The organism is Arthrobacter sp. PTI12, assembly GCF_056679915.1.
In genome coordinates this window covers 1700903-1816245 of record NZ_CM155256.1, presented here as the reverse complement: position 1 = coordinate 1816245, position 115343 = coordinate 1700903, and the positions used below count along the sequence as shown (strand labels likewise).

Here is a 115343-nt window from a genome sequence, read left to right as displayed (position 1 = left end):
CAATTTGATCGGTGGCGTCCGGACCGGGAAGCGCGGTCCTGTACGTTCCAGCAGCTGGAAATTCCGGCGGCATACGACCTCAGCGAGGTGCTCGCCTAGGCGTCGTTACCCCTGCGTGTGGATAACTGCTGGCGTGTCAACCGACTCTGGTTAGGATGGTTGGCAGCTTACTTCATCACAGGTTCGGGGAATTTATGAATCAGTCTCGCCTGGCGTGTGCCCTTGCCGGCGCCGCCCTTTCAGTTCTTGTTCTCGCCGGGTGCTCAGGTGGTGATCCCGGCGCAGCTCAGACGCCGTCGGAATCTCCGTCGGCGTCAGCAGTACCTTCGGCGTCTGAGGCACCCTCAGCTACGCCCACGCCGACGCCGTCTCCCGCTTCCGCAGCAGGGCCCGCCGTAAACATTCCGGTTCCGGAAAAGCCTGCTCTCGCCGACGAGAATTCGGTGGAGGGGCTGGAGGCGTTTACGGAGTGGTGGTTTGAACTCCTGAACTACGCTTACGCGACGAACGATCTCGAGCCGCTGAAGGCAGTGACGGATGAAGGTTGCACGACCTGCCAAAACATCGAAGATTCCATTGCGCAGGTCTATGCGGACGGCGGTTGGATGAGTGGCGGGGACGTTTCTGTTGATTCCTTCAACAGCGATTTCGTACCCATTCAGGGCGGATCGATCGATGCGTTCGTGAGCAACAGTCAAGGCGCCACCACTGTTTACGATTCGACGGGCGCAATCAAAAGCGAATTTCCGGAGCAAGAGTACGAAGCTGCTTCTCTTTTTCGAGCCGCCCATGTTGACGACGCCTGGCTTGTGGTTGACTACGGCTTGTCCACCTCAGGTAACTGAAGGATGGAATCTCAACGCGTAACGAGAAGAGTTACAGCAGCATCGGTCGTCGCCGTGCTGGCCTGTCTCCTTTCACCGGGCATGGCACTAGCAGAGGAAGGCGATCTGAACCCTACGTTGGGTCCCGACTTTGTCGCTGTCGATCAGAAGGTGCCGGGCGGTCAAAAGGACGCGAATAAAAGTGAGGACAGCGGAGCATCGGTTCCTGCCATTTCGGAAAAGGAACCGACCGCCTCGTCGCCGCAAGTTACGTACACTTACGAGCGCGTGTGTCTGCAGGGCGTGGAAAGTTTCCTTAGCCCCGAAGACTGCGTTCGCATAGACGCTGCTTGCGATTCTGGACCGGACGGTTCCATGGTCGAGTGGATTGCCATCGACAGCTCCACAACCCCGCCTACGGAGACCCGCACTGGCGACAGATCCTGCCTCTACCCGGGCTCCCCTGCGCCAGAGCCGCCGAACGGCGAAGAGGTAGCGGAGCCCGCAGTTGTGATCACCCTGGAGGACTTCCAGAGTCAGCCGATTATCGCCGCTGCCGTCATCTCGGAGCCGAACAACTTCGGACTGCTGGGCGGACACAACAACTTCTGGGCGGACGTTGAAGAACAAGAGTTTGCCTTCGAGACCCTCGGTGACGAGGTGCGCATCCGTGCCTGGCCGGTGGCCTACGACTGGAACTATGGCGACGGCACTACCCGGACCACTCAAACCGCGGGCAACGCCGTCCCCGAGTCGGACTGGCTCTTGGTGGAAACGCCCACCAGTCATGTCTACGGCGAGACCGGGGACTACAACCTGGTCCTCACTACCCGCTTCAATGGGGACTATTCGGTCAATGGCGGACCCTGGATTCCCATCGCGGGCCAAGCTGCGGTCCAATCAGAGCCGCACCTCATCAGTATCTGGCGCTCCGATAACCGGCTTGTGGACGGTACCTGCTCAGAGAACCCGTCAGCGTGGGGATGCTAGCGGGACCTACTTGTCTTTCTTCGCCCGGCTCGGCTGGACCCTGGGCGGCTCCCCCGGCATCTTGGGGTAATCGGGCGGAAACGGCAGCTCCCCGAGACCGGAATCCAAGTCGCGTTGCCACCATTCGAGCAGCGTGTCGATAGTCCCTGGATTCTCGTGGAAGTCGGCCCACGGATCACCGACCGTACGCAGCCGATCCGGCACCGTCAGGATCGTGAAGTCTTTGGGGTGAATCCTCTCAAGCTCTTCCCACGTGATGGGACAGGAAACCGGAGCGTGTGAGAGCGCCCGCGGGCTATATGCACCTGCGATAGTGCGGTCCCGGTTCGCTTGATTGAAGTCGACGAAGATCCGCTCGCCCCGCTCCTCCTTCCACCAGGAGGTGGTCACCTGCTCAGGCATACGCCGCTCAAGTTCACGGGCAGCAGCAATTACCGCATGCCGTACATCAAGGAACTCCCGCACGGGCTCAATCGGCGCGTACACGTGAATCCCCCTGTTACCCGACGTCTTCAAAAATGCGTTGAGCCCGGCCTCCTGCAGCACTTTCCGCAGCTCCATCGCAGCCGGCACGGCGTCGTCGAAATCGGTGCCGGGTTGAGGATCGAGGTCAATGCGTAACTGGTCAGGGTTGTCCGAGTTCTCGGCACGGGATGGCCACGGGTGAAATACGACGGTATTCATCTGGGCTGCCCACACCGCTGCCGCCGGCTCATCTATCACCAGCTGCGGGTGGGACCGCGCACTCGGATACTCGACCTTCACGGAGCGGATATAGTCCGGTGCACCCTTCGGCGGGTTCTTCGAGAAGAACTGGTCACCATCGATGTTGTCCCCAAAACGCTGCAGCGCGAGCGGACGGTCTCCATTGGCCGCAATGAAGGCGTGGCCTACATCGATGAGGTACGTCGCCAGATCAAGCTTCGTCAGTCCGAGTGCCGGCCACATGACACGGCTGGGACTCGAGATGCGTACTTCGCGGGTGCCGTGCGGCCCATCAACGGATAAGACTGTCGCCTCGGATGCCATGCGTCCAACATACTCTGCAGGACCACGAACGCACCCGACGCGGCACGCCGCAGATCGAGCATGCCGCAGATCGAGCATGTCGAAAGGGTCACGTAGGGAGGACCACACCAATCGGCTCGCGCTTCTCGGCCTGGAACTTGTCTTCGGTACGCCCAGCAGCCCAATATCCGGACAATGAGAGCTGGTCTTTGGACAATCCGCGATCCTTGAGGAAGACGTCCCGCAGCGCCTTCATGGATTCCCGCTCGCCGTGCGCGAAGACTTGTACGCGTCCAGTCGGCCACTGATATCCGGTGACCGCAGCGGCGAGTAGCGACTTCGTCCTGTCATCACGCGCGTCACGGTGAACCCAAACGATCTCTACACCGGACGGTTTCGAGAGCTCGAGGACGTCGTCGTTTCCGCCGCACTCAAGGAAAGCAACGCCCACAGCCTCCTCCGGCAGGTACTCAAGGGCCGCGGCAATGGCAGGCAGCGCTGACTCATCACCGGCAAATAAGTGCCAGTCGGCATTCGCGTCAGGAGCGTAGGCTCCACCCGGGCCCATCAATGCGATCCGGTCTCCTTGCTTTGCTTGGGCCGCCCAGGGACCGGCCAAGCCCTCATCACCGTGAACGACAAAATCGATGTCGATGGTCCGGTCAATCGAATTGACCTGCCGAACCGTGTAGGTACGGGTGACCGGAACGTCCTCGGGCGGCAGCTGTTCACGAAGCGCAGCGAGATCGTAGGGCGGCTCAAGTCCGAGTTCCGGCTTCGCGAACAAGAGCTTCACATAGCTGTCAGTGACGTCCTTGCGCTGAAACTGGTCGAATGCAGGTCCACCAAGTGTCACCCGCACCATGTGAGGGGTCAGCCAGGAAGCACTCACGACATCAAAAATAAGCTGCGGCCGCGCCGGCTTTGCCTTCTTCGGGACATTATTCACACATCCAACTTCTCACGCCCGGACACGTTCCACTGAATCTTCACGGGCTCGAAGCGTGCCGGGCCCAAGGGCATAGGGTCAGAGAGTGATCGCCCATCCCCAGGAAGGAACGCCGGGTGCCGTTTGTACTCTCCCGCTTGATTCGCCGACTTGGCCGCTCCCGCATCTGGGTGGCGCCGGGTCTCATTATCCTTACAGTGTTCCTGACCAGTTGGCCGCTCATGGCATGGGCAGAGCCATCCAGCAACACCATCACGTCACCAGAGAACTACTGGTGGTGGTTCATGGTTACGGCTTCCACTGTCGGTTACGGCGATTTCTTTCCCACTACAGTCGGCGGGCACCTTGTTGGCGTCTACGTCATCATCGGCGGCATCGTTACCCTGACCACGCTATTCACCCGCATCGCAACCGCGATCGAAAACGCGAAAGGACGGCGCATGAAGGGTCAGTCAGACCTCGATATGTCGGACCACCTGGTGATTGTCGGCTACACGCCCGGCCGCACCGAACGGCTGGTGCAGGAGATCCTGGCAGACAGCGCTGACCCAGTGGCGCTATGCACCTGGGAAGACGTCGCCGAAAACCCCATGTCGGACCACGCCAACCTCGGCTTTGTCCGCGGTGACCTCGCCGAAGAAGGCGTGCTGAAGCGTGCCGGGGTCCATCGCGCAACGCGGATCCTCATCGACGCTCGGGATGATAATGAAGCGCTGACCATCACTGTGGCTGCCACGCACGTAAACCCCGACGCGCACATCGTTGTCACGTTGCGGGATATGAGCCGCGCCCGCAACTTCTCCTACGTGGACGACGACGTCCGCTGCGTCCAGTGGCACTCACCGCGTCTCGCTATCGAAGAACTCCAAGACCCGGGTATTGCAATTGTCTACGCGGACCTGATGTCCCATGGGGGCAGGAATACCTACAGCACAATGCTGCCGAACACGCTGTCGACCATGAACTTCGGCCAGGTGCAGGAAGCATTGGGGCGAAAGTTCACTACGACGGTGCTTGCAGTTCAACACGAAGGAGCCGTCATCAATCCCGGATGGGACTCGCCGCTGCCTGCCGGCTCAGTTCTCTATTACGTAGGCGAACGCAGGCTCTCAGCGCAGGAAATCACCGGCGCCATGTCCAGGTAGCGGGGAGCGGAAACTCCGCCCCGAAGGACGCCCGGGGGAACGAAAAAGGTCCCGGAAACCGTAAGTTTCCGGGACCTCGCTGTCGGGATGACAGGATTTGAACCTGCGACCCCCTGACCCCCAGTCAGGTGCGCTACCAAGCTGCGCCACATCCCGATTGGCGCGGACATACGGTCCGAACCACCTCAAGAATCCTATCCTATCGCTGCCCTGACCAGCGAACCGGTGCAGGGCGACGATGCATCTACTTCTTGCGTCCGCGCTTCTCCCGAACGCGCATCGAAACCTCGATCGGCGTCCCCTCGAAACCGAACGTCTCACGCAGGCGGCGCGTGATGAACCGGCGGTATCCCGGGTCGAGGAATCCGGTGGTGAAGAGGACAAAACGCGGAGGACGCGATGAGGCCTGCGTCCCAAACAGGATGCGCGGCTGCTTTCCACCGCGCACCGGGTGCGGATGGGCTGCAACGAGCTCACCAAGGAACGCGTTCAGTTTGCCGGTGGGGATGCGCTTGTCCCAGGACTCGAGCGCCCGATCAAGTGCAGGTACAAGACGGTCCTTGTGCCAGCCGGTCATCGCGGAAAGATTGACGCGTGGCGCCCACTCCACGTGCGCCAGGTCCTGCTCGATCTCGCGCTCCAGGTAGCGGCGGCGTTCGTCGTCGAGCAGGTCCCACTTGTTGAACGCGAGCACCAGCGCACGGCCGGATTCAATGGTCAGATTGAGGATCCGCACATCCTGCTCACTGAGCACCTCATCAACCGCGAGGAGGACGACGGCGACCTCCGCCTTCTCCAGCGCGGACTGAGTGCGCAGCGACGCATAGAAATCGGCGCCCTGCGCCATATGCTGGCGTCGGCGGATGCCCGCAGTATCGACGAAGCGCCACACACGGCCACCGAGCTCGATCATCTCGTCCACGGGATCGCGCGTGGTGCCGGCCAACGGGTCAACGACAACCCGCTCGGTACCTGCCAACTTGTTCAGCAGTGAGGACTTGCCGACGTTCGGACGCCCGATCAGCGCAACCCGGCGCGGGCCGCCGGAACGCTCCAGTCCGCCGTGCTCGGAAAACTCCGGCATGAGCTCAACAGCCCTGTCCAGCATGTCCGCCGTACCGCGGCCGTGCAACGCGGACACCGGCATCGGCTCGCCGAAGCCAAGCGACCAGAGCGCTGCGGCATCGGCCTCATTCTGGATGTCGTCGACCTTATTGGCGACCAGGATGACCGGCCTCTTCTTGCGCCGCAGCATCCGCACGATCGCCTCGTCGGTGGCGGTAGCCCCGACCGTTGCATCCACAACAAGCAGCACGGCATCGGCGAGGTCGACGGCGGCCTCAGCCTGGTCGGCGACGCGAGCGTGAATACCGCGCGCATCATGTTCCCAACCGCCGGTGTCCACCAGCGTGAAGTCGTTGCCGTTCCAGGTGGCCGAGTACATCACGCGGTCACGCGTGACACCCGGAGTGTCCTCCACGACTGCCTCGCGGCGTCCGAGGATGCGGTTAACGAGCGTCGACTTGCCGACGTTGGGACGCCCGACGATCGCAAGGACCGGATCCAGCCGGACCGGGGCGTCGTCGTCGTAATCGCCCAACTCCTGCGCGAGGAGGGCTGCGTCCTCCTCGTCCAGCTCATAGTCCTCCAGACCGGCGCGCAGCGATTCAGCGCGGCGCTCAGCCTCTGCGTCATCCAGGGCATGGATGTGTTCGGCTACGGAGTCCTCGCCCGTGGGCTCGTACTCTTCCTCAAGTCCGGTCTGGTTCTCGCTCATATTTCGCGATCCTTCGTTTTATTGGTGGGCGACAGTGCGAACGACGTCGAGCACCGCCGCCACTGTCTGCTCAAAATCCAGGTCCGATGAGTCAACGGTAACTACACCGTTTGCGGCCTGCTGAAAATTCACCACTGAGGAGTCCTTTGCGTCACGCGCAAGGACCTGCTGCTTCAGTTGCTCGACTGTCTGGGTACCGCCGAGCTGATCCCCGCGTCGCCGAAGCCGCGCCTCCTCGCTGGCGGTCAGCAGGATGCGTACTTCCGCGTCAGGGGCGACGACGGTGGTGATGTCTCTGCCTTCTGCCACGATGCGGTGGTGGGAGTCGGCAATGATCTGGCGCTGCCGGCGGATCAGTTCGCTGCGCGCACCGAGGGTGGTCGCGACGGCGCTGACGGCCTGCGAAACCTGCGGTTCGCGGATGGCGTCCGTGACGTCGATTCCGCTGATCAATACTGACTCGGTATCCGGCCGGGTACTGATGGACAGATCGAGTTCACGGGAGGCTCGTTCCACCGCGCCGGCGTCGGAGAAATCGACGCCCTTCTCGAGGCAGTGAAGTGTCACCGCACGGTACATTGCGCCGGTGTCGAGGTACGCCGCGTGAAGCCGTCGGGCAGTTTCCCGGCTGACGCTGGACTTGCCCGAACCGGACGGCCCGTCGATGGCCACGACAAGTGATTTGCCCAATCGGAAGTGGGCGAGAGATGCAGTCACTGGACCACCTTCCAACCGCGGTTCGTCAGGAAATCGGTGAGCTCGTGCCGCTTGCCGGGCAGTACGGAGACCTCGGCCATGCCCACCTGCCGCTCAGGTGAATGTTCCAGGCGGAGGTCCTCAAGGTTGATTCCGGTTTCCCCGATGTCGGTGAGCAACCGCGCGATCTGCCCCGGAACGTCATCGACCAGCACGGTAAGCCGGGCGAAGGCTTCCGGCGGTGTGCCGTGCTTGCCTGGAATGCGTGCCTGGCCGATGTTTCCCTCGGCCATCAGCTGTGCCATGTCCAGGCGGGCGCCCTCCCCCACCGGATTTTCGAGCGTCCCGATCAGCCGGTTCAGATCCTCGCGCACCCCGTAGAGAATCTCCACGAGCCGGCCGGCATTCGCCGAGAGGATCTGGACCCACAGCCGGGGGTCGCTCGCGGCGATACGCGTCACGTCCCGGAGCCCGTTACCGGCGAGGGACAGCGCGTGTGCGGGCGTGTCCTGCAGCCGGCTCGCCAGGAGGGACGACAAGACCTGCGGCAGATGTGAAATGACCGCAACTGACTGGTCATGTTCCTCAGCGGTCAGCCGCGATACGACTGCGCCCAGGTCGATAGCCAGGGCCTCGGCCGTGCGTACCGCTTCCGGCGCACTGCGCTGGGATGCGCAGATCACCCACGGCATGGACGTGAAAAGCTCACCGCGGGCCGCTACCGGCCCGGATTTCTCGCGCCCCGCCATCGGGTGGGTGCCTACATAGCGTGAGAGGGCGTCGTCGTCGGCTGCTTCCAGAACCGACTTCAGCACCGCATCCTTGACACTTGCAATATCGACGACGACGGCAGCCGGATAGGCTGCCAGCGCATCAATCACGAGCGCACCGGTGACGTCCGGCGGCGCTGCAACAACCACGAGTTCCGGCGCGAATGCGGCATCAGCCGGCTCAAGCGGCCGGCCGGCTCCGATGTCCTGCGCCACGGCCTGGGTGGACGGGGAGATGTCCGACAGGACAACATCGATTCCCCGCGCGCGCAGACCGAGCCCGATACTGGTGCCGAGCAACCCGGTGCCGACGATAAGCACGGGCCCCGACAGGTGTGTGCCGCCGTTTGTTACGGTCATCGGCTACATCTCCACAGCGGCCAGGAGGTGCCCAACTTCCTGACGGCCGAGAACGCGGATGCTGCCCTGACGCTGGTCGCCGACGCGAATTGGACCGAACTGGGTGCGGACCAGACGCTCGACCGGGTGCCCGATGGCATCGAACAAGCGGCGCACCACGCGGTTGCGGCCCGAGTGGAGAACGACCTCCACGAGCACGTGTCCAGGAGTGGAATCGACAAGCCTGAAGGAATCGACCCGGGCGATGCCGTCCTCCAGCTCGATGCCTTCCTTCATCTGGGTGCCGATGCCGTGGGCCATGGGGCCACGGACCTGCACCAGGTAGGTCTTGGGCACCTCGAAGGACGGATGCGTCAGGCGGTTGGTAAGTTCGCCGTCGTTGGTCAGCAGCAGCAGGCCTTCGGTTGCGACGTCGAGGCGGCCGATGTGAAAGAGACGCTCGCCCTTGCGGTTCTTCAGGAAGTCGCTGATGCAGGGGCGGCCTTCGGGGTCTTCCATAGTGGAAACGACACCCTTGGGCTTGTTGAAGGCGTAGTACATCATGGTCTCGTTGAGCTGAAGACGGAGGCCATCGACGTGGATCGCTGCGGTCGATGCATCGACGCGCACGCCGAGGTCCGTCACTATGGTGCCGTCAACCTCGACGCGGCCGTCACGGATCATGTCCTCGCACACCCGGCGGGAGGCGACGCCGGCGGACGCCATGATCTTCTGCAGGCGGACGCCGTCGGGATTGTGCACATCGAGCCGGTCGACGGGCGGAGCCTTGGGGCGGCGGGGGCGGTGCACTGCGCCGAGATTGCGGCCGAACCGCTCCTTGCCAAAGGGCGCTGACCCGGCGGAAGCACCACGCTGACCGCTGCGCGCTGCTTTCGGAGCGCCCTTGCCTGCGCCGCCACTCTTGGGAGCACCGGCACCCTTGTAACCGCCTGCGCCCGCACTCTTCGGAGCACCGGCACCCTTGTAACCGCCTGCGCTCTTGCCAGCACCGGCTCCTTTGTAACCGCCTGCGCCCGCACTCTTGGGAGCACCGGTGCGTTTGGGGCCGTCGTACTCCCTGCCTGCGCGTGCGGGCTTCGCGTCACCGGCGTCCCTGGCGGGCCTGCCCGCGGAATCGGAGGCAGGATTACGGCCGTCGCGGTTCCTTCCGGATCCGGAGCGGGGCGCCTGTGTCATTGAAAGTCCTTAGCTGTTGTACGTCAGTACGTGGTGGGATCGAAGTCCTGCAGGTTTTCCAGTCCGGGCAGGTGCGGAGAAAGCTTGGGCAGATCGGCAACGGTGCCAATACCCAATCTTTCCAGAAAAAGCGGTGTTGTTCCGTAGAGCACCGCGCCGGTCTCCGGATCGGTAGCAACATCGGCGACAAGTCCACGTTGAACAAGGGTGCGGACCACGGAGTCCACATTCACCCCGCGGATTGCCGACACCCGCGAGCGTGAGACCGGTTGCCGGTAGGCGATGACGGCGAGGGTTTCCAGAGCTGCCTGCGAAAGCCGCGCACTCTGTCCGTCGAGAACAAACCGTCCGACGACGGCAGCGAACTCGCTGCGCGTATAGAACCGCCACCCGCCGGCGACATTTCGGAGCTCAATACCCCGACGCCGCGTTGGTCCGGGTTCCGGGCCCTGACCAGTATAGCCGTCATACTCGGCCATCAATTCCGCGAGCGCTTCCTGCACCTGCTGGACAGGAACTTCCAGCGCTGTGGCCAACTGCATCTCGGTCACCGGTTCCTCAACGACAAGGAGCACGGCCTCGACTGCGGCCGGCACTCCGCCGGATAAAGAGGCGACGTCAGTCACCGACCCCTCGCCCGGCTCACCGCGAGTGCCGTCAGGTGTTTCAGTTCGCTCGCTCACGGACTCCTCCTTCTGCGTTCTCATCCACAACCGGCGACACGTCCTGATCGTATTCCTCGCTGATGCGCTCCGCTGACCAGTCCCGCTCCCCCGCCGACCACCGGACAGTCAGCTCCCCCAGCGGCGCGGCCTGGTCCATGGTGATGACCATGTCCCGGAACATTTCCAGCAGGGCAAGAAAACGGGCGACGACGACTACAAGTGAGTCCGCGTCTGCCGTGAGCTGGCGGAAGGACAGGACTCCCTGCTCCCGCAGGCGGTGCCCGATGATGTCGGCTTGCTCGCGGACGCTTACTGCCGGAGCGTGGAGGTGACCAATGCCCACTTCGGTAGGCGCCGGTTCGCGGGGCTCCAGCGCTTTCGCGGCGATCGCGGCAAAGTCCGACGGCGACATTCGCCAGGTGAGCTCGGGCATCATTGCGGCGAGCTGCGGTTCAAGCGCTACCTCACGCGGGAAGCGTCCGGCCTCTTCGGCGAGGCGCGTGCCCAACTGCCGGGCGATTTCCTTGAATGCCTTGTATTGCAGCAGGCGCGCGAAGAGAAGGTCACGGGCCTCGAGCAGTGCGATGTCCTCCTCGTCCTCAACTTCCCCCGATGGCAGCAACCGCGCCGCTTTGAGATCCAGGAGGGTCGCGGCGATGACAAGGAATTCGCTTGCTTCGTCCAGTGAAAAACTGTCCCCGGCTGCACTGAAAGCGCGGATGTAGCCGATAAACTCGTCGGTGACCTTCGCGAGGGCAATCTCGGTGATGTTCAGCTCATGCTTGGAGATGAGGCTCAACAAAAGGTCAAACGGTCCGTTGAAGTTGTCGAGCCGGACTTCGAACCGCCCGGCCTTCTCAGGCTCCGGCAGCGCGAGGGGGGCGCCGCCGTCGTCGTGAGCGTCCTGCGCCATCAGGCGGGGTGCCTGCTAAGGCGCGCCGCCGCGGGAGATGAGCTCCCGGGCGAGGTTGCGGTAGGCATCCGCGCCGGAGTGGTTACCGGCGTAGGTGGTGATCGGCTCTGCGGCGACGGTGGCATCAGCGAACTTGATGGTGCGCTTGATGACCGTTTCGAAGACCTTGTCTCCGAAGGCTTCCACGAGACGGGCGATGACCTCTCGGCTGTGGAGGGTCCGCGCGTCGTACATGGTTGCGAGGACGCCATCGACCTGTAGTCGCGGATTGAGGCGGTCCTGAACCTTCTCGATGGTTTCAACCAGCAGCGCAACGGCGCGCAGCGCGAAGAACTCGCAGATGAGCGGAATGATGACACCATGCGCCGCGGTCAACGCGTTGACTGTCAGGAGACCGAGTGATGGCTGGCAGTCGATGAGGATGACATCGTAGTTGTCCTCGACCTTGCGCAATGCGCGGTCCAGGACCTGCTCGCGGGCGACCTCATTGACCAGCTGCACCTCGGCGGCGGAGAGGTCGATATTCGCGGGGAGGAGGTCGATGTTCTCGACGCCGGTGCGCTGGATGGCGTCCTCGATGTTGACCTTGCGGTCCATGAGGACGTTGTAGACGGTGACGTCGAGCTCATGCGGGTTGGTGCCGAGGCCCGCGGAGAGCGCACCCTGCGGATCGAAGTCTACGAGGAGGACACGGCGGCCCGCTTCTGCGAGCGCGGCGCCCAGGTTGATGGTGGACGTGGTCTTGCCGACACCACCCTTCTGGTTCACCATGGCGATGACGCGGGCTGGGCCATGGGAGGCCAGCACCGGCGGTTCGGGAAATTCGGTGACCGGACGTCCGGTGGGGCCAATCTCTGAGTCGGTTGCGTCCTTCAGAGTTGTGGAACCCTGTTCGCTACTCACGTATCTATCCACGCTTCCGTCTAGTGCTTGTCCAGTAACAAGTTACTGTTCGCTTGCTTCCCCACGTTACAACCGCTCCCCTCCGGAGCCGTGGAAATGTAGTGTTCGCGGTGCGCGAGCCTTGAGTCTCAACTTGAAGTTCAAGCTTGAGATCCTGGCTGGCGGTGGAGGTCAATGAAACAGCAGGACACGCCCCCTATGAGCCTGCAAAAGGGGCGTGTCCTGACAATTGAACGGGGGGATCAGCGCGTGGCGCCGACCCTTTCCGCTTCGCGGCCGGTGATGTGGGCTTCGGCGATGTCGGTCTTGGTTTCTGCGCCGTCCTCGGCGGTGTCCGCTTTGGCATCTTCGAAGTGACCGGCAGTCATGGTCGCTTCGTCGAAGGGCAGGCGGCCGGCCAGCACTTCGTCCACCTGACCGCGCTCGATCTCCTTGGTCCAGGTACCGATCAGCACGGTGGCAACGGCGTTGCCGGTGAAGTTGGTCAGTGCGCGTGCCTCGGACATGAAGCGGTCAATGCCCACAATGAGGCCGACGCCGTCCACAAGGTCGGGGCGGTGCGACTGCAGGCCGCCTGCCAGGGTGGCCAGGCCTGCGCCAGTGACACCTGCTGCACCCTTCGACGCGATGATCATGAAGATCAGCAGCGAGATCTGCTCGCCGAGCGCCAGCGGGGTACCGAGGGCGGAGGCAACGAACAGCGATGCCATGGTCAGGTAGATGGCGGTGCCGTCAAGGTTGAAGGAGTAACCGGTAGGAACCGTGACACCGACTACCGGCTTGGAGACACCCAGGTGCTCCATCTTCGCGATCAGGCGGGGCAGCGCTGCTTCCGAGGACGAGGTCGAGAAGATGAGCAGGTACTCGCGGCCCAGGTACTTCATCAGCTTGAAGATGTTGATGCCGGTGACGATCTTGAGGAGACCGCCGAGGATGACGACGATGAAGATGATGCAGGTGACGTAGAACGCGGCCATCAGGGTGAACATGCTCACAATGGCCTGGACTCCGGTTTCACCGACGACGGCGGCAATGGCCCCGAAGGCGCCGATCGGTGCGAGCCACATGACCATGATGAGGATGCGGAAGACCAGCGCCTGGATGTGGCCGATGCCGCGCAGGATCGGCTTACCGGCCGTTCCCATCTTCTGCAGCGCAAAACCGACCAGCAGGGCGACAAAGAGTGTCTGGAGGATGCTGGTGCCGGTCAGCGAGGACAGCAGGGTGTCCGGAATGATGCCGAGCAGGAAGTCAACCGTTCCCTCAGCTTCCTTGCTCTCTGTCTCATAGGTGGCGCCGGAAATGTCCAGGCCCGCACCGGGCTTGACGATATTTCCGACCACGAGGCCGATTCCCAAGGCGAACGTGGACATCAGCATGAAATATCCGAGGGCCAGACCGCCGACTTTGCCGACAGTTGCCGCTTTCGCAATGGACCCGATGCCCAGCACGATGGTGCAGAAGATGATCGGGGCGATCATCATCTTGATCAGACCGATGAAAGCCGTGCCGATGGGCTTGAGTGATTTGGCAACCTCAGGCGCAGCGAGGCCAAGAATTGCGCCGGCGATGACGGCGACGATGACGGCAATGTAGAGAAAGTGGGTCTTATCCACCTTCTTGCGGGGTTTGTCGACCGAAGCGGCAGACTGTGCAGGCATCTTCGCCATGCTATTTACTCCTTATGCTGGTAGGCGGCCCGATGGCCGGTTCCTAACCATCGTGAGCGCTAGAGTGATGCCGGTCACGATTGCGTTCATACTGTTCGCCGGACCGTGAACAATGCTGGGCAACTGCCAGAAGAACGGGCGCCGTCGCAGGCGGAAGGAGCGTGATCCGAGTGAGGAACTGGAGCCTGGCACGTCAGTTCTTCATTGGCCAACTCGTCTTCGTCCTCGCGCTGACCACGACCATCTCCTGGGTCCTCTACCTCGATGCGGAGGACAACACCTTCGATTCCGCATCGGCGCGCATGCTCGCAGTCGCCACGACGTTCGCCAACGATCCCTTCGTCCTTGAAGCGGTGCAGTCACCGAATCCCTCGGACCTCCTGCAGCCCTACGCGGCGGAAGTGATGGATGAGCTCGGCGTCGATTTCGTGACCATTATGGACACCGACCGCACCCGCTACACCCACCGAAACCCCAGTGAGATCGGCGGCCAGTACATCGGATCCGTTGAGCAGGCGCTTGGCGGAGTCCCTCACGTCGAGTTGTTCACGGGGACACTGGGACCGTCAGTCCGTGCGATTGTCCCGGTCACTACACCGAATAACACCGTCACCGCCCTGGTCTCGGCCGGTGTCACCGTGGACACCGTGTCCATTGCGCGCAATGCGCAGTTGCCGCTCGTCTGGCTCATTGCAGCCGGTGCACTCACCGCCGGAACGATCGTTTCCCTGGTGCTGAGCCGCCACCTTCGCCGGGCAACGCTCGGCCTTGGCACCGAACAGCTCTCGCGCATGTTCGTGTTCTACGATTCAGTGCTGCACTCCGTGCGTGACGGCCTGGCGCTGACCAACCTTCGGGGGGATCTGGTGCTCTACAACGACCAGGCCGCAGCGCTGCTGAACTTGCCGCCGTCGGTTCCGGGCGAGCCAAAGCCCGCGTCCGACGTCGGACTCTCGCCCTCTATTCGCGAGCTGCTGGCGAGCGGCCGCCGCGCGGTGGACGAAATCCATGTCACCGATGACCGTGTGCTGGTGGTCAACCAGGAACCGGCCGTCCCGGCGTCGGGAACAAAGCCCCTGGGCACAGTGACCACCATCCGCGACCACACCGAGCTGGAGGCCCTCTCGGACGAAGTTCAGACCATGCGTACCCTGACCGAAGCGCTTCGGGCGCAAACCCATGAGCACGCCAATCGTCTGCACACCATCGTGTCCCTCATCGAACTTGATCGCGGGACGGAGGCCCTCGAGTTTGCGACGAGGGACCTTCAGCAGTCGCAGCAGCTCACCGATGAGGTGGTGGCCGCCATCGACGAACCGTTCATCACCGCGCTCCTGGTGGGCAAGGCGGCGCAGGCGAACGAACGGGGGCTGTACCTGGACATCGATGTTGCAGGCACCCTCGAAACCCGCGGCATGGATCCGAGGGACCTCGTCACGATCATCGGCAACCTGCTGGACAACGCGTTCGATGCCGCCGCCTCCTCGGAGGAACGGTCCGTCTCGCTTTCGATCCACACAGCGGGCGACGACGCCGGCTTTGTTGACATCGAGGTCGGCGACAGTGGGCCCGGCTTGAGCGAGGCCCAGCTCGGCACGATCTTCACGCTGGGCTCCAGCTCCAAAGGCACGGCAGGAACTCGCGGTCTCGGGCTGGCACTGGTTCGGCAGGCCGTGCACCGGCTCGGCGGCACCATTGCCGTCACCAACGACGGCGGCGCACTCTTCACGGTCCGCCTCCCGGCCGGACCGCGCGCACCGGAAGGCGCAGACCCGGCCGGACCGCGAGCGCACGGGGAGGCTACCCGTGGCTGACCGGCCCGCCGCTCACCCCATCCGGGTACTCGTGGTGGAGGACGATCCCATCGCGGCGGAGGCCCACGCTCTATACGTGAAGCGTCTCGACGGGTTTGACCTCGCCGGTATTGCCGGCACCGGATCCGAGGCGCTTGCGATGCTGCGCCGGCAGACCGAGGCGGGAGGCGCCGTCGTCGATCTGGTGCTGCTCGATATGAATCTGCCCGACCTTCACGGACTGGACATCATCCGCAGGATCCGAGGTTCGGGCAGCAGCGTGGACGTTATCGCCATCACAGCGGTACGGGAGCTCGGTGTGGTGCGCTCCGCGATCTCATCCGGAATTGTGCAGTACCTGATCAAGCCGTTCACCTATTCGGCATTCAGCGAGAAGCTGGGCAACTATCGGCTGTTCCGCGAGAACCTGCACGCGCAAGCCTCCTCCACCACGCAATCGGAAGTCGACAACGCGTTCGCAGCGCTGCGTCCGCCGTCGCAGGGAACCCTGCCGAAGGGGCTGTCCGAGGAGACACTGCGCGCCGTCGTTTCCTTCCTGTCTGCTGCGCCGGCGCCGGTGTCAGCGGTGGAAGTTGCGTCCTCGCTGGAACTGTCCCGGGTGACCGCACGCCGCTACCTGGAACACCTTGCCGACGGCGGGTCTGCCCGTCGGATGCCCCGCTACGGAACGCGTGGTCGGCCTGAACTCGAGTACACCTGGAACCGGTAGCCGAAAGCGTCGAGAATGTCCGGGTAGAGCAGTTCATGTATACAAAAAGCGCACTAACGCGGCGATGTATTGTTTCGGGCGCCTGTTCTGTATACATTGGAGCGGTGAGACGGGCGATGGAGCGGGCAGATGCGAGCCAGTGACCGCGCCTATCAGGCTCTGCGCGCTGACATCATCGAATGGCGGCTGGGGCCGGGCACCGTACTGGGGGAAGTCGAGCAGTCAGCCCGGCTCGGTGTCTCCCGAACACCGCTGCGGGAGGCCCTCTCACGATTGACGGCCGAAGGATTGACGGCTCCGCAGCCGGGACGCGGGGTCATCGTCAGCGAGGTGTCCCTTGAGAAGATCACCGGGCTGTTTGATGTCCGTATCTCCCTGGACTGCACAGCTGCTGCCCTCGCTGCGACGCGCGGGGACCGGCACACATTCCAGGAACTGACCCGCCGGTTTGAATCGGCATCCTCGCTGATTCAGGAGGCCGACGGCGAACAGCACGAGTACTACGAGCTGGTCGCCGAGCTCGACGCCGCAATTGATGCAGCCGCCGCTAACCCCTATCTCCTTCAGGCCCAGCGGCACTTGCGCACTCACCTGAGCCGCGTGCGCCGGCTGGCCCGGGACGATGTTGCACGCCTGACGGCCTCGGCGTCCGAACATGCGCAGATAGCCCGGTCCATTGCCCAGGCCAACACCGACCTGGCCGTTGCATCGACCAAGGTCCATCTCCACAACAGCCTGCAGTACCTGCTGGCCGCCCGAACAGACAGCACCACCCGAACAGACAACACCGCGCGAACCGTCCGAGAGGAAACACCACATGGTTGAGCTACACCCCGTCCGAGTCCACCGCAGCGAGGAAAACCTGCCCCGAAGCGGCCAGCTGGCCTGGAAAATCGCCGAGGTGGCTGCCGATCCCGTGGGAGTCGACAGCGACGTGACCGACATGGTGATCAACCGCATCATCGACAACGCGTCCGTCGCCGTTGCGTCCCTCTCCCGCGCACCGATCGTGGCTGCCCGCGCCCAGGCTCTGAGCCACCCCGTCTCCGCCAACGGACGCGGCGCAACGGTTTTCGGGATTGACGGGAAATCTTCGCCCGAGTGGGCCGCCTGGGCCAACGGGGTCGCCGTACGCGAACTCGACTATCACGACACCTTCCTCGCCGCGGACTACTCCCACCCGGGAGACAACATCCCGCCGATCCTCGCCGTCGCCCAGCACACGGGGGCAAGCGGTGCCGACCTCCTGCGCGGCATCGCCACCGGCTACGAGATCCAGGTGAACCTGGTGAAGGCGATCTGCCTGCACAAGCACAAGATCGACCACGTTGCGCATCTCGGTCCGTCCGCGGCTGCGGGGATCGGAACCCTGCTCGGCCTCGACGTCGAGACGATCTTCCAGTCGGTCGGGCAGGCGCTGCATACGACGACGGCAACGCGCCAGTCACGCAAGGGCGAAATTTCGACGTGGAAGGCCCACGCGCCGGCCTTCGCCGGCAAGATGGCAGTGGAAGCCGTCGACCGGGCCATGCGCGGGCAGACCTCCCCCACACCGATTTACGAGGGCGAGGACGGCGTGATCGCGTGGATGCTCGACGGCCCCGACGCCCGCTATGAGGTTCCGCTGCCCACCCAGGGCGAATCGAAGCGAGCAATCCTGGACACGTACACGAAGGAGCACTCCGCCGAGTACCAGGCGCAGGCGTGGATTGACCTGGCCCGCAGGCTCCATAGCGCACATCCAGACGTCACCGACCCGCAGAAGGTTGAGGCCGTCCGGATCCACACCTCGCACCACACCCACTACGTGATCGGCTCGGGCGCGAATGACCCGCAAAAGTACGACCCAACGGCGTCCCGTGAGACGCTCGACCACTCGATCCCCTACATCTTCACCGTTGCACTGCAGGACGGACGCTGGCACCACGTCGACTCCTACACTCCCGAACGCGCTTCCCGCGCCGACACGGTCGAACTCTGGCGAAAAGTCACCACGGTGGAGGACGCTGAATGGACCCGGCGCTACCACTCACTGGACATCAGCGAGAAGGCGTTCGGCGGAAGGGTGGAAATCACTCTCACCGACGGAACCGTCATCACCGATGAGATTGCCGTCGCTGATGCCCACCCGCTGGGTGCCCGCCCCTTCGCCCGCGAGCAGTACATCGGCAAACTCCGCACCCTCGCAAACGGAATCGTGGACGACGCGGAGGTCGACCGCTTCCTCGACGCTGTCCAGCGGCTCCCGCTGCTCGCGTCCGGCGAGCTGGACCAGCTAAACCTGACTGCCGCCGTCGGCGTCCTTTCCGCACAAGCACCGAAGGGGCTGTTCTAAATGCTGTACTCCTCCATAACGCCCGAGAAAAAGCGCGAAGCGCTGCGCGCAAGCCTGACCTCAGGCCGCATCCAGCAGTTCCCCGGAGCCTTCAACCCCCTGTCCGCCCGCCTGATCGAGGACAAGGGGTTCGACGGCGTCTATATATCCGGAGCTGTTCTCGCCAATGACCTTGGCTTGCCCGACATCGGGCTCACGACCCTGACCGAAGTTACCACGCGCGCCGGCCAGATAGCGCGCATGACGGACCTCCCTTCGCTGGTGGACGCGGACACCGGTTTCGGCGAACCGATGAACGTCGCCAGGACGGTGCAGGAGCTGGAGAACGCGGGCCTGGCCGGCTGCCACATCGAGGATCAGTTCAATCCGAAGCGGTGCGGCCATCTGGATGGCAAGAACGTTGTGGACACCGACACTGCCGCGAAGCGAATCCGCGCCGCTGCCGATGGTCGCCGCGATCCCAACTTCCTTGTGATGGCCAGGACTGATATTCGCGGCACCGATACGTTGCAGGCAGCCCAGGAGCGGGCGAAGGCTCTTGTTGACGCCGGTGCGGACGCCATTTTTCCGGAGGCGATGCGGGATCTGACCGAGTTTGAGGCGATCCGCAATGCGGTCGATGTACCGATCCTCGCGAATATGACCGAGTTCGGAAAGAGCGAACTCTTCTCGATCGCGGACCTCGAATCCGTGGGTGTCAACATGGTCATCTATCCAGTGACGCTGCTGCGTAGTGCCATGGGCGCGGCGGAGCGTACGCTGGAAACGATCAAGGCCGACGGCACCCAGCAGGGCGCTGTTACTTCCATGCAGACCCGCGCCAGACTCTACGAGCTCGTCGACTACGAAGCGTACAACCAGTTCGATACCTCAGTGTTCAACTTCCAGGTCCCCGGCGGACGCTAAGCCGGGCCCAGCGCACCCACCACTTACAGACGAAGGAGTCAAGGCATGACCGAACCGCAGATCTACAAGGGCCTCGCCGGCGTCACCGCGGACACCACGGCAATTTCGAAGGTGAACCCCGAGTCCAATTCCCTGCTCTACCGGGGGTACCCGGTTCAGGAGCTTGCGGCCGCGGTGAACTTCGAGGACGTCGCCTGGCTGCTCTGGCACGGCGAGCTCCCGACCGAAGCGGAAGCCCGTGAATTCCACTCCGCGGAACGCTCAGCCCGTACGCTCGCGGACAACGTGAGGGCCGCCATTGACCTGCTGCCGCTCAGCTGCCACCCGATGGACGTCAGCCGTACCGCTGTATCGGTGATCGGGGCGAACCATCCGAAGGCAGAGGATTCATCTCCGGAGGCCGAACTGGAGAAAGCGGTGGAGCTGTTTGCTGCCTTCCCCGCAGTCGTTGCCTACGACCAGCGGCGCCGCCGCGGGCTGGAGCCGGTGGAACCCCGTGACGATCTGGATTACTCCGCGAACTTCCTGTGGATGACTTTCGGCGAGGAGGCGGCACCGGAGGTGGTCGAGGCCTTCAATATCTCGATGATCCTGTATGCAGAGCACTCCTTCAACGCCTCAACGTTCACCGCCCGCGTCATCACCTCCACATTGGCCGATCTTCACTCTGCGGTGACCGGGGCTATCGGAGCGCTCAAGGGTCCGCTGCACGGCGGTGCCAACGAGGCCGTCATGCATACCTTCGAGGAAATCGGCATCCGCGAAGAGGAGTCCGCAGAGGAAGCGACCGCCAGGGCCAAGGCATGGATGGACGAGGCCCTGGCCCAGAAGAAGAAGATCATGGGCTTCGGCCACCGCGTCTACAAGAACGGTGATTCCCGGGTGCCCACCATGAAAGCGGCCCTCGACGGCATGATCAAGCACTACGGGCGGCCGGAAATCCTCGGTCTGTATGAGGGCCTCGAAACAGCCATGCAGGAGGCCAAGGGAATCAAGCCGAACCTCGACTACCCCGGCGGTCCCGTCTACCACCTCATGGGTTTCGATACCGAGATGTTCACCCCGCTCTTCATTGCCGCCCGGATCACCGGGTGGACTGCCCACGTGATGGAGCAGCGCGCGGCGAACTCGCTGATTCGGCCGCTGGCCGCGTACAACGGCCCGGAGGAGCGTCACCTTTCCTGACAGCGGACCGGACCTGTCCGCCGGGGACTAGGCGAAGTCCGCTGTCCGCACCGTCTCATTGTCGCTATTGAGGGTGACGGTGACGTCCAGGCGCTGGCTGCGCAATACGTGACCGAGCCAGTGCCTGGCGTCCTCCCACATGCCGTCCCAGGGCAGCTGCCCAACGGGGTACCAGCAGGGATCGATTTCATCTGTGAGGGCCGGCTCACCCCTGAAGCGGTCGGCCGAAAAGACCACTGCGTCCATGTCCAGTACGGGCTTGACCGGAAAGCGCCACCGCACCGGACCGAGCTCCAGGAGATCCGCCACGTCAACCACTATCCCGGATTCCTCCTGAACCTCCCGGGCCGCTGCTTCTCCCGCAGTTTCACCGGGTTCGATCCCGCCGCCAAGCGCAACGATCCGGCCCGTTCCGAATCCGGAGCGCTTCATTCCGAGCAGCACTTCGCGGCCGGCCTCCGTGTGCCGGAACAGAAAACAGAGCGCAACGCGTCGGGGGGTCATGCGAGCCAAGTTTAGTCGCGGCCGATCCCAGGGTTGATACCGCCGTCCGGTGTGGTCCGCCGCCGGTCATCCTCGCGAAGAAAGAATGCGCCCAGCGAACCCGCCAGCGTAGCGAAGACACCAATCGAATAAACGGCGAGCACAACCTGCATCACGCGGGCGAAGCCCGTCTCCGGTGTGATTCCACTGCCGGTGATCGTGGCCATCGCGCTTTCGAACAGCGCCTCACCGTAATTCGAGTGTGTTCCGGTCGCATAGAAAAGCTGGCTCGTCGCCAGGATGACGACGGCGGTCACGGCGACCATCCAGCCAATCCGGCTGGAAAGCAGCCTTCCAGCCGAGCGCGAACCCCGGATCCCTGCGGAAAGAATTCCTCCCACCCGTGCCACTCGTGTCAGCCGCAGCAGGCGCACCGCCTGCAGCGCACGGAAGAACCGGAGGAACGGCACAAGCAGGAAGACCACCTGCCACCAGTTCTTCTTCCAGAACGCCTTACTGAACCCGGCGATGTAGGCACGCAGAAAGAATTCGGCGACAAACACTGCCCAGAAGACCCAGCCCGCGATGCTCAGTGCCAACACCAGGGTCGGGTTGGTAGCAAGGAGCTGGCCCAGGACCACGAAGAGGAAGACCAACCCGAGCACACCCATCGGCCGATCCAGGCGGCGGGCGAGCATTTCGGCGGCGGTCAGGCTGTCTCCCGGAGTGGGCGGTTCGGAAGAGAATTGGTGCGAGTCGTTCACTCGCCCATCTTTCCACGACAGGATGCTGAACCAGTTAGACTGCTCCGACCGACGACCCCCGACCAGTCAGGAGAGCGTTGTGCCGTTGCTGCTGTCCGTCCTCGGTGCTTTGGTGATCCTGCTGGGGCTGATCGAGGTGTTTCACACGCTACTTCACCCCAGCGGCCGCGGGCGCCTCAGCAGATTGTGCGTGGCGGCCGTCTGGAGGATCATGCGGCGCCTGGGAGACAAGGGCGCCGGAATTGCGGGGCCGCTCGCGCTCGTCTGCGTGATCGTTTTCTGGACTGCCCTGCAGGCGCTCGGCTGGGCGCTGATGCTCTATCCTCACGTACCCCAGGGCTTCACGTACTCTCCTGGCCTCGATCCTTCCCGCTACGGTGACGCCGCTGAGGCCTTCTACATCTCCATGGTGACCCTGACGACCCTGGGATACGGAGACGTCATTGCTACCGACCCCGTGATTCGCCTCTTGGCTCCCCTGGAAGCGCTGACGGGCTTCGCTCTGCTGACGGCCGCGGTGTCCTGGTTCATGCAGGTCTACCCGGCGCTGGCCAGGCGACGCGCACTGGCGATCAGGCTCTCCCTGCTGCAGAATGCGGGTTACGCCGCCCGGCTGGAGCAGTTGAATGCTGCCGCAGTCACCAACACCGTGGAAACACTCGTTGCTGATCTGGTGCAGATCAGGGTGGACCTCACCCAGACCTCGGAGTCCTACTATTTCTGGGAGTCCAACATGGATCTGTCCCTGCCTGCCTCACTCTCCTACGCTGTCGACATCGCTGATCAAGCAGGCCATTCTGCCCAGCCGACCCTCCAGACGGCCGGCGCCCTCCTGAGCGATGCTCTCGATTCGCTTGCCGCTTTCCTCAAGGAGGAGTTCAAGCACGAAGGCGAATCCACGCAGGACATCTTCCAGTCCTATGCCAGCGACCACCGGTATCCGTACCGCGGGAGCTCATGAACGGATGAAACCTCGTGTGCTGTATCCGGCATACAGCATACGAGGCCTCAAGGGCTGCAGGGTAGACAGCCGCTAGCCGGTGATTTCCAGTGACTGTGCGATCGCGAGCATCTCCTCGAACTCAGCCGATTCCACGTACGCCTGTGCCTGTTCGAGGTTCGCGTGGTTATGAAGCGAACCAAGGCTGTCCGGCCCGATCATGAGGGCTGACGCCATCGAGAACAATCCCATTTCGGGGGTGCTGATGACGTTGTACAGCATGCAGTAGTTGCCACTTGCCGGCTCGGTCGCAAGGACCAGCGCTGCAGAGCCATACACTCCATCTGCTGTCTCGATGACCCGGTAGACGAACTTGGTGTCGAGTGCCGTCCCGCTGGGGAGCTGCAGGGTTACGGGTGTCGACGAGATCTCGGTGATCGGCACCGGATCCCCGCTGCACGCTCCTCCGATGCCGCTCTCAAAGGTCCGTGTAATCGTCATCACGGGATCGCCGTCCGCATTGGTGACGCCTACTTCCCTGACCGGGCTCACAGCCGCGCCCATGGTTGACCAGCCCTCAGGGAGCTCGAACTGCAATGCCATATCGGCCTGCACGATTTCCCGAAGGGCGCCTGCCTCGGATGCACCGGGCCCATCCCCCACCAGCTCCGGGCGAAGCTCCACCGGGATGCCCGTGTCGATAAACTGCTGGTCCATCACCTCTTGAGGGGTACTGCCTTCCACAACGGGCAGGAACTCCCACTTCGTAAGCGCGCTGTAGCCGGCGGTTTCGACCAGCCATTGGCCGTCCACCCGTCGAGCGACGTAGTACCAGGCGTTGCCGCCGTCCTGCGGGTTGGCCTCAAAGCCCGCGTCCGTCAGTTCCATCGCCATCCAATCATCGGTGCAACCAACTACTGCATAGTGGCTCGGATCAGCCGCAAAGGGAGTCAGGCTCATGAAGTCACTCCCCTGTTCCATGACACGGTCGACGTCCTGCACGCGGCAGCCCTCGTCCGCCGGAGGACCTGTCGGCACCCCGCTCGGCTCGACACTTGGTTCCGCAGTCGGTTCCGCGGTCGGTTCAGCTGACGGTGACGGATCGGCCGTTCGTTGCTGGGTCGGTTCAACCGATGGCGCGGGGTTCGTTGTTCCCGCCGGCAGGGGTGATTCAGCACCCAGGGAACCGCCGACGACGACGGCGCCCGCCACCACTGCTGCCGCGGCGGCACCCGCGAGAATCATTGCCGTCCTGCGGCGGCGCCGCAGGGGGACGACGACGGGACGGTCATCGCTGAAGGCGTCGTTCCCCTCATTCCCGGTTTCGCGGCCCACGATAGGCAAGCTGTCGATAGGTTCGGTGTTCATGGTAACTCCAGGTTCCTGCTGGCCGTTCCCGGCCGGAAGAGCGATTATTTCGGTGGGTGAATCGGAGGATTCCCGTTCGGCGCGCACGGGGTCGAGGCCCCGGATCAGGTTCTCTATGCGGTCCATTTCAGGCTCCTTCTTCTGCCATGAGAGCGGCAGGCATCATCTGTGCGAATGCGGCGCGGGCCCGGTGCAGGCGCACCTTGGCTGCGGAGGGACTACACCCCAGCACCTCACTGATCTCTGTGGTGGACAGGTCATCCCAATAGGCGAGGAGTAAAACTTCGCGTTCCTTCTCCCGGAGCCGCAGCAGTGAGTCGGCTACCGCCTGCTGCCCCGCCCCGTTTCCGGCCCGGGCGGCAAGAACAACCGAGTCCCGTACCCGTTGCATGAGATGCTCCGCCCGCTCACGGCGGCGGTATTCATTGCCGATGACGTTGCGGGCGACGGTGAGAAGCCACGCCGGCGTGACGTCTGAGGCTTGCGGGTTCCGCTGCCAGGCAATACGGAACACGTCGTTGGTGAGTTCCTCGGCTGCTTCCCTGCTGCTCACCCGCCGGTGTATGAAGGAAAACACTCGGTCGCGGTGTTCTCTGTGTAACGCCGCGAAAACGTCATCGTATCGCTGCAACACTGTCCCCCCTGGTGTATGTGTCCTGTCCATACACCTATAGTTTCCGACAGGCCTTCCGGGGTTACAGGCACTGTCAATTATCTGTCAACCACGTACCAATTAAAGAGCGCGCGGGTGGGCTGCAGCATAGATTTCCCGCAGCGTGTCAGCGGTGACCAACGTGTACACCTGGGTTGTCGTGACGGACGCATGTCCCAGGAGCTCCTGGACAACCCGGACGTCGGCGCCTCCCTGCAGCAGGTGGGTGGCGAAGGAGTGGCGAAGGGTATGGGGTGACACTTCCCCGGCTACTTTGGCGCGCTCCGCAGCGGCTTTTAGGATGGTCCATGCACTTTGCCTGCTCAGCCGGCCGCCGCGGAGATTGAGGAACAGTGCAGGAGCACTGTTCCTCTCGGATGCGTTGGCGGCCAGCGCCGGGCGAGCCCGCACCAAATAGGACTCTATGGCCCGCGCCGCGTAAGAGCCGAGCGGCACCAGCCGCTCTTTGGACCCCTTGCCGAACAGACGGACGACGGCGGGACCATCCAGGGCTGCATCGACCGACACATCATCCACGTCCAGTCCTACGGCCTCGCTGATGCGTGCCCCGGTCGAATACAGAAATTCCAGCAGTGCCCGGTCACGCAAGCCGCCGGGAGTGGAAGTGTCGACGGCTTCGAGGATCCGGGTGACGTCGTCCACGGAGATCGCCTTCGGAAGCCGCTGCCCGGCGGTGGGCGGGTGCACATCCTCGGCGGGATCCGCCGTCGTCGTTCCTTCGAGTGCGAGAAAGCGGTGCAGGCCGCGTACAGCGACAACGGTACGGGCTGCGGAGCGGGGACTCAGCGGCGCCTGCCCGTCCTCGCCGGTGGCCAGTCCCTGCGCGAACGCGGACACCTGCTGGCGCGTCACGGTGTCCATCGACTCGATGCCCGCTGCTGTGAGGAAGCGGTGGTATCTCAGCAGGTCGCGGCGATAGGCCGCAAGGGTGTTCACGGAGAGGCCGCGCTCCACCAGCATGTGCTGGAGGTACTCGCTGATAAGCCGGCCGGGTCCAGTGGTCTGGAGCTCGTCCTGTACGGTCGCTTGCCTGCCCTCGGCCATTGGGTCAGTCCTGCAGGACAGGGCCCTGGGGCCACGTTCCGTGCTGGCTATGGTGCTCGGGCCAGGGAGCATCTGCGGGGCGGAGGGAGCGGTAGCCCGATGTCTTGGCCGCCGCCGCTGCCAGCACGGCTGCCGCGGCGGAGGGGCTGTGGATCCGCCCCTCGAGCACTGCCTGGACTACATCCGGCAAAGGTACCCAGGCGAGCTCGATTTCGGCTTCCTCATGGGTGCGGGTGTGCCGCTTGTCCTGAGGAACTTCCTCAATGCCCTGTGCGAGGTAGATACGCAGGGCTTCACTCGAGGAGCCGGGAGACAGGAACAGGTCCGACAGGACGTGCCAGGTGCTCGCCGTGACGTCCGCTTCCTCAGCCAGTTCCCGAGCTGCGGCGACGGCGAAGTCCTCTCCGTCAACGTCAAGGAGACCGGCGGGAATCTCCCACAAATCCATCCGGACCGGGTGGCGGTACTGGCGAAGCAGCAGGACGCGCTCGGAATCATCCATGGCGAGAATCGCGACCGCGCCCGGGTGCTGGATGTACTCGCGCGTGATCGGCTCGCCGTCCTCATCCAGCCGGAAGGTCTCGCTGACCACGTCCCAAATCTTGCCGGAGAAAGCCGTGGTGGAGTTGAGCAACCGGCGTGGACTCTGCCGGTCAGCTATTGCGGCGGCCTGCGGCTCGACTCCCATGGCTAAGCCTTGACGCCCCGGCGTGAGAGGGCCGCCTTGACCAGCCCGGCAAACAGCGGATGCGGGCGGGTGGGACGGGAGCTCAGCTCGGGGTGGGCCTGGGTGGAGACATAGTACGGGTGTGCCGAAGCGGGCAGTTCCACGAACTCGACCAGTTTGCCGTCCGTGGTGGTACCGGAGACAACCAAACCGGCGGCCTCGAGCTTCTCGCGGTACTCGTTGTTCACTTCGTAGCGGTGGCGGTGGCGCTCGCTCACCTCGGTGCGGCCGTACGTCTTTGCGATCACTGACCCCTCCTTGAGCGATGCGTCCCACAGGCCGAGCCGCATGGTGCCGCCCATGTCACCCTCGCCGGCAACGATCTCGAGCTGCTCAGCCATGGTGGCGATGACCGGGAAATCAGTGTCAGGCTCAAACTCGGTAGATGAAGCGCCCTTCAGGCCCACAACGTTGCGGGCGTACTCGATCACCATGCACTGCAGACCGAGGCAGAGACCCAGCGTGGGCACCTTGTTCTCACGGGCGTAGCGCAGGGCACCGAGCTTGCCCTCAAGCCCGCGGATGCCGAAGCCACCTGGGACGCAGATGGCGTCAACGCCATCGAGCGCCTTTGCCGCACCGTCCGGGGTTGCGCAATCGTCCGAGGGCACCCAGCGGATCTGGACCTTGGCCTTGTTCGCGAAGCCGCCGGCACGCAGCGCCTCGGTCACGGAGAGATAGGCGTCCGGGAGGTCAATATACTTGCCGACCAGCGCAATCTCGACATGGTGCTTCGGGTGGTGAACGGCTTCGAGGAGCTTGTTCCACTTGGTCCAGTTGACGTCCTTGAACTTCAAGTCGAGCGCCTGGACGATGTAGGCGTCGAGTCCCTGCGCGTGGAGGGTCTTGGGGATGTCGTAGATGCTGGGGGCGTCAGCGGCGTTGATCACTGCATCGACATCCACATCACACATGCGGCCGATCTTCTCGCGCATGGCATCCGGCACCTCGCGGTCTGACCTGATGACGATGGCGTCCGGCTGGATACCGATTGATCGCAACATGGCCACCGAATGCTGCGTGGGCTTGGTCTTCAGCTCCTGTGAGGGTCCGATGTAGGGCACGAGCGACACATGGACGAAGAACACGTTGTTTCGGCCGATATCCTGGCGCACCTGACGCGCTGACTCAAGGAACGGCTGGGACTCGATGTCACCGACCGTGCCGCCGATCTCGGTGATGATGACATCCGGTCCTTTGCGGGACCCTGTGGGCTCCGCGGGCAGGCGCATGCGGCGCTTGATTTCATCGGTGATGTGCGGAATGACCTGCACAGTGTCACCCAGGTACTCGCCGCGCCGTTCCTTGGCGATGACCTCGGAGTACACCTGGCCGGTGGTGACGTTGGCTGAGCCGTCAAGGCTCTCATCGAGGAACCGCTCATAATGACCGATGTCGAGGTCCGTCTCCGCGCCGTCGTCGGTCACAAAGACCTCGCCGTGCTGGAACGGATTCATGGTGCCGGGATCAACGTTCAGATACGGATCCAGCTTCTGCATGGTGACGGACAGACCGCGCGCCCTCAACAGGTGCCCGAGGCTGGAAGCCGTCAGTCCCTTACCGAGAGAAGACGCCACACCACCGGTGACGAAGATGTGCTTTGTAGTCTTTGCGGACTTCTGGAACCGGGAGATTGTTTGCTGCACCACGGAGTTCGACCCTATCACCTGACGGCTGTCCGCGCTGCATCAAGCAGAAGCTCCTCCGCGTGTGCCTGGGCGCTGGCAGACTCCTCCTGACCCGCGAGCATACGCGCGAGTTCCCGCACCCGCTCCGACTCCGGGAGGACCTCGACGTCGCTGGCGGTGAAACCGCCGTCTGCCGCCCTGCTCTTCGTCACGCGGATATGGTGCGAGGCGAATGCCGCCACCTGCGGCAGGTGGGTGACGACGACAACCTGTACATGCTGGGCCAACATGGCAAGACGACGCCCGATTTCGACGGCGGCCTTGCCGCCGACTCCCGCGTCAACCTCGTCGAAAACGAAAGTCGGTACGGGATCCACGGCGGCGAGCACCACCTCGATCGCCAGCATGACCCGTGAGAGCTCACCGCCCGAGGCACCCTTGCCCAGTGGACGCGGGGCCGCCCCGGCATGCGGCTGCAGCGAGAAGGAAACCTCGTCGGCGCCCAGCGGTCCAGGGGTGCCGCCCGAAGTGACGTCGATGATGAGCAGCGCATCAGGCATGGCCAAGGCGGAAAGTTCGCTGCTGACCCGTCCGGACAGGTCTTCTGCGGCAGCCAGTCGCAGACGGCCAAGGACCTCCGCGTCAGCGACCAGCTTGCTTTCCAAAGCAGAGGCTTCCTGCTGCAAGCCCTCGATCCTGTCGGAGTCACCGCTGATCTCGTCGAGCCGGTCCCGGCTGGTGGCTGCCCAGTCGAGCACCTCGCTGATGGACGGAGCGTACTTGCGGATCAGAATGTTGAGCTCTGCCCGCCGCGCCTCGACCTCGGCCAGCCGCCCGGGCCCCTCCGAGTCAAGAGATGCCGCGTAGCCGGCCAGCTCGGTGGAGATGTCAGCCAGGATGTAACCGACTTCAGCGAGCCGCTCGGCCAGTGATCCCAGCTCAGCGTCATGCGCTCCGACCGCTTCCAGCTGGCGCTTCGCCGCATCTACCAGAGTTGTGGCATCGCCCGATTCGGGGAACTCACCCGACACCAGCGCCTGATGCGCGGCCACGGCCGCAATGCGAAGCTCCTCGACGTTGCCGAGCTTCATCGCTTCCGCTTTCAGCGCCTCGTCCTCATTCGGCTGCGGGTCAACGGCATCGATCTCCTCGAGTGCCGACTGAAGCGACTCGGCCTCCCGCAGCCTGTCCCGCTCCGCGCTACGCAGCGCCTCGAGGCTCGCGCTCACCTCCCGCCAGCGCCGGTACGTCCCCTGGTAGGCGGCAAGGGCGGCGGCGAGCTCTGGGCCCCCGAACTTGTCCAGCGCCTCGCGTTGTGCCGCAGCACTTCGCAGCCGGAGCTGGTCCGACTGGCCATGGACCACCACCAGCTTCTCCCCCACCTCGGCAAGGACGCCGGCGGGAGCTGATCTTCCACCGACGTAGGCGCGGCTACGGCCGTCGCTATTGACTGTGCGGGCAAGAATCAGGCCGGCACCGCCGTCGTCGTCTGTTTCCAGCTCCCCGCCCGCTTCCAGGGCTCGCTGCGCTGCAGCGCCCTGAAGGTCCACGCGAAGCACTGCCTCAGCGGACGCGTTCTTCGCGCCAAGGCGTACAGCGCCGGCGTCGGAACGCGCGCCCATCAGCAGGTTCAGCGCAGAGAGGACCATCGTCTTGCCCGCGCCGGTTTCACCGGTGACAACGCTGAAGCCGGCCCCCAGGGAGAGCGTCGCGTCTGCGATCACTCCGAGGTCGCGGATCCGGATCTCCTCGATCATCGGGCGGGCTCGCCGTCATGAGTGGCCGGGCCGCGCCAGCCCTGAGTGGGCAGCTCGAACTTGCGGACGAGCCGCTCCGAGAAGGGTGTCTGATGCGTGCGCGCCAGCCGGACCGGGATATCTGACCGCGTGGCCTCAACCCGGGCGCCGGGCGGCAGATCGACGGTGCGCCGCCCATCACACCAGAGCACGCCGGATGCGTCGGTGCGGGTGAGGAGTTCCACGGCGAGCAGCGACGTCGGGGCGACCACGAGCGGCTTCGCGAAGAGCGCGTGCGCACTGATCGGAGCCACCAGGAGGGCCTCCACCTCCGGCCAGACAACCGGACCGCCGGAAGAGAAAGCGTAAGCGGTGGAACCGGTGGGGGTAGCCAGGACGACGCCGTCGCAGCCGAAGGAGCTGACCGGGCGGCCATCAACTTCCAGGACCACCTCGATCATGCGCTCACGGTTGGCCTTCTCGATCGCGGCCTCGTTGAGCGCCCAGGTCTGTGCGGTCAGCTGGTCGCCACGCCAGACCTGCACGTCGATGGCCATGCGTTCCTCGACGGTGTAATCCTTGTCCACGACCCAGCGGACCGCCTCGGCGAGATCCGCCCGCTCACTCTCGGCGAGGAAACCGACATGGCCGAGGTTGACGCCCAGTAGCGGAACGTCTGTCCCGCGGACCAGTTCAGCTGCACGGAGGATGGTTCCATCTCCGCCGAGCACCATGCCAAGCTCGATATCCTCGAGTCCCACGTCCGCCCCGAGCGTCTCGGTAGGCGCTGCCAGCGTGCCGTACTCCGCCTGGATGTCGCGCAGTTCCTCGGCGCGCATGACCGGAGTCAGCCCGGAAGCGTGCAGCCGTGTGCAGGCCTCCTGGGCAGCGGCCATTGCGTCATGCCGGCCGGTGTGGGCGAGTACCAGTATGCGTCTAGTCATCACGCTCCGTTGTATCAGGTGGGGACGGCTTCACGCATCGCCGCTGGAGCCGAACGCGGAGCTGCCGTCCACGATTCGGTGCGCAAGTTGACCTGCGTCCCTACCGATCCTAGGCACCATCGAGCCCGAGGGCACCTTCATCCACAGAAAGAACTCCACATTTCCGTTCTGACCCGCCAGTGGGCTACGCGCGACCCCCTCGACGTCGAGACCCGCTTCCAGTGCGGAATGCACCACGCCGACGACGGCGCCGCGCCGCTGCTCCTCATCCGTCACCACTCCGGTGCGGCTGAGTGCGCTCCTGCCGACCTCAAACTGCGGTTTGACCATGAGCACCAGATCCCCGCCTTTCCGCGTCGCATTAGCAAGCGGTGCCATCACGAGGGTCAGCGAGATGAAGGAAAGGTCCGCAACCGTCAGGTCCACCCGCCCGCCGATCTGCTCCGAGTCGAGGAACCGGACATTGAGCCCTTCGTGCACGAAAACGCGCGGATCGTTACGCAACTGATCGACCAGCTGCCCGTGCCCAACATCCACCGCCACCACTCCGGCCGCCCCACGGCGAAGCAGGACGTCGGTGAAGCCGCCGGTGGACGCGCCCGCGTCGAGGCACCGCTTGCCCTGAACCCCGACGCCGGTGAAGACTTCCAGCGCACCTTCGAGCTTGTATGCGGCGCGGCTGGGGTAGTCGGGGGCGCCGCTGCCGGCCACGAGTATTTCGTCACCCTCCGAGACCGACGACGAGGCCTTGGTCAGGACAGAGCCGGAGCGGCGAACCCTGCCTTCTGCGATGAGTTGCGCCGCATGGGATCGTGAGCGGGCCAGCCCACGAGCCACCAGCTCCTGGTCAAGTCGGGCCACGCTCAGCTGTGCTCCGTGTTGAGCTCAGCGAGCAGCTCGTCGTGAAGCTGTTCGTAGGCCGTGTGCTGGTCCGCCTCGGCCAGCTCAGGCATCGCGGTGAGCGTGTGCAGAACGTCGTCCACAGCCGCGTCACCGGTGGACGACACTGCTGGATAATCCGCTAGCCCGCCGTCCGGCAGCGATCCTTGCTCAACAGGAGGCGGTTCAGTGGCTCCCACGATGGCTCCTCATCGTTGCGCATCCTCGTCCAGGAATTTCAGTCCGGGAAGATCGGCGGTGTCCTGCAGCGGGCACGCGGCCCACCAGGCAGCGCACGCTGCACGCCAGGCGTCGAGATCATCGCGGCCACCGGTCATAAGAACGACGCCGTTCTCAACCCTGGCTGACGACTCACCGCAGGAGAAGACGCCGTCCTGCTCGGTGACCTCCGGATAAGGACGGTGCAGCTGGTCAAGGTCCGCGAAAAGGTACGTTGGGCGCTGCCCGGTGACGGCTGCCAGCGCGTTCTCTGCCGTGTCCACTCCGGTGAGCACCAGCGCCGTGGCCATTCCGGCACGGTTTCCGCCGAGAATATCCGTGTCGAGGCGGTCGCCGACCACCAGCGCTTCCTCGACGCCGAGGTGAGCCGCCGCCGTTGTAAACAATTGGGCTTCAGGCTTGCCGGCGACGATCGGGCTTCTACCGGTGGCTGCGCTCACCGCCGCGACAAGCGTGCCATTGCCTGGAGCGATTCCACGTGCCTGCGGGATGGACATGTCTGTGTTCGTGGCGACCCACACCGCGCCGCCGGCAACCGCAAACGCAGCCTCGGCGAGATCCTTCCATCCAAGCGATGGCTCGAAGCCCTGAATGACGGCGTCGGGAACCGGATCCGCCGTGGTCACCGGAACGAGGCCCTGATCAGCTACATGCTGCGCAAGGACCGCGCTGCCGGTGACGAGAACTGTTGCCCCCTGCGCCACCTGCGTAGCCAGGAGTTCGGCGCCCGCCAACGCCGACCCGAAGACCTGCTCAGCGGTGGCTGGAGCGCCCAGCTCACGAAGATGTGCTGCCACCTCCGCTGAGGATCGGGATGCGTTATTGGTGATGTAAGCGAGGGCGACGCCAAGGTCCCGGAGCTTCTCCAGCGCCTCAGTGGCACCGGGAATCGCTGACGGGCCTGCATAGACGACGCCGTCAAGATCAGCGAGTACAGCACCGTAACGGCATGCCAGCGGCGTACCGGCCTCACTCACTGTCACGCTGCTCCTCACCGTCACCGGGCTCCTCACCGTTAGCGGGAGCCTCATCAGCCGTGGATTCGACATCCTGGTCCGGAGTTGAACCGACACTCTGGACAGCGCCCCTTGCAGCGGTGCGGTCCAGCTCCAAGTCTTCGTCCTCGCCAACGAGGTCGATGATATCGGGATCCGCAAAGGCACCGACTCCGAGAGCATTCTCCGCACGTTCGGCCTGGCGCTGCCAGGACGCAGCTTCCTCCTCGCGGCCCACTGCCGCAAGAGCGTCTGCGTAGGCACGGAACAGCCGGGGGCTGTAGCTGAAGGCGCGGTTCTTCGTCAGCTGCGGGATCTCGAGCGCGGCGACCGCGGCGTCGAGTTGGTCGAGGTCGGTGCGCGCCCCGGATACCACGATGGCCAACTCGACTTTCCCCGCTGCGTCGAGGGAGGACGCGTCCTCAGACCGGGCGAGGTCCAGGGCGCGATCAGGGCGGCCCAGTCCGCGCTCGCAATCCGCCATTAACGGAAGGTGGACGTTCGATCCGTTGATTCGCCGGTAGGTCCGGAACTCTCGCAGGGCCTCGCCATAGTGTCCCGCCGCGTATGCGGTGAGACCGACCGCTTCGCGGACAACCGCGAGACGGCCCCCGCGACGGCTCGCCGCGAGAGCATGCTGGAACGCAAGCTCCGGCTCGTCGTCGATCAGGCGTCCGGCCATGACGAGATGCTTCGCCACCCACAGGGCGCTTCGCTCCTCGAGGTTCCGGATTTCCGCGCGCGTGACCTTGTCCAGTTCGCTTCCCGTGACATCTTCATCGATCTCGGGGGAACGTTCCCGATCCGGTCGGTTGGCACTGCGAAGATCACGCGCGTTATGCGGGCGCTCGAACGGACCGTCGTTCGGTCCTGTTTCTCTGGGCGAACGCTCAGGACGCCGCCCGTACTCTGCTTCCCTGCGGTCGCCTCCCCGAGGTGCATCACCGTAAGAGCGCCCCGGACGACGGTCCTCGCCGAAGTTGCGGCTTTGTCCACGATCGCCGCCACGGGAGAATCCGTCGCGTCCGGAAGAGCCCCCGGGGCGCGACCTGGTCCCATCCGAAGCTCCGCCGCTTCCGCGCTCTCGGTACGAACGGCCTTCGGCGCCGGCTTCACGTGACCTGTTGTCCCCGCCGGTTGGCCGGTCCCAGCGCCGTGCAGGATCACCGGCATTCCGGGAGTCCTGATCACGGTTGGGGCGGCGCTCGCCGCGCTGCCCATCCCGGTCCTGCCGGTTCGGACGGTTGCCGGACTCGGCTGGCCTGCCCCGACCGCCGAAGTCCCTGCGGGGACCGCGGTCGTTGCCACTCTCACGAGAGCCACCCTCACGACGCTGGCCACCACCCTCACGGGTTGGCCGGCCGGAGCCGCTTTCGGAGCGATCCTGATAGCGCGGCCGGTCACCGGATTCAGGCTTGCGGCGGTCTGCGCCGCTACCGGCCCCCCGGGGTGCGGAAAAACCCCGCCGAGGCCGTTCACTCGAGTCACTCCCGCGGCGTTCCGCACCGCGGCGCTCTTCGCCGCGCTTATCATCCTCGCGGTGATTCGCTCCGCGGTCGCGGAAGGGTTCCCGATCAGCCATGGCACAATTCCTCTCGTCATGAGCTGACCTGACCCTGTGTCGGACGCTCTCGCTGTTGATCTATGTGTGAAGTGTCGGAGGATTCTGAGCCTGCGATCTTCCTATTGTAGGCAAGAGCCGGCAGGCGTGTCCGAGTCGTTAAATGACTGAGGCTCCGACAGTATGTCGGAGCCTCAGTGCTAAGTGTTGTCCGGCGGTGTCCTACTCTCCCACACTCTCTCGGGTGCAGTACCATCGGCGCTGTGGGTCTTAGCTTCCGGGTTCGGAATGGGACCGGGCGTTTCCCCCACGCTATGACCGCCGTAACCCTTGTACCCGACCCCGTACCGGTGTGAGCGGTGGTGGGGTGGGAAGTATGTGGTTACAACTGTTCAGTGTAGTTGTACGTAATTGTCAATATTGTGTTGTGTGTTCCCTGGTAACCGGTGTTATTGGTTGGGAACCGCATAGTGGACGCGTAGCATTCGTGTTTTGTGTGGTGTCAAGTTATCGGCGTATTAGTACCGGTCAGCTTCACGAGTCGTTAGTCCTCGCTTCCACATCCGGCCTATCAACCCAGTGGTCTGGCTGGGGGCCTCTCACACCAAATGGTGTATGGAAATCTCATCTTGAAGCAGGCTTCCCGCTTAGATGCTTTCAGCGGTTATCCCATCCGAACGTAGCTAATCAGCGGTGCACTTGGCAGTACAACTGACACACCAGAGGTTCGTCCGTCCCGGTCCTCTCGTACTAAGGACAGCCCTTCTCAAATTTCCTACGCGCGCAGCGGATAGGGACCGAACTGTCTCACGACGTTCTAAACCCAGCTCGCGTACCGCTTTAATGGGCGAACAGCCCAACCCTTGGGACCTACTCCAGCCCCAGGATGCGACGAGCCGACATCGAGGTGCCAAACCATGCCGTCGATATGGACTCTTGGGCAAGATCAGCCTGTTATCCCCGAGGTACCTTTTATCCGTTGAGCGACGGCCATTCCACAATGTACCGCCGGATCACTAGTCCCGACTTTCGTCCCTGCTTGAGATGTCTCTCTCACAGTCAAGCTCCCTTGTGCACTTACACTCGACACCTGATTGCCAACCAGGCTGAGGGAACCTTTGGGCGCCTCCGTTACTTTTTAGGAGGCAACCGCCCCAGTTAAACTACCCATCAGGCACTGTCCCTGACCCGGATTACGGGCCGAAGTTAGATATCCAGAGTGACCAGAGTGGTATTTCAACGATGACTCCACCTGAACTAGCGTCCAAGCTTCACAGTCTCCCACCTATCCTACACAAGCCACACCGAACACCAATACCAAACTATAGTGAAGGTCTCGGGGTCTTTCCGTCCTGCTGCGCGTAACGAGCATCTTTACTCGTAGTGCAATTTCGCCGAGTTTATGGTTGAGACAGCGGGGAAGTCGTTACTCCATTCGTGCAGGTCGGAACTTACCCGACAAGGAATTTCGCTACCTTAGGATGGTTATAGTTACCACCGCCGTTTACTGGGGCTTGAATTCCCAGCTTCGCCCACAAGTGAGCTAACCGGTCCTCTTAACCTTCCAGCACCGGGCAGGAGTCAGTCCGTATACATCGTCTTGCGACTTCGCACGGACCTGTGTTTTTAGTAAACAGTCGCTTCCCCCTGGTCTCTGCGGCCCCGATCCGCCTCCCCACAGCAAGTGTGGTTCACGGTTGGGGCCCCCCTTCTCCCGAAGTTACGGGGGCATTTTGCCGAGTTCCTTAACCATAATTCTCTCGATCGCCTTAGTATTCTCTACCTGATCACCTGTGTCGGTTTGGGGTACGGGCAGTTGGAACCTCACGCCGATGCTTTTCTAGGCAGCATAGGATCATCGGATCCCCACCAAAAAGCGGGGCCCATCGGGTCTCAGAGACGGTATCAAAACCAGGACCACGGATTTGCCTATGGTCCCTCCTACATCCTTAGACCGGGACAACCATCGCCCGGCCCGACTACCTTCCTGCGTCACACCTGTTAATACGCTTACCTCCCAAGATCAGGTCCCACGCTCCCCATCAACACGGACCCCGAAGGGCACTGGAAAATGGTTTGGGCGGTTAGTATCCCTTGTTCAGTATGGGCGGTTCTTCACCGGTACGGGAATATCAACCCGTTGTCCATCGACTACGCCTGTCGGCCTCGCCTTAGGTCCCGACTTACCCAGGGCAGATTAGCTTGACCCTGGAACCCTTGATCATTCGGCGGACGGGTTTCTCACCCGTCTTTCGCTACTCATGCCTGCATTCTCACTCGTGTAGGCTCCACCGCTGGTTTACACCGCGACTTCACTGCCCACACGACGCTCCCCTACCACTCCAAACGCCTGAACTCAGGAGAACAAGTCTCCGGCTTGGCTAACATTTGAAATCCACAACTTCGGCGGTGTACTTGAGCCCCGCTACATTGTCGGCGCGGAATCACTTGACCAGTGAGCTATTACGCACTCTTTCAAGGATGGCTGCTTCTAAGCCAACCTCCTGGTTGTCTGAGCAACTCCACATCCTTTCCCACTTAGCACACGCTTAGGGGCCTTAGTTGGTGGTCTGGGCTGTTTCCCTCTCGACTATGAAGCTTATCCCCCACAGTCTCACTGCTGCGCTCTCACTTACCGGCATTCGGAGTTTGGCTGACGTCAGTAACCTTGTAGGGCCCATCGGCCATCCAGTAGCTCTACCTCCGGCAAGAAACACGCAACGCTGCACCTAAATGCATTTCGGGGAGAACCAGCTATCACGAAGTTTGATTGGCCTTTCACCCCTACCCACAGCTCATCCCCTCCATTTTCAACTGAAGTGGGTTCGGTCCTCCACGACGTCTTACCGTCGCTTCAACCTGGCCATGGGTAGATCACTTCGCTTCGGGTCTAGATCACGCCACTCACTCGCCCTATTCAGACTCGCTTTCGCTACGGCTACCCCACACGGGTTAACCTCGCGACGTAACACTAACTCGCAGGCTCATTCTTCAAAAGGCACGCCATCACAGGACAAAATCCCGCTCTGACGGATTGTAGGCACACGGTTTCAGGTACTATTTCACTCCCCTCCCGGGGTACTTTTCACCTTTCCCTCACGGTACTGGTCCGCTATCGGTCATCAGGGAGTATTTAGGCTTACCAGGTGGTCCTGGCAGATTCGCACGGGATTTCTCGGGCCCCGTACTACTTGGGATACTCTCCAAGCGGCAGCACGCATTACAGCTACGGGACTCTCACCCACTCCGGTCGGGCCTTCAAACCCGTTCACCTATACGCCTGCACTCACTTCACCAGTCCGGCAGAACTGATACGGAAAGTCCCGCAACCCCAGAGATGCAACGCCCGCCGGCTATCACACACCACTGGTTTAGCCTCATCCGCGTTCGCTCGCCACTACTAACGGAATCACTATTGTTTTCTCTTCCTGTGGGTACTGAGATGTTTCACTTCCCCACGTTCCCCCCACGCACCCTATGTGTTCAGGTACGGGTCACCCAGTCACTCGCGCGCTGAGCGGGGTTTCCCCATTCGGACATCCTGGGATCAAAGTTCGGTTATCAACTCCCCCAGGCTTATCGCAGATTCCCACGTCCTTCTTCGGCTCCTGATGCCAAGGCATCCACCGTGTGCCCTTAAAAACTTGACGATCACACACAACCAACACAACCAACCCCAAAGAGCCGGCCATGCCAAACGATTGCGTGCATACACAAAATTTAAGATGCTCGCGTCCACTATGCAGTTCTCAAACAACAACCCCAGTCAACACACCACCCACACCCCACAACCCCAAACAAACAGGATCAAGACATGAGCGGTAATGCCCAGGAAAACCAGAAACACCAGCCAACCAAACCCCCACCCGAAACAAACCACACAACCGTGCGACTCATCCCCAGCAGAAACCCAGCCCCTGTTGCCTCAGGACCCAACAGTGTGCCACACACTACCGAACCAGCAACCAACCAGCCCTTTCCCAAACCACACACCCCACCCCGCCAGGACAAACCCGACAGAACAGAAAACATGCGACCCGTACTCAAACCAACCAGCACCAACCCGGCACCTATTCATTGATATTCCACCCATGAGCACCCACCGCAGAACAAACGCCTGCGCAATGGGCATACTCCTGACAACCCCCACACCCCACACAACGCAGGATGCAAACAGTTGTAGGCGCTCCTTAGAAAGGAGGTGATCCAGCCGCACCTTCCGGTACGGCTACCTTGTTACGACTTAGTCCCAATCGCCGGTCCCACCTTCGACGGCTCCCCCCCAAAAGGGTTAGGCCACCGGCTTCGGGTGTTACCAACTTTCGTGACTTGACGGGCGGTGTGTACAAGGCCCGGGAACGTATTCACCGCAGCGTTGCTGATCTGCGATTACTAGCGACTCCGACTTCATGAGGTCGAGTTGCAGACCTCAATCCGAACTGAGACCGGCTTTTTGGGATTAGCTCCACCTCACAGCATCGCAACCCTTTGTACCGGCCATTGTAGCATGCGTGAAGCCCAAGACATAAGGGGCATGATGATTTGACGTCGTCCCCACCTTCCTCCGAGTTGACCCCGGCAGTCTCCCATGAGTCCCCGGCATAACCCGCTGGCAACATGGAACGAGGGTTGCGCTCGTTGCGGGACTTAACCCAACATCTCACGACACGAGCTGACGACAACCATGCACCACCTGTAAACCGGCCACAAGTGGCCGACACATCTCTGCGCCGTTCCGGTTCATGTCAAGCCTTGGTAAGGTTCTTCGCGTTGCATCGAATTAATCCGCATGCTCCGCCGCTTGTGCGGGCCCCCGTCAATTCCTTTGAGTTTTAGCCTTGCGGCCGTACTCCCCAGGCGGGGCACTTAATGCGTTAGCTACGGCGCGGAAAACGTGGAATGTCCCCCACACCTAGTGCCCAACGTTTACGGCATGGACTACCAGGGTATCTAATCCTGTTCGCTCCCCATGCTTTCGCTCCTCAGCGTCAGTTAATGCCCAGAGACCTGCCTTCGCCATCGGTGTTCCTCCTGATATCTGCGCATTTCACCGCTACACCAGGAATTCCAGTCTCCCCTACATCACTCAAGTCTGCCCGTACCCACCGCAGATCCGGAGTTAAGCCCCGGACTTTCACGGCAGACGCGACAAACCGCCTACGAGCTCTTTACGCCCAATAATTCCGGATAACGCTTGCGCCCTACGTATTACCGCGGCTGCTGGCACGTAGTTAGCCGGCGCTTCTTCTGCAGGTACCGTCACTTTCGCTTCTTCCCTACTGAAAGAGGTTTACAACCCGAAGGCCTTCATCCCTCACGCGGCGTCGCTGCATCAGGCTTGCGCCCATTGTGCAATATTCCCCACTGCTGCCTCCCGTAGGAGTCTGGGCCGTGTCTCAGTCCCAGTGTGGCCGTCCACCCTCTCAGGCCGGCTACCCGTCGTCGCCTTGGTAGGCCATTACCCCACCAACAAGCTGATAGGCCGCGAGTCCATCCAAAACCACAAAAGCTTTCCACCAACCACCATGCGATAGTCGGTCATATCCAGTATTAGACCCAGTTTCCCAGGCTTATCCCAGAGTCAAGGGCAGGTTACTCACGTGTTACTCACCCGTTCGCCACTAATCCCCCCAGCAAGCTAGGGATCATCGTTCGACTTGCATGTGTTAAGCACGCCGCCAGCGTTCATCCTGAGCCAGGATCAAACTCTCCGTAAAAAACTACGAACACAACACAAACCCCCCGGAAAAAGAGAAGCCCATGCTGCACAAAATTCGAAACCAGCCAAAAAACCAGCCACCCCACCAGGGCGAGATGACCAGCAAATCAACCAATCAAAAAACAATCGGTATCAACAAACATGGCACACTATTGAGTTCTCAAACAACAGAAGCAATTCACATACTTTGTAAAGTTTTCATTTACATTTCCGTGCTGCGGTGTTACTAAATCTATTTCATCCGAATTGTTTCTGTCAAATCGGCTTATTTGCCGGAATTCGACCGAACAATTCGAATCCGCCCACCACAAACTGTCTGGCTTTGGGCTTTCGCGCTCAGCGCATGCCCGAACCATTCGGTTTTAGGAGGGGGTTTGTCACCACTCAGCGGCGGCGACTCAGAAAACATTACACGGCCTTCGGGTCCCTTGCAAATCGCCTTCTGACGAGCCGGAAACCTGCGGGAACTAGCTGACTTCGACGGTTGCGAGTGTCCGCTTTCCGCGACGGAGCAGCAGGAACCGACCGTGCAACAGCTGCTGCGGACCGACGGTGGCGTCAGGATCGGACACCTTTTCGTTGTTCACGTAGGCACCGCCTTCAGCGACGGTTCGGCGGGCTGCGGAATTGCTGGGAGACAGCCCGCTGCTCACGAGGAGATCGATGATGCCAAGCCCGCCGCCGTCGACCTTTGCGGTTGGCAGCTCAGCGGTTGCAGCGCGAAGAGTGACCTCGTCCAGCTCGGTCAGGTCGCCCTGCCCGAACAGTGCCGCAGAGGCAGCAATCACCTTGTTCGTTGCCTCGACGCTGTGAACCAGTGAAGTGACGTCGAAGGCGAGGGCGCGCTGCGCCTCACGCAGGTGCGGCCGGTCGGCCACGGATTCCGCCAGCTGATCGATGTCCGCACGGCTGCGGAAGGTGAAGACCTTCAACCGGTCGACGACATCTGCATCCGACGTGTTCAGCCAGAACTGGTACATCGCATACGGTGTGGTCATTTCCGAATCCAGCCAAACGGCATTGCCCTCGCTCTTGCCGAACTTGGTGCCATCCGAGTTGGTGATCAGGGGGGTTCCGATTGCGTGGACAGTCTTGCCCTCCACCTTGCGGATGAGTTCCGTACCACTGGTCAGGTTGCCCCACTGATCAGACCCGCCGGTCTGCAGGACGCACTGGTGGTCGCGGAAAAGATGCAGGTAATCCATGCCCTGCAGCACCTGGTAGCTGAACTCCGCGTAACTGATACCTTCCTCGGAGTGCAGACGCTTGGCAACTGTTTCCTTCTTGACCATGGTGCCGACGCGGAAGTGCTTGCCGACCTCGCGCAGGAAATCAATTGCGCTCATGGGCGCAGTCCAGTCAAGGTTATTGACCATCCGGGCAGCGTTGTCGCCCTCGAAGCTCAGGAACCGCTGGACCTGCCCCTGTAGGTACCCGACCCACTCGGCAACGGTTTCCTTTGTGTTCATGGTGCGCTCAGCGGACGGCCGGGGGTCTCCCACCAGCCCCGTGGATCCACCGACCAGGCCAATCGGCCTGTGACCAGCAAGCTGAAGCCGGCGCATTGTCAGCAACTGGACGAGGTTTCCCAGATGCAGGCTCGGAGCCGTGGGGTCAAAACCGCAGTAGTACGTGATGGGTGCGCCGGCGAGAAGTTTCTCCAACTCCGCCTCATCAGTGGAAACGTGGATCAGCCCGCGCCACTTCAGCTCCTGCCAGAGGTTCTCGAAGGAGCTGTCGTTTTGCTGCTGGTTCACGGCCGCGTGCGCGGCTTCGGTAGGTTGTTGCACTGCTTCAAAATATCAGCCCTCAATGCCCTCCGGAATTTCGCCCGTCGAAATGAGGCGGAGACGCTGGGTCGGCCTGGTCATTGCGACGTACAAGTCCCCTACCCGGACGGCTTCCTGCTTCAGCATCTCGGCCGGTTCCAGGACCACTACGCCGTCGAACTCCAGGCCCTTTGCCTCGCGTGGTGTGGTGACCACGATGTCCTGGCCCAGCCCGCCTGCGCCCCTGCCGACTCGGTTGCCGTACGTCGCCGTGACGGCGGCCCGGACCTGCTCGACGATGCGCGCAGGCGCGATGACGGCAAGAAGACCATCGGAAATCGCATCCAGTTCCTCCGGCAAGGCAGACAGTAACGCCGGTTCGAGCTCCGAAACCTGGTCGATCACCGGATCCCACCGCCCTTCGCGGACCGCCTTCGGGGCAGACACGACGAGGCCTGCGGCATTAGCCATGCGTACTGCCGCCTCGGCAATCTGCGCCGGCGTCCGGTAGTTGACCGTCAGCTCCTCAAGCTGCCACCGCTCCCCCACGAACGGCTCGAGTGCCTGCTGCCACGAGTAGGAACCGGCGATGGAGCTGGTTTGGGCAATGTCACCGACAATCGTGAAGGACTTGAGAGGGCATTTGCGCATGAGCAGCCTCCACTGCATCGGCGAAAGCTCCTGCGCTTCATCCACCACGATGTGCCCATACGCCCATGTGCGGTCACCGGATGCACGCTCGGCAGCCGTCAACCGCGATTCCGCAACCGTATTGTGCTCCGCGAGTTGTTCGGCACTGAGCATGCCGTCAATGCCGGCGTCCTCAAGTGTGCCGCTGACGTTCTCCAGGGCGCGCTCGGCGTTGGCTAGGTCCCGGCGTCGTTCCTGTTCCTGTTCCGCGGCGTTGCGTCCTGCGGACGCATCAAGCTCACCCAGCAGTTCCGCAGCCTCATCGAGGAGAGGGACGTCCGCTTCCGTCCATGGCGCGTCTTCCGTTCGGTAGAGCAGCTCCAGCTCGGCATCGCTCAAGTGGGGTGCGGCGGCCTCGAGCTGGGCAGGCTTGGCGTAAAGGTCCCGCAGGAGTTTCTCCGGCGTCATGGGCATCCAGGCGAGATTGAGCGCGATCCGCACATCGCGCGAGGTCCGTACGTCCTCGGTGAGATAGGAGCGGTCCGCGGTGTTTCCGGCACCCGAGGATTCTTCGAGCTGCTCAGTCAGCTGCTCGGTGAGCTCGCGCAGCATGATCTTCACGAACGTAGTACGCGCCTCATTGTGCGGTTTCCCGGTGGCGCGGGCGCGGTCCCGCGCCCGGCGGACCTGCCGGGGAGTGAGGATCAGGGTGGTCCCCTCGACGTTGAGCTTTCGGTTCTCAGCCGGTATGCGCTGCCGGTTGGCCACAGCCTGCTTGATGACGCCGGCCATGTCCAGCCTGCCCTTGAGCTCTGCCGTCTCTTCTGACTGCTCCTGAACAGCCTGAATCCCCGGCATCAGGCTGCCGATGCTCGCCATCACCACCCCGGTTTCACCCAGCGAGGGCAGCACGCGCTCGATGTACTTCATGAAGGCATTGGTAGGACCGACCAGCAGCACTCCGGCAGATTTGAGCCGCTCCCGGTGTGTGTACAGCAGGTAGGCAGCCCGGTGCAGGGCGACGGCCGTCTTGCCTGTACCCGGACCGCCCTGTACGACGACGACGCCCGGCAGCGGCGCGCGGATGATGCGGTCCTGCTCGGACTGGATAGTTCCGACGATGTCCGACATCTGCCCGGTGCGCCGCGAATTCAGCGCGGCCAGCAGCGCTCCCTCCCCCTGCAGCGAGTCGGCGTCAGTAAGCATGGAAGCGTCGAGGACATCATCTTCCACAGCGACGACGTCCCGTTGGGAAAGGATCAGGTGACGACGGCGGCGGACGCCCATCCGCTCGAAAGCCGTGGCCTGGTAGAAGGTACCCGCTTCCGGTGCACGCCAGTCCACCATGAGCTGCTGCAGATCCTCGGAGGACAGACCGATGCGGCCGATGTAGCGCTCATCACCGCTGTCCAGATCGAGACGCCCGAACACCAACCGGTCATCGACCGCATTCAACTGGGCGAGGCGGTCCTCGTACATGGTGGCGAACGCATCGCGCTCGGACCGGTTCTGATGCGATCCTGCCGATGTTGTCCGGCGCACCTGATCGAGCTGGCGCTGCTTTTCGGCCCGCAGTTCATCAAGCCGTTGATACAGGCCGGCCACATAACCCCGCTCGTGGTCCAGCTCGTTCCGGGCTACTGACATTTCATGCATTGCGCGTTTCCCTCTCGCCAAGGCGGACCGTCAATTCTATCCCCCTTCGGTGCGAATTTCCTTTATGCCGCTGTGCACGCTGCCGGATGTTTCGCCCGATGCGGTTCTCCGTGCGGGATCAGCCGCCCTCCGGGCGCCTCGGGGCTTGGCGGCCGGCCGGTACACGGAGACGCTCGGGTCCCCGGCCAACCAGTAGCGCCAGGGGTAGGCCGGTGATCCGCCGGGTCCACTCACGCCGACGCGCGGGCCCGTCTGAAGACGCAGGGGGTCTGCAAGATGGTCCGGCAAAGTGAGCTGGAGCCGGTCAGAGAAAACATCCGTTCCGTCCAGCTCCCGGTCGATCCCGAGGGCCTGCGCCAGGCGCGCCGGACCGCGCGCAAGGTCCCGGTCCAGGCGAGGGTTGCCCCGACGGCGCCGGGCCGCGTCCACTCCGCCGACGATCTCCCCTGCGCGCAGGAGCAGTCCGGTGGCATTGCCTGGCCACCCACAGACCACGTTGGCGCAATAGTGCATGCCATAGGTGAAGTACACGTACAGGTGCCCCGCTTCACCGAACATGGTCGCGTTACGGGCCGTCTGTCCGCGGAATGCATGGGAGCCCGGGTCTTCTGACCCCATATAGGCTTCCACCTCGGTGATGCGCACCGTGACCGGCTCCGCGCCGTCGTCATGGGTCAGGTGCGCGCCCAGCAGGAGCGGTGCAACCTCGATGGCCGGGTGCGCAAGCCGGGTGCGCTGGAGAGCTGGATCCACGAAAAGACCGTATCAAGACGCAGGGACTCAGCCTGCACGGTCATGTCCGATTTCCGCTAGCAGCGCACTCGTCCGCCTGCGAGGATGGACTCATGGATTTCTGGCAGCAGTACCGGGCGATCGAATCGCGGGACACCCGGTTCGACGGGCAATTTGTCACCGCGGTGGCGACGACGAAGATCTACTGCCGCCCGTCCTGCCCTGCGCGCACTCCGAAGCCGGCCAACGTCAGCTTTTATCCGACCTCTGCGGCGGCGCACGAGGCCGGATACCGTGCCTGCAAGCGATGCCTGCCCGAAGCGGTACCCGGTACGCCAGCGTGGAACCTGCGCTCGGATGTCGCTGCGCGGGCAATGAGGCTGATTTCCGACGGCGAGATTGACCGCGTCGGCGTTCCGGGGCTGGCGCTGCGGCTCGGCTACTCAACCCGCCAGCTTGGCCGGATCCTCCACCACGAGCTGGGTGCCGGCCCGCTCGCGCTCGCGCGCGCCACCCGAGCACAAACGGCGCGGACACTGCTCACCGCCACCGATCTGGCGCTTTCCGACGTAGCCTTCGCCTCCGGGTTCAACAGCATCCGCCAGTTCAATGAGACGGTCCAGGAGATCTACGACCTCTCCCCCTCGCAGCTGCGGCACCGCAGCCGTACTCTTTCCCATGCATCGACGGCGGCCGGCTCCCCGACGTCCCTCAGCCTGACACTGCCCGCGCGCATGCCCTACGACGACGGCATCTTCTCCTTCCTGCGCGCCCGCGCCGTCAACGGTGTTGAGCAGGGTGATCCGGCAAGCTATGCCCGCCTGCTGCGCCTGCCCGGCGGCGAGGGCTGGTTCAAGGCCGAACCAGGACCGCGCGGACTCGATGTCTCCGTGACGGTGGAGCAGTTGAAGGACCTGCCCGTCCTGCTGTCCCGCATCCGACGCCTGTTCGATCTGGACGCTGATCCCGCGGCCATCGACGATGTCCTCTCGGCAGACCCGGTCCTGGAAACCCGCGTGCAGCAATATCCGGGGATCCGCCTGCCGGGTGCGGTGGATCCGCAGGAGATCCTGATCCGCGCCATGGTTGGCCAGCAGATCACCGTAGCGGCCGCCACCGGTATCCTGGACACTCTCAGCGTGCTGGGCGAGCCCTCCAGGCTCGGCCGTCCCGGTCATTCCCGTCTGTTCCCCACCGCTGCTGCCCTGGCCGATGGGGCGGGCCCGCTGCTGAAGGGACCGGCGCGCCGCCGCTCGAGTCTGCTGGCCGTCTCAGCGGCCCTGGCCGACGGCAGCCTGAGGATCGGCGTGGCTGACACACCCGGTGAACTGGCGCAGAAGCTCCTGCCGCTGCCGGGAATCGGGCCGTGGACTGTCCGCTACGTCGCCATGCGGGTACTTGGTGCTACAGATATCCATCTGGACAACGACGCCGCGGTCCGCACAGGTTTCGCCCGGTTATCCGGACGCACCGCCGATCCGCGGGAAACAACCGCCTGGTGTGAACAGTTCAGTCCCTGGCGTTCCTACGCGACCATGCACCTCTGGCGCCTCGCCTCCGAGAAACCGCTCGCCGCTGATCAGCAATCACAAACTCAGGCAGCAACCGATACCCCTAGAAAGGCGCTGGCATCATGACCACCCAGACCACCACCGTTCCCACTCCCGACGGGCCGTTTACGGTCGTGGAACGGGACGGTACAGTCCTGGCCTCCGGCTGGACCGCTGAGCTCTCCGAGTTGACGGGTCAGATTCACCCAACCCTCAGGGCGGAACCTGTTCAGTCTGTACGAAGTCTCGCGTCCATCACGGACGCCGTGTCAGCCTATTACGACGGCGACCTCGCCGCCATCGAGAGGGTACGGGTGCATCAGTTGTCAGGACCTTTCCGTAACCACGCCTGGGACGTGCTGCGCACTGTTGCCCCCGGAAGGCCGGTGACCTATTCGGAGTATGCCCGGCTGGCCGGCCGGCCCGCCGCCATCCGTGCCGCCGCCGGAGCCTGCGCCTTCAACGCTGCTGCGCTGTTTGTTCCGTGCCATCGAGTGATCCGGACGGACGGCAGTCTCGGCGGCTTCCGCTGGGGCGTTGCCGTCAAGACCAGCCTGCTGGCCCGCGAGAAAACAGCCTCTCAGTCCGCTGACCCGGTAAGCGTTGCACGGTAGAAATCTTCGAGCGCGTGCAACTTGCGCATGCTGGTATGCGGCTGGTCGCCGTCCACCGACACCGCGACAGCATCCAGATGGGCGTGCCACTGAGCCAGCAGGGCGGGAGCTTCGTCCTGGCCCTCCACAACGTGCCGGACGGCCACCCGGGTACTGCCGCCGTCCGCAGTGAAATCGACCTCAGCCTGCTCAACCCTCGGCTGTTGTTCGGGATCCGCAGTGAGCGCATCCTTTACGAGCGGCAGGGTGGAAGGGAGGCGACGGTCGAAATGGACCATGGTGACGCCGTCGTCCGTTTCCACCCATCCCATGGTGTTGGACACGTTGAACTCTTCGGCATAGGCGTCCCGCAGGGCCGCCCAACCTCCATCGGGCGCCGGTTCCCTGCCGGCGGCGACGTCCTCCAGCGCGGCGAGGATCTGTTGCCAGCCGGCGGCTCCCTCGGTCAGGAAGTCCGGTGTCTCGGAGCGTGCGCGCAGCTGCAGCAGGGCGCCGCCGCTGCACTCAAGCACGCGCCATTCAAGAATCGATTCGAGACCCAGTGCATCATCCCAGGTGATCTGGAGACTGGTGGGCGGATTGAGCTGCAATACCGTACCCGTGGTGACTCCGCCACCCATATCCAGCGAGTATTCCTTCCCCAGTTCCCAGTGGCCGGCCAGTTCTCCCAGCCATAGGCGCACCTTGCCCGGGTCCGTCAGCAGGTTCCAGATGTATGAGCGCGGGTAATCGAACTGGCGGTCGAAGGCGAGCACGTAGCCGCCGCTCAAACGCTCGATGCGGCCACGCGGCACCACGGGATGAGCCGCTGATCGATCAACATCCGACGTCATGGCGTCTGCCTTTACCTCGTCCTGAACCTGCGGTAATTCTGCTCGCGTGCTTCCCAACTTAGCGCAGTGCCGTGCGCCTGATAAGAGTTGCGCGGCGCAGATCCGAATCTTTCAGACGCCGCGACATGCAGCGTAGTCCTCAGCCACGCGGCGCCATGGCTGACGGCCAGGGAAGGAGCTCGGGAAGGTCAACGCCGTCCGCCGCGGCGGTCGCGTTCAGCCCGCCCAGCGGTTTCCGACCTGCCAGCCAGGCGGCGATGTCCTGCAGGAGGCCGGTGACGACGACAGTGCGTGCGGGGGTTCCCGAACCGTTGAGGAGGGTGCGTGGTTGCTCCCCCAGCGGCTGAAGCTTGAGTGCCGTGCCTGCGGGGACCCGTGCTGTGAGGAATTCGAAAAGGTAGTGGCAGAAGGCGCTGTCCCAGTCGAGGGAGGTGCGTCGGAGGCCGAGATCGGAGGCGTGAATGACCAATTCCCGCCAGAGCGCGAGCGCGCCGTCGCGTACGGTGCCGTCCCGGTAGGAAATACGACTGTCCCACTCGCTGCCGGTCACGCCGGCAAACACCGCCACGGCGGTGCTGACGGCGTCGGTCAGGGTGTTAAGTTGCTCTTCTGCAGCGCGCTGTGCCCGCCGCTCGATGTCCCGGTTGCGGCCGTCGGGCCCGTCGTCGTAAAAATCGACGGTTTCACCGCGGGCGGCGAATTCGAGCTGACGCGTCATCGCCCGGCACACGCCCTCGACGTGGGCGATGACGAAGGCGCGATTCCAGCCCGGGAGGTCCGACGGTTCCGCGAGGGCGACGTCGCTGATCCCGGCCGCTGTTGCCAGCAGTTCCCGGCCCGCGTCGGCAAGGAGTCCCGGAAGTCTCCGGGGATCGTGCTGGGGTGCTTCCGGCTGCGACGTGTTCACGGACATCCTCGGGCTCGGGATCGGGTGGTTTGTCCCGAGGATACCCGCAACTTCCAGCGCTGTGCCTGTATCTGGAGCTAGGACAACGCCGGCGCCGATCGCGCCTGCGCCACCTGCTCGGTCAGTTCATCCAGCTGGCGGCGTACTGCGGCCGGGGCGGTTCCGCCCTGTGAGTCGCGGCTGTTCAGCGACCCTTCGACGGTCAGTACCTCCCGGACACCCGGCGTCAGCTGCGCGGAAATGCCGGCGTAGTCCGCGTCGGTCAGGTCCCACAGTTCGACGCCGCGGCTTTCAGCCAGCTTGACCGCTTCGCCGGAGAGCTCATGCGCCTCCCGGAACGGCACACCCTGGCGAACCAGCCACTCAGCCACGTCCGTGGCGAGAGCGAATCCGAGCGGCGCAAGCGAGGCCATCCGTTCGGTGTGGAACGTCAGCGTCGCGATCATGCCCGAGACGGCAGGCAACAGCACCTCGAGGGTGTCGACGGCGTCGAACACCGGCTCCTTGTCCTCCTGCAGATCCCTGTTGTACGCCAGCGGCAGCCCCTTGAGCGTGGCCAGCAACCCGGTCAGGTTACCGATGAGCCGGCCTGCCTTGCCGCGGGCAAGCTCGGCCACATCGGGGTTCTTCTTCTGCGGCATGATCGATGAGCCGGTGGAGAAGGAGTCGTGCAGCGTGACGAAGGAGAATTCCTTGGTTGCCCAGATGATGACCTCTTCGCTGATGCGCGAGAGGTCAACTCCGATCATTGAGGCCACCCAGGCAAACTCCGCATACACGTCCCGCGCCGCAGTGCCGTCGATCGAATTATGCGTCGCCGACTCGAACCCCAGCTCGGCAGCGACCGCCTCCGGGTCAAGGCCGAGCGACGATCCCGCCAGCGCGCCTGAGCCGTACGGCGAGACCGCCGCCCGGCGGTCCCAATCCTGGAGCCGCTGCACATCGCGCAGCAGAGCCCAGGCGTGGGCGAGCAGGTGGTGGCTCAGGAGCACCGGCTGCGCGTGCTGAAGGTGGGTACGGCCCGGCATCGGCACCTCCAGGTGCTCCTGAGCCTGTTCGACCAGTGCGTCAATCGTGGCGAGGACGCCGCCGGCAATGATGCGGGCGTGTTCCCGCAGGTACATCCGGCCGAGCGTAGCCACCTGGTCGTTGCGGGAGCGGCCGGCACGGAGCTTGCCGCCGAGGGCCGGCCCCGCCCGCTCGATCAGGCCCCGCTCAAGCGAACCGTGCACGTCCTCGTCGGAGTCCGCCGGCACGTACGCGCCCGTGCGGACGTCGTCGTCGAGCGTGTCCAGGGCGGCCAGCATGCCGGCCAGCTCGCCGTCGTCGAGCAGGCCGGCACGGTGAAGGACGCGTGCGTGCGCACGTGAGCCGGCGATGTCATGACGGGCGAGTCGCCAGTCGAAATGCGTCGACTTGCTCAGCGCCGCGAGGGCGTCCGCGGGGCCGCCCGAGAACCGGCCGCCCCATAGCGACCCTTCGTTCGTCCCGTGTGCGGCAGTACCGTGTGCCTCTGTCACCGTTCAGCTTCCTGCGCGCTGATCGCGGCCTGAGGCCACCTTGGAGGACAGCCCGAAGATTTCGATGAAGCCGCGGGCCATCGACTGGTCAAAAGTGTCACCGGTGTCATAGGTGGCCAGGTTGAAGTCGTACAGCCCGACGTCGGAGCGGCGGCCGGTGACGGTTGCCCGCCCGCCGTGCAGCTCCATCCGCACGTCGCCGGACACGTAGCGCTGGGTATCGTCGATGAAGGTTTCCAGCGAGCGCTTCAGCGGGGAGAACCACTGGCCGTCATACACCAGCTCGGTCCAGCGCTGGTCAACGGTCTTCTTGAACCGGGCCTGCTCGCGTTCAACCGTGACGTTCTCCAGTTCGCGGTGGGCGGTGATCAGGGCCATGGCTCCGGGCGCCTCGTAAATCTCGCGGCTCTTGATACCCACCAGGCGGTCTTCGACAATGTCGATCCGGCCTACGCCCTGTGCGCCCGCGCGGCGGTTCAGTTCCTCGATGGCCTGCAGCGGCGTGACGGCGTGGCCGTCAATCGCCACCGGAAGGCCCTCGCGGAAGGAGACGACCACCTCATCGGCCGCCGGTGAGAACTCGGGCGAATCGGTGTAGTCATAGACATCCTTCGTGGGGCCGTTCCAGATGTCCTCAAGGAAGCCTGTTTCGACGGCGCGTCCCCAGACGTTCTGGTCGATCGAGAATGGGTTCTTCTTGGTGGTCTCGATCGGCAGGCCTTTTTCCTCAGCGAAGGCGATGGCCTTGTCGCGGGTGAGTGCGAGGTCACGGACGGGTGCGATGCACTTCAGATCCGGGCCGAGGGTCTGGATGCCGACCTCGAACCGGACCTGGTCGTTACCCTTGCCGGTGCAGCCGTGCGCAACGGTGGAGGCGCCGAACTCACGCGCCGCGGCGACGAGGTGCTTGACGATCACCGGCCGGGAGATGGCGGAGACCAGCGGATAGGCGTCCATGTACAGGGCGTTCGCACGCAGCGTGGGCATGCAGTACTCGTTGGCGAACTCGTCACGTGCGTCCGCGACGTAGGCTTCCACGGCGCCGCAGCCCAGTGCGCGCTGGCGAATGGTCTCGAGCGATTCCCCGCCCTGTCCGACGTCGACGGCGACAGCCACCACTTCTGCTCCGGTTGCCTCGGCGATCCAGCCGATGGCCACCGACGTATCCAGTCCGCCTGAGTAGGCGAGGACAATGCGTTCAGTCACTTGGGTAGCTCCTCTTGTGTGTTGGGGTATTTCGGTGATGTGGAGAAAATCTGGTGTTCAGGACGCTTCGTGCGCGAACTGCAGGAATCGGGCAGCCACCTCGGCGCCGCCGGAAGGATCGCGGCTGACCAGCATAATCGTGTCGTCTCCGGCGATCGTACCGAGCACCGACGGCATGACCGAATGGTCGATGGCCAGCGCCAGGAAGTTCGCGGCTCCCGGCGGCGTACGCAGGACCACAAGGTTCCCGGATGCCTCGGCCGTCACGAGGAGCTCCCCGCACAGCCGGGACAACCTGCTGTCCAGGATTTCCTGCGTGACGCCGCTCTGCGGTGCCCGCCCGCCGCCTTCACCGGGCACGGCGTACACCAGTGCGCCGTCCTTACCACGGACGCGCACGGCTCCCAGCTCGACGAGGTCCCGGGACAGCGTGGCCTGCGCCACCTGTAGACCGGCATCCGCCAGCAGTTCGGCCAGTTCAGACTGGGACCGCACCGACTGTGCGGTGAGCAGGGCAGTGATCCGGGCCTGGCGGGCGATCTTCGTCGTTGGCTGACCTGTCGGCTGACCAGGAGGCTGGCCGGCCGATTGACCTGGTGACGCCGCAGTAGTCACGAGCGCTCCATGAGCCACACCATGAGCGCCTTCTGCGCATGCAGCCGGTTCTCCGCCTCGTCCCACACAACAGACTGCGGCCCGTCGATGACCGCGGCGGAAATCTCGTAGCCGCGATAAGCCGGCAGGCAGTGGAGGACGACGGCGTCGGCCGCCGCCTGCGCCAGCAGCGCCTCATCAAGGGCGTACGGACGGAACAGCTCGAATCTCGCAGTCTTCGCGGCGTCGTCCTCGATCTCCTGCCCCATGGACACCCAGGTGTCGGTGGCAAGGACATCGGCCCCGGTTGCCGCCTCGCCTGCATCCGTGGTGATCAGCACCGAGCCGCCGGTTTCCGCGGCGCGCTTGTTGGCGGCGTCGACAATGTGTTGTTCCGGCAGGTAGCCCTCGGGACCCGCGATGCGTACGTGCATACCGGCGGTGACCCCGGCAAGCAGGTAGGAGTTCGCCATGTTGTTCGCGGCATCACCGAAGTAAGCGAGCGTGAGGCCTGCCAGCGCGCCCTTGTGTTCCCGGACGGTCAGCAGGTCGGCGAGCAGCTGGCACGGGTGATAGTCATCGGAGAGCGCGTTGATGACGGGCACGGAGGACGCCTCGGCCATCTCCTCGAGCCCGGCCTGCGCATAGGTGCGCCAGACGATGGTGGAGACCATCCGTTCAAGGACCCTGGCCGTGTCAGCGATGGATTCCTTGTGACCGAGCTGCGACTCGCCCGCACCGATGATGAGCGGCACCCCGCCGAGGTCCGCGATCCCCGTGGCAAAGGACACGCGGGTCCGGGTGGAGGTCTTGTCGAAGATCACGGCGACGGTCTTGCGTCCCGAGCCATCACCGGCATAGGCGGGGTTCGAGTACGGTGCCTTCTTCAGTTCAAGCGCGAGGTCGAGGACCTCGTTTTGTTCAGCCTGGGTGAGGTCGGTGTCGAGTAGGAAGTGGCGGGTCATTCGGATGCCTCCGTGGTCTGGGCTGCGTTGTTTCCGGCTGCGTTGTTTCCGGCTGCACCGCAGTTTCGTGCCGTCTCGAGGATCGCCGGCAGTGCATTGAGGAAGCTCTGTGCCTGGGTGCGCGTCAGGATCAGCGGCGGCGCGAGCCGGAGTGTGTGCGGCGTGGGCGCGTTGATGATGAACCCCTGGGTGAGGGCCTCCGTGACGGCGTCCGAGGCGTAGTCGCCGTCGAGGTCGAAACCGATCAGCAGGCCCTCTCCGCGGACCTCGCTCACGCCGCTCACGCCGGCCAGCTTGCTGCGAAGGTAGCTGCCGACGTCGTTCGCGTTCTGCAGCACCGAACCCGCCTCAAGCGCGTGCAGGGTGGCCAGCGCAGCGGCCGTCGCGACTGGATTCCCGCCGAAGGTCGTTCCGTGCTGGCCCGGCGTGAGCAGCGAGGACACCTCACTACCGAATGTCACCAGCGCACCGATGGGGAAACCGCCGCCCAGTCCTTTGGCCAGGGTCATGGCATCAGGGGTGATACCGCTTGCCTGGTGCGCGAACCAGCGCCCGGTGCGGCCCACGCCGGTCTGTACCTCGTCCAGGATGAGCAACGCGCCGACTTCACTGGTCAGTTCACGTGCCTTGCGCAGGTAGTCGATGCTGAGCGGGCGCACGCCCGCCTCGCCCTGGATAGGTTCGAGGACGACGGCGGCAACAGACTCATCGAGCGCTGCCTCCAGCGCCGCGGTGTCATTGAACGGCAGATGCTCGACGCCGCCGGGCAGCGGTTCGAACGGCTCGCGGTACGCCCGCTTCGCGGTGAGGGCGAGAGCGCCCATGGTGCGGCCGTGGAAGCCGCCAGCAAGCGCGAGAATGCGCTTGCGTCCGCCGGCGCTGTTGCGGCGGGCGAGCTTGAAGGCTGCCTCGACGGCCTCGGTGCCGGAGTTCGCGAAAAACACCTTCGATCCTTCGCCGGCACCGGACAGGGACAGGAGCTTCTCGGCGAGCGCCACCTGCGTGGGGCTGGTGAAGAAGTTCGAGACATGCCCGAGGGTGGCCAGCTGGGAGGAAATCACCGACGTGACGAAGGGGTGGGCGTGGCCCAGCGCGTTGACGGCGATTCCGCCGAGGAGGTCGAGGTACTGCTTGCCGTCGGCATCCCAGACGTGGCAGCCAGCTCCGCGCACCAGAACGCGCTGCGGCGTGCCGAAAACACCCAGCACGGCGTTCGAATAGCGCTGCAGCCATTCTTTCCCCTGTGCAGGGTCAATGAGCGCCGCTGCCGATGCGGATTCGAGGGCGGTTTCCTTGGTCACAGTGCTTCGTCCTCGTCCGGCACTACCTGTGTGCCTATTCCAGCGGCCGTGAAAATCTCAAGCAGCATTGAGTGCGGCAGTCGTCCGTCGACGATGTGCGCCCGCTCCACTCCCCCGTCAACGGCCTTGAGGCAGGCGGTCATCTTGGGAATCATCCCCGATTCCAGTTCGGGCAGGAGGCCTCGCAGATCGGCAGCCGTCAGTGAAGAAATCAGGCTCGTGCGGTCCGGCCAGTTGGAGTAGAGACCTTCGACGTCGGTAAGGATGACGAGCTTCGACGCACCGAGCGCTTCGGCGAGCGCCGCAGCGGCGGTGTCGGCATTGACGTTGAGGACCTGTCCCGTTCCATTGCCTGTGGAGTCAGTCTCGGGTGCCACGGTGGAGATGACCGGGATGCGTCCTGCTTCGAGGATGTCGAGGATTGCGGCCGGGTTGACTCCGACCACTTCGCCGACCAGCCCGAGGTCAACTTCCTCGCCGTCCACTACGGTGCCGGTCCGGACGGCCCGGAGCAGGCCGCCGTCCTCACCGGAGAGACCAACGGCATAGGGCCCATGGGAGTTGATGAGGCCGACCAGTTCACGGCTCACCTGGCCGGTCAGCACCATGCGGACAACATCCATGGCTTCCGGGGTAGTGACGCGCAGGCCGCCCTTGAATTCCGAGGTGATGCCAAGCCGGTCCAGCATCCCGTTGATCTGCGGGCCGCCGCCATGCACCACGACGGGGCGCACCCCGGCGTGGTGGAGGAACACGATGTCCTCGGCGAAGGCACGGCGCAGCTCATCGTTGACCATGGCGTTGCCGCCGTACTTGATGACCATGGTGGTGCCGGCGAACCGCTGGATCCAGGGAAGCGCCTCGATCAGGGTTGCCGCCTTGTCCTGGGCGGCGTTGAGAGTGTTCATTTTGTCCTTCGACTCGGCGTCTGCAGCGGCAGCATCTTCACCTGAAAAGTTCAGCTCGAGTAGGCCGAGTTTCCATGCACGTAGTCGTGCGTGAGGTCATTGGTCCAGATTGTGGCCGATTCGGAGCCGGCGTTGAGGTTGATCTCGACGGTGACCAGGCGGGCGGTCAGGTCGACCAGTTCCCGTGGTTCACCGATTCCGCCGTCGCGGCAGATCTGCACCGCGTTGATCGCTACATCGAGGCGATCGGGCTCGAAAACGGCGTCGGTGGTGCCGACGGCCGCCAGGACCCTGCCCCAGTTCGGGTCGTTGCCGAAAATGGCAGCCTTGAAGAGGTTGGACCGGGCGACGGCACGACCAGCGGTTTCGGCGTCTTCCTCGGTGGCTGCGTTGATGGTCCGGATCGCGATGGTGTGGCTCGCTCCTTCCGCATCCTCAATGAGCTGATGAGCCAGTGAAGAGCAGACGCCGGTGAGAGCTTCGGTGAACTGGGCCGGATCCGGACGGACTCCGCTCGCGCCCGAGGCAAGCAGCACCACCGTGTCGTTGGTCGACATGCAACCGTCCGAGTCAGCGCGGTCAAAGGTGACTCGGGTTGCGGCACGCAGCGCGGTATCGAGGACTGCAGCGTCCAGGACGGCGTCAGTGGTGAGGACAACCAGCATGGTGGCGAGGCCCGGCGCAAGCATTCCAGCACCCTTTGCCATTCCGCCGATGGAGTAGCCCTCGCTCGGCTCATCCTGCGTGGCGGGGTAGGTTGCGGTCTTGGGCACCGAGTCAGTGGTCATGATTGCCTCGGCAGCAGCCCGGCCGCCGCCGTCGGACAGGTGTGCGGCTGCCTCGTTGACGCCCGGCAGCAGCTTGTCCATGGGCAGCTGTTCTCCGATGAGCCCGGTGGAACAGACGAAGACATCGCTGGCTGAGACGCCAAGCGCCTCCGCCGCGAACTCCGCGGTGCGGTGCGTGTTCTGAAAGCCCTGCGGCCCGGTGCAGGCGTTTGCACCACCGGAATTGAGCACGACGGCATCCACCCGCCCGTCCGAGACCACCTGACGCGACCAGTGAACGGGCGCAGCGGCGACCCGATTGGAGGTGAAAACCGCCGCTGCCTGATGGTGCGGACCATCATTGATGACGACGGCGACATCCCGTGCCCCGGTCGACTTCAGTCCTGCCGCCACGCCTGCTGCGCGGAATCCCTGCGGTTCGGTAACGCTCATGGTGCAACTCCTGATCCGGTGAGGCCCGTGATCTCCGGCAGACCGAGGGCAATGTTCATAGACTGCACCGCACCACCGGCAGTCCCCTTGGTGAGGTTGTCGATGGCACAGCTGACGACGACCCGGCCGGCGTGCTCGTCGAAAGCCAACTGGAGCTGCGCAAAGTTGGACCCAAGGACGGATTTGGTGGCGGGCCACTGACCAAGCGGCAACAGCGTGACGAAGGGTTCGTCGTCGTACGCGGTTTCCCACGCCTCACGCAGCTGCTCAGCGGTGGTACCGGGTGTGACCCGCGCCGTCGCCGTCGTCAGGATGCCGCGTGACATCGGAGCGAGGGTCGGTGTGAAGGAGACCGTGACCGGCGCACCGGCAGCCCAGCCCAGCCCCTGCTCCACCTCCGGGGTGTGCCGGTGGCTGCCGCCGACTCCGTATGGGCTCATCCCGCCCATCATCTCTGAGCCGAGCAGATGCGATTTCAGCGCCTTGCCGGCGCCGGAGGCACCGGAGGCAGACACAATGACGACGTCGTCCGGCTGGAGCAGCCCCGCAGCGAATCCCGGGGTGAGGGCCAAGAGTGCGCTGGTCGGGTAGCAACCGGGGACGGCGATGCGGCGGGCGTTCCGCAACGCGTCGCGGGCACCGGGCAGCTCCGGAAGTCCATAGGGCCAGGTGCCGGCATGCTCGGAGCCGTAGAAGCGGTGCCAGGCGTCGGCGTCTTCGAGCCGGTGGTCAGCTCCGGCGTCGATGACCAGGACTTCCGGCGGCAGCTGTGCGGCCACCTCGGCGCTGGCTCCGTGGGGCAGGGCGAGAAAGACGACATCATGCCCGGCGAGGTTGGCGGGATTGGTTTCCTCAATAATGCGGCCAGCGAGGGAGTGCAGGTGCGGCTGCACCTCGCCCAGCCTGCTGCCGGCACTGCTGTGGGCGGTGATCGCGCCTATCCTCACCTCGGGATGGGTCGAAAGCAGGCGCAGGACCTCGCCTCCGGCATAGCCGCTTGCTCCGGATACCGCGACGGAAATATTCATGCGATTCATCGTACAGCAAACCTATTCACTGGTGCACATATTTATCCAATGGGTACTGGAGGTCGGAATGAGTTCACCACGGGACCGGTTGCACGCAGTAAGAGCACACCGATGAGAGGAAGCACTGACATGCCCATTGCCATTGTCGCTGAGCGCGCCGGAGGACCCGAGGTCCTCAAACCCGTGTCCATCGAACGGCCTGCACCGTCCGGTTCGCAACTGTTGGTCGGGGTCGCCGCGGTCGGGGTGAACTTCATTGAGACGTACCAGCGTGCCGGGATCTATGCGGTTGAGTATCCGTTCATTCCGGGCGGTGAGGCAGCCGGTGAAGTCATCGGGATAGGGCCGGAGGCCCACGGCTTCTCGGTTGGCGACCGGATAGCGTTCGCCGAGGGTTCCCGGTCCTACGCGGACTACACACTCGTTGATGCGGAAAGGGCACTGCCGGTGCCCGACGGCGTGGACCTTGAGACCGCCGCCGCGCTTCCGCTGCAGGGAATGACGGCGCACTACCTGGTGAATTCCACGTACCCGGTACAGCACGGTGAAACTGTGCTGACCCACGCGGGGGCCGGCGGAACGGGGCTCCTGTTGACGCAGATGCTCAAAGCCAAGGGAGCCCGGGTCATCACAACCGTCTCGACCGACGAGAAGGAAGCACTGGCGCGGGAGGCGGGAGCCGACGTCGTACTTCGCTACGAGGGCTTCTCGGAGCGGGTGCGGGAGCTGACCGACGGCGCGGGTGTGGATGTGGTCTATGACGGAGTGGGCAAGGCGACCTTCGACGGGTCGCTGGAGTCACTGCGCGTGCGCGGGATGCTGGTCCTGTTCGGCGCTGCATCCGGGCCGGTTCCCGACTTCAATCTGCAGCGGCTGAACAGCTCCGGTTCGCTCTATGTGACGCGGCCGAGCCTCGCCTTCTATCTGCGGTCCGCCGAGGAGCGGCGCTGGCGGGCAGGAGAGGTCTTCGGCGCGGTTGCTGACGGATCGCTCACCGTGAGGATCGGTGCACGTTACCCGTTGGCTGACGCCGCGCAGGCGCACGAGGACCTCCAGTCGCGCAGGACGACGGGCAAACTTCTCCTCGTCCCCTGATCCCGCGCGCTAAGTCCCCCAACCCGCGTTCATTTGTCAGGACACACCCCTTTTGGCTGTCCATAGGGGGTGTGTCCTGCACATTCAACGCGCGGATGCAACACGGGTCAGCGGCGCTGCACGGCTCCGTGGCGCTCGGCTGCGAGGTGCACGGCCTGGTCGCGGGCGGCGCTCGCCTCATCTGCGGTCAGGGTGCGGTCGGTGGCGCGGAAGCGAAGACCGAAGGCGAGTGACTTCTTGCCGTCGCCAATCCCCTGTCCTGAGTACACGTCGAACAGGTGCACCTCCTCCAGCAGTTCACCGGCGCCTTCGCGCAGCGTGGCGAGAACCTCATCGGCCGGCAGACCCGCGTCAACCACAAGGGCTACGTCCTGCGTGGTCGCGGGGAAGGTCGAGAGATGCCGGGCCACGATGACGTCCGGCGCGGCGTCGAACAGCAGGTCTGCGTTGATTTCCAGTGCAACCGTGCGCGGCGGCAGGTCCTGCGCGGCGACCAGCTTCGGATGCAGTTCTCCCGCGTAGCCGAGCTCCTCACCGCTGCGCAGACTGATGCGTGCGGTGCGTCCGGGATGGAAGGCCCGGTGCTCACCCTGTTCGATCACGAGGTCGACGCCGACGACGTCAGCCATCAACCGGACGATGTCGAGGGCGTCCGCCCAGTCCCAGGCACGCGGAGAGTGGCCGGCTGCAGCCGGTGAGTCCTTGCCGAAGAACACGGCGGCGATAGTCAGCGGCTGCAGCGGGAGGCCGTTGTACAGCGTCTCGAGCGTCGCGTCGTCGGGCAGGGCTCCGAGCGGCGGGATGGTTGCGGTGCCGAGGGTCTCCTGCGGCAGGAACACCGAACCGGCCTCGAAGAGCGCCAGATCGCGGAATCCGCGCGAGGAGTTCCGCTTGGCCACCTCGATCAGGCCGGGAAGGATGGAGCGCCGCAGATAGCCGAATTCGGCACTCAACGGGTTGGCCAGCTTGACGGCGGGCCCCGTTCCCTCCGCTGCGCCGAACGTGTCGTTGGCCTCCATTGAAACAAAGGGATAGGACAGCACTTCGGTCAGCCCTGCGCCGGCGAGCGCAGTCAGAACGCGGCGCCGCTGCTGCTGGGTGCGCGTGAGGCCGCGCCCGGGAGGAGCGACCGGCAGCCGGGACGGGATCTGGTCGTAGCCCACCAGCCGGGCAATTTCCTCGGCGAGGTCGTCTTTGATGGTCAGGTCCTGACGCCAGCTGGGGGCGGTAACCTGCCAGCCGCCGTCGTACTCCGCCACATCAGCACCGAGGTCGGTGAGTGCACCGACCACCTGTTCCGGCGCGAAATCCATACCGATCCGTTCCGAGGCATAGCCTGCCGGCAGGTCGATCAGGATGGGTTGGGGCGCGGTTCCGACGTCGGTGATCGATGCATCGGCGGTACCGCCGGCAAGCCTCACGAGCAGGTCCACGACGCGCTGGGCCGCGACATCGGCAACGTGCCAATCCACCCCACGCTCGAAGCGCTTGGACGCCTCCGACGGCAGCTTGTGGCGGCGGCGTGCGCGGGCGATTGACACCTCGTCGAAGTGTGCGGACTCCACGAGAACGTCCGTGGTGGAGCTCGAGACCTCCGTGGCCGCTCCGCCCATGACGCCGGCGATGCCGATGGCGCCCGAAGCGTCAGTAATGAGGAGATCCTCAGGGTGCAGCTCACGCTTGCGGTCATCGAGGGTCACGATGGTTTCGCCGGCGTTGGCCCGGCGCACCACAACCTCACCGGTGAGCCTGGCGACGTCGTAGCAGTGCGTCGGCTGGCCGAGCTCGAGCATGACGTAGTTCGAAATGTCGACCGGCAGCGAGATGGATCGGATGCCCGCCAGGCGCAGCCGCGAGACCATCCACTGCGGCGTCGGCCGGGTGGCATCCACCCCGCGCACCACGCGGGCCACGAAACGGTCGCAGCCGGCATTCCCGTAAATGGGAGCCTGGTCTTCCAGCCGCACCGGGTACCCCGCGCCGTCCGCCGGATCGACGACGACGGCGGCAGCCGGGTCGGTGAACGCCGACCCCGTGGCGTGGGCGTACTCACGCGCGATCCCCCGGATTGAGAAGCAGTAGCTGCGGTCGGGGGTCACATTGATTTCGGCCGCCTGGTCATAGAGTCCCAATAACTCCATGGCGTCCGATCCGACCTCCGGGTCCAGCCCGAGAGTGGACAACACGAGGATGCCGTCGTGGTCCTCACCGATTCCCAGTTCACGAACGGAAGCAATCATCCCGGCAGACACATGGCCGTAGGTCTTGCGTGCGGCAATGCGGAAATCGCCGGGAAGCACGGCGCCGGGAAGGGTGACCACCACCTTGTCACCTTCGACGAAGTTGTGTGCGCCGCACACGATTCCCTGCACGCCGGACGGGTCGATGCCGTCCGCGGTCAGGGTCTGCTCAGCGCCCTCGGGCACCACACGGACCTGGCACCAGTTGATGGTCTTACCGTTGGTCTGCGGCTCTTTCTCGACCGAGAGCACCTGTCCCACCACGATCGGCCCGGAAAGGGTATCGGTGGGACGATGGACGGCCTCTTCCTCCAGGCCGACCTTCACCAGTTCGGCCATGACGTCTTCGGCGGATGCCTCGCCAGGAACCTGTGCGTACTCACGCAGCCAGGACAGTGGTACTCGCACGGTTAGATCTCCATCCCGAAGTGCTCGCTGAAACGTACGTCGCCCTCAATCATGTCCCGCATGTCGCCTACCTCGTTGCGGAACATGAGGGTGCGCTCGATGCCCATGCCGAACGCGAATCCCGAGTACACGTCAGGATCGATGCCGGCGGCTCGGAGCACGTTCGGGTGTACCATGCCGCAACCGCCCCACTCAATCCACTGGGGGCCGCCCTTGGCACCCGGGTGCCAGATATCCAGCTCGGCGGAGGGCTCGGTGAAGGGGAAGTAGTTGGGGCGCAGGCGGATGCCGGCATCATCGCCGAACATGAGCCGGGCGAAGTGTTCGAGCGTTCCGCGCAGGTCCGCCATGCTCAGGCCCTTGTCGATGGCCAGGCCCTCGAACTGGTGGAACACGGGAGTGTGGGTGGCGTCCAGCTCGTCCGTGCGGAACACCTTGCCGGGGCACAGGACATAGATGGGAACCTCGCGCTCGAGCATCGCTCTCACCTGTACCGGTGAAGTGTGGGTGCGCATCACCAGGTGCGCCTCGGGCGGCTCAACGAAGAAGGTGTCCTGCATTTCGCGCGCAGGGTGATCGGGTTTGAAATTCAACGCGTCGAAGTTGAACCATTCGGATTCAACCTCGGGCCCTTCGGCGATTTCCCAGCCCATGCCGACGAAGATGTCGCTGACCCGCTCCTGGAGGATGGACAGCGGATGCCGGGCCCCAGCACGACGACGGCGCGGAGCAGCGGTCACGTCGACTGCCTCCTCCACGAGGATGCGCGCGTCGCGCTCAGCTTCCAGCTCGGTTGCCCGGGCGGCGAGTGCCTGGTTGATGCGTCCGCGGGCGGGGCCGATGTTCTTTCCGGCGGCGGCCTTCTGGTCTTTCGCGAGCGAGCCGATCTGCCGGTTCGCGAGGCTCATCGGCGACTTCTCGCCCGTGTGGGCAAGCCGTACCGATTTGAGCTCGTCGAGGTTCCCTGCGGCGGCGATCTCGCTGAGCGCGCGGTCAACCGCGGCCGCGATGGCGTCGGCGTCCAGGGGATCCGGGGCGGCGGCGGTGTCCGGAGCGTCCGCGGGTGTGGTGGGTTCAGACATGAGTGTGCTTTTACCTTGGTGTCGTGAGCGCGATGGGTGCCGGCGGCACTGATGATCCAGTACTCCGGCGGCCTTGCCAGTCTAAAGGACCGTTGGCGGGTGCCCCGAATGGCCCCAACCACGGCCGGGCATGTCCTGCACCATATCTTTAGACTTGGGCCTATGCATCGCCGCGACCGCCTGCGCTCGGCACTCAACTGGATGAACGGATCTACGCTGCTCGGCCTGGCCGCCGCGAAGCTGGTGGGCTGCGAGCTCCGCCCCGCTTCCCGCGGCCTCATCTTCGCGCATCACTACTCCCCCCGGCTGCCGAAGGCGTCTGCGTTCACCGTGGGAAACGTTGTGCTGTTCCGTGCAGGACCGGAAGTGGTGGCCCGGAGACCGCGGCTCGTCGAACATGAAGCACGCCACTGTACGCAGTATGCGTTGTGCTTCGGCCTGCCGTTCCTGCCGGCCTACTTTCTTGCCGCGGGGGCGTCCTGGCTCCTCACTGGTGATCCGGCGTCGCGCAATGTCTTCGAACGCGGGGCCGGTCTCCAGGAGGGCGGCTACGTGGAGCGCCCGCTGCGCGCCGCGCTGACCCGGCGTGTCAGTGCTCCGCGCCGGCTGCGATCCTCAGATCCGCTCCAGCGTCGGCACTCGTCCGGGCAATAACAACCAGCGCGCGGGCCATCTCCCCGATCGGCATCCCGGACGCGCCGTGAGCCTGTGCCTGTTCGGTCGAGAACGGCACATGGATAAAGCCGCCGCGCGGCGCACCGTCACCGTGGGCCAGTAGATCCATGAGCCCGTAGAAGACGTGGTTGCAGACATACGTGCCGGCCGTCTGGGACACCGCCGCGGGCAGCCTGGCCTCCACCAGCGCCTGCAGGCTCCGCTTGAGCGGAAGAGTGCTGAAGTAAGCCGCTGGCCCGCCGGCGCGCACGGCATCGTCCACCGGCTGGTTGCCCGCATTATCCGGAATCCGGGCATCATCGACATTGATCGCGATCCGCTCGAGAGAGACTTCCGACCGGCCTCCCGCCTGCCCCACGCACAGCACCAGCTGCGGCTGGTGAGCACGAACGGCATCAGCAAGCACATCGATGCTTGCGCCGAAGACGCAGGGCAACCGAACCGCTACCACCGCCTCGCCCTCATCCGCCAGGATGGCTGCGGCCTGCTGAGCCGCCTCCCAGGAGGGATTGACGGTTTCGCCGCCGAAAGGCTCAAAGCCGGTGAGCAGGATCATTTCACCAGCCTATCCCTCCGGCCTTTCCGCAATTCAATAGGAACTTATGTTCTAATAAAAGAATGCGATGGGATGCGCAAAAAACGACGACGACGGTGGCCGCTGCCGGAGAACCGGAGCCGCTGGTGCCGCTCGCCGGGCTTGTGCGGTCCGTTAGAACCCCGGAGTTCGCGGGCATCACCTTCCACGAGGTGCTGGCCAAATCGGCCCTGAACCGAGTCCCGGAAAGTTCGGGAATGCCGTTCTCGTGGACCGTCAACCCCTACCGTGGGTGTTCGCATGCGTGCGTGTACTGCTTCGCCCGCAAGACCCACAGCTACCTCAACCTGGACACCGGTCTCGACTTCGACTCGCAAGTAGTGGTCAAGACCAACATCGGCGAGGTCCTCCGGCGCGAGGTAGCCAAACCCTCCTGGAACTGCGAACACGTGGCGATGGGCACCAACACCGATCCCTACCAGCGGGCCGAAGGACGGTACCGGTTGATGCCGGGCATCATCCGTGCGCTCGCAGACAGCGGTACACCGTTTTCCATTCTCACCAAGGGGACGCTGCTCAGCCGGGATCTTCCGCTACTCAAGGAAGCCGGCACCCAGGTCAGCCTCGGCATGGGAATTTCGCTTGCGGTGCTCGATCCCGAGCTTGCCCACACGGTGGAACCGGGAACTCCCACCCCGCGCGCACGCCTGGACCTCATCACCAGGTTGCGGGATGCGGGTCTGCCCTGCGGCGTCATGGCCATGCCCATCCTGCCGTGGCTCACCGACAGCGATGAAGCCCTGGACGCCTTGTTCGCAGCCCTCGCTGCGGCGGGCGCCACGGGTGTGTCCGCCGGAGCACTGCACCTGCGTCCGGGAGCCCGTGAGTGGTACATGGAATGGCTGGCCAAAAAACATCCCTCGCTGGTCGGACGCTACCGCCGGCTCTATGGCGGAGGCACTTACGCCTCCGGTGAATACCGCACCTGGCTCTCGAAACGCGTGCAGGTGCACCGGCGTCGTCATGGATTGGCTGCCGGGGCACGCTTCTTTCGGGAGGAAGCGGGAGCAGGTGGGCACGCGCCGTCGTCGTCGGCATCGCCCGGGCATGGGGTGTCAGCAGCCGAGCCCACGCTCTTCTGAGCCGAACTTCCCGCGTCTGCGCCCGGCTACCCTCTTCTGCTCCTAAGTCAGATCTTCGACCGGAACCACGGTCTCGAGCAGAGCATCAACGATGGGACGGTCCGCAGGGATCCACGGAAGATCCCGGAGCTCGCCGGTATCCCTGAGACTGACCCAGCGGAGCTCGTCGTGGTCCTGCAATGCGGCCGGTATGCCGGCGGTGATGACCGCCAGCCACACCCGCATTCCTGCTGAGGCATTCAGCGGCCAGCCGTCGGGATCAGGGCCGACGAGTTCAGCCCCGACCTGCACGTCCACGCCCAACTCTTCGCGCACTTCACGCTGGACCGCCTCCAAGTCATCTTCGTCCGGCTCAACCTTGCCGCCGGGGAACTCCCACTGCCCGGCGAACTGCTCCGGAGCGCTTCTGCGCGCTGCGAGCAGTTTGGACGGTGCAGTGAGCGAATCAACAATGGCGGCGCCGACAACTTGTGTGCGCTGGGTATCGGTCATCCAGCCAGTCTAGGGGCGCAGAACGACGGCTTAGAAGATGGCGTTGATTCCGTTCCAGCCTGAGCCGAGGGGACTGCGCGAAAGGAAGCCGGACCTGCCGTTGCCCGGGTACAGCCAGAGTGCACCGCTCGAATCACGTGCGGCGATGTCAGCAATTCGGTCACCGTTGAGGTCACCCGTTCCAATGATCGCGGTCATCGAGTTCCAGCCATGCCCGGCGCGGACCCGTGGCAACCATCCGCCCGCACCGTTACCCGGGTAGAGCCAGAGGATGCCCGCGGCATCGCGTGCGAGGACGTCGCTGGTCCGGTCGCCGCTGAAATCGCCCGGCGTGATGATCGCGGTTATCGAGTTCCATCCACTTCCCACGAGGACGCGCGGCAGCCAACCACCGGAACCATTCCCCCGATACAGCCACAACGCACCCGTGGCCCGTTCGCGTGCCAGCAGGTCCACCCGCTGATCACCGTCGAAATCCCCAGGTGCAGTGATGCTGCTCATTCCATTCCAGCCATGGCCCACCTGTACACGCGGCAACCAACCGCCGGTGCCGTTCCCCCTGTAGAGCCACAGCACCCCGGTAGCTGCTTCGCGACCGATCACATCTGCGGGGCCGTCGCCGTTGAAGTCGCCGAGTGTCTCCAGCGCGTTGAAGATCCCCCAGCCATTGCCGATCTGGATTCCGGAGTTCAAACGCCCGGCACCGGTTCCGGCATACAGTCTCAGCTCGCCGGTCGCGCCGACGCGGGCCAGAATGTCGTTACGCCAGTCCCCGTTGAACTCGGCGGTGGAGCCGGTCAGCGTAGAGGCCGGGATGGGCAGCGCAGTGAAGTTATACGGTTCGCACGTGCGGTCATAGTCACGGACATCGTCATACCACTGGGAAATGTAGACACGGCCGGCGGAGAAGCTGGGTGGAAAGCACCTGTCGAGTGCCTCGGTCGGGTAGTCCAGCCTGCCTGCCGTGGCCCAGACAGGTACGCCCGTCAACCGCCATTGGCCAACGATTTCCTGCCAACCGGCGGTGTAGGAGTAGAAACCGTAGGCGAATCCAGCGTCACGCAATCCGCGCATGAGCCCTTCGACGACGTATCTGTTGTCCAATCGTTGGGCGGCGGTTGCAGCCGGCCATGGTTGGGCAGGGCGCGGTTCAACATCGATCCACACCACCGGCGGGCGGAATCCGATCCGAGTGAGGCTCTGAACGGCGAAGCGGGCCTCCGAATAGCCAACGTTGGAAAGCCGCCCGGCGTGCGTTGTGGACGACCACGGCCCCTGCCCGCCGTAGGTGGTGAGCTGGGCCGCAGTCGGGTAGGTGGCCATGGCGTAGCCGTGGGCCGGCTTGGCGTTGGTGCGCGCCCAGGTTACCTGGTCTGCAAGGCACGGGTTTTCGGTGAAGGCAAGCCCGCGGGTCAGGCCGATGATGACAAACTGGGATGCCGGCGGCGGAAGAGGCAGCCCGAAGCCGCCCTGCGCCGTCGAACACTGTGGCCAGGAAACGTCATGACCGAAAAGGGGCGCCGCGTGAGCCGCGGGAACGGTAGCTCCCAGCATGCCCACAATGAGGCTGAACGTCAGAAGGCAGGTGGTCAACAGCCGGTGGACAGCCGAAGGCGGCGCAGGCGACCCGTAGTCAGATGATCTCCGGAACGAATACTGAGACGTTCCGGGAGAAATTGCTGGTTCAGGGGATGATCCATCCATGGCTCCGCGCTCCTCGTGCCGGTCCAATTTTAGAGCCGACTGCCGTACTTTGCACCGCCCGGTTCGGGATCTTTTTGGCATCGATCCAATCTCGGACCCGTAAAGTGGAAGGTGCAAGAAGTCCCTGCTCAACGATGCGCGGCCACATAACCGGCGCCGCTTAGGCACTTCCCGTCGTCGAAATGAGTCCCGTGCCTGCAATGCCCGCCGAACGACCAACGCACACCCTTGTCCTGGCGATTCTCGCCCTGGCGGTGGGTGGCTTCGGGATCGGCACTACCGAGTTCGCCATCATGGGGCTGCTGCCCAACATGGTGGATGACCTCGGCGTGGATATCCCCGCGGGCGGGCACGTCATCTCGGCGTACGCGCTGGGAGTCGTCGTTGGTGCTCCCCTGCTCTCAACGCTCGGTGCCCGGCTCCCGCACAAGCGGGTAGCGCTGGCACTGATGGCCCTCTTCACCGTAGGGAACCTCTCCTCCTACATTGCCCACGACTACGGGTGGCTCCTGGTCTCCCGATTCATCTCCGGCTTGCCCCACGGGGCCTTCTTCGGAGTAGCCGCGGTCATCGCCGCATCACTGTCCTCGCCGACGCGGCGTGCCCACGCTGTTGCGATGGTCATGATGGGACTGAGCATTGCCAACGTTGTGGGAGTGCCTTTTGCGACCTGGCTCGGGCAGCAGTTCGGGTGGCGGACCATGTTCATCCTCGTAGGGTTCATCGGCATCCTCACGCTGCTCCTGATCGCCCGCTTTGTACCCCATCAGGACGTACGCGACGGCGCGAGCATCACCCGGGAGCTGGGGGCACTGAAACGGGGACAGGTATGGATGACCCTGCTGATCGGCACGGTCGGTTTCGGCGGATTCTTCGCTGTGTACACCTACATTGCACCGACCATGACGGAAGTGGCCGGTGTCTCCGAAGCTGTGCTGCCGATCGTCGTCGCGCTCTATGGTCTTGGCATGGTCGCAGGCAACGTCGTAGGCGGGCGACTCGCCGATATCTCCGTATTGGGGACCATCTACTGGGTGATGGGAAGCATCTCGGTGTGCCTTCTGCTTTTCGCCGTGGCGGTGCAGTGGGCACCGACGGCCCTGCTGTTCGTCTTCCTCGTCGGGGCGATCGGATCGGCTCTGATCCCCTCGCTGCAGGTGCGCCTGATGGATGTCTCCCCCGACGCTCCGTCGCTGGCGTCTTCCATGAACCACGCGGCGCTCAATACGGCGAATGCGTTGGGCGCGTTTCTCGGCGGCGCGGTGATCGCGCTCGGCTGGGGCTACACGGCACCGGCCCTGGTGGGTGCTGTGCTTGCGGCCTTCGGTCTGGGAGTGGCGTTGATCAGCGGTCGGATGGACCGCGCCGCCACGGCTCCGGAGAAGCCGGTTCTCGCCGCCTCCCGCTGAGCTTTTGGCCGCCTCCCGCGGACCCGACGGAAGAAAGCCGTCTAACCGCGCTGAGCCCGGGCGGACGCGTAGAGGCACACAGTTGCTGCGGTACCGACATTCAGGCTCTCAGCGCTGCCGTAAATGGGTACTGACACCCGGTGGCCGGCTGCCTCCAATACTTCCGGCGCCAATCCCTGCGCCTCGTTGCCGAAAAACCAGGCTGTGGAGGCCTCCAGGAACGGCTTCCGTGCGTCCTGCTCATTTACACTAAGGGACGACGGCGCCAGCCGCCTGGCCGCACTCGCGTCCTGAAGCTCGTCCAGGTTCCAGTCGCCGTAGCCGTCGGCCGCCAGCACCGTGACGGAATGACCGGCAAGCGCTGTCAGCAGGTCCCGGGTATCGACGCCGACCACCACGGGCAGATGGAAAAGGGAACCCACAGTCGACCGGACGGTCTTCGGGTTGTAGACGTCCACGCTTCCGCTGGTCAACACCACAGCGTCAGCGCCGGCGGAGTCGGCGGCACGGAGGATAGTCCCGGCATTTCCGGGATCACGAACCTCCACCAGGACGGCAATCAGCCGCGGACTGCGCTCAAGCACCGACGCCAGCGACGAGTCGATGAAACGGCAGACTGCGAGGGCACCCTGCGGCGTGACGGTTGAGCTCATAGCTGCAAGCACCTCGGCCGTCACCATCCGCGGCGGAACCACAGCACCGAACTCCGGGTAGCGCGCCAGGGTCTCAACGGTCAGATACACGTCCTCCACGACGCCGGCTCCCCCGGCCAGACGGCGGGCCTCGTGGAGGCGCAACGCTTCGCGTACAGCCTGCGGACCTTCGGCGAGGAAGGATTCCTGCCGCTGACGGGCCGAACGCCCCGCAAGCTTCGCTACCTCCCGGACCCGATCTGATCGGGGATTGGTCAGTAGCTGTGCCTGGGGGCGTTCGGATGTATTCATGGATTATTTCAACCGGCTCACGGAACCGGCTGGGTGCGCTGCCTACGCGTGGACCGGCGCAGAGGTGTCGGACGGCAGTGCGTCCTTGGCGATCTGCACGAGTGCCGCGAACGCGTTGGCGTCAGTTACGGCGAGGTCTGCGAGCATCCGGCGGTCAACCTCAATGCCGGCAGCCTTCAAGCCCTGGATGAGGCGGTTGTACGTGAGGCCATTGGCACGGGACGCAGCGTTGATGCGCTGGATCCAGAGCCGACGGAAGTCGCCCTTGCGCTTGCGGCGATCGCCGTAGCTGTAGACGAACGAGTGGAGCAGCTGCTCCTTTGCCTTGCGGTACAGGCGCGAACGCTGCCCCCGGTAGCCTTTGGCGCGCTCAAGAATAACCCGACGCTTCTTGTGGGCATTGACTGCCCGCTTCACACGTGCCACGTGCGTACTCCTTAGATAGATCGTCCGAACAGAGGTTCCGTGGGCGGCAGTACAGCCGCCTGCGAGGGTGTCCGGAAGTGATAGGGGTGTGTTAGACGCCGAGCATCTTCTTGATGACCTTGGTGTCAGCCTTGGACACGATCTGGTCGCTGGCCAGACGGCGCGTCAACGTGGAGGGCTTGTGCTCCAGGTAGTGACGACGGTTGGCCTGCTGGCGCTTGAGCTTTCCGCTGCCGGTCAGCTTGAAGCGCTTTTTGGCGCCACTGTGGGTCTTCATCTTCGGCATGGAAACCGATCTCCTTTGGTCTCCGCCGGCACTTTGCCGGCGGCTCTTGCGATCTCCGCAGCGGACTGCGGTGCTTACGTGTTGCCTTGCTGCCTGGTGGGCAGCCGACTCCTAGTTGGAGCCGGACGGCTTCGATCGGCTTGGCGTTCCCTTGGCCGGGGCAGCCTTGCCGGTTGGTTTTGGTGCAGCCGACGCAGGCCTGGGCTTCGGCGTTGCTGCAGGTTTGGGCGCGGCAGCGGGCTTCGGCGCTGCGGCAGCAGCGGCAGGCTTCGGCGCTGCAGCCGGAGCGGCAACCTGCTTCGGTGCGGCTTCCTTCGGCGCGGCCTGCTTGGGCGCAGCTTCCTTCGGTGCAGCTTCCTTCGGCGCAGCTTCCTTCGGCGCAGCCTGCTTCGGCGCAGCTTTCTTCGGTGCTTCCTCTACCTGCGTGGCCTCAGCAGCCTTCGGCGCATCAGTAGCAGGCGTATCAACAGCAGACGCTGCGGTCTCAGGTCCTGCCGTCACAGGTGCCGAACTCTCAGCTACAGGAGCCTCAGCTACAGGAGTCTCAGACGCCGAAGCTGATCCTGCCGTACGCAGTTCCTCGGGCAGCAAGTCTCCGATGCTCTGCGTCATCGGTGCGGAGCCAGAGGTGTCAACCTTGTCCCTCGATGAATCATTGGCAGCCTTTGACTCGGCGCGCTGGGCAGCACGGCGTGCTTCAGCCTTGGCTTCGGCTTTGTTCTTCACCGGGCCGATAACCATGACCATGTTGCGACCGTCAATGCGGGGGGTGGACTCAACCACGCCGACCTCGGACACATCCTCAGCAAACTTCTGCAGGAGGCGGATGCCCATCTCGGGACGTTGCTGCTCGCGACCGCGGAACTGGATCATGGCCTTGACCTTGTCTCCGGCACCGAGGAAGCGGATAGCGTGGCCCCGCTTGGTCTCGTAATCGTGGGTATCGATCTTCAGGCGGAACCGGATTTCCTTCAGCACGGTGTTCGTCTGGTTCTTGCGCGCTTCACGCGCCTTCACCGCGGCTTCGTACTTGTACTTACCGAAGTCCATGAGCTTGGCAACGGGAGGCTTTGCCTGAGGTGCCACCTCAACAAGATCAAGGTCGGACTCAGCGGCGAGGCGGAGGGCGTCTTCGATGCGGACGATTCCAACCTGTTCGCCGGCAGGGCCTACCAACCGCACCTCTGGGACGCGGATACGATCATTGATTCTTGGCTCGCTAATGTGCTGCTCCTGATATCCGTTGAAAAACTGAACCGCCTGCAAAAGGAGAAGGCCTCCAACTGCATGCGCAATCGAAGGCCTCGGCATCAGTGCATCAACGGCGCTCCCTACCAAAGGGAGAGCCAGCGCACCGACCCGAACCCGGCTGCCTGTGGCTGCCTCTGGGGCAACGGCGGCAATCGCGGGTGGGAGAGGACTCCGCTTGCATACTGGTGATCTTTTTCATGCCGTTCCCGGCCACAAAAAATAACGACCCCCAGTTGGTCTGTGACAAGCTTACCAGCATGAGCACAGCAGACAATAATCCCGACGCCGCACGCCACACCTTCCAGACGCCGGAGGAAACGCGCGCCGCGTCCGGCAATGCGAACAATCCCGTTCGGGACATTGCGGAAGTCGCCGCCGTCGAGGTGATTACGACGTCGGCAGTGCACCTGATGAGCGCAGCTGCCGTCAAGTGCGGACTGGCTGAGGGCACTGACGCCGAAACCTACAAGGACCTCGACGAGGCCCGCAAGCTGATTACTGCACTCGCCGGCTTCATCACCGCCGCAGCTCCGGAGATCGGCAGCCAGCATGCCGGCCCGTTGCGCGATGGCCTGAGGTCCCTGCAGCTTGCGTTCAGGGAAGCATCACTCATCCCTGACGCTCCAGGCCAGGGACCGGGCGAGAAGTTCACCGGTCCGGTCAACTGACTGTCCTTCGCGAAACGGGATCTGAGAGATCAGGCGAAGCGCCGCCGTCGTAGTACCTGTTGTGCTCCCAGACACGCCAGGCTCAGGGCGGCGGCCGCTGCACCCACTGCGACGAACCCGCCCCACGGGCCCACGGAGTCGATCATCACGCCTGCCAGCGGCGCGCCCAGTGCCACTCCGGAGGTGAGGGCTGAGCCATACCAGCCCATGGCTTCCCCCCTGCGTTCCTCGGTGACCAGATGAGCAATCCGCTCCGAGGCCGCGGAGAGAACCGGAGCACATAGCAGCCCTGGCGCAATTGAGAGCAACGCAAGAACCACCGTGCTGTCCGCAAAGCCCATCGGGATGGTGAGAACCGCCATCAGCAGCAGGAGCACCAGCGGCGAGAGCGGTCGGTGCATGGCACCGTAGACGAGGCCGCCCACAACGGACGCCGAGCACCAGGCGAGGAAGACCCAGCCCAGCTCGAAGGCCCGCTGATCGGCTTCCAGTACCGCGATGATGCCGACATCCGTGCCGGCAAGGACAAGGCCGGCACCGGCGGCCACGATCATGACCACGGCCACCGGCAGCGTGAGCCAGGCGAAACTGTGCGCCATCCGCGCCCGCGCCCGTACAGCACGGGCCGGCCGCGCTCCGGGAACGAGTTCTGCTGACGCTTCACTGACGTGGGCCGGAGCTGATGCCACCAACACTTCCACGGCCGCTGCATCATCCTGCGCTCCGGACAGCGTGGCACCGACGGCTCCCGGCTGGGTACTGCGTGTCGGCGGGTTGAACCACATGAGGAACATCCCCGCCACGGCGGTGGAGAAGCCCACAACAGTCAGTCCCAGCACCGTGGACACCTGCGTTGCGAGCACAGCCCCCAACGCCGGCCCGCCCATAAAGATCACCTCGGTGGCCACCGCGTCGAGGGTGAAAGCCGTCCGGCGGGAGTTTCCGCTCACGAGCACACCCAAAGACTGCCGGACAACGGAGAACACGGGAAGGGTAAAGATGCCGCCAACGAGCGCGGCCAGCAGCAGCCACTCGTATGACAGGTGGGGCGCCACCGACCAGATCACGGCCTCGGCAATCACCGATGGAATCAGCGCGGCCCGCAGGCCTGCTGTATCGACACGCCGGCCGCGCCAGGGCGCACCGACGGCGATACCGATGGTCATCACTGCAGCTACGGCGCCCGCCTCGGCATAACCGCGTTCGAGGGTCTGCACCACGTGGAGGGTAAGCAGCACCCCTGCGGCAGAGTGGGGAAAGCGTGCGATCATTCCCACGATCAGCAGTCGGCGGACCGGGACAATCCTGAGCAGCTCCCGGTAAACGGCAAAGTTCAACGTTCTTCATCTTTCACGCGGGCCCAACCGCGTGGAAGATCAACGCGTGAGCCGGATTTCGAGCGAGTCCACCCGCTCGACAAACTCCTGCAGGTTTTGGAGGCGGTCCTGGAACGCCGCCGCTGTGGAGCGGACGTCCTCCTGTGAGAGACCTTCCTCAAGTACGAGGGTCAGGCGCAACTCGGGACCGGCACCGCCGCCTCCAACCACTTTACCGCCAGCGGTGCGGCTTGAAATTCCTCCCCCGGGCGCGATTTCGACCCTGCGAATGCTCCCGCCCGGAACGACCGCCTTCCCCACGAGGCGGGCCAGGTCCGGATCAGAGTACGACGGCGACCATTGGCCCTGTTGCGCCAGCGCCCAGAGAGCGGGGCGGCGCACGACGAATGTCACTTCTGCGCCCGGATCGACCACCATGAGTTCAGCTTTCTCGGACACCGCGGCCAGGGCTGCCCGGGAGGCGAAGACCGCAACGGGCCTGGCCTCCGGATGCCAGCTCTGGAGGTGCGCCGTGGCTGTGAAGACCGGCAGGGCGCTCCGCCCGTCCGGCGCCTTGATGGTTACCAGCGCCATGTCGGCTTCCTTGTCACCTTCATGGTGCCGGTCCCCGGGAGCTGCAGTGACATCATCAGCAGCTTCCGGGCCGCCAAGCTGCGCGATCACCGGTACGAAGACACGGATTTCCGTCAGCGCCCGCAGCACTGCGGCCTCATCAGCGGCGCCGTGCACCAGAGCCTGCAGGGCAGCGGCGTAAACCGCCGGCACCGCGCCGTCGTCCTTGTCGAAGGCGTGCAGCGGGTTCCCGCCGCCGGAAAGATCCCTTCCTTCCCAGGCGCGGCCTGCCGAGTCAGCGATGTTACCGCTCAGCGCCGCTTCGATGTGGGCAGGAAGCCTCCGCTCTGCCATGGCTAGCGCTCCGGGAGCCCCGCGACGTCGAGCGCCTGCGGTAGTGTGAAGGCGCCCGCATAGAGGGCCTTTCCTACAATGGCTCCTTCAAGCCCATCGGGGACCAACTGCCGGAGCGCGGCAAGGTCATCCAAACTGGAGATGCCGCCGGATGCCACCACGGGCCGCTCGGTTTTCTCGAGCACCTCCCGGAGGAGCTGGAGGTTGGGACCCCGAAGCGTTCCGTCTTTGGTCACGTCAGTCACGACATAGCGAGCACAGCCGGCATCATCCAGGCGGGCGAGTACCTCCCAGAGGTCACCGCCTTCCTCCGTCCAGCCGCGGGCAGCCAGGGTGGTGCCACGAACGTCGAGACCGACGGCCACGGCGTCGCCGTAGCGGGCAATTGCGCTGGCTGTCCACACGGGATTTTCCAGGGCCGCGGTGCCGAGGTTTACCCGCTCCGCTCCGAGCTCGAGCGCCTGGTCCAGGGACGCGTCATCCCGGATCCCGCCGGAGAGCTCCACTTTGATGCTCAGTTCCTTGACGACGCGGGCAAGCAAATCGCGATTTGATCCCCGGCCGAAGGCCGCGTCCAGGTCAACGAGATGGACCCATTCGGCGCCGTCGTTCTGCCATTGCAGTGCGGCATCGAGTGGATCGCCATAACTTGTTTCGCTGCCGGCCGCTCCCTGTACCAGCCGGACGGCCTGGCCGTCGGCCACGTCAACCGCAGGGAGCAGTTCGAGGATGGGCGATTCGGTGAAGGGACTCATTCGCTTCCTTTGTTCTTAAGATCGGTGCCGGCGCAGCCGGACAGTTAGGGGGTCAGGGTGAGCAGGTACGCGGCGAGCAGCGCCAGGACGGCGAGAACGCCGAAGCTGATGGTGAGCGCGCGGGGCATCTGCTGGCGATGGAATGAAACGACGCCGCCGATCAGCAGCCCCGCCAGTCCCATGAGAATCAGGCTCCACATGGATCAGCGAAGGCTGCCGGTCCAGTTACGCAGCAACTGCGCACCGGCGTCGCCGGATTTTTCGGGGTGGAACTGCGTGGCGGAGAGTGGGCCATTCTCCACCGCGGCAATGAACGGGCTGCCGTGCGTGGACCAGGTGACGAGCGGCGGCCGCATAGCCGGCTGGGTGACGTCGAAGTTCCATTCCTGCACACCGTAGGAGTGAACGAAGTAGAAGCGCTCTTCAGCAATGCCCTCGAAAAGCACCGACCCGGCGGGGGCGTCGACGGTGTTCCAGCCCATGTGCGGCACAACTTCCGCCTTGAGCCGTTCGACCGTACCGGGCCACTCCCCCATGCCCTGGGTCCGTACGCCGTGTTCCACCCCCTCCTCAAACAGGATCTGCAACCCGACGCAGATTCCGAGGACGGGGCGACCGCCGGCAACACGACGGCCGATCATGCGCAGCGCGTCTACCTCTTTCAAGCCCTGCATGACGGCGGCAAACGCTCCCACACCGGGCACGACGAGCCCGTCGGCGTTGAGGACATCATCAGCCGCTGAACTCAGTGTGACTTCAGCGCCGACGTGTTCCAGTGCCCGCACCGCCGAACGAATGTTCCCGGAACCATAATCGAGAACCGTCACTTTCGGCGCGCTCATAGCGCTCCCTTGGTGGAAGGGATTCCGCTCACCCGCGGGTCCGGTTCAACCGCGGCGCGAAGGGCGCGGGCGAAAGCCTTGAACTGGGCCTCGACGATGTGGTGCGGATCCCGGCCGCCAAGGACCGTCATATGCAGGCAAATCTGGGCGTGCAGGGTGATCGCCTCGAAGACATGGCGCGTCAGGGATCCCGTGAAATGTCCGCCGATGAGGTGGTACTCCTGGCCTGTGGGTTCACCTGAGTGAACCAGATAGGGGCGCCCGGAAATGTCGACGACGGCATTGGCGAGAGCTTCGTCCAGGGGCACAGTTGCCTCACCAAACCTCCGGATACCTGCCTTGTTGCCGAGAGCCTCGCGCAGAACCTCACCGAATGTGATCGCTACATCCTCCACAGTGTGGTGGACATCGATGTGGGTGTCGCCGGTGGCCCTCACGGTGAGATCGATCAATGAGTGCTTTGCCAGGGCCGTCAGCATGTGGTCGTAGAACGGCACGGACGTGCTGATCTCCGAGCGCCCGGTGCCGTCTAGATCGACCTCGACGAACACCGACGACTCACTCGTGGTCCGCTCACGTCGGGCAGCGCGATTGGCAGTAGCTTCCGCGGTCATGGATGGTCCTTACGGTTGTTTCGGCAGCGAGACGGGCGGCGGGCCCGCATGTGCGTCCCGGTCCAGTTTAGGAGACTCGCGGCCGGATCAAAGATTCGAGGGCTTTCAGGAAGGTTGTGGTCTCTTCCTGCGTTCCGGCGGTCACCCGAAGGTGGCCCGGAATCCCGACGTCCCGGATAAGAACCCCGGCATCAAGCAGGTCCTGCCAGACGGCGCCCGGATCATCGAGCCCTCCGAACAGCACAAAATTGGAGTCCGAAGGTGCAACGGGCAGACCCATCCCCGTCAGCCCGGACACAATGCGGTCTCTTTGCCGCTTGATCTCATCCACGTTGGCGAGCAGCTTCGCCGAATGGGTCAGCGCCGCGACAGCCGTGGCCTGCGTAATCGCCGACAGGTGGTACGGGAGACGCACGAGCCGAAGCGCATCCGCAATTTCCGGGGCTGCGGCCAAGTACCCGAGACGGGCTCCGGCCAGCGCAAAGGCTTTACTCATGGTGCGCGAGACGATAAGCCGTTCCCTGCCGGGCAGGAGCTCCAGCGCACTCGGAGTGCCGGAGTGGGAAAACTCTGCATACGCCTCGTCCACAATGACGATTGCCTGCGCCGCTTCGCCTGCATCGTAGACCTCGGAAACCACCTCCAGGGGAAGCGCTGTGCCGGTCGGGTTGTTCGGGCTGCACAGGAAGACAATGTTTGCGCCCGTGGCGGCTACCTCGCTGGCGGTGGTACGAGCGTCCAGGTCGAAGGATTCATCCCTCGAACCTGTCAGGTATCCAGTACCGGTGGAGCCTGCGAGCAGCGGATACATCGAGTAGGTGGGAGGAAATCCCAACGCAGTCCGGCCCGGTCCGCCGAACGCGAGGAGGACGTGCTGCAAAACCTCATTGGATCCATTCGCCGCCCAGATGTTGTCCGCGGTGAGTCCGTGCCCTAGGTACGTGGCGAGATGTTCGCGAAGCACGGTGAACTCCCGGTCAGGGTAGCGATTCAGCCCCGCCACGGCGCCCTCGACTGCTTCAACAATTGCACTGCGAACATCCTCCGGAACGCCATGGGTGTTCTCATTGACGTTCAGCAGAATGGGCACATCGATCTGGGGCGCACCGTATGGTCGAAGGCCGCGCAGATTCTCGCGGATCGGCAGTCTGTTAAGGCGTTCTAGCGGATCGGTCACCATGAGAGTTTAAGGCCGCCCCATCCGCCACGAAGAATTCCGCTGAAGCCGGGCGAACTGTTACGAGCCAACCTGTGAAGAATCAGCGCGCCTACCGCTGTGCGGAAGCAGATCCGCTCCTTATGGATTTCCAACCGGAATATGAAGCGACTGCCCGGCCTGCACGGTCGACGAGCCTAGAACATTCAGTTCGACGATTTCCTCAACGACGGCTCGCGGATCACGTTCCGGCGCGTACTCGGCAGCAAGAGCCCAGAGTGTCTCCCCCGACGCAACACTGACCCGGACAGTGTCCGTGAGGTCACCGCCGGCTGTCGCTGCCTGCGCCTGGGAGGTGAAGAACGAAGCAACCACCAGCAGTACGGCAACAAGCAATGCGACCGGAATTGCCACCAGAACCACCCGGCCGCGACGGGTGAGATGAAGGCGCGGCGCCGCAGCCGGCCCGTTATTCTCACGGTCCTCTGGGTGAAGTACGGAAGCTGATCCTGCGATATGGAGCGTAGACATGGCGTCCACCTTTCTCGTTGTGTGGATCTCCCACAGCTTTGTTCGAAGCTGTGTTCTATTCCTCTGCACTTATTATTAGCACTTGTAAACTAATATTGTCGAGACTCACTCGAACAAATGTTTGAAAACACGTCCCGCCTCCCCTAGCGTTGCTGTCAAGGGTGACGGTCCGGCTGCTTCACAAACCAGCTCATCACCCGCCACTGACAAAAATGGTTGGCGAGCCAGCAGTCCGGGCCCGGCCGGAGGAAGGGATGCATCTCGTGGCAGATCTCAGTGCGTCAAAGGACATGGCAGAGGTGCCTTCGCCCGATGCGAAGCGCGGACGCGGAAGGCCGCGCGGCAGGGCCATGCCAAAGGGAATGACAGCACGTCAGACAAAAATTCTTGAGACAATTCAGCGCAGCGTAGCTGCGCACGGCTACCCGCCCTCAATGCGCGAGATCGGTGACACCGTAGGTCTTGCGAGTCTGTCCAGCGTCACGCACCAGCTTTCACAGCTGGAACGCATGGGTTACATCCGCCGCGATCCCAAGCGCCCGCGAGCGATGGAAATCCTGCTTCCTCTCACGCTCGGTGACAGCACACCGCGTGCGCTGCCCTCCTCCGCCGAAAGAGAGGAACCTGCGCGGGCATCGTCGGCCGTCGACGCGGCAATGGTCCCGCTGGTCGGACGGATTGCAGCCGGAGGTCCTATTCTGGCGGATCAGGTTGTTGAGGATGTCATGCCACTGCCCCGGCAGCTCGTCGGGCACGGCGATCTGTTCATGCTGCGTGTTTCAGGTGACTCCATGATTGATGCAGCGATCTGCGACGGAGACTGGGTAGTGGTCCGCCAGCAGAGCACAGCCGAGAACGGCGATGTGGTGGCAGCACTCCTCGATGATGAGGCCACAGTGAAGACCTTCCGGCAGCGTGACGGTCACACCTGGCTTCTGCCGCAGAACACCAATTACGAGCCGATACTCGGTGACCACGCCACCATCATGGGCAAAGTTGTCTCGGTGATGCGTGCGCTCTGACCGAGGCGCGCGGCATGGTGCTAGGCGCGCTGCGTCTCAGCGAGCCGGGAGAGGACCCCGAGCGCCGTTGCGCGGTCCGTCGTCGACCAAAACGGCGGTAGCGCAGCCCTGAGGAAGCCGCCGTAGCCCGCGGTTGCCAGCCGGGAGTCCAGTACTGCCACCATGCCTCGATCATCGTGGGAGCGGATGAGACGGCCGGCTCCCTGCGCAAGACGAACGGCGGCATGGGTAGCGGAAACATTCATGAATCCGTTGCCTCCGGCCTTTGCGACAGCTCGGGTCCGCGCAGTCATGAGTGGATCATCAGGTCGGGGAAACGGTATGCGGTCGATGGTGACAAGCCGGCAGGCAGTTCCAGGCACATCGACGCCCTGCCACAGCGACATAGTGCCGAACAGGCAGGTGTCGGGCTCCTCTGAAAACTGCTTCACCAGCGCGGACATGGAAGATTCACCCTGACAGAGAATCTCAACGTCGAGCCGGTCCCTCAACGCGTCAGCAGCGTCCTCCGCCGCACGCCGCGAGGAGAACAGTCCCAGCGCTCCTCCGCGGGAGGCTTTGATGAGCGCCTCCAGCTCATCCAGTTGTTCCCCGGAAGTCCCGCGGCCCGGTTTGGGCAGGTCCTTGGCAACGTACAGGACACCCTGACGGGGATAGTCGAATGGGCTGCCAACGTCCACGCCGGTCCATGACGGCGCTCCCTCGCCCGTCAAACCGAGGGACCCGGCAACCGGTCCGAACTCCGAGCCGATTGCGAGCGTAGCTGACGTGAGCACAACCGTGTGGTCCTCGAACAATCCCCGCCTCAGACGCCCGGCAACCGACAGCGGCGCAATGCTGATCGTGGCAGGCGAGGAGTCATCAGCCGCGGAGTAACCGGAGCCCGGTGTAAAGGTACTTGGCCGACTCGCCCAGAGCACTTCGCCCGCGCCACCTGCTGCGACCATCCGTTCGGACAATTCGAGCAATACCAACAGCCGTGAGCGTGCCATCTGGCGGCCACCGTCTGCCGACTGGGAGGACCCGTCGGAACTCGATTCGGACAGCGCCAGGCGGCATGACTCCCGCAATTGCACGAGCGCGAGTTCCTGCAACTCGTCCAGTCCCCCAGCCATCAGACCCGTGGGCTGAGCGTCGAACGCGTTCTCGAAGGCATCCTGCGCGGCCGCCAATGTGTCCGTGTTGGAACCGAGATGGCGCCTCGCCGCTGAGGCCGCAGCGCCGATCAGTGCTCCTGACAGTTGCCCAGACACCGCAGACGTGACGCGGTCGTGTAGCTCGTGCGCCTCGTCAATGACCACTACGTCGTGCTCCGGAAGGACCGCCAGCCCCTCGAAAGCGTTGATCGCCAGCAGCGCATGGTTGGTGATGACAATGTCCGCTTTTCCTGCCCTCTCCCGTGCGCGCTCGCTGAAGCATTCCTCAGCAACGGGACACTTTTGCGCACCAAGGCACTCCATGCTGGACACCGATACCTGGCGCCAGGCCCGGTCGCTGACACCGGGAAGGAGTTCGTCCCGGTCCCCGGTCTCCGTTTCTTCCGCCCACTCCCGCAACCGCACGATTTCCCGTCCGAGCGGGGTGGAAGGTCCTGCCGCAGGATGCGGCGCCGCGGTGTCACCGTCGAGGGAGAAGAGGGCTCCCGAATCATCCTCGTCGGGGAAACCTCCTGCCGTCTTATGCCTGCAGACATAGTTCCCCCGGCCTTTCAGAAGCGCTACGTCGACCGGCCGAGGAAGCGAACCACGCAGGGTCTCGAGAAGTCTCGGCAGATCGCGGTTGACGATCTGGGACTGAAGGGCAAGGGTGGCCGTCGAGACGATCGAGGTTGTGTCACCCTTCACGGCATGCGCGATGAGCGGAAGCAGATAGGCCAGTGACTTCCCTGTTCCGGTTCCGGCCTGCACCAACAGGTGTGTGCCGTTGCCGATTGCTTCCTCGACCTGGCGTACCATTTCATGCTGCCCGCTACGCTGCTGCCCGCCCATCGCCGCTACGACGTCATCAAGCAGTCGAAGGGGACTGATGCTTCCCTCAGCCATGCGTGACGAACGGCTCCAGTTCTGCCGCCAGACCTTCCCTGACCATCACATCTACCCGAGTGCCGTCCTCCACATGCTCCAGGCCGAGGATCTCTGCGTCCGGCTGATGCAGTCGGCTCACGATGTCTCCGCGCTGGTAGGGCACGAGCAGAGTCAGTTTCACGCTTGGACGCGGGATGGACTGGCTGATCAGTTCCAGCAGCTCCTCGATCCCCTGACCTGTGCGGGCGGAAACAATTGCATGGCGGGGTTCGCGCTGCCTGAGGCGTTCAAGCACAAACGGATCTGCCGCGTCGGCCTTGTTCAGGACGACGATCTCAGGCACTTTGCGTGCGTCGACTTCCGTCAGGACGTCGCGGACCGCTGTGATCTGCCCCTCCGGATCCGGATGGGATGCGTCCACAACGTGGAGGATCAGGTCCGCATCAGCAACTTCCTCGAGCGTCGAACGGAACGCCTCGACGAGCTGGGTGGGGAGCGACCGGACAAAACCGACGGTGTCAGCAAGAGTGAACTCGAGTCCGTCAGGCGTCTGTGCCCGGCGGATGGTGGGGTCCAGGGTCGCGAACAGCGCGTTCTCTACCAGCACGCCCGCATCGGTCAACCGATTGAGGAGAGACGACTTTCCGGCGTTCGTGTACCCGGCAATTGCCACTGATGGAACCTCATGACGACGACGGTTGGCGCGCTTGGTCTCGCGTGCGGGCTTCATGCCCGCGATTTCGCGCCGCAGCTTGGCCATCCGCGTGCGGATCTTCCGCCTGTCGAGTTCGATCTTGGTTTCACCCGGCCCGCGTGAACCCATACCGGCACCGGCGCCGCCAACCTGGCCGCCAGCCTGACGGGACATCGAATCGCCCCAGCCGCGCAGCCGCGGAAGGAGGTACTCAAGCTGCGCAAGCTCGACCTGCGCTTTGCCTTCACGGGACTTTGCATGCTGGGCAAAGATGTCCAGGATGAGCGCCGTGCGGTCGATGACCTTCACCTTGACGATGTCCTCAAGCCCCCGGCGCTGGGAGGGGGCCAGTTCGCTGTCAACGACAACGGTGTCCGCACCAGTGGCCATCACAATGTTCTTGAGCTCTTCCGCTTTGCCGGCCCCGAGGAACGTTCCGGGATCCGGCTTCAGGCGCCGCTGGATGATGCCGTCAAGCACTTCCGATCCCGCCGTCTCAGCCAGGGCAGCGAGTTCACGCAGTGAATTTTCAGCGTCATCAACCGTCCCTTCGCCCCAGATGCCGGCCAGCACCACCCGCTCAAGGCGAAGTTGGCGATACTCGACTTCGGTGACGTCTTCGAGTTCGGTGGAGAGCCCGGCCACACGCCTCAGTGCGCGCCGCTCCTCACGATCCTGCTGTTCACCGTCGTAACCCGTGTGCTCTTCGTCGAGATCAGACAGCGCCTGCGCGCGGCCACCGGGCCCGCTACCGAAACGCCGTTGGGAACCGCTCGAAGACGAGGCGGGGTCCTTGGCAAGTATCCGATCAATGACGGCCTGGATTTCATCCGGGCCCATTTCCGGCTCGGGCGTTGCGGACGCTCCGTTATGTGTGGTCATACTCTCCCTTGGTGATCGTCTTTCCATGGTAGTCCGTTGCCCCCGCGGCATGGGCAAAAATTCTCTCAGCGCGGAGGGACAACTCCTGCACAGCCAGCGGTCCCCGGCCGCACGGGTACGGCCCGGAGCACTAGGCTGGAGCATTATGGATTCGCAGCACTACTTCAGCGCCGCCCCCTCCGGACCCGACAAGCGCCGGCCGCTCCGGGTACCCATTGCGGGTCAGGAACGTGACCTCATCACCTCAGGTGGCATCTTCAGTCCCGACGGCATCGACAAAGGCACAGCGATCCTGTTGTCGGAGGTGCCTCCCGTCACCGGTTCCACTCTGCTTGATATTGGTTCCGGCTGGGGCCCGCTTGCCCTGACCATGGCCGTTCAGGCACCGCACGCCCGGGTCATCGCAATCGATGTGAACGAACGCTCGTTGGAGTTGACGAGGGAGAACGCCCGGAGGCTGGAGCTGGGCAATGTGGCGGCCATGCTGCCCGACGACGTCAACCCTGACATTGCCTTCGACACGATCTGGTCCAATCCACCGATTCGGATCGGCAAAGAGGCGCTTCACGAACTCCTCTTGCGCTGGCTCCCGCGCCTTGCTCCCGGCGGGAACGCATGGTTGGTAGTCCAGAAGAACCTCGGTGCGGATTCGCTGCAGCGTTGGCTTGCAGCGCAGCTGCCGCCCGACTATGAAGTCGACCGCCCTACCACGTCGAAGTCTTTCCGCATTCTGCGGGTTGAGCGGACCGCACCGGAAAACGCCCGGAAGGCCTAGCTGAACGTACCTCGCGCCACGAGCACCGCGGGACCGCTGAGATGCACATGCTCTCCCCCCTGTGCGCTGACTGTGAAGCGGACGCCGACGATTCCGCCGGGCACGGTCACGCTCCAGACGTCGGGCGCGTCCGCTCCCGCCCAGTAGCGGGTGGCAATTGCAGCGGCGCAGGCTCCGGTTCCGCAGGAGAGGGTTTCTCCAACCCCCCGTTCGTGCACGCGCATGCTCAGCTGTCCAACGCCGTCGTGCATGAGTGGATCATGCGGGACGACGAATTCCACGTTGGTTCCGTGCGGCGGTGCCGGGTCCACCGAAGGCGCGTCGAACAGCCGCGTGGCGCGAAGCTCCGCGATTTCGGCAAGGGCGACGACCGTGTGTGGATTACCCATGCTGATTGACAGTCCAGGCCGGGCGACCTGCAGCCCGTCTGCTTCGACCAGCGAGTCGGTTGCACGCGCGGCCGCGGCTTCCGGGTAGATGAACTCCCACGGCCCCATGTCCACGGAGTACCCATCGACTGACCGCTTCACCACTTTGACGCCGCCGCGGGTGCCGATGGCCATCGAGGCGCCATCCGCCAACTCAACCAGACCGGATTCGAGGAGGAAATGGACGAAGACGCGGACACCATTGCCGCACATCTCTGATACCGAGCCGTCGCTATTGCGGTAGTCCATGAACCATTGCGCTTCAGGAGTGTCCTCAAGCAGGGCCCGTCCCTCGGGAAGGAACGACGACGGCACGGCACGGATCAATCCGTCCGCGCCGATACCCCGGTGGCGGTCACAGGCGGCAGCCACATCGGCGGCGGTCACATCGACCGAGCCGTTCGGGTCTGCCACCAGAATGAAGTCATTACCGGTACCGTGCCCCTTGGAGAAGGAGAGTCCCGTCAGTCCCGGCCTTGCGGACAATGCTGGTTCAGTGTGTGAAGTCACGTTACCTAGGATAGGGGGCGTGCGCGGCGACGGCGCCCAGCGCCTTCGTGAGGAGCTCCGGATCACGCCAGTTGAACCACTGAATCCGCTCGTCGGCCCGGAACCACGTCAGCTGCCGGCGGGCGAACCTGCGGGTAGCCGCAACGGTGTCTTCGGCTGCCTCTGCTGCTGACCAGCCTCCGTCTAGTACCCGCAGAAACTGGCTGTATCCCAGCGCGCGGGAAGCCGTGCGGCCGCTTCGCAGCCCGAGGTCGTCCAGCCTGCGGACCTCCTCCAGCAACCCCCGCTCCACCATCGAGTACACCCGCTCAGCGAGTCTCTCCTTGAGGACGTCCCGATCGGCCTGCAATCCGATCTGGACGGCAGACTGGTGATAGACGCGGCGCGGCATGTACGAACTGAAGGGCCGGCCCGTGAGCTCGTGCACCTCAAGGGCGCGGATCACCCGCCGCTCGTCCCCCAGCCGTTCCGCCGATACCGCGTCGACTGCGGCAAGGCGCTCCCGCAGTGCAGGAAGGCCCACCTTGTCTCTTTCAGCCTCGAGACCGGCTCGAACGACGGCGTCGGTCGGTGGAAATTCAAGCTCGTCGAGCACCGCACGGACGTACAGGCCTGATCCGCCGACGAGAATGGGCACGTTTCCCCGCGCACGCACCTGCGCAATTACCTCGCGGCTGTGCTCCTGATAACGGGCGACACTTGCTTCCTCACGCACATCGAGGATGTCCAACAGGTGATGGGGAACAGCTCTGCGTTCACCGACTGACAGCTTGGCGGTGCCGATGTCCATGCCGCGGTAAAACTGCATGGCATCGGCGTTGATGATCTCACCGCCGAGCGCCTCGGCCAGCGCGATGCCCAACTCGGACTTTCCGGATCCGGTGGGCCCGACGACGGCGATCACCGGCGTCGCGGGCGCAGCAACAGCGCGGCTCACCTCAGTTGCTGCGGAGAGGAAGCGAGGGCATGCCGAGCACTACTGACCTGCCTGCCGCAGCGCCGACGCCGGGGGCCGGCGCCCCGCACGATTCTGCCTGAGATCGGTCCCAAGCGTCGCCTGCGCGTGAGCGGCGGAGCTGATAGTCCGACGCCGACGGATCGGCGACGAGGTGGAACGCGGCAGCTCCGGTGACAGTCACCGTCACGAGATCGCCAGGCCGCGGAGCGTCTGCTCCTTCGGGCACGGAGAAGTGAACGAGCCGCTGGTCGCGCGCCCGCCCACTCAGTCGGTGGGTCTCATGGTCCTTGCGGCCCTGATGAGCAGTAACGAGCACCTCCACCTGCCGTCCAACCTGCGCCGCGTTCTCTTCGCGGCAGATGCGGTCCTGCAGCTCGGTGAGCCGCTCATACCGCTCCTGCACCACGGCCTTCGGGAGCTGATCCGGCAGGTCCGCGGCAGGCGTGCCTGGGCGCTTGGAGTATTGGAAGGTAAACGCCGTCGCGAAACGCGACTGCTCCACGACCCGAAGCGTCTCCTGGAAGTCCTCTTCGGTTTCTCCGGGGAATCCGACGATGATGTCGGTGGAAATCGACGCATGCGGCATCCGCGATCGGACCCGGTCAAGGATGCCGAGGAACTTTTCAGAACGGTAGGACCGCCGCATTGCCTTCAGGATCCGGTCCGACCCAGACTGCAACGGCATATGCAGCTGCGGAGCAACATTCGGGGTCTCTGCCATTGCATCAATGACGTCATCGGTGAAGGCGGCCGGATGGGGGCTCGTAAACCGGACCCTTTCCAAACCGTCGATGCTTCCGCAGGAGCGCAGGAGTTTCGCGAACGCACCGCGGTCCCCGAACTCGACACCGTAGGAGTTGACGTTCTGGCCGAGCAGAGTCACTTCGATAGCGCCGTCCGCCACAAGGGCCTCGATCTCGGCGAGGATATCCCCGGGGCGCCTGTCCTTTTCCTTGCCGCGCAGCGAGGGCACGATGCAGAAGGTGCAGGTGTTGTTGCAGCCAACGGAGATCGACACCCAGCCGGAGTACACGGCATCACGTTTGGTCGGCAGGGTGGACGGGAAAACGTCCAGGGATTCGAGGATTTCAAGCTGCGCTTCCTCGTTGTGGCGTGCCCGCTCAAGGAGCGCGGGCAAGGCTCCGATGTTGTGTGTGCCGAAAACGGCGTCCACCCACGGCGCCTTGCGGAGGATCGTTTCGCGATCCTTTTGGGCTAGGCATCCACCGACCGCGATCTGCATTCCAGGCCGTGACTGCTTGACCGGCGCGAGCTGGCCGAGGTTTCCGTACAGCTTATTGTCCGCGTTCTCGCGAACAGCACAGGTATTGAAGACGACGACGTCGGCCTCGTCGCCGCCGGCGCTCACATACCCGGCGGACTCAAGCAGCCCCGAGATCCGTTCGGAATCATGGACGTTCATCTGGCAACCGAAGGTGCGCACCTCATAGGTGCGCTGCGTGGCAGAGAGGGGCTCGGCCGGCTGTGCTGACGGGGAGGGGTAGGCAACTGTGGAACTCACCTGTTAAGGGTACGGCCCACCGAGAGCAGCCCCAACCCGGCCAACTACCGCCGGGGAAGACGGGCGGTTGAGATTACTCCTGCTGGTCAAGGACATCCTTGACGATGGAGAACGCGAGCGACGGCGCATAGCCCTTGCGTCCGAGCATTGCCACAAGCCGGCGCACCTGCTTGTCACGGGATGCACGGTCACCAGGATCCGCAAGGGGCCTCGCCTTTCTCCGCACAAGGTCCTCGGCCGCTGACCGCTCGTCTTCGTCTGTCCGCTGGAGCAGTGCGTCCTCGGCCAGCTCTCCAGTGATGCCCTTCTCAGCGAGCTCGCGCTTGATGGCGGACCGCGCAAGCGACCTGGTCTGTGCCCGGCTTCGTACATACATGCGGGCAAACTCGGCATCATCAATCAGTTGAACTTCCTCGTAGCGATCCAGGATGCCCGCCGCCACCTCTTCTGAGACACCCCGCTCACGAAGTTTAGTGTGAAGCTGGTGGCGGCTGCGCGGGGCCATGGAGAGCTGGCGCAGGACGATAGCGCGTGCCACCTCATGGGGATCGGCCTCGGGCGTGAGATCAGCAGGCGAGCCTGGCGTAGGAGCCCGCGGGCCGCTCTTCCGTGCTGAACGCCGGGCACTGCGCTGCGTTGCTGCACCCGGAGTTCCGGAGAATCCGTTCATGGACCGCTAGCGGCCCTCGCCGCCGACTGCCTTCAGCTTGGGACCATCCTGTTCCGGTGTCTCCTCCACCGCACCTCCGACGCCGAGCTTCTGCCGGATCTTCTGTTCGAGCTCATCCGCCAGGTCCGGGTTGTCGAGCAGGAACTTGCGGGCGTTCTCCTTGCCCTGGCCCAGCTGGTCTCCGTCATAGGTGAACCAGGCTCCGGACTTCTTCACGAGACCGTTCTCCACGCCAACATCGATCAACCCACCCTCGCGAGAGATTCCGAAGCCGTAGAGGATGTCGAACTCCGCCTGTTTGAACGGCGGAGCCATCTTGTTCTTGACGATCTTCGCCCGCGTCCGGTTACCAACCGGATTGGTACCTTCCTTGAGCGTTTCAATGCGCCGCACGTCGATCCGCACTGATGCATAGAACTTCAGCGCCTTGCCGCCTGTGGTGGTTTCAGGGCTGCCGAAGAACACACCGATCTTCTCGCGGAGCTGGTTGATAAAAATGGCAGTTGTCTTGGTCTGGCTCAGACGGCCGGTGATCTTACGCAGCGCCTGGCTCATCAACCGGGCCTGCAAACCCACATGGCTGTCACCCATCTCTCCCTCGATCTCAGCGCGCGGAACGAGGGCGGCAACGGAGTCGATCACGACGATGTCAATGGAACCAGAGCCCACGAGCATGTCCATGATCTCCAGGGCCTGCTCACCGGTGTCCGGCTGGGAGACGAGAAGAGCGTCGGTGTCCACCCCAAGCTTCTTGGCGTACTCGGGATCCAGCGCGTGCTCCGCGTCAATGAAGGCGGCAATGCCGCCGTTGCGTTGGGCGTTGGCCACAGCGTGCAAGGCAACGGTGGTTTTACCCGACGATTCCGGACCATAGATTTCCACCACCCGGCCCCGCGGCAGACCACCGATGCCAAGCGCTGCATCGAGTGCGATCGAACTGGTGGAAATGGTCTCGATAGGAGCGCGGACCTCGTCTCCAAGGCGCATGACTGAGCCCTTGCCGTATTGCTTATCAATCTGTGCCAGTGCGGCTTCGAGAGCCTTTTCACGATCGGCTGGTACGGCCATCATTCACCTCGGTATACTCATGGCCGCCAGGGCCTGTTTTTCTCTTCCCCTTGACCGTAGCGTCCCCCTCCGACAGTTTGCCCCGCGGGGCATCCGATGTGGACATCCCACTTGAAGCGGCGGGATTGTGGAGGACGAGTGGCATGGGAATCTTCTGATTCCAGCATAGTCCGGATCCGAACACATATTCGATTGATTCGCCCGGCGTGTTTGAACCGGCTAGCGCGGTTTCACATCGCGTCCGAGCCGTCTGTACTCGGGCACGTCCTGCATCTCGCAGACCGCCAGCCAGACGGCCTTCGGGTCAGCTCCCGCCTGCAGGGCTCCAGCCGGCGTGCGGTCGCCGAGCCCGGACAGATGCAGTGTTTGGGCCAGCGTCCTTGAATAGGCCGGCCCGAATTCGTCGTCCATGAGCCGCCAGAAGTCGCTCGTGCGCATGCTGCATCCTCCTTCTCCAGATAAACCCTAGAATGAAACGCATGACTGTTGACCGCCAGGAACCCGATGCTTCCGTCGATGCTGCCGTGCAGGCGTTGGAACAACAACTCAGTATGCTGTGGCGGCGTGCGCGGTCGAACTCCTACAAGGTTGCGCGGCGGGTCCATCCGGATATGGAACCTGCTGCCTACGGGCTGCTGGTCATCCTACAGCGGGAGGGCTCCATGCGCCTGACCGATCTGGCCGCCAGCATTGGCGTCGGCAAGCCCTCCGTCAGCCGCCAGATCGCCATGCTCGAACACCTGGGCCTGGTTCAGAAAACCGCAGATCCGCTGGATGGCCGCGCCCAGTCGATCAGCCTCACGGCGGCTGGACTGACGCAGCTGTCCACAGCACAGGAAGCGCGCAAGGAGGCGTTCCATCAGCTGATGGAGGACTGGAGCCTTTCGGATCTCACGACACTCGGGGAGCTCATTTCCCAGCTGAACCAGACCTATACGAGAGACAACTGGTAGCCGCAGACCAGAAAGAGGCCCGCCGCATTCGGCGGACCTCCCTGTGGAACGTGGGTTGTGCCGGTATCAGTTCTTGGTGACTGCCAGTCCCCTGCTGAAACCACCGGTGAAATCCTCCGGCATGTCCCCGCCGAACTGCTGGGCAAACTCCTGCGGGACTGTGTCAGGGACAGCAACACCTTCGGCTTCGGCCAGCCGGTCGCTGACCTCCCGAAGCATCATCGACAGCGGTACATCAAGTGCAGAGCAGATAGAGGACAGCAGTTCCGAGGACGCTTCCTTTTGGCCCCGCTCCACCTCACTGAGGTAACCGAGGGAGACCCGGGCGCTATGCGACACTTCCCTGAGTGTGCGGCCCTGGCGCTGGCGGACGTCACGCAGGACGTCCCCGATCTCGTGGCGTAAAACGACCATTTTGCGCTCCTTCGGCTTACGTTGCGGATCTTCTGCCAACCCCACATCCCGCCAACGGATGACACCGTTCACGGATACGGGTTGCTTTACCATGTGTATCGCCTAACTCCCTTGTGCTGGCCGCTTTCGCTGCCGTCTGATTTAAGCCTAGCCCGTCTTGCTTCTCCGTGCTGGACACTATTGATAACTATTGCGGAACTCCGTTTGTTCCCGCGGACTCAAGCTCAAGCGCCTCCGTGAGCAGGATCACCGCAGCCGAACAGGATGCTTCCCGAATCTGGCTCCTGCTTCCCCGGAAGCGATATTCTCGAACCAGGTTGACAGATACCGCCACCACGCTGATGAACACAGTACCCACCGCTTTTCCATCGTGCGGTTCGGGGCCTGCTACTCCTGTGGTGGACACGCCGATGTCGGCGCCACAGCTGTCTCTGGCACCGAGAGCCATTTGCCGTGCTACCTCCGCGTCAACAGCGCCCGCACGTTCCAGAAGTTCTGGTTCAACACCGAGCAAGGCCGCCTTCACGTCCCGGTGATAGGACACGACGCCGCCCCGAAGCACAGTCGAAGCCCCAGGAACCGAAGCAAGCGCGGCCGCAACCATCCCGGCGGTCAGCGATTCTCCGGTAGCAATGGTGAGCCCGCGCTCCTGCGCGAGGAGTACAACCCGTTCAAGGGCGGCCCTGCCCAACCCGCCTGACACCTCAGCGGCAACTGTCACAGTGCGGTGTTACGTGCTGAGCGCCGCAGTCGGAGCGCCTGCAGGACATAATCTGCGCCGGTCACCACGGTAATTGCCAAGGCAGCCATCATGACGACGACGGCGGGCCACCACGCCCAGTCGCCGAGAGCCGGCACCAGCAGGTAGAGGAAAATAGCCAGCGTCTGAACGACGGTCTTCAACTTCCCACCGCGGGAGGCAGGCATGACTCCATAACGGATGACCGCGAACCTGAGCAGGGTGATGCCGAGCTCGCGGGCAAGGATGACGATGGTCACCCACCACCAGAGCTCGCCCAGTACGGACAGAAGTATCAAAGCGGAACCGATGAGCAGCTTGTCCGCGATCGGGTCTGCAATCTTCCCGAAATTTGTGATGAGACCACGGCTGCGCGCCAGGTCACCATCGAGCTTGTCGGTATAGATTGCCACTGCGAACGTGGCTACCGCGAGCCAGCGGAAAAGCCCGCCCTCGCCGGAGTCGGCCAGCAGGAACCAGACGAAAAACGGTACCAGCAGGATTCTCACGACCGTCAGCACATTCGCGACGTTCAGGACTGGCACCGCTCCAGCGTCAGAATTACTCACTGCTCAAGGCTACCTGCCTGTCAGCTCCCAGGCGTCTTCACCGCCGTCGTCATCATCATCGTTGTAGTCCATGGCCTGCGGACGCGAGTCCAGGTCCTCCGCCACCAGGTCCGCGGCGCCCGGCTGGTAGCGCGACTGATCAACCTCCGGCGATGCGGCCGGCGCCGGCGGGTCATCGCCACGCATAGCAGCGAGAACAGGACCGAGGTCATCAGGCTTCACCAGGACGTCACGCGCCTTCGATCCCTCCGACGGCCCAACCACTCCCCTGGACTCCAGCAAATCCATCAGGCGGCCCGCCTTCGCAAATCCCACGCGCAGTTTGCGCTGAAGCATGGAGGTGGAACCGAACTGCGTCGTGACAACTAGCTCAGTCGCCTGCAGCAGGACCTCGAGATCGTCCCCGATGTCGTCGTCGATCTGCTTTTTGGGTGCTTCCACCGCCACATCATCGCGATAGACGGCTTTCAACTGTTCCTTGACGTGTTCCACCACTCGGTGGATCTCAGACTCGGTCACCCAGGCACCCTGGACGCGCATGGGCTTCGACGCACCCATGGGCAGGAAGAGCGCGTCGCCCTGGCCAATCAGTTTCTCAGCGCCCGGCTGGTCAAGGACCACCCGGGAGTCGGTCACCGACGAAGTGGCGAATGCCATGCGGGAGGGCACATTGGCCTTGATCAGACCTGTCACAACGTCCACAGACGGCCGCTGGGTAGCGAGCACCAGGTGAATACCCGCTGCCCGGGCCAGCTGGGTGATGCGGACGATTGAGTCCTCGACGTCCCGCGGCGCGACCATCATCAGATCCGCCAGCTCGTCGACCATCACCAGCAGGTACGGGTACGGCCGCACCACGCGCTTGGAGTCCGGTGGCGGAACCACCTTGCCGTTGCGGACCGCCTTGTTGAAATCATCGATGTGCTTGTAGCCGTAATTGGCGAGGTCATCGTAGCGGGTGTCCATCTCACGGACCACCCATTGGAGCGCTTCCGCTGCCTTCTTGGCGTTGGTGATGATCGGTGTGATCAAGTGCGGTACGCCCTCGTACGCAGTAAGTTCCACCCGCTTGGGGTCGATCATGATCATGCGGACCTCATCCGGGGTGGCCCGCATGAGGATGGACGTGATCATCGAGTTCACAAAGGAGGACTTACCAGCACCGGTGGCACCCGCGACGAGCAGGTGCGGCATCTTGGCGAGATTCGCGACCACGAACCCGCCCTCGACGTCCTTGCCTACGCCCATGACCATCGGGTGATCCGTCTTGCGGGCATTGCCGGATCGAAGGACGTCGCCCAGCGACACAGTCTCGCGGTCTGTGTTCGGAATCTCGATGCCGATCGCGGACTTGCCCGGAATCGGCGAAAGGATGCGCACGTCCGAGCTGGCGACCGCGTAGGAGATGTTCTTGGACAGCGCGGTTACACGCTCCACCTTGGTTCCCGACGCCAGTTCGATCTCGTAGCGCGTCACCGTCGGTCCGCGTGAGAAGCCGGTGACCTTTGCGTCGACGTTGAACTGCTCCAGGGTGTGGGTGAGGGCGGCGACGACCGCGTCGTTGGCCTCCGACCGTTCCTTGGGCGGAGTCCCCGGCGGCAGGTAGTCCGAGGGCGGCAGCGTGTAGGTCACGTCTCCGGCGAGGGACAGTTGCTCAGTGCGCTGCGGGATCGGCGTAACGGGCGCCTGGGGCTGAACCGGATTGGACGGGACCGGAACGGGTTGGGCGGCCGGTGCGCTTGCAGGCGGAAGCACCGCCATGGCTTCGGTTGCAGGTTCTGTCTCCCCGAGCCCCTGGTTGCGCTTGATCTTTTCGGCGGCAAGCTCCTGCTGTGTGGGACGGCGCACGCCCGGTCGGACGGCCGGCGACGGGGACGTTGTGCCGCCGTCGTCGTTCCCCTCGTCGTCGTCGAGCACTGCGCGTTCGAAGGCTTCATCGCCGACATAGCCGTCCAGGTCATCATCCTGATCGGTGTTCTTCTTCTTTCTACCGAACAGGCCGGACTTCTTCCTGGGCTTGGCCGCCGCGCGCTCGCGGTCGGACAGGTAGCTCTGATCGTGAGCGTCGCCGTCCGCGCTGCCCTCGTGCAGGTCCTGTCCCATGAGGTGCTCATAGAGCTGGCGTAGCCGAGACGGAATATGGCGGAACGGAGTAGCCGTGATGATTAGGATGCTCACGAAGACGAGGAAGGCGAGTACAGCGGCAACCGGCCACACCGAGAGAATTGCAGCGACGGGTCCGGCAACGAGGTAACCGATGACACCGCCTGCCCGCCACAGCGCATCAAGTCCGGCGGCGAGCTCGGGCCGGCCGCCCACCAGATGGGCAATGCCCGCGCCCGCGAAAGTCAGGACGGTGAGCCCGATGCCGATACGGTTGTTGGCACGAGGATTTTCCGGATACCGGAACAACCGGACCGCGCCAATCAGTAGGACGAAGGGCAGCAGCAGCGCCATCCAGCCCACAGAACCTCCGGCCACAGCATGCACGACGCCTGCAACCGGCCCGGGCAGTGCCCACCACTCAACCGTGGCGACGGCTGCCGCGCACAGGAAAAGGAAGAAACCCGTGCCGTCCCTGCGGAGGTCCTTTTGCGGCTGCACATCGTGGCCGAATTTGCGGATAGCGCCGGCCACCAGGTGGGCCAGGCCCATCCAGAAGCCACGGACGGCGCGCAGCGGCAGCGGCAGCTTTTCCTCGGCTGCCGGCAACGGTTGGGTCTTGCTTGTGCCTCGCGCGGTTGAGCCGCGGCCGGCCGCGGAGGTGCTGCCGGTGCGCGACTGCTGGGATCCTCGCGGCTTCGGAGCTCGCGGCTGTGAACCTCGCGGCGCTGTGGGGGAAGTACGAGTCGCCATACCCGCTACGCTACCGGACGGCGCCCGCCGTTCCCGGGATTAGCGCGCCCGTCAGGCTTCAAGCACAACCGGAATGATCATCGGGCGACGCCGGTAGCGGCGGTTTACCCAGGTCCCTACGACGCGGCGAACGACCTGCTGTAGCTGATGCGCTGTGTGGTCCTTGTTGCTCATGACAGCTTCTGCCAGTGCGGTGCTGATCCTGGGTTTGATGTCATCGAAGACGGAGTCATCCTCGGCGAATCCGCGCGCGTGGATGTCCGGACCGGAAACGATTGTCCCGGTGCTGCGGTTGACTACCGTGATGATCGAGATGAAGCCTTCCTCACCGAGGATGCGCCGGTCCTTCAGATCGGCATCGGTGATCTCGCCGATGCTGGAGCCGTCCACATAAACGTAGCCGCACTCGACTGCACCAACGATCCGGGCGACGCCGTCCGACAAATCCACCACTGAGCCGTCGTCGGTCTGGAGCACGTTTTCCGCCGGGACGCCCGTCTGGATTGCGAGTTTTCCGTTGGCTATAAGGTGGCGGGTTTCGCCGTGGACAGGCATGACGTTCTTCGGCTTGAGGATGTTGTAGCAGTAGAGCAATTCACCGGCAGCGGCGTGACCGGATACGTGTACCCGGGCATTGCCCTTGTGGATGACGTCGGCGCCCAGTTTGAGAAGTCCGTTGATGACGCGGAAGACGGCGTTCTCATTTCCGGGGATGAGCGAGGAGGCAAGGATCACCGTATCTCCCTTTCCGACGGTGATCTGATGGTCCCCGTTGGCCATGCGTGAAAGCGCTGCCATCGGCTCACCCTGCGAGCCCGTGGACATCAGCACCACCCGGTCATCGGGAAGGCTATCCACGTTCTTGACGTCGACGAGGATTCCATCGGGTACGCGCAGGTATCCCAGCTTGGCGGCAATTGTCATGTTGCGCACCATGGAGCGCCCGGCAAAGCAGACGAACCGGCCGTGGGCCGCCGCCGCGTCGAGCACCTGCTGAACCCGGTGGATATGCGAGGAGAAGGACGCGACGATGACGCGCTTGCTCACCTGGCCGAAGAGCCGGTCCAATTCCGGACCAATCTCACGCTCGGCGGTGGTGAAGCCTGGAACATCGGCGTTGGTGGAGTCAACCATGAACAGGTCGACGCCCTCTTCTCCCAGCCGCGAGAATGCACGAAGGTCGGTGATACGACCGTCGAGCGGCAACTGATCCATCTTGAAATCGCCCGTGTGCAGGACAGTGCCGGCCGCAGTGCGGATAAAGACGGCAAGCGCGTCAGGGATGGAGTGGTTAACTGCAATGAACTCGCATTCGAAGGGCCCGAACTGCTCAATCTGGCCCTCGGCGACGGTGAGCGTGAACGGCTTGATCCGGTGTTCCTGGAGCTTCGCCTCGATCAATGCGAGCGTCAGCTGGGATCCAATCAGCGGGATGTCGTTCTTGAGACGCAGGAGGTACGGCACTGCACCGATGTGATCCTCGTGTCCGTGAGTAAGCACCAGGCCCACGATGTCATCCAGACGATCCTCGATGTAGGAGAAATCAGGCAGGATCAGGTCCACACCGGGCTGGGTCTCCTCCGGGAACAAGACTCCGCAGTCAACGATCAGCAGCTTCCCGCCGATCTCGAAGACCGCCATATTCCGGCCGATCTCACCGAGGCCGCCAAGCGGAACAATCCGAAGCGTTCCCTCGGCGAGCGGTGGAGGCGAAACGAGTGCGCTTCCTGCGGGTTCTGTCATGGATTGGCCTTTCAGATGCTATCGGGTAGTGCCCGCAGAGAAGTCCCAACCCGCTTCCGCGAGGTCGGTGAGTACCGGCTCCATTTCGACGGCGGTGGGCTCGACCAGCGGCAGCCTCACCACGGAGTTTGCCAGCACACCTTGCATCCGAAGGATGTGCTTGGCTGAAATTGCGCCGGGGATGTGCGTCATGACGGCACGTACAACGGGGTCAAGCTCGAAGTGGATCTTGCGCGCCATGGCGAGGTCACCGGCGGCCAGTGCGTCCACGAGGGACCGGAACTGAACCGTGGCGACGTGGGCGCTGACGCTGACGACGCCGACGGCCCCCGCTGACATCCACGGCAGAGTCAGCCCGTCGTCGCCGGCGTAGACATCCAGGGCAGTGTTGGCAAGCACACGCGTCACCGCTGCGTAGTCTGCTTTCGCATCTTTCAGTGCGAGAATCTTCGGGTTGTCCGCCAGTCGAATCATTGTTTCCGTGCTGATCGGGATCCCGGCCCGGCCCGGAATGTCATAGATCATGATGGGCAGGTCCGACGCAGCGGCAACGGCGTCGAAGTGCGCGAGGACGCCGGCCTGGGTTGGCTTGTTGTAGTAGGGGGTTACGACAAGCTGCGCATCCGCGCCGGCGCGCTGCGCGCGTTGCGCCATTTCGACGGAGTGCGAGGTGTGGTTGGTGCCGGTGCCGGCGATCACCTTTGCACGGCCGCCGACGGCTTCTGCGACCACGCGGAAAAGGTCTTCCTTTTCCTGGTCCTCCAGGGTGGATGTCTCACCGGTAGTACCCGATACGACGAGGCCGTCGCAGCCATCCTCGACAAGCCGGACAGCCAGGGCAGCCGTGGCATCGAAGTCCACAGCGCCGTCAGCGGTGAACGGTGTCACCATTGCCGTGACGAGGGAACCGAATGGGAGCGGGCGAATGTCGGAGGCAGCCATGGGTCAAACTTACCCGCTGCGGCAGGCGTGAGAACATTCCATCATGGCCATCACACAAACCCCGGGCCGGCTCAGCGGCATAGACGCGGCCAGGGGCATCGCCCTCTTCGGCATGATGTGCACCCACGTATTTCCGCTCTATGTGGAGGGGACCTCGGACGCGTCCTGGATAGGCGCCACCTTCTCCGGACGATCCTCGGCCCTGTTCGCGCTCGTCGCAGGAATAGGGTTGGCGTTGCTCAGCGGCGGTAGCAGGATGCACGACCGCGCCGGAATCTCCCGCGACCGGCGCGGAATCGCGGCTCGGGCCGTCGTGATCGCGATGGTCGGGCTGATGCTGGGCGGACTGGAAACCAACATCGCAGTGATCCTCTTCCATTACGGCATCCTGTTCCTGATGGCACTGCCGTTCATCGGGATGCCGTTGCGCAGGCTCTGCTGGTGGGCGGCCGGGTGGACCCTGATCTCTCCGGTGGCGGCTTTCCTCCTGCGCCCCTGGGTTGGAACCAATATCAATCCCTCCGACCTCGATGGCAACCCTGCGCTTGAGCATTTCGCCCAGCCCGCGACCCTGCTCGCGGACATCCTCGTGACCGGCTACTACCCGGCGCTCCAGTGGCTGAGCTACCTGCTCCTGGGCATCCTCATCGGCAGGCTGAACCTGAGGTCGTTCGGGGTACAGGCCGGACTGCTTGTTGCGGGCGTCGGGCTCGCCGGATTGTCCAAGTTCGTCAGCGCCTTCCTGCTGGGACCGCTGGGTGGGCTGGCCGTCCTACTCGAAACTCCGCAGGGCCGGCGTTACGACATTGAGGCCATGCTCCCGGTGAGCCTTACCGGCATTGACCAGACCGGAACGTGGTGGTGGCTGGCGGTCAGCGCACCGCACTCCGGGACGCCGCTCGATCTGATGCATACCGCAGGAACGGCCGCCGCCGTCGTCGGGCTCTGCCTTATGGCGACCAGGCGGCTGCAGTGGCTGCTTCTGCCGCTCTCGGCTCCCGGCGCCATAACGCTGTCCCTGTACTCACTGCATATCTGGATCATGAGCATCGTCGACCAGCAGGAGATCCCGCTGGATCCGGCGCCGGTCTACTGGGCCCAGGCCGCTGTCTTCATTGCGATCGGGCTGCTGCTGCGGAAGCTGGGTGCCCGCGGTCCGCTGGAGTATGTGGCGGCCGGCGCAAGCGACGTTGCTCGGTCAGCAGGGGCTGTTTCGAGGCGTTAGTCACGCCGCCCTGCCGCGGAACAGTTTCGCAGCATGCCGCATGCTGCGGCGTGCACGGGTGCGGTCCCCTGCGGCGTCGTACGCGCATGAAAGCCGGAACCAGGAACGCCAGTCATCCGGGTTGGCCTCCGCGTCCGCCTGGTAGGCGGGGAACTGAGCGTCCGCTGCCTCACGTACGATCCGGCCGGCCGGTGTCCGGGGGAGGTCATCAACGGGCAGCCCTCCCTCCGTATGCAGCGCAGACGCCATCCGCTCGGTCTGGGCGCCGAAGGACAATTCACGAATCAACGCCCACGCCCCGATCAGCGGAAGCAGGAGGTACGCAACTCCCAAGGCTTTGGCCACCGGTTCGGGGTCCGTCAACAAAAGGACGCTCCGCTGGAGCGCCACAACCAGCCAGAACGCCAGCAGGACAGTGACGAATACCACGCCTATTTTGACGCGATGTTGCTTGAGGAAGTCCAGTGCACCCATCACGCCTGCAGGTCCAGGTAGCCGTCCAGACCGACGGTCAGTCCGGGATGGGAACCCACTTCCCTGACGCCGAGCAGAACACCGGGCATGAAGGACTCACGGTGGAAGGAGTCGTGACGGATAGTCAGCTGCTCACCGACCCCACCGAACAGGACCTCCTGGTGCGCCACCAGCCCACGGAGCCGTACGGAGTGAACCCGGACGCCATCGACGTCGCAACCACGCGCGCCGTCCCTGGAGGTGCGGGTGGCGTCAGGGCTGGCGGCAAGACCGGCTTCGGCACGGGCTTCAGCGATGAGCACCGCTGTTCGCTCGGCTGTGCTGGACGGGGCGTCCACCTTGTCCGGGTGATGGAGTTCGATGACTTCGACCGACTCGAAATACTTGGCTGCCCGTGCAGCAAAGGCTGTGGCCAGCACGGATCCGAGGGCAAAATTGGGCGCGATCAACACGCCCACCTCCGGATTGAGCGCGAGCAGATCCTGCAGCCGGCCGAGCCGTTCAGAGTCCCAGCCGGTAGTGCCGACGACCGCGTGCATTCCATGTTCGACGGCGAAGGCAACGTTCTGTTCGGTGCTGTCCGGAACGGTGAGGTCAACAACTACCGCGGCGCCGGCCGCCACCAGTTCCTCAAGTGGGTCTTTCCTGCCAAGCGCCGCCACAAGATGCAGATCAGCGGCGGCCTCGATGGCCCGTACAGCCTCTGACCCCATGCGCCCGGACGCGCCGAGTACGGCAACGGCAAGAGGTTGTGTCATGGATTCAAGAGTAGTGTCAGCCATCCACTCCGACCCATTCCACGTCACCGTCTGCGAAGAACTGCTCCTTCCAGATCGGCGCTCGCGCCTTGACGGTATCAACCAGCTCGCTGCAGGCGGCGAAGGCTTCTCCACGGTGGCCGGAGGCAACGGCAGCGACGAGGGCCGGATCCCCAACCTCCAGCGGACCGATGCGGTGCGCCACCCAGATGCGTACGCCGTCGTACTTCTCGGCGATCTCCGCAGCGATGTCGGCAATCACACCGCCGGCGGAAGGATGGGCACTGTAGCCCAGACGGTCGACCTGCCTCCCGCCGTCGTGGTTGCGCACCACGCCGCCGAAGCCGACGACGGCACCGCAGTCAGCGGAATCAACGACGGCCAGGGCATGGTTCAGGTCGAGCGGCTGCCCGGAAACTCCTGCGTGGAGAACGGTGCTAGTGCTCATGGCTTCCCTCCAGTTGTGCGCAGATGTGATCGAGGATGGGTTCCAGCACGTCCAGGCCGTCCTGGACGGCTTTCGGTGAACCCGGAAGATTGATGACGAAGGTGCCCTCCGAGACGCCCGCGTGACCGCGGCTCAACGCCGCCATGGGTGTCTTCGCAGCGCCGGCCCGGCGCACTGCTTCCATGATCCCCGGTAGGGATCGGGTAAGGAAGGCTTCGGTGAGCTCGGGGGTCACGTCATCGGCGCTGAGTCCGGTACCTCCGCTGGTGATGAGCACCGAAGGTTTCCCTGCGAGGCAGGCGGCCAGCGCTTCCCGTACGGCATCACCGTCCGGAACCACTTCGGCCAGCTGCACGGCATACCCTTTCCCGACCAGCCATCGCTGAATCAGGGGCCCGCACTCGTCCTGGTAGACGCCCGCCGCCGCGCGGGTCGACGCAATGATCAGCGCCGCGGTCCGTTGCTTGCTCATGCGACCCAGTCTCCGCTCTTGCCGCCTGATTTCGCCAACACCTGGATGTCCGTGATGACTGCGTGCTTATCTACGGCCTTGATCATGTCGTACAGCGTGAGGGCAGCAACTGACGCTGCTGTCAGCGCCTCCATCTCCACGCCGGTCACTGAAGTGGTTTTCACCGCTGCCTGAATAACGACGGCGGCACCTTCCGGTGCGAAGTCGACCGTCACCTTGCTCAACGGCAGCGGATGGCACAGCGGTATGAGCGCCGATGTCTGCTTCGCCGCCATGATCCCCGCTACCCGGGCCACAGCCAGTGCGTCGCCCTTCGGAAGATCCCCATCGGCAATCAGCGCAAGAACCTGCGGCGTTGTCCGCAGGATGCTCTGCGCGGTGGCCTGGCGGGCGGTGACCGCCTTCTCCGATACATCGACCATGTGTGCCGAGCCGTCCTCACGGACGTGTGTCAATCCAGAATCAGGTGTGGTCATGTCAGCGCCTCTCTAGTGGGATTGCCGGGATGGAGGGGTTGCGCGCCCTGGCGCAGTTCGCCCAGCAGCCACACGGCGACCGGCGTCCCCGCCTCCACCGTCCCCGTGCCAGCCGGCAGGTGTACGAGGGCGTTGGATGCAGCGAGGGCGTGCAGCAGGTGGGAGCCCGGCCCGCCAAGCAAGGTGACGTCTCCGATCCCCTCCCCCTGACCCGACCGGTCCGTATACAGGCCGCGACGGACCTGGTGCTTACCTTCGGGTGACTGAACGTCCTCGGTGAGCCGCGCCGGCAGGCAGACGCGGTTCCCCGGGAGCCCCGTCACCGTACCAAGTGCCGGGCGCAGGAACATTTCAAAGGAGACCAGTGCGCTTACCGGGTTGCCCGGGAATCCAAGGAACGGCACGCCGTTGATGGTGCCGATGGCCTGCGGCCCGCCCGGCTGCATCGCCACTGAAAGGAACTCCACGCTGCTGTCCGCCAGGGCCTGCTTCACAACCTCGTAGGCACCCTGGCTGATTCCTCCGGTACTGAGGATGAGGTTGACCTGCCCGCCGATGTTCTGGAGGGCGCCCCGCAGCTCCTCCGGATTGTCAGCCACCACACTGTGCCGCTGCACGTGCGCGCCCGCTTCCTCCAGCGCAGTCGTCAGCAGTGTGGTGTTGGCATCGAAGATCCGGCCGGGCGCCAGTTCGGTTCCGGGTTCCTGAACCTCGTCTCCGGTGCTAAGCAGCAGGACGCGGAACCGCGGGCGCACCGGCACCGTCGCCAGCCCGCAGGCCGCGAGGAGTCCCAGCTGGGAGGGTCCCAACAGGGTTCCGGCAACAAGCGCAACGCTCCCCGCTTCGAGATCGCTGCCGGCACGCCGGATGAACGAGCCCGCCTGGGCCACGGGCAACTCGACGGTGAGGCCCTCCTCCCCGCAGTACTGCCCCGTGGTGGGAAACTGCGAGGGCACTGCGTTCTCGATAGGCACGACGGCGGCTGCACCTTCCGGAATCATGGCTCCCGTCATGATCGGAGCAGCGTGACCCGGCTCAAGTGCAACAGGTTCCGCACCAGCCGGCACCGGCGGCGCGACCGCAAGGTAGAGGGGCGCGCTCCCGTCCAGATCATCGCCGTGAACCGCGTAACCGTCCATCTGGGAGTTGTCGAACGGAGGCAGGTTCACCGGGGAGAGGAGGTCCTCGGCGAGCACCCGGCCACGGGCCGTTGCGAGCGGCAGTATTTCGGGCGCCGCGTCGGCGAAGGCGCTGCTGTAGCGCAGCAGCCCGAGCACGGCCTGCTGGTGTTCCTCTACTGATCGTGTCATTACGCCCCGTTGTATCAACCCGCCCTGACATTTGTGCTGCGGCATCACTGCCGCAGCTAACAGCCTAGCCGCGCGGGAGTGCAGGATGCGCCCGGAATGTGGACCGCTGATGGAGGCACCAAGGCGAAGGGCGTAACCTCGGACTATGGGAATCCCACTCGGCACACCGCGCATCGGCGCTCCGGCACCTGCTGACGGGCTGCTCGACTCCTACGGCCGGCGGGCCACGGACATGCGGCTCTCACTGACGGACAAGTGCAACCTTCGCTGTACCTACTGCATGCCCGCTGAAGGGCTGCAATGGCTGCAAAAAGACCAGGTGCTCTCCCGCGAAGAGATTGTGCGCCTTGTAGGAATCGGCGTCAATCGCCTGGGAATACGCGAGTTGCGTCTGACGGGAGGCGAGCCGCTGGTAAGGGCTGACCTGCTCGACATCATCGCGGAAATCCGGGCAAGCCACCCGGACCTGCCCATATCGCTCACCACCAACGCACTGGGCCTGGACAAAAAGGCGCAGCGGCTCAAGGATGCAGGCCTGACCCGCATCAACGTTTCAATGGACTCGCTCCACCCCGACACCTTCGCGCAGTTGACGCGTCGACCCTTCCTGGACCGGGTACTCCGGGGCATCGAAGCGGCTGCGGCGGTTGGGCTTGGCCTCGTGAAGATCAACGCAGTGCTGATGCGCGGCATCAATGACCATGAGGCGCCGGATCTGCTGGAGTGGGCAGTGTCCCGCGGCTTCGAGCTGCGGTTCATCGAGCAAATGCCCCTCGATGCCGATCACGGGTGGACCCGCGAGGGAATGATCACTGCAGCAGAAGTCCGTGAGCGGCTCAGCGAACGGTTCATCCTCACTCCCGACCCACGAAACCGTGACGGTGCCCCCGCTGAACGGTGGGAGGTCCGCCGGGCGGAGGAGCCCAGCATCGTCGTTGGTACCGTAGGCGTCATCGCCTCCGTCACGGAGCCGTTCTGCGCGGATTGCCGGCGTACCCGCGTCACTGCCGAGGGCAAGATCATGAGCTGCCTTTTCTCCCACGAGGAGACTGACCTGAGGGACCTGCTCCGGTCAGACGCCGACGACGCCGCCATTGCCCTGCGCTGGCAGGAGGCTATGTGGGCCAAGCCCAAGGCGCACGGCATGGACCATACGGGACTCGGGGCTGCGGATTTCGTGCAGCCGGACCGTTCCATGAGCGCGATCGGCGGCTGAGATGCTGGTGAGATACTTCGGCGCGGCACAGGCTGCCGCCGGCGTCCCTGAAGAGCGCCTTGAACTGGACGGCGCTTCCCTGGAGGAGGCGCTCGGAGAAATACGTTCGCTGCATCCCGCTGGCGAACCATCCATGGCCCGCGTACTCGATCGAAGCAGCTTCCTGCTCAACGAAGTGGCGCTACGCGACCGCAACGCGCCCATCCGGCGCAGCGATGTGCTCGACATCCTGCCGCCGTTCGCCGGAGGTTAGGGCGGCAGGATACTGAGCAGGTTACAGTCCCAGCTCGGCTTCGCTGTCGAACGGACCGACAACCGTGATGGTGCGCGGAGCGTCCGCCAGTTGCCGGGCAAGGTCCTGCACCTGCGCGGCAGTAACGGCCCTCACACGCTCAAGAGTCAGATCCAGCCCGAGGAACTCGCCGCTGACCAATTCCGCGCGGCCGAGCCTGGACATCCGGGAACCGCTGTCCTCGAGGGACAGGACCATTCCCCCGGACAACTGCCCCACGGCGCGCCGCAACTCCTCATCACTGACCGGCTCCGACGCCAGACGCTCCAGCTCTGCGCTGAGCAGGCTGATGACCTGGCCGGTCTTGGCCGGGCTGCAACCCGCGTACATCGCGAAGTAACCGGCGTCGGCATACGACGCTGAGAAGGAGTAGGTCGAGTACGCAAGTCCGCGCTTCTCGCGGATCTCCTGGAAGAGCCGGGAGGACATTCCTCCACCGAGCACCGCGTTGAGCACGCTCATCACGAACCGCCGGTCATCAGTGGCAATCAGTGCCGGGCACCCGACCAGGACGTTGGCCTGCTCGACGGCGCGGCGGATAACCTGCACTCCCCCGGATTCTTCGAGGACGGCCGGAACCGGCACGCGCCTCGGCACCGGCGCCGCATCGTCCGCAAGTTCCCACCCGGCCCGTTGCAGGGCTTGAACGACGAGCGCGCAGACAACCTCATGGTCGAGCCCGCCGGCAGCCGTGACCACAAGCTCCTCCGGGCGGTAATAGCGGTGATAGTGCTGCAGCACCGATTCCCGCGCGACCTCCTTGATGGCCTCAGGGGTGCCGCCGATGGGGCGACCGAGCGGATGGGAGCCCAGTACCGCTTCCACGAACTTCTCGTGCGCAACGTCGGATGGATCATCGCTGTCCATGGCGATTTCTTCCAGAATGACGTGCCGTTCCTGCTCGAGTTCCTCAGGGTCGATGACAGCCGAGGTCACCATGTCGGCGATGACGTCGATAGCCATGGGCAGGTCGGTGTCGAGGACCCTGGCGTAGTAGCAGGTGTTCTCCTTCGCAGTCGCTGCGTTGGATTCTCCGCCCACTTCATCGAAGGCCGCCGCGATGTCCAGCGCGGTCCGCCGCTTCGTTCCCTTGAAGAGCAGGTGCTCAAGGAAGTGTGTGGACCCGTGCTCGCCGTCCGCCTCATCCCGGGATCCGACTCCCACCCAAAAACCGATGCTTGCCGATCGCTGGCCCGGCATGGCCTCCGTGAGCACACGCACCCCTCCCGGAAGTACGGAGCGACGGACTACTGCTCCTCCGGAGGTTCCAGCAACGAGCATGGACTTGCTGTCCGGTCCGCTCGGTGTCAATGGCAACAGCACGGGTGTGCCCTGTCCTGTCTCAGTCATTCATTCTCTCCTCAACGCCAGCGGCTCCGCGGCGAACATAAGTTTCGCCGCGGAGCCGCCGGTTTGTACTTTGAGCGTGAGCCCAACAGTTGGTTGTTGGCGCCTAGTTGTTGTCGTCGCCCTCAGCGGAATCCTGTGCGTTTGAATTCGGAGCATTGTCCAAATCCGCTTCGCCGGCTTCCTCTGCAACTACAGGCGAGAGGGAGAGCTTGCCGCGGTCATCGATCTTGGTGATCTCGACCTGGACCTTCTGGCCCACGGAGACGACGTCATCGACGTTATCCACCCGCTTGCCGCCGGCGAGCTTACGCAGCTCCGAGATGTGGAGCAGGCCGTCCTTGCCCGGCGTGAGCGAGACAAACGCACCGAAGGTGGTGGTCTTGACAACCGTGCCCACGTAACGCTCGCCGATTTCGGGGACCTGCGGGTTGGCGATGGCGTTCACAGCTGCCCGCGCCGCCTCGGCGGAGGATCCGTCCGTGGCCCCGATCAGGACCGTGCCGTCATCTTCGATCGAGATGTCCGCGCCGGTATCTTCCTGGATCTGGTTGATCATCTTGCCCTTGGGACCGATGACCTCGCCGATCTTGTCAACAGGGATCTTCACCGAAATGATGCGCGGCGCGAATTCCGACAGTTCATCCGGGGTGTCGATTGCTGCCTCAAGCACACCGAGGATGTGCAGGCGCGCTTCCCGGGCCTGCTTCAGCGCTGCGGCGAGCACCGATGCGGGAATCCCGTCAAGCTTGGTGTCCAACTGGATGGCAGTGACGAATTCCGAGGTACCTGCAACCTTGAAGTCCATATCTCCGAAGGCGTCTTCCGCACCCAGGATGTCGGTCAGCGCAGCGTAGCGGGTCTGTCCGTCAACCTCATCGGATACAAGACCCATGGCGATGCCGGCAACCGGAGCCTTCAGCGGCACACCGGCATTGAGCAGGGACAGCGTCGAAGCGCAGACCGAACCCATCGAGGTGGAGCCGTTGGAGCTGAGGGCCTCGGAAACCTGGCGGATGGCGTAAGGGAACTCCTCCCGGCTCGGAAGCACTGGAACGAGCGCACGCTCGGCAAGTGCACCGTGGCCGATCTCGCGGCGCTTCGGGGAACCGACGCGGCCGGTCTCACCGGTGGAGTACGGCGGGAAGTTGTAGTTGTGCATGTAGCGCTTGCGCGTAACCGGCGACAGCGAGTCGATCTGCTGTTCCATCTTGAGCATGTTCAGCGTAGTGACACCCATGATCTGGGTCTCGCCACGCTCGAAGATAGCCGATCCGTGCACGCGGGGAAGGACCTCGACCTCGGCGGTGAGCTTGCGGATGTCACTCAGGCCGCGGCCGTCGATGCGGACCTGGTCGCGGAGAATACGCTGGCGGACAACCTTCTTGGTGACCGAGTTGAAGGCACCCGCGATTTCCTTCTCGCGGCCTTCGAACTGACCGGAGAGGGATTCGATGGTTTCCGTGCGGTAGGCGTTGGCGGTCTCTTCGCGCTCCTGCTTGTCAGCAATCGTGAAGATCTCCGCCAGGCGTGAACCGGCAGCACCCTCAACGGCAGCGAAGACGTCGTCCTGGTAATCCTTGAACACGGGGAATTCAACGGTCGGCTTTGCCGCCCGGCCTGCGAGGTCAGCCTGAGCTTCGCACAGTGCGCGGATGAAGGGCTTTGCAGCCTCGAGGCCGTCAGCGACAACCTCCTCGGTAGGTGCGGTAGCGCCGTCGTCCTTGATGAGCGACCAGGAGTTGTCGGTAGCTTCGGCCTCGACCATCATGATGGCAACGTCGTCACCGACGACACGTCCGGCTACGACCATGTCGAAGACGGAGTTCTGGAGCTCGGAGTGCTTCGGGAAGGCGATCCACTGGTCTTCGCCGGAGCCATCGGACACGAGCGCAACGCGTACGCCGCCGATCGGCCCGGAGAACGGCAGACCCGAAAGCTGCGTGGACATTGACGCAGCGTTGATCGCGACGACGTCATAGCGGACGTCCGGGTTGATGGCCAGCACCGTAACGACGATCTGGACCTCGTTGCGCAGACCCTTGACGAAAGCGGGACGCAGCGGACGGTCCATCAGGCGGCAGGCGAGGATGGCTTCGGTGGACGGGCGGCCTTCACGGCGGAAGAACGAGCCCGGGATGCGGCCAGCCGCGTACATACGCTCCTCGACGTCCACGGTCAGCGGGAAGAAATCAAAGCCCTCACGCGGAGATTTTCCGGCGGTAGTGGCGGAGAGGAGCGCGGTGTCCTCGTCGATGTAAACCATGGCAGCGCCTGCGGCCTGCTGGGCGACGCGCCCGGTTTCGAAGCGAACAGTGCGCTGGCCGAACCGCCCGTTGTCAATGACGGCTTCGGCGAACTGGATTTCGGGACCCTCCAAGAGAGTCACCTCCGTTTCTTTGGTGGCGGAGGCAGGCGGCGTTTTGCTGATCAACGCCGTTAGGACGGGTTGTGGCACCCGGTCTTCGATCGAGGTCCACGGGAAATCCATCACACGATGGTTTCCCGGAGACCACTACCGAGGACCGCGAATGCCTGCGTGTCCGCCTGGCTCCTGGTTATGAACTTCGTACTTCTTTGCATCCGCGCTGCGAATGCGGCCTTCAAGGGCACCGAGAGGAACCCATAAAGATTGAAGGCGGCCCCTTCCCGAAGGAAGGCGCCGCCTCACAGTCTAACGCTTCGCACCTTCCCCGAACTCGCTTCGCTCGCCCGGGGACCCCGCGTTTGCTTGCTTAGCGGCGCAGGCCGAGGCGCTCAATGAGCGTACGGTAGCGCGTGATGTCGGTGTCGCGCAGGTAATCCAGCAGACGACGACGGCGACCCACCAGCAGCAGCAGGCCACGACGGGTGTGGTGGTCATGCTTGTGCATCTTGAGGTGTTCGGTCAGGTCGAGAATGCGGCGGGAAAGCATTGCAATCTGCACCTCGGGCGAACCGGTGTCGCCCTCGGAAGTTGCGTACTGCTTGATGATTTCCTGCTTCAGAGCGGCGTCAAGTGCCACAAATAACTCCTATGAGTTGTACCGTGAACAAAGTAGATGCCGGTTCCCCTCGCAAGCGAGCGGAACTCCGGCGGTGGCCCAGCAACCACGGACTGCAGCAGGACCGCAGTCAACTTTACCCGTACGTGCGCTGTTCTGTCGAAAGCACAGTGCGGGTCTGGTTGACGTCCAGCCGCATCTGCTCGATCAACGCTTCCGGCCCGCGGTAGGCAACCATTCCGCGAAGTCTTCGGACAAATTCCACGATGACCGTCTGCCCGTACAGGTCGAAGACGTCAACTTCCTCCTGGGGTCTGTCGATGACGTGAGCCTCGACCTGTCTGCTGACTCCCTCAAACGTCGGGTTGGACCCAACGGAGATCGCGGCGGGCCAGCGGACCTGGCTGCTGTCAATGAGCCAGCCGGCGTAAATTCCGTCTGCGGGGATGAAACCGGTTGAGTCCGGCGACAGGTTTGCCGTCGGAAACCCAAGCGCCCGCCCGCGCGCCGCGCCGTGAACTACAACGCCGCGCATGCGGTGCGGCCGGCCCAGGATGCGGGCGGCAGTGGCGACATCGCCGTCGACCAAAGCCTCACGCACCCAGGTCGAGGAACAGCGTCGTTCCCCGGCTGCCGCCGTCGTGCTCTGCAGGCTGGAGCCGTAGTCATCGATGACAATCACGTCAAAACCCAGTTGCCCGCCGAGTGTCCGCATGGTGGAGAGGTCACCGGAATTGCCGCGTCCGAACCGCACGTCATGACCAATGACGACCGCTTTCGCCCGCAGTCCGTCTACCAGGACGGATTGGACGAACTCCTCCGGGGTGAGTGCGGCAAGCTCGAGGGTGTAGTGCATCATCAGCAGGCCGTCGATGCCGGTGTCGGCAAGGGTTTCCACCCTGTCCTGCAGGCCCATAATGAGTTCCGGAGCACTTTCCGGGCGGTGCACCTGCGCGGGATGCGGCTCAAAGGAGATGACGACGGCGGCTGCGTCGCGTTCCCGGGCGGCGGCAACAAGCTGCCCCAGCACGCTCTGGTGGCCTCGGTGCACGCCGTCGAAGTTTCCGATGGTGATAACTGCGGGACCGAAACCTTCCGGCACGTCGGCCAGGTCTCTCCAGTGGAACACGCATCTCCCTTTAGCGGTTGGACGGGCAGCAGGAGCCCTTCGTCGTTCCTCTCATTATGGCCGATGGTTGCGGGCGGTCTCGACGTCGCGCCAGTGGAACTGTCACTGTTCCTCCACATCGCCGTCCGATCAGGCCACTTGCGCACATAGCCGGCTCAGTCCCGTTCAGTGTTGTTTGGAAGGACCAGTGTTGGTTCCTGTGCGCTGCTCTACCGGCTTCGGCGCCGCCCTGAAACCTGCGATCTGGAGGACATCCGTGCAACTTTTCTCATCTCTTTTCCTGCGTTTGCGCTTGCTGCCGGCGGGTGGTCTCGTGCTACTCATCGCGGTGCTCCTCCTGGTTCCGCAGGTCCCGCCGTCGCAGGCCGCTCCGGCCGGATCAGACTGGTCCCGGGCTGCCGGCATACACGCGGCCGAGCATTTCGTAGGCCAATACAGGGATGCCGGCGGCCAGGTGGCCTACTGCACCGACTTCGAACGGCTGTCCCCGGAAAACTCCGGCGGCTACGGTGACGGCAAATCAGGTGGCTTTGTGCGCAGCGACGGCAGTGCGCTAAGTACGGCGGAGAATGCGGCGCTGTCCTACCTGCTGCACCGGTGGGGCGCTACGGCCGATGATGCCACGGCGGCCTCTGTTCAGTTGGCTGTCTGGGCGCTTACCTCACCCGGGATGTCCTGGGATTCCCCGGGCATGAACGACATCCTCAGGGCCGAACAACTGCCGGCTGATGTAGTGGAACGAGCCCGCTCCATGACCAGGACGGCGTTCAACGAAGCTGGTCCTTACGCAGTCCATATCGATCTTGACGCTACGGACGCAGGAACCGTCTCCGCGGTGATCGAGGTGCTAGGAGCCAATGGGCAACCGGCCGCCGGGCTGGGCGCAGCCGCGAAGCTGACTGGACCGTTCGTCCTTGCGGAAACCGCCGCATCGACCTGGACGACCGGAGAAGAGGCACACCGCCTCATGCTTCAGAGGACGGGATTGGGCAGTGGATCCATCACGGTGACCGTCCCACGGACGCCCGCGGCGGGAGTCCAGTGGCTGGCCCCTTCCAGCAGTAAAGTACAGCGGCTGCTGTTCGCCTCAGTGCTGGAACCGCGCGACGCGGCGGCAGCGGTGGCAGACCTCCCCGCCTTCCAGCCTGCCGTAGCAACGAGGACCTCGGCTGCCCGAACACACCCAGGCGCATCCATCCATGATGTGCTCACCGTAGGCAGCGCCCCTCCTGCCGAGGGCAGTTCGGCTGAGCCCGCTCCGTGGCTGTCGGTGCCCGGCAGCGACTCGCCGGTATCCGTGGAGGTGGTCTCCACACTGTGGGGACCACTCGACGCTGAACCCGTCCTGCAGGAAGCCGTACCGGAGGGTACGCCGCGCGTTGGCGAGGTCACCACGCGGGTGGCGGGGCCGGGCACGTACAGCACCGCTGACCTCGTCGTTCCCTCACCCGGGTGGTACGTCTGGACCGAGTCAATTTCCCCTGAGAGCGTGCTCCCGGCGGAGGCGGCCCCCTATGTCCTCGGTTGGCAGGGACAGTTCGGGATCGCGGCTGAGACAACCTTTGTGCCCTGGGCACCGAACATTCGCACGCAGCTGTCGGCGGGCGATGCCTTCCTGGGCGACCAGGTCACCGATGCTGTGGTTGGAGAGGGATTCGGCCCATCTGCACAGGGATCAGGCAGCACGATCACATTGACGATGTATGGCCCGCTCGCAGAATTGCCCTCGCCCACCACCGAGATTCCTGCGGATGCACCGCTGCACTCCCAGACCTCTGTGCCCGCGGTAAACGGGAGCCAGTCCAGTGAACCGTTCGCCGCCTTCACGCAGCCCGGCTGCTATACCGTCGTGGCAACCTACCCCGGCGACGAGCACACAGATCCATTCACCTCCGCGTTTGGGGAGCCGTCTGAAACGGTGTGCGTTCAAGCGCCGGCCCCTACACAATCCCCTGCCCCTGACACGAAGGAGACCCCCGGGACTCCGGCCGCTGACGACGGCCCCGCTGCGCAGGCTGCTCCGCCGCACCGCCCCGAGCTGGCTCAGACGGGAGTTCGCGCTGAGGTCACCGCCGGAGCGGCGCTGGTACTGCTCGGAGCGGGCCTTGCCTGCCTGCGCCGGGGACGGGAATCCACGCGTAGGGTCAGTGGCAGCGTCCCATGCTAAGGGCGGGCTGCGTACTCCCTGCGCAGTTCGCTGGTCTTGGCGATGTAGCGGTGCCACACCAGCAGCGCTGCGGGGAATGCCAGCTCGATAACCATGAGAATGATCAACAGAAAGTGCGGAGTCCCCGAGAAGGCCCAGGAAAGGACCCGCCCGATTCCGCCGATGAATACCATGAGGCAAACCAGCCACAGCATGTTTGCCCACTGGAATTTGATCGCGATGGTCACGAAAGCGGCGCCCACGCCGATCATCATCGCGGCGAAGAACCGGAACTGGTTCTCGAATGTCGGGTTCACTGGACCGTCCCCGGTTTCCGGCAGCCCGGCGGTGCCGGTAATCAGGTAGTAGCCCCCGAAGCCGGCAATAACGAGTCCGACGAGCACTACCACCGTCCGGAAGACGCTCCAGTCACTCCCGGTTTTGTCGGATTTCGTTGAGTCCTTCTTCGAGGTCTTCGCCGTGGTGCCACCTGTCGCGGGTTGTTTTGCAGCGGGGCGGCCCGAAGCGGAGGTCTGGTCCGAGCCGTGTGAGCCCGCTGGGCCCTTTCCCGTATCCGCGGAAGAACTGCGACGCTCCGGCTGCGGGTTGTCAGGGGTGTTGCTGTTCATGGTGTTCCCTCTGTGGTCGACGGTTCGGCCGGGCAAGGCCTGCACAATTCATCTTCTCACCCCGGACGACCCTGTGCCCGGCAGGCCTCAGGTAGCTACCGTGCGGCGGTGGCGATACAGCCACCAAAGGCCCAGCACAGGCAGGATCAAGGGAACAAATCCGTAACCCCTGCCGTATACCGACCACACGGTGTCCGCTGGAAAGAGGACAGGGTCGACGACGCTGAGTGTGCCGATGGTGAGCACCCCCACCAGCTCGATTCCCACGGCAGCGACGGACAGCCGGTACCAGCGCCGTCCCGAGCGGCTCAGGGATACGGTCGCAAAGACATAGACGAGGGCCGCAAACGCCGTCAACGTGTAGGCGAGCGGAGCCTCGGAGAATTTGGTAGCGATCTGGAAGGCCGCGCGCGCTGTGGCCGCCAGGGCGAAAACGCCGTACACGGCGATGAGCAGCCTACCGGGCCCGCGGCTCAACGTCCCAGCAGATCCGGCCGGCTTACTGTGCAGGTTCACGCCGGCACCGCCCCGTCCCATATCTGTTCCATCCGGTACAACATCACGAAGATGGTGAGGCCCACTGCGCCGAGGACCAGATTGCTCCAGCGTGAACGTTCAAGGATTGCCCACCAGAACGCGCCCACTGGAACCAGCAGCGCGGTGAGCAGGTAACCCCAGAACTCCCACAGCTCACCGGTGACAGTCTCCCCGCCTACCTGCCGAACAATCCCGGCCACCGCGTAGACGAGAAGGAACAGTTCCACAGCCGCCACAGTAAGGATGGTCACATCGTTGGGAGGTTGCCTGATCACGGCAGCACCAACGCAGATCAAGGTTGAGATCAGGCACACCACAGTACCGGCGATGAAAAATCCGTCGACGACCATCAGCTGCCGGCCTGTCCCGGCGCGAAGACCAGCGCCGGCTTCGCCTCACTCCCCCGATTCTCGAGGAGCGCGATCAGCGCACCATCAGGGGCAAAGGCAGCAACGGGCCGCTGGTCGCCGGCATCATTCCTGGGCGAACCGCCACAGTCACCACCGGCGCTCGCGCTGATACGCCGTCCGTGGGAAAGGTCCAGCGCCTCGGTGGAACTCAACTCGCGCACAGGAAACAGCGCACGGGCAGCTTCGTCAATGCCGAGAAGCCGGAAGTCCTGGGCGAGTTCCTCCAGCGTGGATGCCTGGGCCAACGTATAAGGGCCCACCTCCATGCGGCGAAGCACTGTCAGGTGGCCTCCCACGCCAAGGGCTGCGCCCAGGTCCCTCGCCAGGGCACGGATGTAGGTTCCGGAACTGCAGCTGACCGTCACATCGAGGTCCTGGACTGCTCCGTCGTTCTCGCGCCGGATATCGGCAATGTCGAAGCTGTGCACGATGACTGGACGCGACGGTAAGACAACCTCCTCGCCCGACCGTACCCGGCTATAGGCGCGTTCGCCGTTGACCTTGATGGCGCTCACGCTGCTTGGAACCTGGCTGATGGAACCGGTCAGCTCCTCAACCGCGGCGCGAATCGCTGAGGCCGGAACCGCCCCGGCGGAAGTTTCAGCTGTCACTTCTCCCTCGGCGTCATCAGTGACAGTCGACTGACCCAGACGGATGGTTGCGGTGTAGGTCTTTGAGGTGCCGACAACATAGGTCAGAAGGCGGGTAGCCCGGTTGATCCCAACCACGAGCACTCCGGTGGCCATCGGATCGAGGGTACCTGCGTGTCCCACTTTGCGGGTGCCGGCAAGCCGCCGCATCCTGCCCACAACGTCATGGCTGGTCCAGCCCTGCGGCTTGTCCACTATCACTAGTCCTGAGTGGACCTGCCCCGAATTCACGCCTCCCAGTATAGGTGTCAGTGGCGAGCCAACCCTCACCGCTACGATGCCCCTATGCCGTCCATTGCAAAGCACATCGAGCAACTCCCCTCAAATCAGATCAGGGAGATCACCCAGGCTGCCTGGGCTACGCCGAACGCAATTGTCCTCAGCATCGGCGAACCGGCGTTTCCGGTTCCACGCCACATCCTGGACGCGGGGATGGCGGCGTTGGATCGCGATGACACCAACTACACCCCGAACGAAGGTATCGCTCCTTTGCGGCGGAGCTTCGCGGAGTGGTTCGGCCGCCGAAACCGCATGGACGTGACACAACACCGGGTCTACGTGACTGCAGGCGCGCAGCAGGGACTGCACCTTGCCATGAGCATGCTGCTTGACGCCGGCGACGAGGTGTTGATTCCCAATCCGGGATACCCGACCTTTGCCATGACCGCGCAATTGGTTCATGCCCGTCCCGTCAGCTACCCGCTTCGTCCTGAGAACGGATTCCAACCTCACATCAGCGACCTCGAGGAGCTTGTAAGTTCGCGTACCCGCCTCCTCGTGCTGAACTCGCCGTCCAACCCGCTGGGAGCCGTCTTCAGCGAGGAACTCACGCGAGATCTGGTGCGCTTCGCGCAACGTCACGACCTCTGGATTCTGTCGGATGAATGCTATGAGGCCTTCACCTACGGCGTTCCCCACGTGAGCCCTGCACGATTTGATGCCACGCGGGTGCTGACTTCGCTCACCCTCTCAAAGACGTTCGGGCTGACAGGTCTGCGCATCGGTGCGCTTGTACTGCCGGAGGGGCTCGGTGCCGAATTCAACGCAGTGATGGAGTCGATTGTGTCCTGTGTCGGTGCGGCCCAGCAGTACGCGGCAATTGCTGCGCTCACGGGTCCCACCGACTACGTGGAAACAGCGGCGCACCACTACCGTTCAAACAGGGATGCAGCGGCGGCAGAGCTGTCTTCGCTCAACATCAAGTACCTCGAAGCGCAGGGGGCCTTTTACCTATGGGCTGATATGTCCCACGCCACCGGCGGAGATGTACGCAGCTGGGTCCGCACGTTCCTCGCGGAGCAGGGGGTCGCCGTCGCGCCCGGAACGGCCTTCGGCTCACAGGGCGAGGGTTGGATCCGGATTGCGCTGTGCACAGACAGGGAAAGCCTGCTCACCGGAGTGAGCAGGCTTCCCAAACGCTGAATCCCGCGGCGGGTGGAGACTAGAGGGAGTCTTCCTGCTCGTCGTCCTCGCTTGGCTTGCGGTAAGGATCGGCGTCGCCGGCGAAGGCGGCCTTCCTCGCGAGTTCGGCCACCTCGGCGTCCCGTTCCTTGGCGGTCCGGAGCAGTTCCTCCAGATGGCTTGCGTTGACCGGGATCTCGTCCGGCACGAACTCCAACGTGGGAGTCAGTCGTGCGGTGATGT

At 64.0% G+C, this 115343-nt stretch carries 108 protein-coding genes, 1 tRNA gene and 3 rRNA genes (2 of these 112 running past the window's edge); 26 read left to right on the top strand and 86 right to left on the bottom strand.

What is annotated here, in order from left to right:
* From AC1MBU_RS08825 to AC1MBU_RS08815, 3 genes are all read left to right on the top strand, one after another.
* Positions 1-99, top strand: the 3' portion of a protein-coding gene (locus AC1MBU_RS08825) for an ATP-dependent DNA ligase (RefSeq protein ID WP_479787002.1). It extends 951 nt beyond the left edge of the window; only the last 99 of its 1050 coding nucleotides appear in the window; its start codon lies off the left edge, out of view; its stop codon occupies positions 97-99.
* A 302-nt stretch (positions 100-401) separates the two neighbouring features.
* Entirely contained in the window at positions 402-845 is a 444-nt protein-coding gene (locus tag AC1MBU_RS08820) for a DUF6318 family protein (RefSeq protein WP_479789753.1), read from the top strand.
* 354 nt (positions 846-1199) lie between these two features.
* Positions 1200-1814 (top strand): hypothetical protein, encoded by a 615-nt coding sequence (locus AC1MBU_RS08815; protein ID WP_479787000.1) that lies wholly within the window; start codon positions 1200-1202, stop codon positions 1812-1814.
* Between the two features lie 6 nt (positions 1815-1820).
* On the opposite strand, the gene ligD is transcribed toward AC1MBU_RS08815, so the two are convergent.
* The gene (ligD, locus tag AC1MBU_RS08810; RefSeq protein ID WP_479786999.1) at positions 1821-2843 is read right to left on the bottom strand and encodes a non-homologous end-joining DNA ligase; all 1023 of its coding nucleotides are present in this window, start codon (positions 2841-2843) and stop codon (positions 1821-1823) included.
* An 88-nt stretch (positions 2844-2931) separates the two neighbouring features.
* Positions 2932-3714, bottom strand: coding sequence for a siderophore-interacting protein (locus AC1MBU_RS08805; protein ID WP_479786998.1), 783 nt, complete (start codon positions 3712-3714; stop codon positions 2932-2934).
* A 173-nt stretch (positions 3715-3887) separates the two neighbouring features.
* On the opposite strand from AC1MBU_RS08805, the gene AC1MBU_RS08800 reads away from it, so the two are divergent.
* Positions 3888-4916: an ion channel gene (locus tag AC1MBU_RS08800; RefSeq protein ID WP_479786997.1), complete on the top strand. Its 1029-nt coding sequence runs from the start codon at positions 3888-3890 to the stop codon at positions 4914-4916.
* A gap of 82 nt (positions 4917-4998) precedes the next feature.
* On the opposite strand, the gene AC1MBU_RS08795 is transcribed toward AC1MBU_RS08800, so the two are convergent.
* The 9 genes from AC1MBU_RS08795 to AC1MBU_RS08755 form a co-directional block, all read right to left on the bottom strand.
* A tRNA-Pro gene (locus AC1MBU_RS08795) sits at positions 4999-5072 on the bottom strand.
* An 88-nt stretch (positions 5073-5160) separates the two neighbouring features.
* The gene (gene der, locus AC1MBU_RS08790; RefSeq protein ID WP_277357848.1) at positions 5161-6693 is read right to left on the bottom strand and encodes a ribosome biogenesis GTPase Der; all 1533 of its coding nucleotides are present in this window, start codon (positions 6691-6693) and stop codon (positions 5161-5163) included.
* 18 nt (positions 6694-6711) lie between these two features.
* The gene (gene cmk / locus AC1MBU_RS08785; protein ID WP_277357849.1) at positions 6712-7410 is read right to left on the bottom strand and encodes a (d)CMP kinase; all 699 of its coding nucleotides are present in this window, start codon (positions 7408-7410) and stop codon (positions 6712-6714) included.
* Entirely contained in the window at positions 7407-8519 is a 1113-nt protein-coding gene (locus tag AC1MBU_RS08780; protein WP_479786996.1) for a prephenate dehydrogenase, read from the bottom strand. Before AC1MBU_RS08780 ends, cmk begins: the two co-directional genes overlap by 4 nt.
* Before the next feature lie 3 nt (positions 8520-8522).
* Complete coding sequence (locus AC1MBU_RS08775; protein WP_346028394.1) at positions 8523-9695, bottom strand: pseudouridine synthase; 1173 nt, start codon at positions 9693-9695, stop codon at positions 8523-8525.
* Positions 9696-9718: 23 nt separating this feature from the next.
* Positions 9719-10378 carry an SMC-Scp complex subunit ScpB gene (gene scpB / locus AC1MBU_RS08770; RefSeq protein WP_479786995.1) on the bottom strand — a complete coding sequence of 220 codons (660 nt, stop codon included), beginning with the start codon at positions 10376-10378 and terminating at the stop codon, positions 9719-9721.
* Positions 10362-11273: a segregation and condensation protein A gene (locus tag AC1MBU_RS08765; protein WP_277357852.1), complete on the bottom strand. Its 912-nt coding sequence runs from the start codon at positions 11271-11273 to the stop codon at positions 10362-10364. The genes scpB and AC1MBU_RS08765 overlap by 17 nt, the downstream gene beginning before the upstream one ends.
* Positions 11274-11288: 15 nt before the next feature.
* Positions 11289-12176, bottom strand: a complete 888-nt coding sequence (locus AC1MBU_RS08760) for a ParA family protein (protein ID WP_056547036.1) — start codon at positions 12174-12176, stop codon at positions 11289-11291.
* A 242-nt stretch (positions 12177-12418) separates the two neighbouring features.
* Positions 12419-13846: a cation:dicarboxylate symporter family transporter gene (locus tag AC1MBU_RS08755; RefSeq protein ID WP_277357853.1), complete on the bottom strand. Its 1428-nt coding sequence runs from the start codon at positions 13844-13846 to the stop codon at positions 12419-12421.
* A gap of 170 nt (positions 13847-14016) precedes the next feature.
* Between AC1MBU_RS08755 and AC1MBU_RS08750 the strand changes: the two genes are divergently transcribed.
* The 6 genes from AC1MBU_RS08750 to AC1MBU_RS08725 all read left to right on the top strand — a co-directional run bounded on the left by AC1MBU_RS08750 (position 14017) and on the right by AC1MBU_RS08725 (position 20795).
* Complete coding sequence (locus tag AC1MBU_RS08750) at positions 14017-15660, top strand: sensor histidine kinase (RefSeq protein ID WP_479786991.1); 1644 nt, start codon at positions 14017-14019, stop codon at positions 15658-15660.
* Complete coding sequence (locus tag AC1MBU_RS08745; protein WP_346028397.1) at positions 15653-16369, top strand: response regulator; 717 nt, start codon at positions 15653-15655, stop codon at positions 16367-16369. Before AC1MBU_RS08750 ends, AC1MBU_RS08745 begins: the two co-directional genes overlap by 8 nt.
* Positions 16370-16498: 129 nt before the next feature.
* Positions 16499-17194: a GntR family transcriptional regulator gene (locus AC1MBU_RS08740; protein ID WP_277359375.1), complete on the top strand. Its 696-nt coding sequence runs from the start codon at positions 16499-16501 to the stop codon at positions 17192-17194.
* Positions 17187-18704, top strand: a complete 1518-nt coding sequence (locus AC1MBU_RS08735) for an MmgE/PrpD family protein (protein ID WP_471673290.1) — start codon at positions 17187-17189, stop codon at positions 18702-18704. Before AC1MBU_RS08740 ends, AC1MBU_RS08735 begins: the two co-directional genes overlap by 8 nt.
* Positions 18705-19610 carry a methylisocitrate lyase gene (gene prpB, locus AC1MBU_RS08730; RefSeq protein ID WP_471673289.1) on the top strand — a complete coding sequence of 302 codons (906 nt, stop codon included), beginning with the start codon at positions 18705-18707 and terminating at the stop codon, positions 19608-19610. It abuts the gene before it with no gap.
* A gap of 45 nt (positions 19611-19655) precedes the next feature.
* Positions 19656-20795 (top strand): bifunctional 2-methylcitrate synthase/citrate synthase, encoded by a 1140-nt coding sequence (locus AC1MBU_RS08725; RefSeq protein ID WP_346028401.1) that lies wholly within the window; start codon positions 19656-19658, stop codon positions 20793-20795.
* 27 nt (positions 20796-20822) lie between these two features.
* Here AC1MBU_RS08725 and AC1MBU_RS08720 read toward each other — a convergent pair whose 3' ends face one another.
* Positions 20823-21299: an 8-oxo-dGTP diphosphatase gene (locus AC1MBU_RS08720; RefSeq protein ID WP_479786989.1), complete on the bottom strand. Its 477-nt coding sequence runs from the start codon at positions 21297-21299 to the stop codon at positions 20823-20825.
* 11 nt (positions 21300-21310) lie between these two features.
* A complete protein-coding gene (locus AC1MBU_RS08715; RefSeq protein ID WP_346028402.1) occupies positions 21311-22042 on the bottom strand; it encodes a hypothetical protein in 732 nt (243 codons plus the stop codon).
* 79 nt (positions 22043-22121) lie between these two features.
* Here AC1MBU_RS08715 and AC1MBU_RS08710 point away from each other — a divergent pair, with 79 nt between their 5' ends.
* Positions 22122-23003: a potassium channel family protein gene (locus AC1MBU_RS08710; RefSeq protein ID WP_479786987.1), complete on the top strand. Its 882-nt coding sequence runs from the start codon at positions 22122-22124 to the stop codon at positions 23001-23003.
* A gap of 72 nt (positions 23004-23075) precedes the next feature.
* On the opposite strand, the gene AC1MBU_RS08705 is transcribed toward AC1MBU_RS08710, so the two are convergent.
* The 17 genes from AC1MBU_RS08705 to AC1MBU_RS08625 form a co-directional block, all read right to left on the bottom strand.
* A complete protein-coding gene (locus tag AC1MBU_RS08705) occupies positions 23076-24476 on the bottom strand; it encodes a hypothetical protein (RefSeq protein WP_479786985.1) in 1401 nt (466 codons plus the stop codon).
* A 1-nt stretch (position 24477) separates the two neighbouring features.
* Entirely contained in the window at positions 24478-24903 is a 426-nt protein-coding gene (locus tag AC1MBU_RS08700) for an RNA polymerase sigma factor (RefSeq protein ID WP_235563226.1), read from the bottom strand.
* 180 nt (positions 24904-25083) lie between these two features.
* Entirely contained in the window at positions 25084-26067 is a 984-nt protein-coding gene (xerD, locus tag AC1MBU_RS08695; protein WP_277359383.1) for a site-specific tyrosine recombinase XerD, read from the bottom strand.
* Positions 26068-26071: 4 nt separating this feature from the next.
* Positions 26072-26755 (bottom strand): NUDIX domain-containing protein, encoded by a 684-nt coding sequence (locus AC1MBU_RS08690; protein WP_479786982.1) that lies wholly within the window; start codon positions 26753-26755, stop codon positions 26072-26074.
* A 2-nt stretch (positions 26756-26757) separates the two neighbouring features.
* A complete protein-coding gene (locus AC1MBU_RS08685) occupies positions 26758-28461 on the bottom strand; it encodes a CTP synthase (RefSeq protein WP_471673285.1) in 1704 nt (567 codons plus the stop codon).
* Positions 28458-30179, bottom strand: a complete 1722-nt coding sequence (gene recN / locus AC1MBU_RS08680; RefSeq protein WP_479786980.1) for a DNA repair protein RecN — start codon at positions 30177-30179, stop codon at positions 28458-28460. The genes AC1MBU_RS08685 and recN overlap by 4 nt, the downstream gene beginning before the upstream one ends.
* Positions 30176-31102: an NAD kinase gene (locus tag AC1MBU_RS08675; protein ID WP_346028408.1), complete on the bottom strand. Its 927-nt coding sequence runs from the start codon at positions 31100-31102 to the stop codon at positions 30176-30178. Before AC1MBU_RS08675 ends, recN begins: the two co-directional genes overlap by 4 nt.
* Before the next feature lie 30 nt (positions 31103-31132).
* Positions 31133-31963 carry a TlyA family RNA methyltransferase gene (locus AC1MBU_RS08670; RefSeq protein WP_277359388.1) on the bottom strand — a complete coding sequence of 277 codons (831 nt, stop codon included), beginning with the start codon at positions 31961-31963 and terminating at the stop codon, positions 31133-31135.
* A gap of 2 nt (positions 31964-31965) precedes the next feature.
* Positions 31966-32181, bottom strand: coding sequence for a hypothetical protein (locus AC1MBU_RS08665; protein WP_277359389.1), 216 nt, complete (start codon positions 32179-32181; stop codon positions 31966-31968).
* A gap of 9 nt (positions 32182-32190) precedes the next feature.
* Positions 32191-33198 (bottom strand): HAD-IIA family hydrolase, encoded by a 1008-nt coding sequence (locus AC1MBU_RS08660; RefSeq protein WP_479789751.1) that lies wholly within the window; start codon positions 33196-33198, stop codon positions 32191-32193.
* The gene (locus AC1MBU_RS08655) at positions 33191-34798 is read right to left on the bottom strand and encodes a hypothetical protein (RefSeq protein WP_479786976.1); all 1608 of its coding nucleotides are present in this window, start codon (positions 34796-34798) and stop codon (positions 33191-33193) included. The genes AC1MBU_RS08660 and AC1MBU_RS08655 overlap by 8 nt, the downstream gene beginning before the upstream one ends.
* 188 nt (positions 34799-34986) lie before the next feature.
* Positions 34987-35103: ribosomal RNA gene (gene rrf / locus AC1MBU_RS08650) — 5S ribosomal RNA — on the bottom strand.
* Between the two features lie 172 nt (positions 35104-35275).
* Positions 35276-38427, bottom strand: a 23S ribosomal RNA gene (locus AC1MBU_RS08645).
* Between the two features lie 544 nt (positions 38428-38971).
* Positions 38972-40494, bottom strand: a 16S ribosomal RNA gene (locus AC1MBU_RS08640).
* Together the 16S, 23S and 5S rRNA genes form the textbook arrangement of a ribosomal RNA operon.
* Before the next feature lie 469 nt (positions 40495-40963).
* On the bottom strand, positions 40964-42286 hold the full coding sequence (tyrS, locus tag AC1MBU_RS08635) for a tyrosine--tRNA ligase (protein WP_277359909.1): 1323 nt from the start codon (positions 42284-42286) through the stop codon (positions 40964-40966).
* 12 nt (positions 42287-42298) lie between these two features.
* The gene (locus AC1MBU_RS08630; protein WP_479786974.1) at positions 42299-44551 is read right to left on the bottom strand and encodes a UvrD-helicase domain-containing protein; all 2253 of its coding nucleotides are present in this window, start codon (positions 44549-44551) and stop codon (positions 42299-42301) included.
* Positions 44552-44587: 36 nt separating this feature from the next.
* Positions 44588-45304, bottom strand: coding sequence for a DNA-3-methyladenine glycosylase (locus tag AC1MBU_RS08625; RefSeq protein WP_479786973.1), 717 nt, complete (start codon positions 45302-45304; stop codon positions 44588-44590).
* Between the two features lie 92 nt (positions 45305-45396).
* Here AC1MBU_RS08625 and AC1MBU_RS08620 point away from each other — a divergent pair, with 92 nt between their 5' ends.
* The gene (locus AC1MBU_RS08620; RefSeq protein ID WP_479786972.1) at positions 45397-46920 is read left to right on the top strand and encodes an AlkA N-terminal domain-containing protein; all 1524 of its coding nucleotides are present in this window, start codon (positions 45397-45399) and stop codon (positions 46918-46920) included.
* Positions 46917-47447, top strand: a complete 531-nt coding sequence (locus AC1MBU_RS08615) for a methylated-DNA--[protein]-cysteine S-methyltransferase (RefSeq protein WP_479786971.1) — start codon at positions 46917-46919, stop codon at positions 47445-47447. The genes AC1MBU_RS08620 and AC1MBU_RS08615 overlap by 4 nt, the downstream gene beginning before the upstream one ends.
* Here the strand turns inward: AC1MBU_RS08615 and AC1MBU_RS08610 are convergent.
* From AC1MBU_RS08610 to argC, 10 genes are all read right to left on the bottom strand, one after another.
* The gene (locus tag AC1MBU_RS08610) at positions 47414-48280 is read right to left on the bottom strand and encodes an SRPBCC domain-containing protein (RefSeq protein ID WP_346028910.1); all 867 of its coding nucleotides are present in this window, start codon (positions 48278-48280) and stop codon (positions 47414-47416) included. The genes AC1MBU_RS08615 and AC1MBU_RS08610 overlap by 34 nt on opposite strands.
* A 139-nt stretch (positions 48281-48419) precedes the next feature.
* Positions 48420-49187, bottom strand: coding sequence for a maleylpyruvate isomerase family mycothiol-dependent enzyme (locus tag AC1MBU_RS08605; protein WP_479786970.1), 768 nt, complete (start codon positions 49185-49187; stop codon positions 48420-48422).
* A gap of 77 nt (positions 49188-49264) precedes the next feature.
* Positions 49265-50707 carry an argininosuccinate lyase gene (argH, locus tag AC1MBU_RS08600; RefSeq protein ID WP_479786968.1) on the bottom strand — a complete coding sequence of 481 codons (1443 nt, stop codon included), beginning with the start codon at positions 50705-50707 and terminating at the stop codon, positions 49265-49267.
* A 3-nt stretch (positions 50708-50710) separates the two neighbouring features.
* The gene (locus AC1MBU_RS08595) at positions 50711-51913 is read right to left on the bottom strand and encodes an argininosuccinate synthase (RefSeq protein WP_479786967.1); all 1203 of its coding nucleotides are present in this window, start codon (positions 51911-51913) and stop codon (positions 50711-50713) included.
* A gap of 57 nt (positions 51914-51970) precedes the next feature.
* Positions 51971-52528: an arginine repressor gene (locus tag AC1MBU_RS08590; RefSeq protein WP_346028906.1), complete on the bottom strand. Its 558-nt coding sequence runs from the start codon at positions 52526-52528 to the stop codon at positions 51971-51973.
* A complete protein-coding gene (argF, locus tag AC1MBU_RS08585) occupies positions 52525-53472 on the bottom strand; it encodes an ornithine carbamoyltransferase (protein ID WP_277358730.1) in 948 nt (315 codons plus the stop codon). Before argF ends, AC1MBU_RS08590 begins: the two co-directional genes overlap by 4 nt.
* Entirely contained in the window at positions 53469-54773 is a 1305-nt protein-coding gene (locus AC1MBU_RS08580) for an acetylornithine transaminase (RefSeq protein WP_479786965.1), read from the bottom strand. Before AC1MBU_RS08580 ends, argF begins: the two co-directional genes overlap by 4 nt.
* Positions 54770-55681 carry an acetylglutamate kinase gene (gene argB, locus AC1MBU_RS08575; RefSeq protein WP_277358732.1) on the bottom strand — a complete coding sequence of 304 codons (912 nt, stop codon included), beginning with the start codon at positions 55679-55681 and terminating at the stop codon, positions 54770-54772. The genes AC1MBU_RS08580 and argB overlap by 4 nt, the downstream gene beginning before the upstream one ends.
* A gap of 50 nt (positions 55682-55731) precedes the next feature.
* Entirely contained in the window at positions 55732-56901 is a 1170-nt protein-coding gene (gene argJ, locus AC1MBU_RS08570; protein ID WP_479786963.1) for a bifunctional glutamate N-acetyltransferase/amino-acid acetyltransferase ArgJ, read from the bottom strand.
* The gene (argC, locus tag AC1MBU_RS08565) at positions 56898-57929 is read right to left on the bottom strand and encodes an N-acetyl-gamma-glutamyl-phosphate reductase (RefSeq protein WP_277358734.1); all 1032 of its coding nucleotides are present in this window, start codon (positions 57927-57929) and stop codon (positions 56898-56900) included. The genes argJ and argC overlap by 4 nt, the downstream gene beginning before the upstream one ends.
* 129 nt (positions 57930-58058) lie before the next feature.
* Here argC and AC1MBU_RS08560 point away from each other — a divergent pair, with 129 nt between their 5' ends.
* Positions 58059-59024, top strand: coding sequence for a quinone oxidoreductase family protein (locus tag AC1MBU_RS08560; protein WP_479786962.1), 966 nt, complete (start codon positions 58059-58061; stop codon positions 59022-59024).
* Between the two features lie 107 nt (positions 59025-59131).
* Here AC1MBU_RS08560 and pheT read toward each other — a convergent pair whose 3' ends face one another.
* Both pheT and pheS read right to left on the bottom strand, forming a co-directional pair.
* Positions 59132-61672 (bottom strand): phenylalanine--tRNA ligase subunit beta, encoded by a 2541-nt coding sequence (gene pheT / locus AC1MBU_RS08555; protein WP_479786961.1) that lies wholly within the window; start codon positions 61670-61672, stop codon positions 59132-59134.
* Between the two features lie 2 nt (positions 61673-61674).
* Positions 61675-62754 carry a phenylalanine--tRNA ligase subunit alpha gene (gene pheS, locus AC1MBU_RS08550; RefSeq protein ID WP_346028902.1) on the bottom strand — a complete coding sequence of 360 codons (1080 nt, stop codon included), beginning with the start codon at positions 62752-62754 and terminating at the stop codon, positions 61675-61677.
* 162 nt (positions 62755-62916) lie between these two features.
* Here pheS and AC1MBU_RS08545 point away from each other — a divergent pair, with 162 nt between their 5' ends.
* Entirely contained in the window at positions 62917-63408 is a 492-nt protein-coding gene (locus AC1MBU_RS08545; RefSeq protein ID WP_479786960.1) for a hypothetical protein, read from the top strand.
* Here AC1MBU_RS08545 and pcp read toward each other — a convergent pair.
* A complete protein-coding gene (pcp, locus tag AC1MBU_RS08540) occupies positions 63344-63985 on the bottom strand; it encodes a pyroglutamyl-peptidase I (RefSeq protein WP_479786959.1) in 642 nt (213 codons plus the stop codon). The two genes, AC1MBU_RS08545 and pcp, sit on opposite strands and share 65 nt — an antisense overlap.
* Before the next feature lie 62 nt (positions 63986-64047).
* Between pcp and AC1MBU_RS08535 the strand changes: the two genes are divergently transcribed.
* On the top strand, positions 64048-65106 hold the full coding sequence (locus AC1MBU_RS08535) for an Rv2578c family radical SAM protein (RefSeq protein WP_479786958.1): 1059 nt from the start codon (positions 64048-64050) through the stop codon (positions 65104-65106).
* A gap of 42 nt (positions 65107-65148) precedes the next feature.
* Here the strand turns inward: AC1MBU_RS08535 and AC1MBU_RS08530 are convergent, their stop codons facing one another.
* A complete protein-coding gene (locus AC1MBU_RS08530; protein ID WP_346028898.1) occupies positions 65149-65598 on the bottom strand; it encodes a (deoxy)nucleoside triphosphate pyrophosphohydrolase in 450 nt (149 codons plus the stop codon).
* 30 nt (positions 65599-65628) lie between these two features.
* Positions 65629-67191, bottom strand: coding sequence for an FG-GAP repeat domain-containing protein (locus AC1MBU_RS08525; protein WP_479786955.1), 1563 nt, complete (start codon positions 67189-67191; stop codon positions 65629-65631).
* A gap of 293 nt (positions 67192-67484) precedes the next feature.
* Between AC1MBU_RS08525 and AC1MBU_RS08520 the strand changes: the two genes are divergently transcribed.
* A complete protein-coding gene (locus AC1MBU_RS08520) occupies positions 67485-68711 on the top strand; it encodes an MFS transporter (protein ID WP_479786954.1) in 1227 nt (408 codons plus the stop codon).
* A gap of 41 nt (positions 68712-68752) precedes the next feature.
* On the opposite strand, the gene AC1MBU_RS08515 is transcribed toward AC1MBU_RS08520, so the two are convergent.
* The 4 genes from AC1MBU_RS08515 to infC all read right to left on the bottom strand — a co-directional run bounded on the left by AC1MBU_RS08515 (position 68753) and on the right by infC (position 71549).
* Positions 68753-69655: a TrmH family RNA methyltransferase gene (locus AC1MBU_RS08515; protein ID WP_479786952.1), complete on the bottom strand. Its 903-nt coding sequence runs from the start codon at positions 69653-69655 to the stop codon at positions 68753-68755.
* A 42-nt stretch (positions 69656-69697) separates the two neighbouring features.
* A complete protein-coding gene (rplT, locus tag AC1MBU_RS08510) occupies positions 69698-70081 on the bottom strand; it encodes a 50S ribosomal protein L20 (protein ID WP_056548429.1) in 384 nt (127 codons plus the stop codon).
* A 91-nt stretch (positions 70082-70172) separates the two neighbouring features.
* Positions 70173-70367 (bottom strand): 50S ribosomal protein L35, encoded by a 195-nt coding sequence (gene rpmI, locus AC1MBU_RS08505; protein WP_026545492.1) that lies wholly within the window; start codon positions 70365-70367, stop codon positions 70173-70175.
* Positions 70368-70478: 111 nt separating this feature from the next.
* Entirely contained in the window at positions 70479-71549 is a 1071-nt protein-coding gene (infC, locus tag AC1MBU_RS08500; RefSeq protein WP_479786950.1) for a translation initiation factor IF-3, read from the bottom strand.
* A 326-nt stretch (positions 71550-71875) separates the two neighbouring features.
* On the opposite strand from infC, the gene AC1MBU_RS08495 reads away from it, so the two are divergent.
* Positions 71876-72286, top strand: coding sequence for a DUF1844 domain-containing protein (locus tag AC1MBU_RS08495; protein WP_157359090.1), 411 nt, complete (start codon positions 71876-71878; stop codon positions 72284-72286).
* A 29-nt stretch (positions 72287-72315) separates the two neighbouring features.
* Here the strand turns inward: AC1MBU_RS08495 and AC1MBU_RS08490 are convergent, their stop codons facing one another.
* The 8 genes from AC1MBU_RS08490 to AC1MBU_RS08455 all read right to left on the bottom strand — a co-directional run bounded on the left by AC1MBU_RS08490 (position 72316) and on the right by AC1MBU_RS08455 (position 78427).
* Entirely contained in the window at positions 72316-73623 is a 1308-nt protein-coding gene (locus tag AC1MBU_RS08490; RefSeq protein ID WP_479786949.1) for an MFS transporter, read from the bottom strand.
* A 39-nt stretch (positions 73624-73662) separates the two neighbouring features.
* Positions 73663-74529 carry an SseB family protein gene (locus tag AC1MBU_RS08485; protein WP_277358747.1) on the bottom strand — a complete coding sequence of 289 codons (867 nt, stop codon included), beginning with the start codon at positions 74527-74529 and terminating at the stop codon, positions 73663-73665.
* 2 nt (positions 74530-74531) lie between these two features.
* Positions 74532-75284 (bottom strand): bifunctional 1-(5-phosphoribosyl)-5-((5-phosphoribosylamino)methylideneamino)imidazole-4-carboxamide isomerase/phosphoribosylanthranilate isomerase PriA, encoded by a 753-nt coding sequence (gene priA, locus AC1MBU_RS08480; protein WP_204535329.1) that lies wholly within the window; start codon positions 75282-75284, stop codon positions 74532-74534.
* Positions 75285-75328: 44 nt separating this feature from the next.
* Positions 75329-75484 carry a hypothetical protein gene (locus tag AC1MBU_RS08475; protein WP_299165299.1) on the bottom strand — a complete coding sequence of 52 codons (156 nt, stop codon included), beginning with the start codon at positions 75482-75484 and terminating at the stop codon, positions 75329-75331.
* A gap of 3 nt (positions 75485-75487) precedes the next feature.
* The gene (gene hisH, locus AC1MBU_RS08470; RefSeq protein ID WP_056548435.1) at positions 75488-76126 is read right to left on the bottom strand and encodes an imidazole glycerol phosphate synthase subunit HisH; all 639 of its coding nucleotides are present in this window, start codon (positions 76124-76126) and stop codon (positions 75488-75490) included.
* A complete protein-coding gene (hisB, locus tag AC1MBU_RS08465) occupies positions 76123-76740 on the bottom strand; it encodes an imidazoleglycerol-phosphate dehydratase HisB (protein ID WP_056548436.1) in 618 nt (205 codons plus the stop codon). Before hisB ends, hisH begins: the two co-directional genes overlap by 4 nt.
* Positions 76741-76807: 67 nt before the next feature.
* A complete protein-coding gene (locus AC1MBU_RS08460) occupies positions 76808-77917 on the bottom strand; it encodes a histidinol-phosphate transaminase (RefSeq protein ID WP_277358748.1) in 1110 nt (369 codons plus the stop codon).
* Between the two features lie 120 nt (positions 77918-78037).
* Positions 78038-78427, bottom strand: coding sequence for a LysM peptidoglycan-binding domain-containing protein (locus AC1MBU_RS08455; protein WP_479786948.1), 390 nt, complete (start codon positions 78425-78427; stop codon positions 78038-78040).
* Positions 78428-78717: 290 nt separating this feature from the next.
* Between AC1MBU_RS08455 and lexA the strand changes: the two genes are divergently transcribed.
* Positions 78718-79449, top strand: a complete 732-nt coding sequence (gene lexA, locus AC1MBU_RS08450; RefSeq protein WP_056549196.1) for a transcriptional repressor LexA — start codon at positions 78718-78720, stop codon at positions 79447-79449.
* A 20-nt stretch (positions 79450-79469) separates the two neighbouring features.
* Here lexA and AC1MBU_RS08445 read toward each other — a convergent pair whose 3' ends face one another.
* Complete coding sequence (locus AC1MBU_RS08445; protein ID WP_479786947.1) at positions 79470-81491, bottom strand: ATP-dependent DNA helicase; 2022 nt, start codon at positions 81489-81491, stop codon at positions 79470-79472.
* Positions 81484-83049 (bottom strand): GTPase HflX, encoded by a 1566-nt coding sequence (gene hflX, locus AC1MBU_RS08440; protein ID WP_346028891.1) that lies wholly within the window; start codon positions 83047-83049, stop codon positions 81484-81486. Before hflX ends, AC1MBU_RS08445 begins: the two co-directional genes overlap by 8 nt.
* 145 nt (positions 83050-83194) lie before the next feature.
* Between hflX and AC1MBU_RS08435 the strand changes: the two genes are divergently transcribed.
* The gene (locus tag AC1MBU_RS08435) at positions 83195-83824 is read left to right on the top strand and encodes a class I SAM-dependent methyltransferase (protein WP_479786945.1); all 630 of its coding nucleotides are present in this window, start codon (positions 83195-83197) and stop codon (positions 83822-83824) included.
* Here AC1MBU_RS08435 and dapF read toward each other — a convergent pair.
* From dapF to AC1MBU_RS08405, 6 genes are all read right to left on the bottom strand, one after another.
* Complete coding sequence (gene dapF, locus AC1MBU_RS08430) at positions 83821-84762, bottom strand: diaminopimelate epimerase (protein ID WP_277358753.1); 942 nt, start codon at positions 84760-84762, stop codon at positions 83821-83823. The two genes, AC1MBU_RS08435 and dapF, sit on opposite strands and share 4 nt — an antisense overlap.
* Position 84763: 1 nt before the next feature.
* Positions 84764-85699 carry a tRNA (adenosine(37)-N6)-dimethylallyltransferase MiaA gene (miaA, locus tag AC1MBU_RS08425; protein ID WP_346028888.1) on the bottom strand — a complete coding sequence of 312 codons (936 nt, stop codon included), beginning with the start codon at positions 85697-85699 and terminating at the stop codon, positions 84764-84766.
* Position 85700: 1 nt separating this feature from the next.
* Complete coding sequence (gene miaB / locus AC1MBU_RS08420; RefSeq protein ID WP_471673557.1) at positions 85701-87143, bottom strand: tRNA (N6-isopentenyl adenosine(37)-C2)-methylthiotransferase MiaB; 1443 nt, start codon at positions 87141-87143, stop codon at positions 85701-85703.
* A 172-nt stretch (positions 87144-87315) separates the two neighbouring features.
* On the bottom strand, positions 87316-87912 hold the full coding sequence (locus tag AC1MBU_RS08415; protein ID WP_479786943.1) for a regulatory protein RecX: 597 nt from the start codon (positions 87910-87912) through the stop codon (positions 87316-87318).
* A gap of 6 nt (positions 87913-87918) precedes the next feature.
* Complete coding sequence (gene recA / locus AC1MBU_RS08410) at positions 87919-88980, bottom strand: recombinase RecA (protein WP_346028885.1); 1062 nt, start codon at positions 88978-88980, stop codon at positions 87919-87921.
* 219 nt (positions 88981-89199) lie between these two features.
* Positions 89200-89418 carry a DUF3046 domain-containing protein gene (locus tag AC1MBU_RS08405; protein ID WP_277358757.1) on the bottom strand — a complete coding sequence of 73 codons (219 nt, stop codon included), beginning with the start codon at positions 89416-89418 and terminating at the stop codon, positions 89200-89202.
* 41 nt (positions 89419-89459) lie between these two features.
* On the opposite strand from AC1MBU_RS08405, the gene AC1MBU_RS08400 reads away from it, so the two are divergent.
* Positions 89460-89933, top strand: a complete 474-nt coding sequence (locus tag AC1MBU_RS08400) for a MarR family winged helix-turn-helix transcriptional regulator (protein WP_056548452.1) — start codon at positions 89460-89462, stop codon at positions 89931-89933.
* Positions 89934-89999: 66 nt separating this feature from the next.
* Here the strand turns inward: AC1MBU_RS08400 and AC1MBU_RS08395 are convergent, their stop codons facing one another.
* The 6 genes from AC1MBU_RS08395 to dapA form a co-directional block, all read right to left on the bottom strand.
* Positions 90000-90440, bottom strand: a complete 441-nt coding sequence (locus AC1MBU_RS08395; RefSeq protein WP_056548454.1) for a helix-turn-helix domain-containing protein — start codon at positions 90438-90440, stop codon at positions 90000-90002.
* A 94-nt stretch (positions 90441-90534) separates the two neighbouring features.
* Positions 90535-91068 (bottom strand): CinA family protein, encoded by a 534-nt coding sequence (locus AC1MBU_RS08390; protein WP_479786939.1) that lies wholly within the window; start codon positions 91066-91068, stop codon positions 90535-90537.
* Positions 91065-91655: a CDP-diacylglycerol--glycerol-3-phosphate 3-phosphatidyltransferase gene (gene pgsA, locus AC1MBU_RS08385; protein WP_277358758.1), complete on the bottom strand. Its 591-nt coding sequence runs from the start codon at positions 91653-91655 to the stop codon at positions 91065-91067. The genes AC1MBU_RS08390 and pgsA overlap by 4 nt, the downstream gene beginning before the upstream one ends.
* Before the next feature lie 9 nt (positions 91656-91664).
* Positions 91665-94511 (bottom strand): FtsK/SpoIIIE family DNA translocase, encoded by a 2847-nt coding sequence (locus AC1MBU_RS08380; protein WP_479786937.1) that lies wholly within the window; start codon positions 94509-94511, stop codon positions 91665-91667.
* 51 nt (positions 94512-94562) lie between these two features.
* Entirely contained in the window at positions 94563-96254 is a 1692-nt protein-coding gene (locus AC1MBU_RS08375; protein WP_277359461.1) for a ribonuclease J, read from the bottom strand.
* A gap of 18 nt (positions 96255-96272) precedes the next feature.
* Positions 96273-97196: a 4-hydroxy-tetrahydrodipicolinate synthase gene (gene dapA / locus AC1MBU_RS08370; protein WP_479786935.1), complete on the bottom strand. Its 924-nt coding sequence runs from the start codon at positions 97194-97196 to the stop codon at positions 96273-96275.
* A 43-nt stretch (positions 97197-97239) separates the two neighbouring features.
* Here dapA and AC1MBU_RS08365 point away from each other — a divergent pair, with 43 nt between their 5' ends.
* Entirely contained in the window at positions 97240-98421 is a 1182-nt protein-coding gene (locus AC1MBU_RS08365; protein ID WP_277359463.1) for a heparan-alpha-glucosaminide N-acetyltransferase domain-containing protein, read from the top strand.
* Here AC1MBU_RS08365 and AC1MBU_RS08360 read toward each other — a convergent pair whose 3' ends face one another.
* From AC1MBU_RS08360 to AC1MBU_RS08335, 6 genes are read right to left on the bottom strand one after another with little or no spacing between them, the layout of a single operon-like run.
* The gene (locus tag AC1MBU_RS08360; protein ID WP_277359464.1) at positions 98422-98895 is read right to left on the bottom strand and encodes a hypothetical protein; all 474 of its coding nucleotides are present in this window, start codon (positions 98893-98895) and stop codon (positions 98422-98424) included.
* Positions 98895-99653, bottom strand: a complete 759-nt coding sequence (dapB, locus tag AC1MBU_RS08355) for a 4-hydroxy-tetrahydrodipicolinate reductase (RefSeq protein WP_479786932.1) — start codon at positions 99651-99653, stop codon at positions 98895-98897. The genes AC1MBU_RS08360 and dapB overlap by 1 nt, the downstream gene beginning before the upstream one ends.
* 16 nt (positions 99654-99669) lie before the next feature.
* On the bottom strand, positions 99670-100101 hold the full coding sequence (locus tag AC1MBU_RS08350; RefSeq protein WP_471673253.1) for a molybdenum cofactor biosynthesis protein MoaE: 432 nt from the start codon (positions 100099-100101) through the stop codon (positions 99670-99672).
* A complete protein-coding gene (locus AC1MBU_RS08345) occupies positions 100091-100573 on the bottom strand; it encodes a MogA/MoaB family molybdenum cofactor biosynthesis protein (protein ID WP_479786930.1) in 483 nt (160 codons plus the stop codon). The genes AC1MBU_RS08350 and AC1MBU_RS08345 overlap by 11 nt, the downstream gene beginning before the upstream one ends.
* Entirely contained in the window at positions 100570-101049 is a 480-nt protein-coding gene (moaC, locus tag AC1MBU_RS08340) for a cyclic pyranopterin monophosphate synthase MoaC (RefSeq protein WP_479786928.1), read from the bottom strand. The genes AC1MBU_RS08345 and moaC overlap by 4 nt, the downstream gene beginning before the upstream one ends.
* Positions 101046-102359, bottom strand: coding sequence for a molybdopterin molybdotransferase MoeA (locus AC1MBU_RS08335; RefSeq protein WP_346028879.1), 1314 nt, complete (start codon positions 102357-102359; stop codon positions 101046-101048). Before AC1MBU_RS08335 ends, moaC begins: the two co-directional genes overlap by 4 nt.
* Before the next feature lie 145 nt (positions 102360-102504).
* Here AC1MBU_RS08335 and moaA point away from each other — a divergent pair, with 145 nt between their 5' ends.
* The gene (moaA, locus tag AC1MBU_RS08330; protein ID WP_479786927.1) at positions 102505-103575 is read left to right on the top strand and encodes a GTP 3',8-cyclase MoaA; all 1071 of its coding nucleotides are present in this window, start codon (positions 102505-102507) and stop codon (positions 103573-103575) included.
* Position 103576: 1 nt separating this feature from the next.
* On the top strand, positions 103577-103828 hold the full coding sequence (locus AC1MBU_RS08325; protein WP_346028878.1) for a MoaD/ThiS family protein: 252 nt from the start codon (positions 103577-103579) through the stop codon (positions 103826-103828).
* 21 nt (positions 103829-103849) lie between these two features.
* Here the strand turns inward: AC1MBU_RS08325 and AC1MBU_RS08320 are convergent, their stop codons facing one another.
* The 4 genes from AC1MBU_RS08320 to AC1MBU_RS08305 all read right to left on the bottom strand — a co-directional run bounded on the left by AC1MBU_RS08320 (position 103850) and on the right by AC1MBU_RS08305 (position 109327).
* Positions 103850-105217, bottom strand: coding sequence for a M16 family metallopeptidase (locus AC1MBU_RS08320; RefSeq protein ID WP_471673251.1), 1368 nt, complete (start codon positions 105215-105217; stop codon positions 103850-103852).
* A 103-nt stretch (positions 105218-105320) separates the two neighbouring features.
* A complete protein-coding gene (locus AC1MBU_RS08315) occupies positions 105321-107594 on the bottom strand; it encodes a polyribonucleotide nucleotidyltransferase (protein ID WP_479789748.1) in 2274 nt (757 codons plus the stop codon).
* Positions 107595-107949: 355 nt separating this feature from the next.
* Positions 107950-108219, bottom strand: coding sequence for a 30S ribosomal protein S15 (gene rpsO, locus AC1MBU_RS08310; RefSeq protein ID WP_056548475.1), 270 nt, complete (start codon positions 108217-108219; stop codon positions 107950-107952).
* Positions 108220-108334: 115 nt separating this feature from the next.
* The gene (locus AC1MBU_RS08305; RefSeq protein ID WP_479786926.1) at positions 108335-109327 is read right to left on the bottom strand and encodes a bifunctional riboflavin kinase/FAD synthetase; all 993 of its coding nucleotides are present in this window, start codon (positions 109325-109327) and stop codon (positions 108335-108337) included.
* 256 nt (positions 109328-109583) lie between these two features.
* On the opposite strand from AC1MBU_RS08305, the gene AC1MBU_RS08300 reads away from it, so the two are divergent.
* Positions 109584-111494: a hypothetical protein gene (locus tag AC1MBU_RS08300; RefSeq protein ID WP_346028877.1), complete on the top strand. Its 1911-nt coding sequence runs from the start codon at positions 109584-109586 to the stop codon at positions 111492-111494.
* Here AC1MBU_RS08300 and AC1MBU_RS08295 read toward each other — a convergent pair.
* The 4 genes from AC1MBU_RS08295 to truB all read right to left on the bottom strand — a co-directional run bounded on the left by AC1MBU_RS08295 (position 111491) and on the right by truB (position 113849).
* Positions 111491-112102, bottom strand: coding sequence for a DUF4345 domain-containing protein (locus AC1MBU_RS08295; RefSeq protein ID WP_479786925.1), 612 nt, complete (start codon positions 112100-112102; stop codon positions 111491-111493). The genes AC1MBU_RS08300 and AC1MBU_RS08295 overlap by 4 nt on opposite strands.
* A gap of 87 nt (positions 112103-112189) precedes the next feature.
* Positions 112190-112618, bottom strand: coding sequence for a hypothetical protein (locus AC1MBU_RS08290; RefSeq protein WP_277359866.1), 429 nt, complete (start codon positions 112616-112618; stop codon positions 112190-112192).
* Positions 112615-112989 (bottom strand): hypothetical protein, encoded by a 375-nt coding sequence (locus AC1MBU_RS08285; RefSeq protein WP_277359865.1) that lies wholly within the window; start codon positions 112987-112989, stop codon positions 112615-112617. Before AC1MBU_RS08285 ends, AC1MBU_RS08290 begins: the two co-directional genes overlap by 4 nt.
* Positions 112989-113849, bottom strand: coding sequence for a tRNA pseudouridine(55) synthase TruB (gene truB / locus AC1MBU_RS08280; protein WP_471673556.1), 861 nt, complete (start codon positions 113847-113849; stop codon positions 112989-112991). The genes AC1MBU_RS08285 and truB overlap by 1 nt, the downstream gene beginning before the upstream one ends.
* Positions 113850-113984: 135 nt before the next feature.
* On the opposite strand from truB, the gene AC1MBU_RS08275 reads away from it, so the two are divergent.
* Positions 113985-115121 carry a pyridoxal phosphate-dependent aminotransferase gene (locus tag AC1MBU_RS08275; RefSeq protein ID WP_277359863.1) on the top strand — a complete coding sequence of 379 codons (1137 nt, stop codon included), beginning with the start codon at positions 113985-113987 and terminating at the stop codon, positions 115119-115121.
* A gap of 19 nt (positions 115122-115140) precedes the next feature.
* On the opposite strand, the gene rbfA is transcribed toward AC1MBU_RS08275, so the two are convergent.
* Positions 115141-115343, bottom strand: the final stretch of a protein-coding gene (rbfA, locus tag AC1MBU_RS08270; protein ID WP_277359862.1) for a 30S ribosome-binding factor RbfA. 244 nt of this gene lie beyond the right edge of the window; the window shows 203 of its 447 coding nt (coding positions 245-447); its start codon lies beyond the right edge, outside the window; it ends in the stop codon at positions 115141-115143.

Bases quoted from the DNA above. Each gene is read 5' to 3' on its own strand.
- AC1MBU_RS08560 (WP_479786962.1), top strand. From the start codon at position 58,059: ATGCCCATTGCCATTGTCGCTGAGCGCGCCGGAGGACCCGAGGTCCTC.
- pheS (WP_346028902.1), bottom strand. From the start codon at position 62,754: ATGTCTGAACCCACCACACCCGCGGACGCTCCGGACACCGCCGCCGCC.
- AC1MBU_RS08345 (WP_479786930.1), bottom strand. From the start codon at position 100,573: ATGAGCAAGCAACGGACCGCGGCGCTGATCATTGCGTCGACCCGCGCG.
- moaC (WP_479786928.1), bottom strand. From the start codon at position 101,049: ATGACCACACCTGATTCTGGATTGACACACGTCCGTGAGGACGGCTCG.
- priA (WP_204535329.1), bottom strand. From the start codon at position 75,284: ATGAGTCCCTTCACCGAATCGCCCATCCTCGAACTGCTCCCTGCGGTT.
- dapB (WP_479786932.1), bottom strand. From the start codon at position 99,653: ATGACACAACCTCTTGCCGTTGCCGTACTCGGCGCGTCCGGGCGCATG.
- AC1MBU_RS08360 (WP_277359464.1), bottom strand. From the start codon at position 98,895: ATGGGTGCACTGGACTTCCTCAAGCAACATCGCGTCAAAATAGGCGTG.
- der (WP_277357848.1), bottom strand. From the start codon at position 6,693: ATGAGCGAGAACCAGACCGGACTTGAGGAAGAGTACGAGCCCACGGGC.
- dapA (WP_479786935.1), bottom strand. From the start codon at position 97,196: ATGGCTGCCTCCGACATTCGCCCGCTCCCATTCGGTTCCCTCGTCACG.
- AC1MBU_RS08775 (WP_346028394.1), bottom strand. From the start codon at position 9,695: ATGACACAGGCGCCCCGCTCCGGATCCGGAAGGAACCGCGACGGCCGT.
- AC1MBU_RS08320 (WP_471673251.1), bottom strand. From the start codon at position 105,217: ATGACTGAGACAGGACAGGGCACACCCGTGCTGTTGCCATTGACACCG.
- AC1MBU_RS08690 (WP_479786982.1), bottom strand. From the start codon at position 26,755: ATGGGAGTCGAGCCGCAGGCCGCCGCAATAGCTGACCGGCAGAGTCCA.
- AC1MBU_RS08475 (WP_299165299.1), bottom strand. From the start codon at position 75,484: ATGTGGAGCCTGATTCTCATGGGACTGGCGGGGCTGCTGATCGGCGGC.
- rpmI (WP_026545492.1), bottom strand. From the start codon at position 70,367: ATGCCGAAGATGAAGACCCACAGTGGCGCCAAAAAGCGCTTCAAGCTG.
- AC1MBU_RS08285 (WP_277359865.1), bottom strand. From the start codon at position 112,989: ATGGTCGTCGACGGATTTTTCATCGCCGGTACTGTGGTGTGCCTGATC.
- xerD (WP_277359383.1), bottom strand. From the start codon at position 26,067: ATGGCCGAGGGCAGGCAAGCGACCGTACAGGACGAGCTCCAGACCACT.
- AC1MBU_RS08755 (WP_277357853.1), bottom strand. From the start codon at position 13,846: ATGGCGAAGATGCCTGCACAGTCTGCCGCTTCGGTCGACAAACCCCGC.
- prpB (WP_471673289.1), top strand. From the start codon at position 18,705: ATGCTGTACTCCTCCATAACGCCCGAGAAAAAGCGCGAAGCGCTGCGC.
- AC1MBU_RS08740 (WP_277359375.1), top strand. From the start codon at position 16,499: ATGCGAGCCAGTGACCGCGCCTATCAGGCTCTGCGCGCTGACATCATC.
- AC1MBU_RS08630 (WP_479786974.1), bottom strand. From the start codon at position 44,551: ATGCATGAAATGTCAGTAGCCCGGAACGAGCTGGACCACGAGCGGGGT.
- recA (WP_346028885.1), bottom strand. From the start codon at position 88,980: ATGGCCGTACCAGCCGATCGTGAAAAGGCTCTCGAAGCCGCACTGGCA.
- AC1MBU_RS08610 (WP_346028910.1), bottom strand. From the start codon at position 48,280: ATGACGTCGGATGTTGATCGATCAGCGGCTCATCCCGTGGTGCCGCGT.
- argF (WP_277358730.1), bottom strand. From the start codon at position 53,472: ATGACCCGCCACTTCCTACTCGACACCGACCTCACCCAGGCTGAACAA.
- AC1MBU_RS08495 (WP_157359090.1), top strand. From the start codon at position 71,876: ATGAGCACAGCAGACAATAATCCCGACGCCGCACGCCACACCTTCCAG.
- AC1MBU_RS08725 (WP_346028401.1), top strand. From the start codon at position 19,656: ATGACCGAACCGCAGATCTACAAGGGCCTCGCCGGCGTCACCGCGGAC.
- AC1MBU_RS08380 (WP_479786937.1), bottom strand. From the start codon at position 94,511: ATGGCGACTCGTACTTCCCCCACAGCGCCGCGAGGTTCACAGCCGCGA.
- AC1MBU_RS08400 (WP_056548452.1), top strand. From the start codon at position 89,460: ATGACTGTTGACCGCCAGGAACCCGATGCTTCCGTCGATGCTGCCGTG.
- AC1MBU_RS08655 (WP_479786976.1), bottom strand. From the start codon at position 34,798: ATGGCTGATCGGGAACCCTTCCGCGACCGCGGAGCGAATCACCGCGAG.
- lexA (WP_056549196.1), top strand. From the start codon at position 78,718: ATGGCAGAGGTGCCTTCGCCCGATGCGAAGCGCGGACGCGGAAGGCCG.
- AC1MBU_RS08455 (WP_479786948.1), bottom strand. From the start codon at position 78,427: ATGTCTACGCTCCATATCGCAGGATCAGCTTCCGTACTTCACCCAGAG.
- argJ (WP_479786963.1), bottom strand. From the start codon at position 56,901: ATGAGCGTTACCGAACCGCAGGGATTCCGCGCAGCAGGCGTGGCGGCA.
- AC1MBU_RS08765 (WP_277357852.1), bottom strand. From the start codon at position 11,273: ATGGCGCAGGACGCTCACGACGACGGCGGCGCCCCCCTCGCGCTGCCG.
- AC1MBU_RS08485 (WP_277358747.1), bottom strand. From the start codon at position 74,529: ATGGCAGAGCGGAGGCTTCCTGCCCACATCGAAGCGGCGCTGAGCGGT.
- hflX (WP_346028891.1), bottom strand. From the start codon at position 83,049: ATGACCACACATAACGGAGCGTCCGCAACGCCCGAGCCGGAAATGGGC.
- AC1MBU_RS08780 (WP_479786996.1), bottom strand. From the start codon at position 8,519: ATGACCGTAACAAACGGCGGCACACACCTGTCGGGGCCCGTGCTTATC.
- AC1MBU_RS08445 (WP_479786947.1), bottom strand. From the start codon at position 81,491: ATGGCTGAGGGAAGCATCAGTCCCCTTCGACTGCTTGATGACGTCGTA.
- AC1MBU_RS08515 (WP_479786952.1), bottom strand. From the start codon at position 69,655: ATGAATACATCCGAACGCCCCCAGGCACAGCTACTGACCAATCCCCGA.
- AC1MBU_RS08335 (WP_346028879.1), bottom strand. From the start codon at position 102,359: ATGACACGATCAGTAGAGGAACACCAGCAGGCCGTGCTCGGGCTGCTG.
- AC1MBU_RS08520 (WP_479786954.1), top strand. From the start codon at position 67,485: ATGAGTCCCGTGCCTGCAATGCCCGCCGAACGACCAACGCACACCCTT.
- miaB (WP_471673557.1), bottom strand. From the start codon at position 87,143: ATGAACGTCCATGATTCCGAACGGATCTCGGGGCTGCTTGAGTCCGCC.
- argC (WP_277358734.1), bottom strand. From the start codon at position 57,929: ATGAATATTTCCGTCGCGGTATCCGGAGCAAGCGGCTATGCCGGAGGC.
- hisB (WP_056548436.1), bottom strand. From the start codon at position 76,740: ATGACCGCGGAAGCTACTGCCAATCGCGCTGCCCGACGTGAGCGGACC.
- AC1MBU_RS08530 (WP_346028898.1), bottom strand. From the start codon at position 65,598: ATGACCGATACCCAGCGCACACAAGTTGTCGGCGCCGCCATTGTTGAT.
- AC1MBU_RS08675 (WP_346028408.1), bottom strand. From the start codon at position 31,102: ATGACTAGACGCATACTGGTACTCGCCCACACCGGCCGGCATGACGCA.
- AC1MBU_RS08325 (WP_346028878.1), top strand. From the start codon at position 103,577: ATGCTGGTGAGATACTTCGGCGCGGCACAGGCTGCCGCCGGCGTCCCT.
- AC1MBU_RS08615 (WP_479786971.1), top strand. From the start codon at position 46,917: ATGACCACCCAGACCACCACCGTTCCCACTCCCGACGGGCCGTTTACG.
- recN (WP_479786980.1), bottom strand. From the start codon at position 30,179: ATGATCGAGGAGATCCGGATCCGCGACCTCGGAGTGATCGCAGACGCG.
- ligD (WP_479786999.1), bottom strand. From the start codon at position 2,843: ATGGCATCCGAGGCGACAGTCTTATCCGTTGATGGGCCGCACGGCACC.
- AC1MBU_RS08375 (WP_277359461.1), bottom strand. From the start codon at position 96,254: ATGACAGAACCCGCAGGAAGCGCACTCGTTTCGCCTCCACCGCTCGCC.
- AC1MBU_RS08735 (WP_471673290.1), top strand. From the start codon at position 17,187: ATGGTTGAGCTACACCCCGTCCGAGTCCACCGCAGCGAGGAAAACCTG.
- AC1MBU_RS08415 (WP_479786943.1), bottom strand. From the start codon at position 87,912: ATGAACGGATTCTCCGGAACTCCGGGTGCAGCAACGCAGCGCAGTGCC.
- AC1MBU_RS08705 (WP_479786985.1), bottom strand. From the start codon at position 24,476: ATGGACCGCATAGAGAACCTGATCCGGGGCCTCGACCCCGTGCGCGCC.
- pcp (WP_479786959.1), bottom strand. From the start codon at position 63,985: ATGATCCTGCTCACCGGCTTTGAGCCTTTCGGCGGCGAAACCGTCAAT.
- AC1MBU_RS08395 (WP_056548454.1), bottom strand. From the start codon at position 90,440: ATGGTAAAGCAACCCGTATCCGTGAACGGTGTCATCCGTTGGCGGGAT.
- AC1MBU_RS08350 (WP_471673253.1), bottom strand. From the start codon at position 100,101: ATGAGCACTAGCACCGTTCTCCACGCAGGAGTTTCCGGGCAGCCGCTC.
- AC1MBU_RS08535 (WP_479786958.1), top strand. From the start codon at position 64,048: ATGCGATGGGATGCGCAAAAAACGACGACGACGGTGGCCGCTGCCGGA.
- AC1MBU_RS08295 (WP_479786925.1), bottom strand. From the start codon at position 112,102: ATGAACAGCAACACCCCTGACAACCCGCAGCCGGAGCGTCGCAGTTCT.
- moaA (WP_479786927.1), top strand. From the start codon at position 102,505: ATGGGAATCCCACTCGGCACACCGCGCATCGGCGCTCCGGCACCTGCT.
- AC1MBU_RS08275 (WP_277359863.1), top strand. From the start codon at position 113,985: ATGCCGTCCATTGCAAAGCACATCGAGCAACTCCCCTCAAATCAGATC.
- AC1MBU_RS08365 (WP_277359463.1), top strand. From the start codon at position 97,240: ATGGCCATCACACAAACCCCGGGCCGGCTCAGCGGCATAGACGCGGCC.
- argB (WP_277358732.1), bottom strand. From the start codon at position 55,681: ATGAACACTCTCAACGCCGCCCAGGACAAGGCGGCAACCCTGATCGAG.
- truB (WP_471673556.1), bottom strand. From the start codon at position 113,849: ATGCGGCGGCTTGCCGGCACCCGCAAAGTGGGACACGCAGGTACCCTC.
- hisH (WP_056548435.1), bottom strand. From the start codon at position 76,126: ATGAGCGCGCCGAAAGTGACGGTTCTCGATTATGGTTCCGGGAACATT.
- AC1MBU_RS08720 (WP_479786989.1), bottom strand. From the start codon at position 21,299: ATGACCCCCCGACGCGTTGCGCTCTGTTTTCTGTTCCGGCACACGGAG.
- AC1MBU_RS08620 (WP_479786972.1), top strand. From the start codon at position 45,397: ATGGATTTCTGGCAGCAGTACCGGGCGATCGAATCGCGGGACACCCGG.
- AC1MBU_RS08545 (WP_479786960.1), top strand. From the start codon at position 62,917: ATGCATCGCCGCGACCGCCTGCGCTCGGCACTCAACTGGATGAACGGA.
- AC1MBU_RS08405 (WP_277358757.1), bottom strand. From the start codon at position 89,418: ATGCGCACGAGCGACTTCTGGCGGCTCATGGACGACGAATTCGGGCCG.
- AC1MBU_RS08435 (WP_479786945.1), top strand. From the start codon at position 83,195: ATGGATTCGCAGCACTACTTCAGCGCCGCCCCCTCCGGACCCGACAAG.
- AC1MBU_RS08815 (WP_479787000.1), top strand. From the start codon at position 1,200: ATGGTCGAGTGGATTGCCATCGACAGCTCCACAACCCCGCCTACGGAG.